General features: G+C 39.9%; 94 protein-coding genes, 1 tRNA gene and 6 pseudogenes (1 of these 101 running past the window's edge). 15 read left to right on the top strand and 86 right to left on the bottom strand.

Annotation, left to right across the window (positions count from 1 at the left end):
• The 10 genes from AC27EF_RS07910 to AC27EF_RS07865 form a co-directional block, all read right to left on the bottom strand.
• Positions 1-1,008, bottom strand: the 5' portion of a protein-coding gene (locus tag AC27EF_RS07910; RefSeq protein ID WP_487110095.1) for a carbamoyl phosphate synthase small subunit. Its footprint begins 72 nt before the window's first position; the window shows 1,008 of its 1,080 coding nt (coding positions 1-1,008); the start codon lies at positions 1,006-1,008; the stop codon falls past the left edge of the window.
• Between the two features lie 180 nt (positions 1,009-1,188).
• Positions 1,189-1,818, bottom strand: a complete 630-nt coding sequence (locus AC27EF_RS07905) for an epoxyqueuosine reductase QueH (protein ID WP_487110093.1) — start codon at positions 1,816-1,818, stop codon at positions 1,189-1,191.
• Between the two features lie 136 nt (positions 1,819-1,954).
• On the bottom strand, positions 1,955-2,164 hold the full coding sequence (locus AC27EF_RS07900) for a helix-turn-helix transcriptional regulator (protein ID WP_487110091.1): 210 nt from the start codon (positions 2,162-2,164) through the stop codon (positions 1,955-1,957).
• Positions 2,165-2,347: 183 nt separating this feature from the next.
• Positions 2,348-2,421, bottom strand: a tRNA-Pro gene (locus AC27EF_RS07895).
• A 128-nt stretch (positions 2,422-2,549) separates the two neighbouring features.
• Positions 2,550-4,310, bottom strand: coding sequence for a glycosyltransferase family 2 protein (locus tag AC27EF_RS07890; protein ID WP_487110089.1), 1,761 nt, complete (start codon positions 4,308-4,310; stop codon positions 2,550-2,552).
• Complete coding sequence (locus AC27EF_RS07885; protein ID WP_487110087.1) at positions 4,279-5,418, bottom strand: polysialyltransferase family glycosyltransferase; 1,140 nt, start codon at positions 5,416-5,418, stop codon at positions 4,279-4,281. The genes AC27EF_RS07890 and AC27EF_RS07885 overlap by 32 nt, the downstream gene beginning before the upstream one ends.
• Positions 5,408-7,015: an aldolase catalytic domain-containing protein gene (locus AC27EF_RS07880; protein WP_487110086.1), complete on the bottom strand. Its 1,608-nt coding sequence runs from the start codon at positions 7,013-7,015 to the stop codon at positions 5,408-5,410. Before AC27EF_RS07880 ends, AC27EF_RS07885 begins: the two co-directional genes overlap by 11 nt.
• Positions 7,008-7,679, bottom strand: coding sequence for an acylneuraminate cytidylyltransferase family protein (locus tag AC27EF_RS07875; protein ID WP_487110084.1), 672 nt, complete (start codon positions 7,677-7,679; stop codon positions 7,008-7,010). The genes AC27EF_RS07880 and AC27EF_RS07875 overlap by 8 nt, the downstream gene beginning before the upstream one ends.
• Positions 7,639-9,351 (bottom strand): polysialyltransferase family glycosyltransferase, encoded by a 1,713-nt coding sequence (locus tag AC27EF_RS07870; RefSeq protein ID WP_487110082.1) that lies wholly within the window; start codon positions 9,349-9,351, stop codon positions 7,639-7,641. Before AC27EF_RS07870 ends, AC27EF_RS07875 begins: the two co-directional genes overlap by 41 nt.
• Positions 9,348-10,670: a hypothetical protein gene (locus AC27EF_RS07865; protein WP_487110080.1), complete on the bottom strand. Its 1,323-nt coding sequence runs from the start codon at positions 10,668-10,670 to the stop codon at positions 9,348-9,350. Before AC27EF_RS07865 ends, AC27EF_RS07870 begins: the two co-directional genes overlap by 4 nt.
• Positions 10,671-10,936: 266 nt before the next feature.
• Here AC27EF_RS07865 and htpG point away from each other — a divergent pair, with 266 nt between their 5' ends.
• From htpG to AC27EF_RS07850, 3 genes are all read left to right on the top strand, one after another.
• Positions 10,937-12,934: a molecular chaperone HtpG gene (gene htpG / locus AC27EF_RS07860; protein WP_487110079.1), complete on the top strand. Its 1,998-nt coding sequence runs from the start codon at positions 10,937-10,939 to the stop codon at positions 12,932-12,934.
• Positions 12,935-13,103: 169 nt separating this feature from the next.
• Positions 13,104-16,055, top strand: a complete 2,952-nt coding sequence (locus AC27EF_RS07855) for a hypothetical protein (protein ID WP_487110078.1) — start codon at positions 13,104-13,106, stop codon at positions 16,053-16,055.
• Positions 16,056-16,076: 21 nt separating this feature from the next.
• On the top strand, positions 16,077-17,021 hold the full coding sequence (locus AC27EF_RS07850) for an AEC family transporter (protein ID WP_487110077.1): 945 nt from the start codon (positions 16,077-16,079) through the stop codon (positions 17,019-17,021).
• A 3-nt stretch (positions 17,022-17,024) separates the two neighbouring features.
• On the opposite strand, the gene asnB is transcribed toward AC27EF_RS07850, so the two are convergent.
• The 7 genes from asnB to AC27EF_RS07815 are packed head-to-tail and all read right to left on the bottom strand — an operon-like array spanning position 17,025 to position 25,063.
• Positions 17,025-18,878: an asparagine synthase (glutamine-hydrolyzing) gene (gene asnB / locus AC27EF_RS07845; protein ID WP_487110075.1), complete on the bottom strand. Its 1,854-nt coding sequence runs from the start codon at positions 18,876-18,878 to the stop codon at positions 17,025-17,027.
• A gap of 12 nt (positions 18,879-18,890) precedes the next feature.
• Positions 18,891-19,481 carry a dipicolinate synthase subunit B gene (locus AC27EF_RS07840; RefSeq protein WP_487110073.1) on the bottom strand — a complete coding sequence of 197 codons (591 nt, stop codon included), beginning with the start codon at positions 19,479-19,481 and terminating at the stop codon, positions 18,891-18,893.
• Positions 19,465-20,364 carry a dipicolinate synthase subunit DpsA gene (gene dpsA / locus AC27EF_RS07835; protein WP_487110071.1) on the bottom strand — a complete coding sequence of 300 codons (900 nt, stop codon included), beginning with the start codon at positions 20,362-20,364 and terminating at the stop codon, positions 19,465-19,467. Before dpsA ends, AC27EF_RS07840 begins: the two co-directional genes overlap by 17 nt.
• A gap of 51 nt (positions 20,365-20,415) precedes the next feature.
• Positions 20,416-20,976, bottom strand: coding sequence for a chromate transporter (locus tag AC27EF_RS07830; RefSeq protein WP_487110069.1), 561 nt, complete (start codon positions 20,974-20,976; stop codon positions 20,416-20,418).
• The gene (locus AC27EF_RS07825; protein WP_487110067.1) at positions 20,973-21,560 is read right to left on the bottom strand and encodes a chromate transporter; all 588 of its coding nucleotides are present in this window, start codon (positions 21,558-21,560) and stop codon (positions 20,973-20,975) included. The genes AC27EF_RS07830 and AC27EF_RS07825 overlap by 4 nt, the downstream gene beginning before the upstream one ends.
• Positions 21,561-21,588: 28 nt before the next feature.
• Positions 21,589-23,340: an ABC transporter ATP-binding protein gene (locus AC27EF_RS07820; protein ID WP_487110065.1), complete on the bottom strand. Its 1,752-nt coding sequence runs from the start codon at positions 23,338-23,340 to the stop codon at positions 21,589-21,591.
• Complete coding sequence (locus tag AC27EF_RS07815; RefSeq protein ID WP_487110062.1) at positions 23,324-25,063, bottom strand: ABC transporter ATP-binding protein; 1,740 nt, start codon at positions 25,061-25,063, stop codon at positions 23,324-23,326. The genes AC27EF_RS07820 and AC27EF_RS07815 overlap by 17 nt, the downstream gene beginning before the upstream one ends.
• A gap of 147 nt (positions 25,064-25,210) precedes the next feature.
• On the opposite strand from AC27EF_RS07815, the gene AC27EF_RS07810 reads away from it, so the two are divergent.
• Together AC27EF_RS07810 and AC27EF_RS07805 are read left to right on the top strand one after the other, a co-directional pair.
• Positions 25,211-26,671, top strand: a complete 1,461-nt coding sequence (locus tag AC27EF_RS07810; RefSeq protein WP_487110060.1) for a putative DNA modification/repair radical SAM protein — start codon at positions 25,211-25,213, stop codon at positions 26,669-26,671.
• Positions 26,672-26,764: 93 nt separating this feature from the next.
• Positions 26,765-27,442 carry a TIGR03915 family putative DNA repair protein gene (locus AC27EF_RS07805; RefSeq protein WP_487110114.1) on the top strand — a complete coding sequence of 226 codons (678 nt, stop codon included), beginning with the start codon at positions 26,765-26,767 and terminating at the stop codon, positions 27,440-27,442.
• A gap of 2 nt (positions 27,443-27,444) precedes the next feature.
• On the opposite strand, the gene AC27EF_RS07800 is transcribed toward AC27EF_RS07805, so the two are convergent.
• The 18 genes and pseudogenes from AC27EF_RS07800 to dinB all read right to left on the bottom strand — a co-directional run bounded on the left by AC27EF_RS07800 (position 27,445) and on the right by dinB (position 41,504).
• Positions 27,445-28,215: a MerR family transcriptional regulator gene (locus tag AC27EF_RS07800; RefSeq protein WP_487110058.1), complete on the bottom strand. Its 771-nt coding sequence runs from the start codon at positions 28,213-28,215 to the stop codon at positions 27,445-27,447.
• Positions 28,216-28,284: 69 nt separating this feature from the next.
• Positions 28,285-28,752, bottom strand: coding sequence for a low molecular weight protein-tyrosine-phosphatase (locus AC27EF_RS07795; RefSeq protein ID WP_487110056.1), 468 nt, complete (start codon positions 28,750-28,752; stop codon positions 28,285-28,287).
• Positions 28,753-28,930: 178 nt separating this feature from the next.
• A pseudogene (locus tag AC27EF_RS07790) lies at positions 28,931-29,128 on the bottom strand (tyrosine-type recombinase/integrase); the annotation flags it as partial.
• A gap of 121 nt (positions 29,129-29,249) precedes the next feature.
• Positions 29,250-30,827, bottom strand: a complete 1,578-nt coding sequence (locus AC27EF_RS07785) for a recombinase family protein (protein ID WP_487110054.1) — start codon at positions 30,825-30,827, stop codon at positions 29,250-29,252.
• On the bottom strand, positions 30,824-32,515 hold the full coding sequence (locus AC27EF_RS07780) for a recombinase family protein (RefSeq protein ID WP_487110052.1): 1,692 nt from the start codon (positions 32,513-32,515) through the stop codon (positions 30,824-30,826). The genes AC27EF_RS07785 and AC27EF_RS07780 overlap by 4 nt, the downstream gene beginning before the upstream one ends.
• Position 32,516: 1 nt before the next feature.
• Positions 32,517-34,208: a recombinase family protein gene (locus tag AC27EF_RS07775; protein WP_173771419.1), complete on the bottom strand. Its 1,692-nt coding sequence runs from the start codon at positions 34,206-34,208 to the stop codon at positions 32,517-32,519.
• Between the two features lie 132 nt (positions 34,209-34,340).
• Positions 34,341-34,589, bottom strand: coding sequence for a DUF6870 family protein (locus AC27EF_RS07770; protein ID WP_055152282.1), 249 nt, complete (start codon positions 34,587-34,589; stop codon positions 34,341-34,343).
• Complete coding sequence (locus tag AC27EF_RS07765; RefSeq protein WP_012744261.1) at positions 34,570-34,950, bottom strand: type II toxin-antitoxin system PemK/MazF family toxin; 381 nt, start codon at positions 34,948-34,950, stop codon at positions 34,570-34,572. Before AC27EF_RS07765 ends, AC27EF_RS07770 begins: the two co-directional genes overlap by 20 nt.
• A 575-nt stretch (positions 34,951-35,525) precedes the next feature.
• Entirely contained in the window at positions 35,526-36,071 is a 546-nt protein-coding gene (locus AC27EF_RS07760) for a sigma factor-like helix-turn-helix DNA-binding protein (RefSeq protein ID WP_257465339.1), read from the bottom strand.
• A 254-nt stretch (positions 36,072-36,325) separates the two neighbouring features.
• Positions 36,326-36,757 carry a hypothetical protein gene (locus AC27EF_RS07755; RefSeq protein WP_257465340.1) on the bottom strand — a complete coding sequence of 144 codons (432 nt, stop codon included), beginning with the start codon at positions 36,755-36,757 and terminating at the stop codon, positions 36,326-36,328.
• Between the two features lie 7 nt (positions 36,758-36,764).
• Positions 36,765-36,977: a sporulation initiation factor Spo0A C-terminal domain-containing protein gene (locus AC27EF_RS07750; protein ID WP_257465341.1), complete on the bottom strand. Its 213-nt coding sequence runs from the start codon at positions 36,975-36,977 to the stop codon at positions 36,765-36,767.
• A gap of 154 nt (positions 36,978-37,131) precedes the next feature.
• Positions 37,132-37,446 (bottom strand): helix-turn-helix domain-containing protein, encoded by a 315-nt coding sequence (locus AC27EF_RS07745; RefSeq protein WP_227596989.1) that lies wholly within the window; start codon positions 37,444-37,446, stop codon positions 37,132-37,134.
• Between the two features lie 184 nt (positions 37,447-37,630).
• Positions 37,631-38,482 carry a PD-(D/E)XK nuclease family transposase gene (locus tag AC27EF_RS07740; RefSeq protein ID WP_257465359.1) on the bottom strand — a complete coding sequence of 284 codons (852 nt, stop codon included), beginning with the start codon at positions 38,480-38,482 and terminating at the stop codon, positions 37,631-37,633.
• Between the two features lie 91 nt (positions 38,483-38,573).
• Positions 38,574-38,945 (bottom strand): hypothetical protein, encoded by a 372-nt coding sequence (locus AC27EF_RS07735; protein ID WP_257465342.1) that lies wholly within the window; start codon positions 38,943-38,945, stop codon positions 38,574-38,576.
• Positions 38,946-38,954: 9 nt separating this feature from the next.
• A complete protein-coding gene (locus AC27EF_RS07730; RefSeq protein WP_012744267.1) occupies positions 38,955-39,527 on the bottom strand; it encodes an ArpU family phage packaging/lysis transcriptional regulator in 573 nt (190 codons plus the stop codon).
• A gap of 250 nt (positions 39,528-39,777) precedes the next feature.
• Positions 39,778-40,017, bottom strand: a complete 240-nt coding sequence (locus AC27EF_RS07725) for a hypothetical protein (protein WP_054335621.1) — start codon at positions 40,015-40,017, stop codon at positions 39,778-39,780.
• Between the two features lie 12 nt (positions 40,018-40,029).
• Positions 40,030-40,242 (bottom strand): LexA family protein, encoded by a 213-nt coding sequence (locus AC27EF_RS07720; protein WP_257465343.1) that lies wholly within the window; start codon positions 40,240-40,242, stop codon positions 40,030-40,032.
• Positions 40,243-40,256: 14 nt separating this feature from the next.
• On the bottom strand, positions 40,257-41,504 hold the full coding sequence (dinB, locus tag AC27EF_RS07715; RefSeq protein WP_390428653.1) for a DNA polymerase IV: 1,248 nt from the start codon (positions 41,502-41,504) through the stop codon (positions 40,257-40,259).
• A 194-nt stretch (positions 41,505-41,698) separates the two neighbouring features.
• On the opposite strand from dinB, the gene AC27EF_RS07710 reads away from it, so the two are divergent.
• Both AC27EF_RS07710 and AC27EF_RS07705 read left to right on the top strand, forming a co-directional pair.
• Positions 41,699-42,430 (top strand): XRE family transcriptional regulator, encoded by a 732-nt coding sequence (locus tag AC27EF_RS07710; protein ID WP_257465345.1) that lies wholly within the window; start codon positions 41,699-41,701, stop codon positions 42,428-42,430.
• Between the two features lie 56 nt (positions 42,431-42,486).
• Entirely contained in the window at positions 42,487-42,687 is a 201-nt protein-coding gene (locus tag AC27EF_RS07705) for a helix-turn-helix transcriptional regulator (protein ID WP_257465346.1), read from the top strand.
• A 59-nt stretch (positions 42,688-42,746) separates the two neighbouring features.
• On the opposite strand, the gene AC27EF_RS07700 is transcribed toward AC27EF_RS07705, so the two are convergent.
• Both AC27EF_RS07700 and AC27EF_RS07695 read right to left on the bottom strand, forming a co-directional pair.
• Complete coding sequence (locus tag AC27EF_RS07700; protein WP_257465347.1) at positions 42,747-43,181, bottom strand: flavodoxin family protein; 435 nt, start codon at positions 43,179-43,181, stop codon at positions 42,747-42,749.
• Positions 43,178-43,552 carry an MmcQ/YjbR family DNA-binding protein gene (locus AC27EF_RS07695; protein WP_257465360.1) on the bottom strand — a complete coding sequence of 125 codons (375 nt, stop codon included), beginning with the start codon at positions 43,550-43,552 and terminating at the stop codon, positions 43,178-43,180. Before AC27EF_RS07695 ends, AC27EF_RS07700 begins: the two co-directional genes overlap by 4 nt.
• 248 nt (positions 43,553-43,800) lie before the next feature.
• Here AC27EF_RS07695 and AC27EF_RS07690 point away from each other — a divergent pair, with 248 nt between their 5' ends.
• Together AC27EF_RS07690 and AC27EF_RS07685 are read left to right on the top strand one after the other, a co-directional pair.
• A complete protein-coding gene (locus AC27EF_RS07690; RefSeq protein WP_257465348.1) occupies positions 43,801-44,124 on the top strand; it encodes a MobC family plasmid mobilization relaxosome protein in 324 nt (107 codons plus the stop codon).
• Entirely contained in the window at positions 44,091-45,503 is a 1,413-nt protein-coding gene (locus AC27EF_RS07685) for a relaxase/mobilization nuclease domain-containing protein (protein WP_257465349.1), read from the top strand. The genes AC27EF_RS07690 and AC27EF_RS07685 overlap by 34 nt, the downstream gene beginning before the upstream one ends.
• An 844-nt stretch (positions 45,504-46,347) precedes the next feature.
• Here AC27EF_RS07685 and AC27EF_RS07680 read toward each other — a convergent pair.
• From AC27EF_RS07680 to AC27EF_RS07660, 5 genes are all read right to left on the bottom strand, one after another.
• On the bottom strand, positions 46,348-49,425 hold the full coding sequence (locus AC27EF_RS07680) for a type 2 lanthipeptide synthetase LanM family protein (protein WP_257465350.1): 3,078 nt from the start codon (positions 49,423-49,425) through the stop codon (positions 46,348-46,350).
• A gap of 63 nt (positions 49,426-49,488) precedes the next feature.
• A complete protein-coding gene (locus tag AC27EF_RS07675; RefSeq protein ID WP_257465351.1) occupies positions 49,489-49,641 on the bottom strand; it encodes a hypothetical protein in 153 nt (50 codons plus the stop codon).
• 93 nt (positions 49,642-49,734) lie between these two features.
• Positions 49,735-51,039: a sensor histidine kinase gene (locus tag AC27EF_RS07670; RefSeq protein ID WP_390428660.1), complete on the bottom strand. Its 1,305-nt coding sequence runs from the start codon at positions 51,037-51,039 to the stop codon at positions 49,735-49,737.
• Positions 51,036-51,764, bottom strand: coding sequence for a LytR/AlgR family response regulator transcription factor (locus AC27EF_RS07665; RefSeq protein ID WP_257465354.1), 729 nt, complete (start codon positions 51,762-51,764; stop codon positions 51,036-51,038). The genes AC27EF_RS07670 and AC27EF_RS07665 overlap by 4 nt, the downstream gene beginning before the upstream one ends.
• A gap of 17 nt (positions 51,765-51,781) precedes the next feature.
• Positions 51,782-52,336 carry a hypothetical protein gene (locus AC27EF_RS07660; RefSeq protein WP_257465356.1) on the bottom strand — a complete coding sequence of 185 codons (555 nt, stop codon included), beginning with the start codon at positions 52,334-52,336 and terminating at the stop codon, positions 51,782-51,784.
• A gap of 136 nt (positions 52,337-52,472) precedes the next feature.
• Here AC27EF_RS07660 and AC27EF_RS07655 point away from each other — a divergent pair, with 136 nt between their 5' ends.
• The 3 genes from AC27EF_RS07655 to AC27EF_RS07645 all read left to right on the top strand — a co-directional run bounded on the left by AC27EF_RS07655 (position 52,473) and on the right by AC27EF_RS07645 (position 53,722).
• Positions 52,473-52,823: a helix-turn-helix domain-containing protein gene (locus AC27EF_RS07655; RefSeq protein WP_257465357.1), complete on the top strand. Its 351-nt coding sequence runs from the start codon at positions 52,473-52,475 to the stop codon at positions 52,821-52,823.
• Between the two features lie 150 nt (positions 52,824-52,973).
• On the top strand, positions 52,974-53,531 hold the full coding sequence (locus AC27EF_RS07650; protein WP_354184320.1) for an accessory gene regulator B family protein: 558 nt from the start codon (positions 52,974-52,976) through the stop codon (positions 53,529-53,531).
• On the top strand, positions 53,531-53,722 hold the full coding sequence (locus AC27EF_RS07645; protein ID WP_257465358.1) for a hypothetical protein: 192 nt from the start codon (positions 53,531-53,533) through the stop codon (positions 53,720-53,722). Before AC27EF_RS07650 ends, AC27EF_RS07645 begins: the two co-directional genes overlap by 1 nt.
• A gap of 1,340 nt (positions 53,723-55,062) precedes the next feature.
• Here the strand turns inward: AC27EF_RS07645 and AC27EF_RS07640 are convergent.
• Both AC27EF_RS07640 and AC27EF_RS07635 read right to left on the bottom strand, forming a co-directional pair.
• Complete coding sequence (locus tag AC27EF_RS07640) at positions 55,063-55,755, bottom strand: aspartate/glutamate racemase family protein (protein WP_257465777.1); 693 nt, start codon at positions 55,753-55,755, stop codon at positions 55,063-55,065.
• Between the two features lie 25 nt (positions 55,756-55,780).
• Complete coding sequence (locus AC27EF_RS07635; protein ID WP_257465778.1) at positions 55,781-56,581, bottom strand: helix-turn-helix domain-containing protein; 801 nt, start codon at positions 56,579-56,581, stop codon at positions 55,781-55,783.
• Between the two features lie 360 nt (positions 56,582-56,941).
• Here AC27EF_RS07635 and AC27EF_RS07630 point away from each other — a divergent pair, with 360 nt between their 5' ends.
• Positions 56,942-57,355, top strand: a complete 414-nt coding sequence (locus AC27EF_RS07630) for a cysteine-rich VLP domain-containing protein (protein WP_306814162.1) — start codon at positions 56,942-56,944, stop codon at positions 57,353-57,355.
• A 111-nt stretch (positions 57,356-57,466) separates the two neighbouring features.
• Complete coding sequence (locus AC27EF_RS07625) at positions 57,467-57,862, top strand: replication initiator protein A (protein ID WP_257465780.1); 396 nt, start codon at positions 57,467-57,469, stop codon at positions 57,860-57,862.
• Positions 57,863-58,085: 223 nt separating this feature from the next.
• Here AC27EF_RS07625 and AC27EF_RS07620 read toward each other — a convergent pair whose 3' ends face one another.
• The 5 genes and pseudogenes from AC27EF_RS07620 to tnpA all read right to left on the bottom strand — a co-directional run bounded on the left by AC27EF_RS07620 (position 58,086) and on the right by tnpA (position 62,958).
• The gene (locus AC27EF_RS07620; RefSeq protein ID WP_390428669.1) at positions 58,086-58,889 is read right to left on the bottom strand and encodes an ExeA family protein; all 804 of its coding nucleotides are present in this window, start codon (positions 58,887-58,889) and stop codon (positions 58,086-58,088) included.
• A gap of 2 nt (positions 58,890-58,891) precedes the next feature.
• Positions 58,892-60,146: pseudogene (locus AC27EF_RS07615) on the bottom strand (DDE-type integrase/transposase/recombinase).
• 324 nt (positions 60,147-60,470) lie between these two features.
• Positions 60,471-62,117: pseudogene (tnpC, locus tag AC27EF_RS07610) on the bottom strand (IS66 family transposase).
• A 153-nt stretch (positions 62,118-62,270) separates the two neighbouring features.
• Positions 62,271-62,624: an IS66 family insertion sequence element accessory protein TnpB gene (gene tnpB, locus AC27EF_RS07605; RefSeq protein WP_287576678.1), complete on the bottom strand. Its 354-nt coding sequence runs from the start codon at positions 62,622-62,624 to the stop codon at positions 62,271-62,273.
• Positions 62,617-62,958 (bottom strand): IS66 family insertion sequence element accessory protein TnpA, encoded by a 342-nt coding sequence (gene tnpA, locus AC27EF_RS07600; protein WP_487110043.1) that lies wholly within the window; start codon positions 62,956-62,958, stop codon positions 62,617-62,619. The genes tnpB and tnpA overlap by 8 nt, the downstream gene beginning before the upstream one ends.
• A gap of 663 nt (positions 62,959-63,621) precedes the next feature.
• On the opposite strand from tnpA, the pseudogene AC27EF_RS07595 reads away from it, so the two are divergent.
• Positions 63,622-64,406 (top strand): annotated as a pseudogene (locus AC27EF_RS07595) (recombinase zinc beta ribbon domain-containing protein); the annotation flags it as partial.
• A gap of 89 nt (positions 64,407-64,495) precedes the next feature.
• Here AC27EF_RS07595 and AC27EF_RS07590 read toward each other — a convergent pair.
• From AC27EF_RS07590 to AC27EF_RS07410, 37 genes and pseudogenes are all read right to left on the bottom strand, one after another.
• Positions 64,496-66,586, bottom strand: a complete 2,091-nt coding sequence (locus AC27EF_RS07590) for a peptidase domain-containing ABC transporter (RefSeq protein WP_257465294.1) — start codon at positions 66,584-66,586, stop codon at positions 64,496-64,498.
• Between the two features lie 13 nt (positions 66,587-66,599).
• The gene (locus tag AC27EF_RS07585) at positions 66,600-69,746 is read right to left on the bottom strand and encodes a type 2 lanthipeptide synthetase LanM family protein (RefSeq protein WP_257465293.1); all 3,147 of its coding nucleotides are present in this window, start codon (positions 69,744-69,746) and stop codon (positions 66,600-66,602) included.
• A gap of 162 nt (positions 69,747-69,908) precedes the next feature.
• Entirely contained in the window at positions 69,909-70,115 is a 207-nt protein-coding gene (locus tag AC27EF_RS07580) for a plantaricin C family lantibiotic (RefSeq protein WP_257465292.1), read from the bottom strand.
• A 62-nt stretch (positions 70,116-70,177) separates the two neighbouring features.
• A complete protein-coding gene (locus AC27EF_RS07575) occupies positions 70,178-70,915 on the bottom strand; it encodes an ABC transporter permease (protein ID WP_257465291.1) in 738 nt (245 codons plus the stop codon).
• A gap of 4 nt (positions 70,916-70,919) precedes the next feature.
• Positions 70,920-71,705 carry an ABC transporter permease gene (locus AC27EF_RS07570; protein WP_257465290.1) on the bottom strand — a complete coding sequence of 262 codons (786 nt, stop codon included), beginning with the start codon at positions 71,703-71,705 and terminating at the stop codon, positions 70,920-70,922.
• A complete protein-coding gene (locus tag AC27EF_RS07565) occupies positions 71,671-72,597 on the bottom strand; it encodes an ABC transporter ATP-binding protein (protein ID WP_257465289.1) in 927 nt (308 codons plus the stop codon). Before AC27EF_RS07565 ends, AC27EF_RS07570 begins: the two co-directional genes overlap by 35 nt.
• Positions 72,598-72,900: 303 nt before the next feature.
• On the bottom strand, positions 72,901-73,209 hold the full coding sequence (locus AC27EF_RS07560) for a group II intron maturase-specific domain-containing protein (protein ID WP_257465296.1): 309 nt from the start codon (positions 73,207-73,209) through the stop codon (positions 72,901-72,903).
• A gap of 72 nt (positions 73,210-73,281) precedes the next feature.
• Positions 73,282-73,914 (bottom strand): annotated as a pseudogene (locus AC27EF_RS07555) (reverse transcriptase domain-containing protein); the annotation flags it as partial.
• A 42-nt stretch (positions 73,915-73,956) separates the two neighbouring features.
• The gene (locus AC27EF_RS07550; protein WP_257465288.1) at positions 73,957-74,220 is read right to left on the bottom strand and encodes an RNA-dependent RNA polymerase family protein; all 264 of its coding nucleotides are present in this window, start codon (positions 74,218-74,220) and stop codon (positions 73,957-73,959) included.
• Between the two features lie 199 nt (positions 74,221-74,419).
• Positions 74,420-77,176, bottom strand: coding sequence for a YodL domain-containing protein (locus tag AC27EF_RS07545; protein ID WP_257465287.1), 2,757 nt, complete (start codon positions 77,174-77,176; stop codon positions 74,420-74,422).
• Between the two features lie 76 nt (positions 77,177-77,252).
• Entirely contained in the window at positions 77,253-78,665 is a 1,413-nt protein-coding gene (locus AC27EF_RS07540; RefSeq protein WP_487110039.1) for a helicase-related protein, read from the bottom strand.
• A 128-nt stretch (positions 78,666-78,793) separates the two neighbouring features.
• Complete coding sequence (locus tag AC27EF_RS07535; RefSeq protein ID WP_487110037.1) at positions 78,794-80,572, bottom strand: reverse transcriptase/maturase family protein; 1,779 nt, start codon at positions 80,570-80,572, stop codon at positions 78,794-78,796.
• Between the two features lie 499 nt (positions 80,573-81,071).
• A complete protein-coding gene (locus AC27EF_RS07530; protein ID WP_487110035.1) occupies positions 81,072-87,329 on the bottom strand; it encodes a helicase-like domain-containing protein in 6,258 nt (2,085 codons plus the stop codon).
• Positions 87,330-87,397: 68 nt separating this feature from the next.
• Entirely contained in the window at positions 87,398-88,486 is a 1,089-nt protein-coding gene (locus tag AC27EF_RS07525) for a DUF5688 family protein (protein ID WP_257465285.1), read from the bottom strand.
• A gap of 6 nt (positions 88,487-88,492) precedes the next feature.
• Positions 88,493-88,633, bottom strand: coding sequence for a hypothetical protein (locus AC27EF_RS07520; RefSeq protein ID WP_166460071.1), 141 nt, complete (start codon positions 88,631-88,633; stop codon positions 88,493-88,495).
• An 81-nt stretch (positions 88,634-88,714) separates the two neighbouring features.
• On the bottom strand, positions 88,715-95,008 hold the full coding sequence (locus AC27EF_RS07515; protein WP_487110033.1) for a SpaA isopeptide-forming pilin-related protein: 6,294 nt from the start codon (positions 95,006-95,008) through the stop codon (positions 88,715-88,717).
• A gap of 68 nt (positions 95,009-95,076) precedes the next feature.
• Entirely contained in the window at positions 95,077-97,149 is a 2,073-nt protein-coding gene (locus AC27EF_RS07510; RefSeq protein ID WP_487110031.1) for a DNA topoisomerase 3, read from the bottom strand.
• Positions 97,150-98,580 carry a CD1107 family mobile element protein gene (locus AC27EF_RS07505; RefSeq protein WP_330671362.1) on the bottom strand — a complete coding sequence of 477 codons (1,431 nt, stop codon included), beginning with the start codon at positions 98,578-98,580 and terminating at the stop codon, positions 97,150-97,152.
• Entirely contained in the window at positions 98,534-98,836 is a 303-nt protein-coding gene (locus tag AC27EF_RS07500) for a DUF4315 family protein (RefSeq protein WP_118758674.1), read from the bottom strand. Before AC27EF_RS07500 ends, AC27EF_RS07505 begins: the two co-directional genes overlap by 47 nt.
• Before the next feature lie 40 nt (positions 98,837-98,876).
• On the bottom strand, positions 98,877-101,678 hold the full coding sequence (locus AC27EF_RS07495) for a CD1108 family mobile element protein (protein WP_118758673.1): 2,802 nt from the start codon (positions 101,676-101,678) through the stop codon (positions 98,877-98,879).
• A gap of 18 nt (positions 101,679-101,696) precedes the next feature.
• Positions 101,697-101,807, bottom strand: coding sequence for a hypothetical protein (locus AC27EF_RS07490; protein ID WP_008688066.1), 111 nt, complete (start codon positions 101,805-101,807; stop codon positions 101,697-101,699).
• A 16-nt stretch (positions 101,808-101,823) separates the two neighbouring features.
• Positions 101,824-104,280: a VirB4-like conjugal transfer ATPase, CD1110 family gene (locus tag AC27EF_RS07485; protein WP_257465282.1), complete on the bottom strand. Its 2,457-nt coding sequence runs from the start codon at positions 104,278-104,280 to the stop codon at positions 101,824-101,826.
• The gene (locus AC27EF_RS07480) at positions 104,162-104,626 is read right to left on the bottom strand and encodes a PrgI family protein (protein WP_257465281.1); all 465 of its coding nucleotides are present in this window, start codon (positions 104,624-104,626) and stop codon (positions 104,162-104,164) included. The genes AC27EF_RS07485 and AC27EF_RS07480 overlap by 119 nt, the downstream gene beginning before the upstream one ends.
• Before the next feature lie 22 nt (positions 104,627-104,648).
• Positions 104,649-105,518, bottom strand: coding sequence for a VirB6/TrbL-like conjugal transfer protein, CD1112 family (locus AC27EF_RS07475; protein ID WP_257465280.1), 870 nt, complete (start codon positions 105,516-105,518; stop codon positions 104,649-104,651).
• A gap of 12 nt (positions 105,519-105,530) precedes the next feature.
• Positions 105,531-105,746, bottom strand: coding sequence for a Maff2 family mobile element protein (locus AC27EF_RS07470; RefSeq protein ID WP_017144663.1), 216 nt, complete (start codon positions 105,744-105,746; stop codon positions 105,531-105,533).
• A 121-nt stretch (positions 105,747-105,867) separates the two neighbouring features.
• Positions 105,868-107,727: a VirD4-like conjugal transfer protein, CD1115 family gene (locus tag AC27EF_RS07465; protein WP_487110111.1), complete on the bottom strand. Its 1,860-nt coding sequence runs from the start codon at positions 107,725-107,727 to the stop codon at positions 105,868-105,870.
• A 23-nt stretch (positions 107,728-107,750) separates the two neighbouring features.
• Entirely contained in the window at positions 107,751-108,242 is a 492-nt protein-coding gene (locus AC27EF_RS07460) for a PcfB family protein (RefSeq protein WP_062808228.1), read from the bottom strand.
• Positions 108,243-108,324: 82 nt separating this feature from the next.
• The gene (locus tag AC27EF_RS07455) at positions 108,325-109,119 is read right to left on the bottom strand and encodes an ATP-binding protein (RefSeq protein WP_257465466.1); all 795 of its coding nucleotides are present in this window, start codon (positions 109,117-109,119) and stop codon (positions 108,325-108,327) included.
• On the bottom strand, positions 109,119-109,937 hold the full coding sequence (locus AC27EF_RS07450; RefSeq protein ID WP_257465465.1) for a replication initiator protein A: 819 nt from the start codon (positions 109,935-109,937) through the stop codon (positions 109,119-109,121). Before AC27EF_RS07450 ends, AC27EF_RS07455 begins: the two co-directional genes overlap by 1 nt.
• A 10-nt stretch (positions 109,938-109,947) precedes the next feature.
• Entirely contained in the window at positions 109,948-110,829 is an 882-nt protein-coding gene (locus tag AC27EF_RS07445; RefSeq protein ID WP_257465464.1) for a replication initiator protein A, read from the bottom strand.
• Positions 110,822-111,214, bottom strand: a complete 393-nt coding sequence (locus tag AC27EF_RS07440) for a hypothetical protein (RefSeq protein ID WP_012744317.1) — start codon at positions 111,212-111,214, stop codon at positions 110,822-110,824. Before AC27EF_RS07440 ends, AC27EF_RS07445 begins: the two co-directional genes overlap by 8 nt.
• A gap of 13 nt (positions 111,215-111,227) precedes the next feature.
• The gene (locus AC27EF_RS07435; protein WP_487110025.1) at positions 111,228-111,626 is read right to left on the bottom strand and encodes a single-stranded DNA-binding protein; all 399 of its coding nucleotides are present in this window, start codon (positions 111,624-111,626) and stop codon (positions 111,228-111,230) included.
• A 13-nt stretch (positions 111,627-111,639) separates the two neighbouring features.
• Positions 111,640-112,038 (bottom strand): hypothetical protein, encoded by a 399-nt coding sequence (locus AC27EF_RS07430; protein WP_257465463.1) that lies wholly within the window; start codon positions 112,036-112,038, stop codon positions 111,640-111,642.
• 127 nt (positions 112,039-112,165) lie between these two features.
• Positions 112,166-112,477, bottom strand: a complete 312-nt coding sequence (locus AC27EF_RS07425) for a DUF6050 family protein (protein WP_257465462.1) — start codon at positions 112,475-112,477, stop codon at positions 112,166-112,168.
• 35 nt (positions 112,478-112,512) lie between these two features.
• Positions 112,513-113,409, bottom strand: coding sequence for a ParB/RepB/Spo0J family partition protein (locus AC27EF_RS07420; protein WP_257465461.1), 897 nt, complete (start codon positions 113,407-113,409; stop codon positions 112,513-112,515).
• Positions 113,399-114,184, bottom strand: coding sequence for a ParA family protein (locus AC27EF_RS07415; protein WP_257465460.1), 786 nt, complete (start codon positions 114,182-114,184; stop codon positions 113,399-113,401). Before AC27EF_RS07415 ends, AC27EF_RS07420 begins: the two co-directional genes overlap by 11 nt.
• 284 nt (positions 114,185-114,468) lie before the next feature.
• Positions 114,469-115,023, bottom strand: a pseudogene (locus AC27EF_RS07410) (site-specific integrase); the annotation flags it as partial.
• Positions 115,024-115,343 lie beyond the last annotated feature (320 nt).

Raw genomic sequence — 115,343 nt, 5'->3', positions numbered from 1 at the left:
GCATGCTTCCGGGTGGAACTGAACTGTGCGGATTCGCTTATTTTTATATTTCAAACCTTCCACGGATTGATCGTTTACATTGATAAAAGAAACTTCTGCCACATCTTTTTTGATGCTTTCCTCTTCAATCACATACCCGTGGTTCTGAGAAGAAATATAAACTCTTCCACTTGCCAGATCTTTTACCGGATGATTGCCCCCTCTGTGCCCCCAGCGCATCTTCTTTGTGTCGGCGCCGGTTGCAAGCGCCATTAGCTGATGTCCAAGACAAATTGCGAAAATCGGAAGATCACTTTCATAGAGTTTTTGAATCTCTTTGATAATTTCCGTACACTCTTTCGGGTCCCCCGGTCCGTTTGAAAGCATGATGCCATCCGGCTGATCTCTCAAGATCTCCTCTGCCGGAGTAAACGCAGGATATACGGTTACATCACATCCTCTTTTGCACAGAGAATGTACAATATTGTTCTTTGTCCCGAGATCCAGCAGAGCTACCTTCCATCCCTCTCCTTTAGCATGCTCTTTTCCTTTTCTTGTGACCGTTTTCACTGCATCTTTGACTCTATATGCTTTGAGTTTCGGAAGAATTTCCTCCAGCTGAAAGTCAGGATTGGTGGTAATCATTCCCCCCATACATCCCTCTTCTCTCAAAATTTTTGTGATCGCTCTCGTATCTACACCACTGATTCCCGGAATATCATGGGCAATCAGATACTCTTCCAAATCCTGCTGACGTCTGAAATTGCTGGAAGTTCTGGAGATCTCTCTTACAATAAACGCAGAATGCCAAGGTCTGTCTGATTCTGCATCTTCGAAACATACGCCATAATTTCCAATCAACGGATAGGTCATCACAACGCCCTGCCCCTGATAGGACGGATCGGTCAGAACTTCCAAATACCCTGTCATAGAAGTATTAAATACAACTTCACAAATGACTTCTTTATCCGCGCCAAAATGATGCCCCTGAAATACATGTCCGTCTTCCAATATTAAAAATGCATTCATGTAAATTCCCTCCTAAAAATAAAAAAAAGAAATATTACTAAAATAAAAATTACAAATCTAAGTATTGAACAATTCTAAGCTCCCAATACTTTGTGTCTCATTTATTTTAGAAATATTTCTCTACAAATTGTAAAAATTCTATCACAAATTAAAAGATCATGCAAGTACTTTTTTAATTTTTTATTTTTTCTCTGCTTCTTCGCGCTCTCTCCTGGAAAAAACACATCCGCAAAAATTCTGCCGATACAATTTATATTCCTTTGAAAGCAGAATGGATCGCTGATATCCGCCTTTCTTTTTAAAGTCCGACGGCAGAAACGAAACTCCCGCTCGCTCTCCTTGCTCTGCGCCCAGTTCATTCAGCCACTGCGCGTTTTTCAACGGACTGATTGTCAGCGTCGTCGTATAATAATCAAATCCATACTTTGACGCCATGTCTGCTGCCTGTGAAAGTCTCAGGCGATAGCAAAGATAACAGCGCTTTCCCCCTTCCGGTTCTTTTTCATAGCCGCGCACCATTTCATAAAAAACCTGCGGCTCATATCCGCCGTCCAATACTTGAATCTCCTCAAATCCCATTTCCTTTACCAGACGCCTCTGCTCCGCAATTCGCTTTTCATATTCTTCTTTTGAAGCAATATTTGGATTATAATAGTCAATTGTAATTTTAAAATATTTTGATAAATATTCCAAAACATAACTGCTGCATGGCGCGCAGCAGCTGTGAACTAAAAGTGTAGGTCTTGTATCTCCAATCTGTTCCAGCACACCATCCAATTTTTTTTGATAATTGATTTTCTGACTCATCATCCCCACCTAACCTGTCTTGCATTATTCCTTACCCAAAGGAAACACTTTAAAACCATGATTAAAATTGTCTCCTTTGAGTATTTATTCTATCACAATTTTTCCAACTGACAAAGAAAAAATATTTTCAAAAATCTTTCTAACGTATCATATAAGAATACAGCATTTCTGTGGAAGTTTCCAGCGCTTCCGCCAGTCTGCAAACCGTCTGAAGTGTCGGATCGCAGCGACCTTGTTCAATGTCATAGATCATGTCCTCTTCCACCCCGGAGATTTGCGCTAAAACTTCTCTGCTCATATTCTTTTTTCTCCTGACTTCCTGCAAATGATAAATCACTTCAATTTTCATATTTACACCTCCATCTCTAGGATGTGTAAATCATTTGAAACTATTACAATATTTTTTAATACGAACAACGCGTTTTATGATATAAGAAAGTGAGCACTTTCCCATATCACAAAAAAAGCTTAGAAACGCTGATTTTACGCCATCCGACGTATTCTCAACGTTTCTAAGCCTTATTATTTTCAGTCGGGGCGACAGGATTTGAACCTGCGACCTCGTAGTCCCGAACCACGCGCTCTACCAAGCTGAGCCACGCCCCGCCGACTTTTCTATTATAACTCTATTTCAGTCAAAAAGTAAAGAGAAAATTGTTATTTTTTGTGTTTTTTTTCAGGCTCCTGCTTTTTCTATTTTCTGGCATCATTTTTATTTATTATACCATATATTTTTATGATTCTTTTTTCAATTTTCGATAAAGCTTCCCACCTCTTCTTAAAACTTCTGTCATTTTCCACGATCTGGAATTTTGATATTTCTCAATTTCTCTTTTCAGTCTCTTATTCTCTGCCCGAAGTTCCGTTCTCTGCCGAATCAGCTTATTTTTCAGATTGGACACCCGCTTTAATTCCTGATTTAATTCCGGAAAAAGATCTTTTGAGGTTTTCCGCTCCGTCAAAGATACAATTGCCGCATTAGGAAAGACGCTGTATCCCGGACTTGCATAATAATCTTCAAAGCTGTGACGGCACAAATGCATGGGATTACTGCTCTCCATCACAAATACAGACGAATCAAAAACGGCACAGGGATATTCGTGAAGATGCGTTTGATTATCCAGAGGAATTCCTGCGTAGGCCACTAAAATATTTTTCATTCGCTGCTGAAACGGGATCCATGGATTTTTATAAAATTGCGGAAATTCGTAAGTTCTTAGCAGCTCTCCAATGACCTTATCTCCTTTACAGCACCCGAAAATACGGTCTGTAAACGTTTCCTGATCTAAAAAGCCGAAAAAAGAAGAAAAGCCTCTCAAATGATCCAGTGTTTTTTCTATTTCGAGACCTTCCCCCAGAAAAATCCCTCCCTCACGATATAGTTGTTTCAGTGAAAAATAATAATTCAAATACTCATAATTTTTCTGTGCATAAGCCTGTTTTACCTGCTCATTATATTCCAAATCGCAAGTCTTTTCATTGACAATAAAAATTTCATCCACCTTTTTTAACGCTTGTTGAGACATGCGCCTGACGACTTCATCCCGGATTTGATTTCCAAACCCCGGAATGATCAATCGGGCAGGAATGCTTTCTTTTGGCATCTCCAAATAATTTCTGACCTTCCGATAGCGAACCGGATACTTTTTCAACACCTCATTTTCCAGCAAATCCTCCCGATGCGCTTTTAAGTGATCCATAAATTCTCTTGAATACATCCACCGCATTTGGAGATTGAATAAAATCCGATCTGCAATTCTTGCGGCAACTGCCGGGCGAAATTGAGGATTGCAGTGCTTCAGTGCATAATTTTCTGCCTGAATTGTATCCAGTGTCCTATGATCTTTCGCACTGTTTGTAATGGATCCTTCCCGTTTGATATAATAGTAAAGCGGTTCGTTTAAATACACAATATTCTGTGCATAGGAAAAAACCGGCAACATATAAGCGGTATCTTCAAACCAAATATTTGGAATCTCTCCGACTTTCCTCAAAAGATCCCGATGTATTAATTTTGTCCAAAAAGACACCTCTCCATGAAAAATCATCTGATCAATTAATTCCGGCTGGCTGATTCTTCCCATCACTTTCTTTTTACAGTCCCTCACCAGATAGTAAGGAATATAAACCATATCGCAAGGCTGGCTCCTTGCCGCCTCCAACATTTTTTCATACATGTCATATTCCATATAATCATCTGCATCGGCAAATCCCAGATAAGTGCCTCTTGCCCTGCGAATCCCCTCATTCCTTGCTTCCCCCGGCCCGAGATTCGGCGTATGGTAAATCAAAATCTTTTCCGGATACCTTCTCTGATATTCTTTTAAAATCTCAGGAGACCCATCGGTCGAACCATCATCTATAAAAATTAATTCCAGAGATTCTAAGGTCTGATAGACCAGATATTCCATTGTTTGCCGTAAATACAATTCTGCATTATATACCGGTACAATCACCGAAACATCAGGATTGCATTTTTTCAATTCTTCGCTCAATTCTAGTTGCTCCTTCTATATAAATTTGTATTTCTCTCACTTCATCAAAAGAATGGGGACAAAAAATGTTTTTCCGCTCTCGGTTCATCTTGTTCAGCACTTTTTCATGATATTCTTTAAAGTTTCGATTTCCCATAAGCCATGTTTTTCCAATGAACATTGGATACAGCATGATCACATTCATATTTTTTGAAAAAATTAAATTTGCTGTAATGGAAGCGTTGGATGATACTGTAACCAATATTTTCTGGCAGATATCGTATTTCATAAGAAGAATTTCCCATGGAACCTTGGATTGTTCCATCGTACGAAATCCATAATCTCGAAAGCGATTCACCCGATTTCTCGGATGCCGCTTAATCACCATATTTTCTTTTCCCACAAGCGTCGCCATTGACTGGCACAATTCTAAATCATTGGACGGAATCCGGTCATCAAAAAATGCTTCTTCTAAAAAAATATAAGGTTCCTCCGGCAGCTCAATATCCCCGAAAATTTCCAGAAACATCTGGCATACTTCAATATTTTTGCAATCAATCGCCGGAATTTTTTCTAGTGGAAAAGGAGGCTGCGGTCCGGTGAAATATTCCGGTTCATATAATAACAATTCTTCGATGTTTTCCAAAAAGCTTTTTGTTCCATAAAAGGCATGATCCATTCCATCTTCTTTACATCGCTTCTCCACATCGCATACATAAGTTGCCATTCCGTCCTCAAACAGATGCACCCTAAGGCTCATTCCTTTTTGAATCATCGCATAATACATCAGTTTTACATAGGCAGTATCAAAACTTAAATAAAAATCTGTATAATCCTCTTCCAGAAAATCAATATCTGCATATTCCTCCGGATGCCGGCTAATCTGCCGCCTTTCTTCCTTCGACAGGTTCCAGTAGTGTGAAGCTGCCTCTTTGGATTTCATCTGATAAATATGTTCAAATAATCTGCTGACACAAAGCCCTGGTATTACATGATCAAACTCCGTATGATCGCTCAGAATTAAATCTCCCGGTATTTTCCCCATCCTCTCTTTTTTCAGCCAGACTGCATTCAATAACTGATACATGGAATCACATCGAAACAGGATTCTTTTTGCTTTATTTTCCATCTGTCAATCTCCGATCATACATAGATTCCGTCACATAATGTATCTTCATCTGTGTTTCAATTTTCTCCATATACTTTTTAATATGTTTTGTAAGCTTTGCTAACTTTAAACGATCCGCGCTGTTAATCATACTCGGCGTATAATAGTTTCGCTCTACGTTGGTATGATATCCATCAAATCCGGCAATAAAAATCTCATCCACTCCCAGCTTCATCAAAAGATGAAACAGCATCAGACAGGCATTATCTGAAATTACCGTATCGCTGACAATCAGATCTGAGTAATTCACCCGATCTTCCATAGATTTTCCTGCGTCAATATTGGAAGTCAGTATGACCGGAAACGGTGCTTTTTCCAAATTGTATTCCTTTTTTTGCTGATGATACCGTTTTTGGTTACTGATAAATAACAAACTTGGCGTCATTCCATCCGGAATACTATTGACACAGATCACAGCCGGCTTTTCTTTCTTTAAAAATGCATGTACGGTTTCTCGTTCATCCAGCAAACTTTTCCCGGGCGCCGCCACAAAAATTTTCTGATTTTTTAAAAGCCTTTTCAGCTTTCCAAGAGTTTCCCGGTCATCCACCTCATTTTCCTGAAATTTAAGATACAGAGCCTCTATCAGATGCTCACGATAAAGAGCTCTTTGATGTTCGGGAATCTCTTTTAAGATCTGATAAATCTGCTTTACATTCAATGTCTGCTTGTTGAGCAGAAATGTTACATAGTTAGGATGGCAATTGTTCGTTGCCGCAAGAAAATATCCCGCACTGTATCCCCATGGATGTACATAGGAAATCGGACTGATATATTCATCCACCAACTCAATTAAAAGTTCCGTATGGTATTTATATTCCATCGCCTCATTGATATACTGGGTCAGAATCTCGGTACATAAATTCCCGGCGCCCCGTCCCATCCCGAGAACGGAAGCATCAATGATCAGATTTCTTTTCTGTGCGTTCTGAATCAATGCCTGTGCATTGGAGAACGCCAGCTGCAAATTGTTATGGGAATGGTATCCAATCGCAATTTCCTCCTCCAGATTATGATCCACAAGATAAAATAATTTTAATAATTGTTTGGCATAAAGCTTTCCCAGAGTATCCACAAGATAGAACGCATAAGGTTTCATCTCGTTAACTCGTTCCACAAGGGATAAAAGTTCCACATCTGTATAAGTTGTGGTACCCACGGGCTGCATAAAAATCTCATATCCTTTATCCATCAATGCATATCCCAGTGAAAAGGCTTCTTCCATTTCCTGTTTATGAAATGTGATCCTTATTCCGTCAATGGTATTCTTCCCTCTCGGAGCAATTTTCGATGCCTGAATGGTTCCTGTCACAATCATTGCTACATACTTGGAATGTTTCTTTTTCGGCGTAATAAAAGGCGTAATCTGCTCAATTCGGCTATACACAGATTTATCTGCATCATATGTTACATCTCTTAAAAATCCACATTCTATGATATCCATTTTTGCTTTTCCAAGCTTCGCAATGATCGTCTGAATGGTGTTGCCTGAAAAAGCAAAATCATTGACATATCCCCCATCCCTCAAAGTACAGTCCAACACTGAAACTCTATTCATGGCAGCATCTTCCTCCCGTCAATTTATAATTATATAAGGCATCTGCCATGACAAAATCTTCGGGCTGATTAATGTCAATGGCTTCCATCCAATCTGCTTCAAGAAGCAGCGGAGTCTTTCCGATTCTTCGTCCTTCCTCCCGAATCAACGCTTCTTCGTATATGTAAAGTCCGGTTGTTTCCCGGTACAAAGGTTTTAAATCCTGAGTTCTTGGAATTTGCCCCGGATCGTAATTCCACGGTTTCCCATCCTGCCAGAAGAAATCCTGCTGCGAAAATACGGTCAGTGCAGAATCATATTTTCCGCTTACAACTCCTGCAATTCCTCTCTCAATGGTCTCTTTTTTCAAGAAAGGGGCGGTAGCATGTGCCAGCACATAAACATCCGACGGTACGTCTTTCGCAAACGCTTTCAGCACCTCATTGATTTTCACCTTGCTTTGATCCAGTCCGACCTCCCTCCGAAGGAACATGACTCCTTCCGGAAGATACTTTTGAATGTCCGGATCAGAACAATAAACATAAATCCGGTCAATCTCCCGCACCTGCTTTAAAGTCTCCAAAATGTAACTGCACAAAGGCTTTCCATTGGTAAATGATTTCGTATTTTTCCCTGGCAGCCTTTCATTCTTTAATTTCATCGGAACCAACGCCGTAACTTTCATTTTTTTCTCTCCTCCTTTTCTTCACCGCAATTAATCGCTGACTCATGGCTTCCATATCCTTTTGTGAAATCCTGCGTCGCAGTCTTGGAATTTGCGGAATTTCCCAGTGTTCCTTTTCTCGTTCCTCCGAACATTTTATCCAAAAAATCTCTGCCCAGATCTTCATATACTCCTGTCTCTCTTTGGTATCATTTCCAAGAAACATGACCATTCCGCTTCTCCAAAAAGTATGCTTAAAATAGAAGTATTCCAGCTTCTCTGCAATCTCCTTGTCATCTGTCTGTACAAACAGCGCACTCTCTTTTTCCTCTCCAACCGCCGCCTCACTTCGTTTCCGTACCGACACATTCAGATAAAAAAGATGTTCAAAAATATCCGAATAGCCATCTGCAAACCGAAAATCCCAAAGTGTATTAAGGTAGCAGACACTTTTTGCATTCAAAGTCCAATCTTGGTGTTCCTTAATTTCATCCACCAGCATAATTTGATATATACTATCCCGCCCCCGGTCTTTTGAAATTTCAAATCCCAAAAACTGTCGGCACAGTGGATTCAGAAGTTCCATACAGCAACCGCTGACACCGATTTCTTCCGGCTGAATTTCAGGAAACAGATATTTTATGAATTGGACTGCTGCCACATAAGAATAAATTGCATAGAACTTTTGTTCAAACTCTATGTCCAGCTTCCACCGTTCCTTAGAATACTCGCTCAGTGCATCAATGGCAGTCGACCCGGTTGTAATAATTTTTTCATATTTTCCTTCATATATAAATGGAAGAAGTTCTGAGGGAAATTGTTTGGGCAATACCACCGCATCCGGAAACATTTCCCGATATTGCCCGGAAAAATCTCTTGGATGAGGTTTGATGATCACCGGCGCGCCCTGTGCAAATAAATCTAAAATCATAGATGATAAAAACCGGTGATGTTCCATTGTAGGATTCTGCAAATATTTCACATATCTGGTTAAATACAAAATCGGTCTGCTTCCCACGGGAAGGGAAAGCCTTTTCGCATGAAACATTTGCAGTAAAAGCCGCTGATCCTTCTGAGACAGACTTTCAAACAGATGAATCACATGAAAATCTTCCATTTTTTCATCATGAAATCCATCCACCTGCGCGCCGGCATTGGCATACTTTTTCGTCACTACCTCATTGTTTCCAAGCGCATGAAGATGCTGAACTACGGCATAAGATGCATATTGCGCTTTTTTATGAAATTCCATCTGCACTTCTTCTCTGGACAACAGCCCGTTTCCATCCTCAAAATACTGATAGGGAATTTGTTTAGATAATAAATACAATCCCAAATGCCGATGGTCAATGGCAGAATTAAATTCTGTGATTTCTTCTATTGAAATTTTAACCTTTTCAAGCCAGTCTTCCACCCAGATCTCATTGTACGCAATATACCGTTCAATCTGTTCCTTAGGAGAACTGGGCTTAATCCGATAGGGATTCGTGTAAGCTCCTTCAATAAATTTTAAAACGACAACTCTGGAAAAAAGATTCGTTTTCTCAATGTCCTGCTTCAACTGCGGCATACCGCTTTTTGAAAAAATATTATCTCCGATAACCAGAATCGCCTCTTCCTCCGGTCGATATAAAATCTTATGAATGGAAAAACACAATACATGATACAGTGATGCTCCGACATATAAAATCATTGCTTTGCTCCGATCTTCTTTTTCTGTTTTTTTAATTCTCGATAAATTCTTTTGATCCAAGGGGAATTCATGATCCTATAGGAAAAATCCGGATGTCCCTTCGCTCTTTTTTGCTCATCAAAAGCATATCGAAGTACCCTTGCAACAAAATCCGGTGAAAAAATCTGATGCGCACTGCTCTTATATGCTTTTTTCTCTGTAAATTCATCAAATTGACGCACAAAGTCCAGCATCCCTCTTTGGATTTCCTGAGAATTTCTCATACTGCGGATATCCGCCGCTTCTTCTTCCCATACTGCCAGACGATGTTCATATTCCCTGACATAAAAGCTGTGATCTTCTGCCATTGCCACTGCTTTTTCAATCTCATCTTGATGACTTTTTCTGATTTTGCGGGAAAATAGCAAATTCAGATTCCATACTTCTGTATGAATTTCCATACTTTCTTTGATATATTTCCCAAAATTTTCATCCATAGAAAAATCAACCACTGCACTGTTTTTTCGTATGATCCGGTTTAAATAAATCATCAATTCTGCATTCCGTTTGGTTCTGCGCTCTGCATAAAGAATTTCCACATGATCTTCAGGATACAGCAAAGAATAAACCTGACAAATGCTCTCGGCACAAGAGGGGAAATAAAGAGTATCAACTTTTTTCTCTTCTTTCTGATCCCGAATCAGCCGGCAAAAAGAATCTGCGAACATCCCTTCAAAAGCATAACCAAAGTGATACCCTCTGGATTCTGTCACTGTTCCCTGAAACAGCTGTTCATTGATAAACCGCTCAAAAAATTTTTCTTCCGCAAGACGATGCCTTCCGAAATAATACCGGTAAGGATACCGGTCCGGAGACATATAAAGCAAAAAATCCAGACTCTTTAATTTTGCAAATACATTGATTCGATTAGAAATCATCCCATACTTTTTCTTTTGAGGATTATATGTTTCCACCATTTTCCTGTAAAAAAAGTACCCAGTATGCCGCATTTTAAACTCCGATGCCAAAACAATCTTTTCAATATAAGGATATCCGCACTGCTTTAAAATTCTTTTATACTCGCCTTTTTCTCCCAGCGCGCCATTGTCAAACGCAATCACCTCAATCTGATTATAATGAATGGCATCCATCGCCTCTTTTAAAAATATATTTGTCCGGTAACAGCCCGGCATTGTCTCAAAAACTAACACTTGCCGAATCGGTACATAGACCTGCTCATGCCCTAAAAAAGTTCTGACATAATTTACTCCATCGTATTTTCCATAAGATCTTGTCTCCCACAGCTTTTCTTCCGGCATCCATTCTGATGCAAATACCATACAATTTCGCTCCTTTTCCTACTTTTCTAATTTTAATTATAAAAAGTAAAATTTATCAGAATATAATCTCCTTGTTAAATCTCGGTGAAACTCACAAAATATTTTTCCATTCTGTTAGCACTCATTTTAATCGAGTGCTAATTTTTGCTTGACTTTTATCAAGTTTGGTTCTACAATACCCTTTAGAAAGAGTTCTATTTGAGATAGAACACTTCCTTACCTCTCAAAAATTATGAATTGAACAATAAAAGGAGTGTAATGAAACTATGGCTGAAAAACATGGTAATTTGTCTATTAACAGTGAAAATATTTTTCCAATTATTAAGAAATGGCTGTATTCCGATCACGACATTTTTTTCCGTGAATTAATTTCCAATGGATGCGATGCCATTACAAAATTAAAAAAACTGGACATGATGGGAGAATACACCTTCCCGGAGGGACACAAAAACAGAGTCGAGGTTATCGCTGATCCGGAAAAGAAGACTTTAAAATTTGTTGATACCGGTATCGGTATGACAGCAGATGAAGTCGAAGAATATATCACACAAATTGCTTTTTCCGGCGCAACACAATTTCTCGAAAAATACAAAGATAAAACCGAGGGAGATCAGATCATCGGACACTTCGGTTTGGGATTTTATTCTGCCTTTATGGTTGCGGATGAAGTGCACATTGACACGCTTTCTTACAAAGAAGGATCAGAACCGGTACACTGGGAATGCGACGGCGGTACAGAGTATGATATGAAAACCGGTACACGTCAGACCGTTGGTACCGAGATCACTCTTTTCTTAAATGAAGAAAGTACTGAGTTTGCCAATGAATACCGCGCCCGAGAAATTATTGAAAAATACTGTTCTTTTATGCCGACAGAAATTTTCCTTTCCATCGAAGGAAAAGAACAAGAGTATGAAACCATTCCGGAAGAGGAATTAAAAGAGGATGATACCGTCGTGGAGCATATCCATGAGGAAGCAAAAACCGAAGAAAAAGAGAAGGAAGACGGAACAAAAGAAACCGTAGAGATTTCTCCTGCAAGAGAAATGGTAAAAATCCACAAACGTCCGGTATCCTTAAGCGACACCCATCCGCTCTGGATGAAACGACCAAATGAATGTACTGATGAAGAGTACAAAGAATTTTATCACAAAGTATTCCATGATTTTAAGGAGCCGCTCTTCTGGATTCACCTGAACATGGATTACCCATTTAATTTGAAGGGTATCTTATATTTCCCTCAAATTAATACCGAATATGATTCCATTGAGGGAACGATAAAATTGTATAATAATCAGGTATTTATCGCAGATAACATCAAAGAAGTCATTCCTGAATTTTTGATGCTCTTAAAAGGTGTGATTGACTGTCCGGATCTTCCTTTGAATGTATCCAGAAGCGCTCTGCAAAACGATGGATTTGTAAAGAAAATTTCCGATTATATTACAAAAAAAGTCGCAGACAAATTAACCGGTATGTGTAAGACGGATCGCGAATCTTATGAAAAATACTGGGATGACATCAGTCCGTTTATCAAATACGGTTTTATCCGCGACCAGAAATTTGCAGATAAAATCAAAGACTATATCCTCTTTAAGAATATGAATCATAAATATGAAACATTAAGCGATATGGTCCCGGCTCCTGCCAATGATGATGACGTCACAACACTTTACTATATCACAGACGAAATTCAGCAGAGTCAGTACATTCATATGTTCAAGGAACAGAATATGGACGCCGTCATCTTAAATCATAATATTGACTCCGCTTTCATCACTCAAATTGAACAGCAAAATCAGCACATTAAATTTAAACGAATTGACGCTGATGTAGAGGAGGCGTTGAAAGAAACTGTGGATGCCAAAGAATTAGAGGAGATTACCAAATCCTTAACCGATCTGTTCCGTACAACTTTAGGAAAAGACCAGCTTGAGGTCCATGTGGAGAAATTAAAAGATGAAAAAATCTCTTCGATTATCACACTTTCTGAAGAAAGCAGACGTATGCAGGATATGATGAAAATGTATGCAATGCCTGGCATGGACCCTAATATGTTCGGAGCGCCTTCTGAAACACTTACCTTAAATGCCAATCATGCCCTGGTTCAATACCTTTTTGAACATGGTGACAGTGAACACAGCAAAATCATCTGTGAACAGCTGTATGATCTGGCAATGTTAAGCCACAAGCCACTGGCTCCGGAGGCAATGACAAAATTTGTTGCCCGCAGCAATCAAATTATGGAACTGCTGACCAAATAAAAATAATTGGTTCAATATCCAAAATATTTTATGTAAAACCGTCGGTTTGAGAATGATTTCATTCAAAAAACGACGGTTTTTTTATCCTTTCTGTCATTGACAATGATTTTTTTCAAATGTTAAAATGAAAATGATACCCTACTTTGTATTATGAAAAGGAATGAAAAATATGTTAAGAAAATTAAAGAATAAAGGTTTTATTTTTCCACTTTTAATTCTGTGTTTTTCCGTTCTCTGGATTCCAAGCGATGTTCAGGGCAAAACCAGCGGAAAATCCCCCTCCGATTTTGCAAATATTGTCCTATTTGCACATTTCAGCGGAGACCGGGCAGACGATGATGCCCGATGGTTTAGGGAAAACCGTGATTCCATCATCAAATATTATAATGGAACACACGGACGATCTTTTACCAATTATATGAAATCCATTTCCTACAACCAATTTGTCGTACATAATCTTTTTCCTCAGGATACCGGAACTACGCTTCTTTCTCATAAATTATCTTTTTCCGAAAGCGATGCCCGCGACTATGCAAAAGACAGCTCCATCATCCAGGAAGTTATGGATGCCAATGCCGATTCCCTGAAGGGAAAGGTCATAGACTATGATGGTGACGGAATCATTGATAATGTAACCGTTATTTTAAAATGCAGTTCCTCTGATTCCATTACTTCTCACAAAAGTGATTACGGCGGATTGGCAACATGGCAAAATAAAAGAGTCGGTACTTATAATATTTTAAATTCTCAGGTTTTAAGTTCTTCAGAATCCGGTCTGATTGCTCATGAATTCCTGCATGTTTTAGGATATCCGGATTTATATACCACTTCTCGTTATCCGGTATTTACATGGGATATTATGGGCAGTGTTACCTCACGTCCACAGTATCCTCTGGCTTATCTCCGAATGCATTTTTCTAAATGGATTGACATTCCCGAAATCACTGACAGCCAGACCATCACACTCCATCCGCAGCAAAATGCTCAGGGAAACCAGGCTTATATTATAAAATCTCCACTCAATGATCAGGAATTCTTTGTCGCAGAATTCAGGAAAAAACCGACGGATTACGGAGAGGATTCCCTGGATCGTTCTCTAGGGGGATCCGGTATCATTGTATACCGCATCAATCCCAATGTCGAACAGTTGAGCAATCACTTTAACGAAACTGGTGTTTATGTTTTTCGTCCTCAAAAAGGACAGAACGGATATTATGAAGATGAAAGAACGACCGTTCATTCCAGCGCGTTCCTTTCAAAGGAAAGCGGCAGAACCTCCATTGGATCTTCTGACCTTCAAAAAACTTTAGAAGACGGCGCTCTGACCTTTTCTGACGGCAAAAATTCCGGTATTGTCATCAGCAGCGTGTCCGAAAGCTCTAAAGATTCTATGACTTGCAAAATATCAATCCCGGACCGTACTTCTGTGGATGCGTGGACAAATCTGGATTTTCCGGATACCTCCTTGTCTGATGCAAAAAACAGTGCGGGGGTTCTCTATCAGAACCAACCTTGTCTGACCGTAAATAACAACCAGAAAGTCCAAACATACCTTTACAACGGAAAACAATGGAACTCTTTGGGCAGTCAGTTTCAAGACTCGATTCAGGCAAACAGTTTCAAAATGATTTGCCACGATGATACTTTGTACTTGGGCTATATTAATTCAAAAACTTATCATATTGTTTTGAAAAGATTTGATAAAAAAACCGGCACGTGGAAACATCTGGGTTCTCTCGGAAATAATGTTTACGCCGGCGACGGCTTTCAAATGTCCTTTTTCCAAGATGATTTATATGTTGTATACGGTACAGATTCCAATGCCAGACTTGCCAGATTTCAAGGTCATTCTCTGGTGGATCTGGGAAGTTATTCAACCGGAAATATGCTGGGACAGCCGCAGATTTGTGCTGTCGGAGATCAGCTTTACGTATCTGTTCGAAACGCTTTAAACAATCACATTGAGATTTATCACTATCGGGGAGCCAATGACTTTAAAAGAATTACTGATTCTTCCATAAGGTCCACAAGCTATTCTCTGGCGCCTTCCGGTTCTAAATTGTACCTGGCACTGGGCGGTGAAACGTTAAAAATGTGTTCCTATGACGGAACCCGTTGGACCTTCGGCAAATCTTTTTCTGCAGGTCACTCTCAGCCGACGTTATATTCCGATCACGGCTTATTATATATTGCAGCCTCTCCGTCCAGCGATCAGGCATATTCGCAGCTCTACTATTATAGCACCAGTCAGGACTCCTACTCCCGTGAAGGCGTCAGCCTGGATACACACACCAACAGCCTGAATCTGGCAATCAGTGATCGAACACTTTATGCTTTCTATTTACAGGGAAGCAAAAAACAGGTCATCGTTAAAAAGAAAGCGGTCACAGACAAACCAAAAGAAGATCAGCCGACGATTACACCTCCGGAAACGGAGAAACCTTCCATCGTTCCGCCAAAACCGGTTCAGCCGACGCTTTGTCCATCAGGCAGGCACTCTTTTCAGATAACGGTCAACAAAGCGTCTCTGTCAAAAAACGGAAGTATCATAAAAAAATGCAGAATCTGCGGTAAATCGGAGCTGTCTGTGATTTCTGCTCCAAAAACCATCCGTCTGTCTGCTTCTGCCTTTTCTTACAATCAAAAGACAAGAACTCCTTCTGTCATTGTAAAAGACAGCCAGAACAAAACCATTGCTTCCTCCAACTATACCACAGCTTATGCCAACGGCAGAAAAGCAGTGGGAAACTATACAGTAAAGCTTACCTTTAAGGGGCATTACTCCGGTGTTAAAATCTTATCTTTTTCCATTCTTCCAAGAGGTACTTCGATTACAAAATTAAAATCGGGGAAGAAAAAAATCACCGTAAAATGGAAAAAGCAAAGCTCACAAACCACAGGCTATCAGATTCAATCTTCTGTCAGCCGAAATTTTCAAAAATCTCTAAAATCCGTTTCGATTTCTAAGAGAACATGCGTTTCAAAAACGATTTCCCGTCTGAAAAACAGAAAAAAATACTACATAAGAATTCGCACCTTCAAGACGGTAAAAGCACAGGGAAAAACGATCAAACTTTATTCCAAATGGTCAAAACCCAAAGCTGTTAAGACCAAGAAATAACCCAATGAAAGGGGAAACATTATGAATCATTTAATTTTTAGTTTAAATGCTACGGTACCGGTATTTTTTATGATGCTGCTTGGATTTCTTTTTCGAAAAATCGGCTGGATTGATGAAATTTTTGCATCGAAAATGAATCAATTTGTATTTCTGGTACCTCTCCCTGTCCTTGTATTTGAAGATCTGGCGACGGTAAATTTTTCAAAAGTCTGGAATATCCGTTTTGTCCTGTTTTGTTTTGCCGTTACATTGGTCAGTATTCTGCTGTCCGCCCTATGTTCCTGTTTTCTCAAAGACCGTTCCGTCCGAGGCGAATTTATTCAGGCATCCTATCGAAGCAGTGCCGCCCTGCTTGGCATCGCGCTGATTGAAAATATCTACGGAACTGCCGGCATGGCGCCTTTGATGATTATTGGAAGCGTGCCGCTTTATAATATGATGGCAGTTCTTGTCCTGTCTTTTTTTCAGCCGGGACAAACCAGATTTGATCGCACCCTTTTAAAACAGACGGTCAAAGGAATTCTCACCAATCCTATTTTGATCGGAATTGCCGCAGGTCTGATATGGTCGGCTCTGCAGATCCCAATGCCGAATATCACGGGAAAGGTTGTCGCAAATATTGCAAATACAGCAACCCCGTTAGGGTTAATGGCTATGGGCGCCTCTTTCGATTTAAAAAAGGCCTTTCTGAAACGAAAGCCTGCTCTTGCTGCGTCTTTTCTAAAGCTCATCGGACTTTGCGCTCTGTTCCTCCCTGTGGCAGTATTGTTAGGCTTTCGGCACGATCAGCTCATCGCAATTCTAATTATGCTTGGCTCTGCCACAACGGTCAGCAGCTTTGTCATGGCAAAGAACATGGGACATGAGGGAACCCTCTCATCCAGTGTTGTCATGCTAACAACCATGTTCAGTGCCTTTACCTTAACTATTTGGCTTTCTATTTTAAAATATTTTTCGCTGATTTAGGTGTTATAATTTCATTGTAATCCTATAGTGATCCAGCCAATAATTTACCTGAAGCAAAAACGCAATCATCTGAGGACCAGCCATCAGCTGCCCATACCATGGTTTTCCGTAATCCTTCGGACTGTCAAGGAATCTAGTTAATTTTTCAAGATCAATCAGCTCTCTGATCGGTGCATTTTTATCTGCCATTACTTTTCGCAGTTCTCCTCCAAGAATCTTTTCATATGCAGGGTCATAAGTTTTTGGATAAGGACTCTTTTTCCGATATAAAACCTCATAAGGAAGATCCTCCCTTCCCGCCGCCCGCAGCAAACCTTTGACCGTTCCTCCCAGACACTTCATTTCCCACGGAACATTATAAAGATATTCTACAATCCGATGGTCTGCAAAAGGAACTCTTGCTTCCAGACCCGAATGCATGCTCGTGCGGTCCATCCGGTCAAGCAAGGTTACCATAAACCAACGAAGATTCAAATAAGAAATCTCTCTTCTTCTGGCTTCTGTCCGATCTTCTCCATATAAAGACGGAGTTTCATTGATCGTTTTTTCATATGCCGCTCTGGAATAGGCTTCCAAATCTACCTTTTTTAACACAGCGTCCTGCAGCAATGCTTTCCTCGGTTCCATATCCATAGACCATGGGAAATTATCCGCCTCAAAGCATTCCTTTTTATGAAACCACGGATATCCGCCAAAAATTTCATCTGCGCATTCTCCGGTTAGCGTTACTTTATTATAATTTACAACCTTGGAACAAAAATACAGCATGGATGACTCCACATCTGCCATACAAGGAAGATCTCTGGCATCCACTGCTTTGTATAAATAGGAAACCAGTTCTGTATTTCTACATTCTAAATAATGATGATTGGTTTTTGCAAACTCCACCATACGTTCTACCCAGGGGCGGTCTTCTGACGGCTGAAAAGCATTTGCTTGAAAATACTCATGATTTTTCCAGAAGTCAAAGGAAAATGTATTTAGCTGCTTCCCTTCTTTTTTCAGCTCCTTGGCACAAATTGCTGTGACAAGACTGCTGTCTACACCTCCAGATAAAAAAGTACTGATTGGTATGTCTGAAAGCATTTGCAGTTTTACGGCATCATGAATCAGCCAGGAGGTTTTCTCAATGGTATCCTCAACTGAATCTTTATGTTCCTTGGCCTCCAGCTTCCAATAACTGTGATCTTTCACGCCCTCCTTGTCTATTTCCAGAAAATGTCCGGGCAGTACTTCCAAAATTCCCTGAAAAACGCCTTTTCCATAAGACTTTGCCGGTCCCAATCCGAAAATTTCACCAATTCCCTCTCTGTCAATCACCGGCTCCACTCCCGGATAGCAAAACAACCCTTTCATCTCAGAGGAAAAAACAAGAGTATTTCCAAGTTTTGTATAAAACAAAGGTTTTACTCCCAGACGATCCCGAATTAAAAACAGCTTGCCTAAGGTTCCGTCCCAAATTGCAATGGAAAAAATTCCGTTTAATTGCTCTGTAAAGGAAATCCCATAGCGCATATATCCAACCAAAACCACTTCCGTATCACTGTCTGTTTGAAATTTTGCCCCCTTCTTTTGAAGTTTTTCCTTCAGCAATTTCATATTGTAAATCTCTCCGTTCAGCAAAATCGCACATTCTCCATGATCTTTCTGACGGATCATAGGCTGATGTCCCTTTTTAAGATCCAAAATCGACAGTCTGACATGCCCCAAACCGCAGCGATTTTCTAAATAGACTCCTTCATCGTCGGGTCCCCGGTGTTTTTGAACCTGATTCATTTGCTCCAACACCATTTCCCAATTCTCTCTTGATTTCCCATATGGACCATCTGTATTGACAAACCCTGCAATTCCACACATACAACATTCCTCTCATTCTGCTTGATTCCAAATTATAGGCTGATATTGTTTTCCTTCCAACGCCTTTAAAATGACAGGAATCAGCAACTCCATATGTGCCACCATGGAGTTTGGCTTTTTCTCCGGATCATCCTGCCCAAAAGGCACAAAATAAATATATTTATGATTGAAAAGATGCCCAATATTTTTTAAATTCATACCCAGCGCATCATTTGTTGAGAGTGCAATTATCACCGGCTTTTGATTTCTAAGCTGCGCCTTTGCCGCCATCAAAACCGGAGTATCCGTAATTCCGCCGGAAAGCTTTGCCATCGTATTTCCCGTACAGGGCAGCAGCACCAAGGCATCCAGACAGCCCGTCGGTCCAATAACTTCGGCAGCCTCAATGGTTGTCATCGGTTCATGTCCCGTCATTTCTTCTGCTCTTTTTAAGAAATCCTCCGCTCTTCCGAATCGGCTGTTTATGGTCTGCGCAGCGTCAGAAAAAACCGTATGCACCGCAGCTCCCTCCTCGATCAGTCGTTCCATCTGCACAAAAGCTTTCTCAAAGGTACAAAAAGATCCTGTCAGTCCAACGCCGATTCGTTTATTTTCCAACTGCATTTTGACCCCTCCCTTTTAACTCCAATACTTTCTTTGCCAATCGGATTCCCGAAGATTTGGGCGCATAAATTCCCGGAAGGCTGGGACATAAATAAGCACAGATTTTTAGCTCCTTTGCCGCCTTCCAATCGACACCTCCGGGGGCAGATGCAATATCCACAATGCAGGCCTCCTTCGACACTCTTTTCAACAAATCCTCTTTTAATATCACAGCCGGAACTGTATTGAAAATATAATCAAACTGCGGAATCTGTCTTGAAAGCGCTTTAAAATCCATAAGATCAAATCCATCGGCCTCGCCCTGACTTCTTGCCGCTTCTTTTCTGGCACAAATGGAAACTTTTGTATTTAGCCCCTTCAATTTCGATGCCAGAACTCTGGCGCATCTTCCGTATCCCAAAACCAGACATCGGCTTCCATGCAGGTTTACCGGTTTTAATTCCATGGCTTTTACAATGGCTCCTTCTGCCGTGGCAATGGCATTATAAATCGCCACATCATCCATTTCCATAAAATCATAAAGTAAAATTCCCTTTTCATAACATATTTTTTGAATTTCTTCTGAAATACATCCCCCAAAAAGACTTTGGCCACCGGTCAGTACTTCCAGCAATTCCTTCACTTCCATGGAACTCTTTTTCTGCTTGGACACAATCTTTTCCCCATCTTTTGAAAAAACAACAGGCCCAATGACACAATTTGCCGATGTGACTGCGTCCAAAAGTGACTCTGCTGTTTTGCATTCCTGTTCCAAATCCTGTTCTTCCGTGCCATATACAATGACCCGGTATCTTCGGTTTTTTAAATAATTTGCTAAATATACCTGACGGCGGTCTCCGCCAATCACTGCAAAATCATACATCGCAGAATGATTTCCTCTCATCCATTCTTTTCATAGTATATGTTCTTTTATTGAAATGGTTCTTTTCCTCTTCTATAAAAACAGCAAATGTCCTGCAGTATTTAATATTCCGGCCAGAATCATAACAAAGATCGGATTTTTCCGTCTCTTTATCAAAAAATACAGACAAATCAAAAAAATCCCCGCCTGTCCCACATAAAAATTATCCCAGGAGAGCGCTTTCCCGCCAAACAGTGTCTGGATCAGAATGGTAACGCCTGATACAGCAATCAGTGCAATCACCGCCGGGCGCAGTGTATTTAAAACCTTTTGTAGTCCTTCCATCTGACGATACCGCAGATAAAACCAAGCGATCACCGTTACAATCACACAGGATGGGAACACACATCCTGCCGTCGCAGCCGCAGCTCCCATCGGTCCTGCAATTTTAATTCCCACAAAGGTCGCAGCGTTAATTGCAATGGGTCCCGGCGTCATCTGCGATATAGTTATAAGATCCGTAAATTCTGCCATGGAAATCCAGTGATGCAGCTCGACGACTTGATGCTGAATCATCGGCATAGCCGCATATCCGCCTCCAAAGCTTAACAGGCCAATTTGAAAAAAGCAAAAAAACAGACGAAGAAAAATCATGATCTTTTATCCCCCCTACTCAAAATCCAATACTTTATCAAGCCGGCTCCGATACAAAACAAAATAATATAAATTACATTGACTCCAAACCACGCATTGGCTAAAAAAGCTCCCAGAAAAATTCCAATGGATTCTGCTTTGTTTTCTTTTTCCATCAAAGCTCCTGTCATTTCAAATACAACTGAAGCAATGACTGCTGCGACTCCCGACTGCATTCCGGAAAGCATCCATGATATAATAGAATTTTGTCGAAATAAATCGTAACATACCGAAATCACCGAAATGATCAAAAAAGGAGGCAAAATCGCCGCAAAAACACAAAGCAGAACTCCGGAAATTCCGGCAAGTTTATATCCGACGACAATGGCTCCGTTGACCGCGATGGCCCCCGGTGACGACTGGGCAATCGCCACCAGATCTAACATCTCCTCCTCTTCAATCCAATGATATTCGTTGACAAACTTCTTCTTCATCAGCGTTATAATCACATATCCCCCGCCAAACGTAAATGCGCTTAAATAAAACGTAGCCAAAAACAATTGGACAAACACAGATTTTTTTGCCTGATCTTTTGAATTCTTCATTCATCTCCCCCTCTTTTCCATCTGCCTCTTACTGAGGAGCAAACTGACTGTTAAAAAGTTCTGCATAAGCGCCGTTCTTTTCCAGCAATTGCTCATGAGTTCCCTGCTCTATAATCTGCCCATTCTCCATAACCAAAATCACATCGGCATTCCGTATCGTAGACAAACGATGCGCGACCACAAAACTGGTTCTTCCCATCATCATTGTCTCAAATGCCTTTTGAATACGAATTTCCGTCATCGTATCAATCGAAGAAGTCGCCTCGTCTAAAATCAGCATCGGAGGCAGACTCAGCATAATTCTTGCAATACAAAGCAGCTGTTTTTGCCCCTGTGACAGATTTCCGCCGCCCTCTGCAATCATTGTATCATACCCCTCCGGCATCCTGGAAATAAATCCATGGGCATTTGCCTCCTTTGCCGCCTGAATCACTTCTTCTTCTGAAGCATCTGGTTTTCCATAGCAAATATTTTCCCGAATGGTCGCTGCTTTCAGCCACGTTTCCTGAAGAACCATACCATAACTTGATCTTAAGCTTTGCCTTGTTACATCCCGGATATCCAAATCCTCCACTTTAATGACTCCTCCGCTGACATCATAAAACCGCATCAAAAGGTTAATCAACGTCGTTTTTCCGCATCCGGTAGGACCGACAATCGCAATTCTCTGTCCCGGTTTTACATGAAGCTGAAAATCTTTCATTAGCGGAACCTCCGGAACATACGAAAAGTCTACGTGTTCCAAGTCCACCTTTCCCTCTACCTGGGATAACACCTTTGCATCCGGCGGCTCAGGTTCCATCATCTCTTCATCCAGAAATTCAAAAACCCTCGCTGCAGATGCCAACGAGTTCTGAAACTCAGTAATGACACCGGTAATTTCATGAAAAGGTTTTGTATACTGATTCGTGTAGCTTAAAAAGCTGGACAGCTGTCCTACAGAAATTCTGCCCAAAATCACCGAAACGCATCCGGCAATTGCCACTCCGGCATAAATTCCTGAATACATAAATCTCGTAGCCGGATTGGTTATAGAAGAGTAAAAGGTCGCTCGAAGAGAATAATCTGACAGCTCCCGATTGATCCGGTCAAACTCCTGTTGAACCGCCTCCTGCCGATCAAACGCTTTGACAACTTTGATTCCACCAAGCATGTCGTTTACAAATCCGGTTAACTGCCCTCTGACAAATGATTGTTTCTGAAACATCGAAAAACTTCTTTTTGAAATAAATGAGGCTATTAAAAAAGAAAGCGGACTTAAAACCACAACGACCAGCGTAATCCAGACATTGATCCCCAGCATAAAACAGATAGTTCCCGCAATGGTTGCCACTCCGGTAAACAACTGGGTAAACCCCAACAGCAGACCATCGGTAAACTGTTCAATATCTGTAACAATTCTGCTGATCAGATCTCCCGAAGAGTGGCGGTCTATATAAGAAAGCGGAAGCTTATGAAGATGATCAAACGCCTGTATTCTCAGATCTTTTCCGATCTTATAGGTAATTTTATTATTTACATGATTCATCAGCCACTGACAAACTGCCGTTATCATCACACAGCCAAGCATCTTTTTTATCACAGTAAACAGACCGATAAAATCTACTCTTCCTCTAGACACCATCAAATCTACACCCCTTCCGATCAGAATAGGAACATAGAGAGTAAGACCAACGGTAAGCAACGCCAGCAGAAGCGATACCACAATCCATAAACGGTAAGATTTGATATAATGAAAAATCCTTCGCAGTGTTTTTTTCTTCCTACTTTTCATAGGCATCCTCCTCTCCTGACATTTGAGACGCACAGATTTCCTGATAAACCGGATTGCTTTTCAGCAATGTTTTATGATTTCCGATTCCCACCACAGCACCATCATCCAATACCAGAATTTGATCTGCGTTCTTTATTGTTGAAATCCTCTGCGAGACAAGAAATACTGTCATATTCTCTGTTGTTTCTTTGATTGCTTTCCGAAGCTTCGCGTCGGTTGCAAAATCCAGCGCAGAAGCACTGTCATCCAAAATCAAAATTTCAGGTTTTCGGACCAGAGCTCTCGCAATGGTCAGCCGCTGTTTTTGACCTCCTGACAAGTTTCCTCCATTTTGCTCAATTTTGAAATCCAATCCTTCTTTTCTGGCATCTACAAACTCTTTTGCCTGCGCAATTTCCAAGGCATCATAAATTTCATTATCGCGGGCGTCATCCTTTCCCCACTTCATATTTTCTCTTAATGTTCCCTGAAACAGCATCGCCTTTTGGGGAACCATTCCTACTTTTTTCCGAACAAATTCCGGTTTGAGCTCTCTTAAATCTTTCCCATACAATAGAATTCTTCCCCCGGAAACATCATAAAATCTGGGAATTAACTGTACAAGCGTGGATTTCCCTGATCCTGTTCCTCCAATGATTCCCACAGTTTCTCCTTCCATCACCTGAAAATCAAAAGGCTTTAACGTATCTGTTGCAGAACCTTCATATGCAAATCTGACATGCTCAAATGTAAGAACCGGCGTTCCCTGCCGGTGAGAAACCTCACAGCTTCCCATCTCCTTCATGGAGGCGGCAGCACCGAACACCTGATCTACCCGTCTCAAACTCGCCAAAGCCCTGGAAAGCAAAATCAAAAGATTTGCCAGCTTTACCAATTCCACCAAAATCTGAGACATATAATTAATTAACGCAATGATCTGTCCCTGTGATAAATCTCCCGCGTCCACCTGATGACCTCCCGACCAGAGAATCGCAATCATTCCAAGATTAACTGTCACATAGGTGATGGGATTTAAAAGCGCAGAAATTTTTCCCACAAACATTTGTTTCTCATAAAGCCGTTTGCTTTCCCCACGAAAAGACTCCTGCTCATAGGATTCTCGATGAAACGCGCGAATCACACGGATTCCCAGAAGATTCTCCCTTGTTGATTTCAAAACCTGATCCATTTGCTTTTGTACCCGCTGATACATTGGCATTGTAATCCACAGAATCAGAGCCACAACCATGGCAAGAGCGAAAATTGTAATGACAAAAGAAACAGCAGCTCTGCGGTCTACCACAAATGCCATGACCATCGCGCCCAATACCACAAACGGAGAACGCAAAAACAGGCGCAAGAACATATTAACCCCATTCTGCACCTGATATATATCACCCGTCATTCGATTCATTAAGGTAGAGGTTCCCAGTCGGTCAATTTCCTGATAATCGAAGGTATGAATATGCGCAAATAAATCACTTCGCATTGCCATTCCCGTCGATACCGCAGATTTTGCCGCAAAATACTGCGCCGTAATTGAAAACCCAAAACCAATTACGCCAAGCAAAATCAACAGACCTCCCATATTCAGCAGGCAGCCGATGTTTTTTTCATAAATTCCCACATCAATCATCTTTGCTACCACCAATGGAACAAATAATTCAAAACACGCTTCCAGCATCTTAAACAATGGCGCTAAAATCGTTACCACCGGATGCTTTTTTAAATATCCCAGCAAACGCTCCATTTTTCTCTCCTTCTCCTTCATTGCTTTCTTATACTTTTTCATCAAGTATAACATAATAGGATTTTGGATACAAATCCTGCCTTTTCCATTGACTCGAACAGATGTTTGTGATACAATATCTGCAAACATACATTCGGAGGCCGTACGATGGAAATTACATCCAGAGAGCTATCACTCAATGAAAAATTAAATATTTTAGCCGATGCTGCAAAATATGATGTTGCCTGCACTTCCAGTGGCTCCAGCCGCCGTGGAAAAAAAGGATATCTTGGTAATACAGAGGCTGCCGGAATCTGCCACAGCTTTTCTTCCGACGGACGGTGTGTTTCGCTTTTAAAAATTCTTCTAAGCAATGAGTGCATTTACGACTGCAAATACTGTTTAAACCGCTCCAGCAACGACAGAATCCGCACCACTTTTCTGCCGGAAGAGATCTGTACTCTGGTCGTTGAATTTTACCGAAGAAATTATATCGAAGGATTATTTCTAAGCTCCGGTATTGTAAAAAGTCCCTTGTATACAATGGAGCTTATGTACCAGACCGTTTATCTCCTTCGTACTAAATATCATTTTAACGGCTATATTCATGTCAAAGCGATCCCCGGAGCTCCCGATGAATTAATTGAAAATATGGGATATCTTGCTGATCGTATGAGTGTCAATCTGGAACTTTCGACCGTTGGCGGACTGAAAAAAATGGCTCCGCATAAAAATCCCAAAGCTTTAGTAAAACCGATTCGTCAAATACAAAACGGAATTATCGGGCACCGCCTTGCCATAGGAAAAGATCCTAAAATGGAGCGCTCCAACAGCAGTCGTTATCTTCATCACACCATTTTTAAACATAACCCCTACCGTCTGGAATCCTCTGCTTCCCATCAATATTTTCCTTCCGCCGCCGGAAAACCTGCTCCTTTCGTTCCTGCCGGTCAGAGCACCCAAATGATCATCGGAGCAACTGCCGAAAATGATTTACAGCTTCTCTCTACCACCCAAAAGCTCTATCAGCAGTATGACTTGAAACGTGTTTTTTTCTCTGCCTACGTTCCTCTCAATGATGACGCTGCTCTTCCTCCAATCGGAACGCCTCCTCCTCTTTTGAGGGAACACCGCCTCTATCAGGCAGACTGGCTGCTGCGTTTTTATGGTTTTCATGCTGAAGAATTATTGAGTGCTGACCGTCCAAACTTTAATATTCTGCTGGACCCCAAGTGCGACTGGGCTCTGCGCCATCTGGAGCAATTTCCTGTGGAGATTAACCGCGCTCCTTACGACACTCTGCTTCGAGTTCCGGGAATTGGCGTAAAATCTGCATATCGAATCATCAAAGCCCGAAGGCAGGGAGTTTTAAATTTTGATCATCTGAAAAAAATGGGCGTTGTATTAAAACGCGCCAAATATTTTATTACATGCAGCGGAAAGATGATGTATCGAATCCCCATCGAGGAAAATTTTATTACCCGGCAGTTGATCGGTGAAGACTCCCGACAAAACTGGGAAATTGATCATCCTCAAACCTACCGTCAACTTTCGCTTTTTGATGATTTCCATTTTGCATCGGACGCAACAGAAGAAGACTCTCAAAAATCTATTTTTGGACAACTATAACAGGAAGGAGTTCCATCTATGACCACTATTTTTACCTGCCAGGATCATTTTGATGCTATGATGACGTGTATCTACGATGCATGAGCATCCCGTCTGGGGCATTCCAATGTGCGGCTTAAAACAGAAGCCATTGGAAATTTGGAACTTTTCTGCGAATACCGCCATGTCCATGCAGATTCCGAAAAAACTGCCAGCGTTGTACGCTCCATCCAACAAAAGATTTCTTTTCGTGCTTATCAAATGATTTATCGCGCAGCCATGTCCGATCAGGAAGACAAGCTGGATTCCATTTATCGCTTTCTTATCGCTGGATTCCATTATGGTCCCCGTGTCATTGATTTTCTGCAGGAGCCCGTTGTTATGAGAATTTTTGAGCTCAATCGAACCGTTGGAAATGAAGCCCACTATCATAATGAATTTCTTCGATTTTCCAACATTCGGAAAAATATTCTTATCAGTCATATTGAGCCGAAAAGCAATGTTCTGACTCTTATAGCCCCCCATTTCGCAGACCGGCTTCCCTCTGAAAACTGGATCATTGTTGATGACAAAAGAAACACTGCCATCGTACATCCAATGAATCAGGACTATTATTTGACCTCTCTTTCTGAAAAAGAAATAGACCAGCTGTCCGAAAAAACAGATGATCCATTTATAGAGCTTTGGAAGGGCTTCTTTGATCATATTGGTATCAAAGAGCGAAAAAATCTCCGCTGTCAGCGAAACATGCTCCCTCTTTGGTATCGGAAACACATGCCGGAATTTCACTGATCTTATGAAACCTCTCGTGTCCAAAATTCAATTGCTTCTTTTAAAAACTGCGCGCAGCCCTCTACATTTTTATCATAATATTTTTTAAAACGCTCATCCATAACATATAGCTGCGCCAGCCCTTTATGTGCTTTTGATGAATAAGAATTCCAAGTCATTTGAAGCCATTGCCGATGAAGATCCACCATGTGTTTTGCAGTTTCACTATCAGGCAGTTTCTTGTTCTTTACTGCTTTTTCCAAACAGTTTTTTATTTCATATTCCAATATCTGAAACTTCTGATACTCTTCTTTGGTCATATGCAGTATCTTATGATTCGATGCATTCACTGCTTCATCACCATAACTTTCTCGGATTTCTTCTCCGTAGTCCTGCTCATTTTGTTCTACCAAATTCTTCTTAAACGCTTGAAACTTTTCCATATCACTCATGCTTACTTCTCCCTTCATTGACGCAATCGTCTGTTTTACAGTATCAATCATCCGGGAAATTCTTTTTTTCTCTTCTTCCAGCTGCTCCAAATGTTCTTCCATCGCCAGAAGTTTATTAAAATCCTGATTATAAATAATTTCTGAGATTTGCGAGAGCTCGAAACCTCTTTCTTTATAAAATAAAATCTGCTGAAGCAAATTAATTTCTTTGGAACCATAATAACGATATCCCGCTTCATTGGTTCGCTTGGGATGCAGCAAGCCAATTTGATCATAATACCTTATAGCCCGTGCACTGACTCCTGTTAATTCTGATAACTGACGAATACTGTATTCCATCATATTTCCCTCCTGATTTTTTATGCTGTAATCAGACAATATCAGTTGACGCTACGTCAAAGTCAAGGATTTTTATTCGATATTTTCGTTTTCTAATAAATATTTTAAAAATCCCTCACATCCCTCTTTTACATCTCGGTATGTTGCATCAAAGTCTCCTGTATACCACGGATCAGAAATATCTCTTGGACACTGAGAATAATCTAATAATAAATGAATTTTCTGTTCCGGATCATTTCCCACAATCCGCTTCATATTCCGGAGATTGAGATGATCCATGCCTATCAAATAGTCATATTCTTCGTAATCCTGTCTTGTCATTTGTACTGCACGATGTTTTAGTACAGGAATTCCTGTTTCTCTCATTTTCTGCACCGTTCCATGGTGCGGAGGATTTCCCAGCTCCTCTCTGCTGGTAGCCGCCGAATTAATATAAAATTCATTTTGCAGGCCTTTTTTGTTAACCAAATCCTGAAAAACAAACTGAGCCATTGTCGAACGGCAGATATTGCCGTGGCAAATGAATAGTATTTTTATCATGTTCTTATATCTCCTTAAATCGTCGTATTTCCCTGTATTTAAAGGCTTTTTACAACTTTCATTTTTCTTGTAGTTTCTGTATCTTCTTATAAATTCTCATGTTTTGGCAGCCAAAAGTTGTAAAATAAGTTGTAAAACCACCCTTATTTTACAACTTTACAACTAGCTAAGAAAAGGTTCACTGAACCTTTTCACGCATGCTTGGCAACCGATTGCAGACTTCTTTCATCTCTTTTTGAATATCGTCAAAGTCCAAGTGCGTGTATGTATTCAGCGTAACTCCTATATCTGAATGTCCCATAATCTTCTGTAATGTCTTAGGGTTCATTCCCGACTTTGCCATATTAGAACAAAAGGTATGTCGGCAAACATGTGGATGTGTCAAGTATAGGACAAAAAAAATTTTATTTTTTTCTGCCGAAGACTATCTGACGCTTCCATCAGGTAGTCCCAGCACCTTTATTATCTTCTGATAAGTCATTCTTGTCCTGCTCAAGTTATCTCTGTTCCGAAAAAATATCGTCAAAATTCCATTCGATTTCAATTTCATCCTGACTATGAACACGGATCACCTTGATAATCTCACGCAGCTTCTCTGTATCGAACTTCTGAATTCCCAAGAAATCTTTTAGTTTTATTTTATCAGAAAGTTCATTTTGTTCAAGAAGCTTTTTGCTATTCTCCGCATCTTCAATCTTTCGTTTTATTTCATCCAGCTGTCCACTTATCTTTCCAGCTCTCTGCTTATACGAATCACGATCTATACGACCATCTTTGTAATCATCATAGAGTTTCATCTTTTCCGAGGTCAACTGTCGGCTCTGTTTTTGCAATTCTGCGGTATTGATCTCTTTGTAGTCGCATTGCCTGTTGGAAGATACTTTCTTTTCTTTTTCCAACATTGACGCTGCATACTGATGAACAAGCCCAAGGATATTCTCCTCCAGCGGTTCCCGTCGGATCACCAGACTTCGACACACAGGATCTCCATTGGTTCGAGCATCTGAGCATTTTAGCAGATGCTCCGTTTCTTTTAGTAAAGAATGCCCACAGTTGGCACATATCAGTAATGCCGGCTGTTTTTTACGCCTTTCCAGAATAAAATTGGTGCGTGATTCCGCAACACTTCTCTTCTTTTTCGGATGCATTTCATTTGCTTTTTCAAACAATGCCCTGTCTATAATTGCCGTATGATGATTTTCCAGGCGAACCCATTCTGTTTCATCATTCAGAACTGCTTTATGACCGGTATGCATACTGCAACGTGTTTTTCCCCAGATTCTGGTTCCAATATAAATCTCATCCCGGACAATTGCCGCTACTGTCGTAGGGCTCCAGTGTTTCTTTTTGATCGTGTCAAACCTCTGGAACTGCACCTGGTCCCCTCTTGATAATTTCTGCTCATCACAAGTGGCAATCGCCTGTCTGTTCAATTCCCTTGTAATATCTGCAAAACTTGTTCCTTCCGCTGCCATTTTAAAAATCATTTTCACAACTTTTGCAGCCTCCGGATCTACTTCCAGCCTTCCATCTTTTCCTTTTTTATAGCCATATCTGGCATTTACCGGAAGGCGTGTACCATTTCTCGTTCTTGTCTGCAATGCTGATGAAATTTTCTTGGACAAATCCAGGCTATACATATTGTATACCAGATTCTGCAATGCCACATTCATTCCACCAGTCATTCCGCTGCTTGCTGCACTGTCATAGCTGTCATTAATCGAAATAAATCGTATCTGTAGAAGTGGAAAAATATATTCAATATAAAATCCAACTTCCAGATAGTCTCTTCCAAATCTGGAAAAGTCTTTTACAACTACACAGCCGATTTCTCCGCTTTTCATGTCATCCTGCAGCTGTTGAAATCCCTGCCGTTTAAAATGAGTGCCGCTGACACCGTCATCCACATATTCCAGGATAGCAGCCTCAGCTACACCCAGCTGATCAATCACAAATGATTTTAACAGAATTCTCTGAGAAGTTACACTGTCGCTCTCTTTTTTGGCTCTGCCATCTACATTGTCATCTTCTGCGGATAAACGGATATAAACAGCTGTTTTTCTATGATCTGTCATCTTGACTGCGCCTCCTTCTCTTTCTTTAATTTCTGTAAATCTGCAAACTGATCGTCATATACCAGCTTGATCTCATAATCATACTTACCATGGATAATAATTGAATCCACAAAGGCATCTGCCATTTCTTTTGTCAGCTTACGCTTTGACATATAAGTATGTATCACATTTCCCCAGCCTTCTTCAATGTGGTAATCCTGGGAATACCGAACCTGTGCCGCCAATACTGTGTCCAGACGGCTCTTGATATTCTCAATTTCATTGGAATAGATCCGAGAAAACTGTATGTACTCTTCTTCTGTAATCAAACGTTCCGAGTAATCTTCATATAAATCCGATTTACGCTTACTGATACGGCTTAGTTCCCGTCGAAGTTTCCCCACCTCTTTATCCAAAAGCAGGTACTCTGTCTGATTTTTGGAAGCTGCATTCATTTCCTGAATCATTTTTTCTGTATCCAATACGGTTTTCATATGCGTTTGGATCAGGCGAAGAACATCGTCATCCACATATTCTTTTCTGACTCTGTGCCCTTTGCATTGCTTTCCTCCGGATTTATGGTTAGTATTGGCTCCGCAGATATAAAAGAATGTGCCATTTCTTTCTCTGGACAACGTCATGCGGTTGCCACAGCCTCCGCACCATATCTTTCCTGTATAGAAATTATGGTTTCGAATAGCCCCATTGTTCTGCTGATGTTTCTTCTTATAAGCCTCCGTATATTCCTGGATTTTAGATTGTACCTGTTGAAACAACTCTCTATCTATAATCCCTTCATGCGTGTTCTCCACATGCACCCATTCACTCTCTGGTCGGTTTCTCTGTTTATTTCCCTGGAAAACACTTTGCTGATATTTTCCAAATACAGAATCACCTGTGCAATGAACATCCTGAAGTACTCGCTTCACTTCATAATTGTTCCAGGGTTTTGACTCCGGAAGCGGCTTTTCACCAGTTTTATAGAATTTTCTCTGTAAAGTCGGCGATAAAACTCCATCTTTATTGAGCTGTCTTGCAATATCACTATAGTTCCTGCCATCCATATACATAGAAAATATACTTTTTAGATGTTCTGCAGCTTCTTCATCAACAATCAGCTGATGATGGTCTTCTTCTGACTTTCTGTAACCATACGGTTCCCAGGCACTTGTAAATTTTCCTTTTTTCCAAAGTGCTTTTTTTGCGCTGCTACTCTTTTTGGCAAGGTCTTTCGAATAGAACTCATTGATGATATTCTTAAGTGGAACTGTAATATCTACACCCTCTCTGAAGGAATCGAAATCATCTGTCACAGCCAGGAATCTTACATGGAAAAACGGGAATACTCGTTCAATATAATTGCTGGTTTCGACATAATTTCTTCCAAGTCTGGACAAATCTTTTACAATAACACAGTTGATTTTTCCATGCTTGATATCTTCCATCATCTGTACGAATCCGGGACGGTCAAAATTTGTACCTGAATAGTCTGAGTCCTTATAAACTTCCGCAACCGAAATATCTTCCGTATCTGCTACAAAGTTTTTCATCAATTCCACCTGGGTTTCTATCGTTCCTCTTTCTAATGTTTCTTCTGTTTCCATTGAAATTCTGGCATACAATCCTGCCCGGAACGGTCTGCTTACCTCTGTCTGGACGGTTGCACTGCTGACTACTTCCGGAATGTTTTTCCTGCTCTTTCGTGCCATTTTATACAACCTCCTTTACCTTGACCTGCAGATTATTATCATTATCTATTACTGTATCAACTCCCATAGCGGGTAATTGATTCAGCAATGTCTGATAACAATCATCAAAATCAAAAGTGATCTCTATATTCTTTTTATCATATACTCGGATTTGCCTGATCAGTTCTACCACCACAGTGCGGGACAGTTCTTCAATATTCTGATATTTCGCAAAATAATCCAGCCAGGTATTTGCATTGTCTGCTTTTTCCAGCTCACTATCCATTTCTTTCTGGATCGCACGGATACTCTCTTCCGCATTTCTAAGCCTCTTTCCATAGGCTGCATGAAGCTCTACATAGTCTTCTTTTGATACAATGCCCTCTTTCATATCCGAATAGAGCATCATTCGTAACTCCTTGCAGCGTTCTGTCTCCTGTTTTTTCTTCTCCAGCCTATCCTGCAGCTTCTTCATATTGATTTCCTGAAATGGCACAGTACCAATAAATTCCAGGACTCTTTTCAGGTGCAGGATATTCTGGATATGCTGTTTCAGCATCACCAGTACGGCATCTTCCAGATCCTTTTCCGGTATTCTATGACTGGAACAGCGTTTTGTTTCTTTATTTGTGGAACATAAATAATAAGCATATTTTTTTCCTGCCACAGTAGAAACTTTTCTTGTCATAGGTGCACCACAATCCGCACATACAGCAATTCCGGATAACAGATATACCTGCTTTTGGTCAGGTGAAGTACGTGTATCCATGCCCAGAAGTCTCTGAACAATTTCAAAATCACGGTCACTCACCAGTGGCTCATGGTTTTTCTCAATTCGGATCCAGTCATCTTCCGGTTTCACATAAGTCTGCTTCACTTTATGGTTCGGTGTTGTCCTTTTTCCCTGCACAAGATTTCCGATATAAACCTCGTTTTCCAGTATCCTGCGAACCGTAACGGAACTCCAAAGTGCCTGTTCTTTCTGCCGGAAACCTGTTTCATAACGACTGCCGCTGCTTATTTTATACTCAAATGGGGAAAGAATACCCAGTTCATTTAAACGATTAGCGATCGCATCCTGACTCATTCCCTGCAGCTTCATCTTAAAAATATCCTGTACTACACTGCCTGCCGATGGGTCAATCTCTAATTTATGCTTATCTGTCTTTGTCTTCCTGTATCCAAATGCTACAAACGGAGTCACGCACTCGCCTTTTTTCCTCTTAATCTCAAGATTACTCCTGATCTTAATAGAAATATCACGACAATAAGCATCGTTGATTAAATTTTTAAATGGGATAATGATTTCGTCTGCCTGATTCTTTCCCTTAAGACTGTCATAATTATCATTGATGGCAATAAAACGCACACCAAGAGCCGGGAATAATCTCTCGATATACTTCCCGGAATCAATATATTCCCTTCCAAATCGTGATAAATCTTTTACCACTACGCAGTCTACAATCCCACGCCGGATATCTTCCAGCATTGCCTGGAATGCTGGGCGCTCAAAATTAGAGCCTGAGTATCCATCATCAACTCGGACTGAAACAACTTCAATATCTTTTTTGTCTTTCAGGAAATCCAGAATCAAAGCTTTCTGGTTAGAAATGCTGTTACTTTCCAGTTTTGCTGAACTGGAAATATCGCCATCTTCTTTAGATAATCTGACATAGATGGCGGCATGATAGATTTTGTTGATATTCTGATACATATCTTACCTCCTTTTATTACGTCAGAAAATCCATGTAATAAAAGGGGGCTGCATAATTTGTCCTTACCGACATTCTAACACAGTCCCCTCAATTTTACCAGTACTTTTTCAGACACTCAGAAGCATACTTTTTCAGACACTCAGAAGCATATTCTCAAATGCCTGCTCCATAGATATACCGTTATTTGCAAATCTGACTTTTACTTTCATATTACCGATCCGGACCAGATAAGGATTTCCTACTTTATTCAGAAAAATATCTCTCCGTTCCTGAAGCGGCTTATTTCTGTCTGCTTTTATCATCCGTAGATCAGTCATTTCATTGATATCCACATCACTGAAATCCTGATCCAGATAATTTCTATATTCCTCTGCTGTCATGCCCTTCTCCTTCCATTCCCATCTGAATCCGTACTGCTTTCAGTACCCGATCCAGGCTCCACTTATTTACTCTTCCGCATTTCTCAATAATACATTTTGTAGAAATGCTCATAACCTGTTCAGCCAATGCCAGGCTTCCTTTTCGGATCCCTGTCATATCGTACTTACTGATAAATACATGTGTTGGTAAATACCGCTTCTTATATATTCTTGACGTCAGCGGAACTACTGTAATGACTGAACTGTATGTATTAGCTTTGTTGTTACTTACCACGATCACCGGTCGTACTCCACCCTGAACCGAGGTTGTCGGAAACATACCGAGATCCGCCCATAAAATATCTCCTCTTCGAATCGTCACTTGTCATCTCTCCAATCTTTTTTTATTTGTAAAGCATTCATAGCGCTATATTGGCTCCACAGGAATACGGCAGAGTTCCTTTCCAAGATAGAAAGCTCTGCCGCATAACCTCTATAGCCAATTTGATTATTAAACAGTGCTCGCTCGATTCTATTTATCCTCGATATCCCGAATCGTTACTCCTGCATCTGCAGGAAGGGAATAATAACCTGTCCGAATGCTATACTCCGGACCACAACCCAAAAACTCTCGTTTCCAGGCTCTGGCAGTTCATAGGTTTACCAGTTACAGACTTCTCAGGGTCTGCAAGTGTATCGCATCTCACACATGTCATCGCATCACCAGCCTGCCGACTGGCTTTGGTCAGTGCTTTTTCGCAGCATTATTAGCTCTAAAAATGTTTTTACGTCTTTTAATCCTATAGCGGCATCTTCCTCGTGCTCACTGTATGAAATGTCACGTCAGTTATTATTGGATATTCAGTTATCATGGTGCATTTTAGGGAGTCCTTAAAGCTCCTCTAATTACTAAAGTCAAATGACTTCGGCAAATGCAAAAAATTTTCCAAAAATTTTTTAAAAAAATTCTTTCATATACATTTCACGCATTTTATTAAGGATTGTTTTCAGCTTGTACGCTAATACCTGTCGGGAAATCCCCATAATCTCTGCCATCTGTGTCTGTGTCTTATTTTCAAAGAAAATGCCATAAATAATCATGCGTTCCTCGGTATTCAGCTGATTAATCACTTTATGAATATCCTGCTGTTCCATTTTCGTCAGTACACTGTACTCCACGTCACAATTCAGATCCGGGAAATCCTCTATCATAAAGCCTTCTCCATCAATGGACTGACCACTGTAAGGTACTTCCCGCAGCATCTTATCCACGACTTTCCCTTCTTCGTTCTTAATCTCAACTTTTTTTGCCTTGCTGCTTCTGTAAAAGTTGTTCATCGCATACGCAACTTCTTTTGTAATCTCGATCATTTCTCCATCAATATTTGCGTAGTACTTTCCTTCATAAAAATATGGGTGTTCAATATACATATCCGTTCCTCCTGAATTTGAAATCTTGTTGCTCGTTTCAAATCCAGAAGGCGGACCTCTGTTTAGAATCATGCCTGCTCCTCCTTTATCCTGCCGGGACATACCCGCAGTTATTGGCTGAGAAATTCAGGCACGAAAAAAGCCCCAGTAGTTTTTTTCTTAACTACTGAGGCTTTCGTCTCTTTTTTGTATTCAGTTATCTATGCCTTCTTTCATCAGCATAATCATTGTATCAGGATAATGTTCACAAAGTATCCGCAATACGTTCCCATAAGTTCACGTCATTATTGAAATCGTACATATTTCAGTATAAAAAATTCACCGTGTTATTCTTCTACTTCTTTTCCATCTATATATAGTTGAAATTTATCAGGATTATTGACAACATCATAGTCCTTTCCATATTCTACAGGTCTGTATTCGGCTGTCATTACCGATTCCCCATCTTCAATATCCTCTTTCCATAAATAGATGTTCATATCAAGGCTCGTCGCATATCCCCTGTCTGTGGAGAATTTTGTCGAACGAAAAGAATCACCCTTGTACATCTGCAAAAGTTCTCTTGCAAACGCTTCTCTATTCTCAATATTTTCCCGGTTAGCGACTACAGTTAGATTTTCATCCCGATTTACGGAAAATGTTCCTACCACATCCGGTTCACCTTCCTTATGACCGGATTCAGGTTTCCCATAAATACTTCCTGCAGCAATTATCATGATCACTGCTCCAGAGATCACTGCAATTATCTTTTTCTTCATATTTTCATTAATTTCCTTTTAATTGTTTTACTGCGTAATTGATCACTTCTTCCGGTGTAGGTCTGTCTCCTCTAAGTGTCATTTTCTTCCATTCTTCCTGCACAGCCGGATCGGGATTATCAAATCCTGCATCTATGGCTATCTGCATTTCTCTGCGTACCTCTTCTGGTGTTGTGTTGTACTTTTCTGCAATCTTTTCATAAATAGTTTTCTCTCTCATTTGTCCGCCTCCAATTTTATAGAATTAGATATAGTTCTTTAGAACTACTATACCATGGTTTTAATCGTGAAAAAAGACGGGTTTTACAAATGGATTCATAAAAATAGACAAAAAAAGAAGAGCTTTATGCTCTTCTATTTCGCAATTAATTCTATTAGTCTACCAAAGCTCTGACCGCATTTAAAACTCTTTTCTGTTCGTTCTTTGGCAATTTTTCTATCATACCAGACAATTCATTGGTAACACCTGTAACAGAATGTGTCACAACATCTATCAACAGTGCATCCGCCGATACATCAAGTGCATTGGCGATTGCTACAAAGGTATCCAATTTTGTTACTTTCAATCCTCTTTCTATCACACTGACATGTGTTGTACTTAAATTTACCAGCGCTGCCAGTTCTTCCTGGGTAAGATTTTTTGCTTCTCTTGCAGCCTTGATTCGCTGACCAACCGCTTTTAAATCCATCGTAACACCTCCTTCAGAACGATAATTCGGTCTAAAATTAGTATACCGATAGATAATCAAAAGATACAGAATCCGCAGATACTACAATAGTTCTACAGAACTAGTACAGATATTTTATATATCAATATAAAAAGAAGCCACCAGATAAATCATTTTTTCTGGCAGCTTCATTACGATTCTGTTGTTATTTTGTAACACTCATGCTCTCATCGATCCATTTCTTCACCATTTGAGCACTCACATTAAGATAGTGGGCTATTTTATCAACTTTCATTCCATCCGCAGCCATGGATAATGCTGAGGCCTTTGCTTTTTTCAGCTCACCACTTTCAATACCTTCACTATAAATCTGTTCCATCTCACGGCACATGAATTCCACCCCTTTCTGTGTTTCCTTCAATTCGTATACTCTGTCTGCAAGTATCTTACTATGCATATCTTCCGCATTCTTACAGTGAAGATCGTGCATCAATCTGCCTAACTCAGTATCTTCTTGCTTCTTAGAATTTACATAAATAATATGAGCCTCATCTTTGAAATTTTCACTGACTTCTTCGATCTTCCTGTCTATATGATAAATCGGAAGTCCATAACCAAGTGCATCGTCTCTGGTGATGAAGATCACATAACTCTCTGGCAGTTCATCAAAATCCTGCCCTGGATTTAATATATTCATATCCATCAGACCACTATGATATCTTGCCCGTTTTGGAGATGCTCCTTCATTGTCCTGCTGGATTTCCACATCCATCTGTTTGCCATCTGAATCCCTGGCAACACAATCCAGAATAGCTGAACGCCCCTGTAAATTCTTATAGTCCTTCTGAAGAACCTGATCGATAACTTTCAGATCCTTTTTATCCATAATCACCTGCAGCACATATTCCGTACATTCCCGTTTCTTAAATACATTCCGCATGAACACATCGCTCATGATGGTAAGGTCTTTTAAGATACCCTTGTATCTCTCGTAACGTGTTTCTAATTCTTCTGTTTTCACGATTTCTTCCTTTGCCACGTTCACTCCCGCCTCCATTCTTTGCTGTGTCAAGATAGGTTCCTAGATGTCTCCTATCCCAATTTCATCTTAACATCAAAACCAGCTTTTCACAAGCCACTATTTTATCCTACATCACTTGAAAACAATAATTTCCAATCAGCTTCATCCAACTATTATATTTATTCTTTTCACACACTTTTCGGCAAATTTCATTTTCCATCAGTACACAGAACATCTTATCATAATCAAATGCCCAAACAGCACCATTCACATGGTTTTCCACTGCTTTCTGATCTATGCTTTTCAAGCGTGTGACCATTTTCTCAATTTCTCCATTTCCCAAGTTACCGATATTTTCGCAGATAAACCGAAAGAAATTCAACGTTGTATATTCGTCATGCCAATGGAACTCTTCTGGATTGTTTTTTATTTTACTGGCTCGCTGCTGTTCTTTGATTATCTGAGCAGCTACACCTTTCATCGAATCTTCGTATCTCATAACTCCCACCTACTCTTCCTCAACGCCTAATGACGGTTTGAATCTCTTATCTTTTGCCTGTGGCACTACAATTTCATAAAAATAAAATCCTAAATACCCAAGTGCCTGCTTCTTCATTTTATAAAAAGAAGTCCTGCCTATTCCCAGTTCCTGCTGCACTTCCACATCTGTCTTATTGTAATGACTGCAAAAGCAGGAATGAAGAATTTCACTGAGTGTCACACCATTGGGAGCATAAAATTTCACCAGTGTCATTCCCCGATAGATCATGTCTGACAGCCCATAAATAATCATCAGGTTATTCATCTCCCGGTGCATCTTTGGCACGTTAAGCTGATGATTATAAATGCTCAGGTAGCTTAACGCATATGCCATATCTTCATTGATCTTCTCCTGACACTCCATATCCAGTTCTTCCAATACGACCTGATTTTCCAAAATCAGCTTCTGGTAACTTGTCATCAGTTCTTTAATATCAGTATAATGTCTTTCGATTGTAACTTCCAGATAATCCTGTGCATGGCTTGCCATCTGGAAGGTAATTTCTTTCATTGATTTAATTGCATAATCTCTGTCTGTCATCAGTTTCTTATTCTCCTTATCATAATCACACTAACTGGCGGTCTTTCAGACCAGTTCGCTTTCCCCATGATTTTGATGGGAAGCAATTACTCACTACAACTTGCAGAAGCGGATATCCAAAAGACATTGTGGGAGCTGCCTTTGCTGACCGGAATCCATCTTCTTATGTAAAACCTGCAGGAATATAAAGGGAAAGTGACTATCCCTGCCGGTTAATAATCCAAATAATATCGTCTATACCTATCTCTCCTTATGCTGTTTTTCTCTCCATAAACCATTTATCCACTTCATAAAATAAATGGCTTTCCTGTCCCTGTATCATACAGGTGTACATCATTCCTACACCGCCTGCCTTTCTGCTGGCACATCGCTCGATTTTCAAAATTCTGTCGATGTTATATTTTCTTCCATCTTCCCAGGTAAAGAATATAGGAACCAGTTTTCCGTCTTTCCGAAACTCTGCCACTACATCTACATATACTTTATTCATACCGGCACCTCACTATAAGATTTCTATTGCTCTTGGCGATGCCGGAATCCTTCGGATATATCCGTTTTGTTCCAACTGCTTGATTCTGGAAGAAGCAGATGACGTTGATCTTACTCCGATCAGTTTTCCAAATTCCCGGACTGTCGGCGGATATCCATGCTCCTTCGTATAATTCAAAATGCACTGATAGCTTTCTTCCTGTTTTCTGGTTAATGTCTGTTTCAAATTTATCCCTCCCATTATCCATGAAAATAACTGTGTGGATGGACCGTATGTGTACCAGCGTCCAAGTGGGATAAGACTTTATCTTGGTACATTGCCGCTCGCTGTATACTGAAATATCCAAACCGTCGTCTGATCTCATCTACAGTACGATCCATCTTTTCTAATTTTTCCTGTTTCTCTTGATTACCAAAAAGTTCCAACTGCACGGGAATATTATCCAACACAAGATCTACTGCTCGTATACCAAGGCTTCTGATTGGATGCTCCCATTTATAATGATCTTTAAACAACTGAAATGCTGCTGTCACAATCTCATCTGTTATATTTGTCGGATGATGTAATTGTTTCTGCCTCGAAAAACGAAACAAGCCATTGTCTCGAACCGTAATTTCTATCGTTTTGCATTTAAAACCATGCTTTCTCAATCTTGCTGCAACGTTTTCTGCCAGTGCCATCTGAATAATCCAAACATCCAGATCATCTTCCAAATCTCTTGGAGTTGTGGTACTATTGCCGATTGACTTCACAGGAGCTGCATACCCGTCTTTGCAAACTGGATCATTGTCCCAACCATTTGCAAATGACCATAACACAATTCCCATCTTTCCAAAATGGCTTTCTAACATTGCTTCATCACTTTCTGCAAGTTCCCCAATGGTTCGGATCCCCAGCTTCTGAAGTTTCTTCCGAGTCTGTCTTCCAACATAAAGCAGATCCGATGCAGGAAGCTGCCAAATCATACTTTTATAATTTTCCCGGTTAAACTCTGTAATCGCATCTGGCTTTTTGTAATCTGAACCAAGTTTCGCATAAATCTTATTCCAGGAAATTCCAATACTTACCGTTATACCCAGTTCGTATTTAATCCGATGGCTGATTTCTCGTGCAATCGTTATTCCACTTCCTTTCAGATTTCTGCTGTCTGATACATCTAGCCAGGATTCATCAATCCCATATGGCTCAATCTTGTCCGTATACTCCGAATAGATTTCTCTTGCCATCTGTGAAAATCGTAAATACAAATCCATCCGTGGTGGTACAAATATGATTTCCGGGCAAATCTGTTTTGCCTGCCATAATGCCATTCTGGTCTTTACACCTTTTCGCTTTGCAATATAATTTGCTGTCAGCACAATCCCGTGTCTTGCTTCCGGATCACCACCGACTGCCAACGGCATTCCGGCAAATTCCGGATGATGCAGCATTTCCACACTTGCATAAAAGCAATTCATATCACTATGCAGGATTACACGTTCACTCAATTTTTTCACCTCCCAGCCGTTTCGTTCAGCATGATGTCTTATCAATTTCTGTATGCTTAGTATACATCTACATTTTGGAGATAGTCAAGCTACATCTTGGTTGTTTTTTCTCCGTTTTGGAGATTGTTGTTGATTTTATTTCTAACATGCGGTATAATGCATATAGAAAATCCAAATAGAAATGAGGCGAACAAATGCGTGATTTCGGGGAAATATTAGCAGAAAATAGAAAAAAGAAAGGATATTCTCAATCAGACCTGGTAAAATTGCTTTCTCAGGAGGGTATTCAGGTCACTACAAAAGCAATCTCCAAATGGGAGACTAGTGCACGTGAACCAGCTTTACATGTTTTCCTGACACTTTGCCAGTTACTTGATATTGAAGATATATATGAATCCTTCTTTGGAGAAAATCCATATAACATTATGAATGGATTGAATGAAGAGGGCAGAAATAAATTGATTGAATTTGCAGATATTTTGAAAGCTTCTAAAAAGTTCTCTCCTCTGTCTGCAAAAATTATCCCGTTCCATCATCCTGTAGATATTACCTGGGAATCGGTTTCTGCTGGTACCGGAAATTATCTTGAGGATTCTGTAAAGGAAACTTATGATGTAGGGCATCTTGCTCCTGATCAGACAGACTTTGGTGTACGAATCTCCGGTGACAGTATGGAGCCACTTTATCATACTGGCGATGTTGCATGGATTCAGAAAAAAGACTCCCTTGCCAATGGTGAAGTTGGAATCTTTTATCTCAATGGCAATACTTACATTAAGGAATTACATGATGAGCCAGACGGTGTTTATCTGATCTCTTTAAATAAAAAATACCGTCCTATTCAGGTTCTGGAATCTGACTCTTTTAAGATTTTTGGAAAAGTAATTGGGAAATGCAAAGGTGAAGAAATTCCAGGATTTCATTAGATTTCAACAGCAGATTCATGATTCTGCTGATAACAATAAGTAAAGGAAGTGATTGAATGGCGATCAATAATACCCTGAAAGACATTCGTGAAGAGCGAAATCTCATTCAAGCAGATCTGGCAGAAGCTGTCGGTTCCTGCAGCCAGACCATAGGCCGCATCGAACGTGGGGAACGCAATCCCTCCCTTGAGATTGCAATCCGATTGGCACATTACCTGAAAGTGCCAGTAGAAGATATTTTTCAAGTTGAAGACTGAAGCACAGCAGCCAGAAAACCGAGGCGCAAAAAAAGCCCCGGTTTCCTTTTGCTCAAAAATCAATGTAATCCTTTTACGAAGTCTACTGCATTCTTCATATCTTCTTCATTCGGATGTCCTTTTGCGATACCACCAACCAGTTTAAACGGTCCGAATGTGTCATAGCCTTTACAGCCAAATTTTCCAATTACGCTGGCATGTTTTTTCTTCAAAGTCTGTTCTATGGATTTATAATTCTCACTTCCGCCATAAGTGCAGATCAGAAATACTTTTTTATCTTCCGGCAAATTTCTCTCTGCAAATTTCAGAATCGACTGATGAAATTTTGAATAATAGATTCCTGACGCAAATCCAATCATATCATAGTCACTCAAGTCTGCCTTCTGCTGTTTTACTGTATCAATTAAATCTACCTGACACTCTTCTGCTATCCTCTTTACTAATTTTTCTGTATTTCCATGATGTACTGATGCATATACGATTGCTTTTCTCATTTTTCTTCCTTTCTGCCTGCTCCGTCAATCAGGTCATAGCTCATATCCAAAAAGTCCAGTGTCTTAGCTTCACTGACTGAACCATCCAGTAAAATCGTAATCCAATGTTGCTTATTCATATGGTATCCTGGTAAAAATCCATAAGTCTGAATAATCATGTTGGTCATTTCCGTATCACACTTTACGTCCATGATATCAACTGTATCATTTCCATCTAATCCAAGTTTCGATTTTTCAACAGTCATGAGCACCGCATACCATTTTCCATTTTTGTGGCGAAGAACTGCACTGTCCGGCAGTTTACTCCATAGATATTCTGGAACTGTACCGTACTGCTTCTTCACATAATCAAATATTTCTTCCTTTTTCAAAATCTGTTCAACTCCTGCTTCTTCTGATGTCCTGTCCATAATCATATCACATTTTCGTATAGCATACTACCTGCCAAATTCTTTTGCATTTCTCTTTATCTCCTGACTTTAACTAATAGAGGGGTAAAACAGCAAGGACAGGAAGTGAGGATACACTTCCGGAAAATCCCAATTTAGGGTACCCTGCCCTAAATTGAAAATGCTGAAAGCAACGGTAATACTGCCCTCGCAGAAAGGAGGAACTGCTAATGGCTGAAAGAAAAAGAAACAAAGAAATTCATTTTTATGTCACCGAAGAAGAACGAAAGCTAATCCGCAGGAAGATGATAGAATCAAAAACCAAGAACATGGGAGCTTATCTGCGTAAGATGGCAATCGACGGCTACATCGTCAACACAGATACAACTCCTCTGAAGAAACAGTATGAGGAAATGCACAAGATTGGTGTGAATATTAATCAGATTGCAAAGAAAGTAAATACCACCGGAGATCTATATCCGGAAGAAATGCAAGAATTGAAAGAGATGGTGAAAGAATTATGGCGTATCTTAAGATCTTCCCAATTAAAGTAACAGACAAGAAAGCTCTGGACTATATTACAAATCCAGATAAGACAGATGAAAAACTGTTAGTTTCCAGTTTTGGCTGCTCCCCGGAAACTGCAGATCTTGAATTTTCTATGACTAGAGAAATGGCAAAAAAGAATGGAATGGACAAAGGTGATAACCTGGCATTTCATCTGATCCAGTCATTTAAACCTGGAGAAGTTGATGCCGAAACTGCCCATCGCTTAGGACAGCAATTTGCAGACGAAGTACTGAAAAGAAAATATGAATACGTGATCAGCACCCATGTTGACAAAAATCATATACACAATCACATCATCTTCAATGCCGCAAGCTTTGTTGACCATCACAAGTATGTTTCCAATAAGCGAAGCTACCACAAACTCTGCAGAATCAGTAATTGTATCTGCTATGAAAATGGACTCGCCACCAGTATGCCAACCGGAGAAAAAGGTAAAAGCTATAAAGAGAATATGGAATATCATCGTGGCACCAGTTGGAAAGCCAAACTGCGTGTTGCAGTTGATAAGGCAATCTGGACTTCCATCAACTATGAGGAATTTCTACAAAAGATGCAGTTAGCAGGATATGAAGTTCGACAGGGAAAACATCTGTCCTTCCGTGCACCGGAACAGAAAAACTTCACTTATATGAAATCTCTCGGAAGCTATTATTCGGAAGAAAATGTCCGTATCCGTCTGGCTAAAAATCGTAGCAAAGCGAAAGCTCCAAAGCATCTGTCCAGAGAAGCCCGCCTGTATATCAATATCTCCACGTATGTTACGACCGGCAATCGAGAAGGATTTGAACGATGGGCAAAACTCAATAACCTGAAAGAAGCGGCTCGTACTTTCAACTATCTTTCTGAAAATAACCTGCTGAATTATGAAGATTTCCAACAGCATATTTCTGATGTTGATGCTTCTGTTAAAGCGGCTGATCTGAGAATAGCACAAATCACCAGTGATCTGAGCACGCAGAAAGTCATTCAGAAACACTGTGATTCTTACCGGCTCTGTCGTAAAGTGATAGAAGATTGCAAATCTGCAAAAAATCCAAAAGAATACCGTTCCAAGCATCTGGCAGAATACCAGCTCCACGATTCACTAAAAAAAGAGCTTCAGGATCTCGGTGTTACCAAAATCCCAAGCTCTAATAAAATCCAGAAGCAGATTGAAAATCTTGAATCTGAACAGGCTGCTACCCTCCGGGAAAAACAGGAATTACAGAAAAAGCAGAAAACCCTGGAAATCATTCAGCAGAATTTCACTGCGCTACTCGATGCTCCAGAAATCAGTTCAGACTTACTTCCGGCAAAAAGGGAACCTGTTTCTGTCACGGAAAATGTAACAGAGAGTTGCTGGAAGCAAAACTGTGCTATATGAGGCAAGATAAAAACGGATAATTGCGGAAGAACCTCGCCACACCGGACTGGCGGCTCCTCCCGCACAAGAATATTCAGAAAGTAAGAGATCACAGGTGCCACAGGAAGTTCTTCCGCAAACTTCTGTACAATTCGGATTTTTGATTGATTTTGATCTGTCGTACAGGATAACTGCATAGTTCAAGATGATGCCATTACTGGATAACATGACAGAAACGACCTGATGCACATAATCCTGACAGCCCTTTAAATGAGACTGATGGAAATACGCCGCTTCAATAGGATGCAATGGCTGTGACGAGGGCTTTGTATGCGAAGCGATTGTATCATCCACAATACAGAAAATGGGCTTACCAGAGAGCAGTGCCTCCCGGTAAATAGTCTGTATCACGCTGCGTTTCAAAACATCTTGGAGTTCAGAATCATTCCATTTTCCATGATTCAGGAAATAAGCGGTTGTAGTTCTGTGCTGACAGCTGACTTCAGCGAAATCAATGGTTTTTCCTCGATAACCACGCAAGAAAATCGAGACCATGATAGTCATTAAATGGTTGAGGTACACATCGGATAAGAATAATCCGAGTTTTAAAGATTTAAAGTAATTGTAAATATGATTAGAATGATGTATACAATGTATACTGTTTGCAACAGGCACCCCCTTGTTGTATGTGTAAGATTGTTTTGTCGTTATTACAATTATACATCATTCAATAGAGGGTGTCTTTATTTTGTGCAATATTTGAGATTTACTCATTCATAGTTTTTAATTCAGTTTTTCATAAATCGCTTGACACCATCGATTATACTTCATTCCTGTAACTCAGAGCACTACCTCTATCCTATAGTTAAATTTCCAATAATAGTATTTCTGGTAACAGGGATATTTCTTGCTTAAGCATTGCATAATAGATTCCTGTTGCGCCAATCATAATACCTGGGTTATATCTTTCACAATCTTTTATAAAATCATCTTCATTAGATTTCATAATATAATTTAACATGAACTTTGACAATTCAATAGCTTCATAACATCCCATTTTTTCCCCATAATGTCTTAATATACTGATTGTACCAAAATTCCCATGACATAAACAGTTTCCTTGCAATATCTGAAGCTTCATCACCTTTTGCGCAGCTCTTATAACATCATTTAAAATAAGGCTCTCTAATACAGTTCCTTTCATTAATTCTAGCAATTTAAGTCGCGACATTAAAATGCCTGAAGCTCCATGACACCATGCCATACTATCGATGTTATTATCAAAATCTCCTCTTCGAAGATCCTTCCAGTTATTAGTGACCGGATTATACAACGAATTTTCATATTCTAAAATATCCTTTATAATCTCTATATACTGTTTTTCTTTTGTCCTACTATATAAATAAGCAAAAGCTAAAGAGAATCCACTGTTCCCATGAGAAAGTCCTGCCAGATAATTCGGGCTAATATCACTTTTCCAACCAATACCCTTATCCAAATAACTACTTTTTTTTAATAAATAGTTTCCCATCTCCTTTGCAAGAGACAAATATTTACTTTTATTTGTCAAATCATATAAATTAATTATTGTTAGAATCGCTCCCGCATTTCCGAAAATCAAATCATATTTATTATCCTTTTTAAAATATTTTTCCAACACTTCTACTTGTTTTTCACAATAAAATAAATACTTATCATCTTTATAAAGATGATAACATAATTCATATAGATATAATATTGATGCTTCACCATAATAGGCACCTATACATACTTTCTCTTGTTTGCAATCTGCTAGCATTTGATTTGTATATCTAAAATAACTTTCATCAAGTATATCACATATATGGTTAAATTCTTTCATACCTTCTTTTTTTAATACATGAAAGTAAAATGCTATTCCCGCCTTCCCGTCATAAAAGTACCTATTAAGTGGAGCCAAATGCCAATCACTTCTATCATTATCTTGTACCTTAATCCCTATCCAATTAACATCTGTTTTATCATTGTTATATATTGCTGAGTTAATTAAAAAATCGCCATATTTCTTTGCTAATGTAATTACTTTTTCTTTTTTAAATCCAACCTCTGATTTATATACTGCAGATACGTTAAGTTTATGTTTTAGTTCTGAATATTTTGTCATACTCAGTGATATTCGTATAAAAATACATTGTCTTTCTATATCTTTCCTATTCAAAAATTGAATATGTTTTATGATTTGTTCCATGATACTATGCTGAAAAAATCCCTCAATTTTGTCATTTCTTGAATCGTATATATCTAAACTATTCATATTGCAATAAAAATATGGTATATCTCCTTGTAGTAGATCTTTCACTTCTGACTCTAATACATCTTCATTACATTTCTTCTTCATATCGTATAATCCATAAAGAAATATCTGTCGATCTATCACATTTTTCGTCAACTCAGGATGAAAAGATGAAGATAACATCATAGAATATTGCTGAGTATTTTGCATAACAACTCTAATTTTTGTACTTGAGAGTCTTTTAAATATCTTAAGAATATCATTTGTATTTTTGAGAAATACTAAATATGCCTCTCTAAACATCTCAATTATTAATTCTCGAAATTCATATGGAGCCATAAGCTCTCCATCCAAAAATAATAAGTTATTTCTTATATTGCTAATAGCTTTAACATATTTTATTTTCATATCTATACGAAATGCATTATCAATAGCAGGCACTTTAATTGGCAAAACTTGACCTAAACTCCTGTTCAATGCACTAACATCAACCCCACTTTCATTTTCCTGTGACCATATGTAAAAAGGTAATAATCCTGAATGTAAAACAGATTGATGAATCATAACATCTATTTTATCTTCTAGCTCTATGAATTTATTATTTTCATACGGTGAAATAATCGTCTCCATATCAACAATTACTGGATACTCACCATGGACAATAAGATTTTCTGCATGTATATCTGAAGAATTTAAAAGATAGCATACAAAAATATGGATTCCCATCCTTCTATAATAACGTCTCACCTCAGCCAAATTCTTGCAGGGTACATAATCTACATATTCTGTCCATCCATAATTTGCATGTTCAATACATTTATAAGTGTACATCCGTATTCCGCATTTTCTTCCTATTTTTTTTGTAATTTGTTGATATACAACTTCATTCTTAACTGAATGTGGTTTGTAAATTATTGTATAATCATTATCTAGCTGTATTTTAAAAACACTTTTCCCGCCACAATGTAAATCTGAAAAATTACTTTCCAATTTTACGATCTTAGAGAATTTATTTTCTTGACAAAGAACATTTTCAATCTGATTTTTATCATTCAAAAGTCTTTTGATAAACGTGTTGAAATTTTCAATCGAAAAAATTATTGTTTCCAGTACCCCCCGAAACACTGCGGGATATTTATTATAAAAAGAAATTCGATAGTTTCTATCTAGCAAACATCTATTACAATAATTTTGATATGCCTCATTTGCAGTACCGGCAAAAGAATGGCTTTTATTCCATAAATTCATTTCAAATATTAATGAGCGTACAGTAACAAGCATTAACCTACTATAAATTGAATCCAAATAGTTTAAGTATACTTCCTTGCAAATATAGATTAAATTATTATTATCCTTCAGAATATTAAAAGTTAATGATAAAAAATCATAAAAAAAGCATCCCAGATTTTTACTTTTATAATTCTCTACAATGCATTTATCCACTTCTATTTCATGTTCCCAATAATATTCCTTGATTTTTTCGTATTTCAAATTTTCACTATCTTTATCTAAATAATTATTTAGACAAGTGAAAACAAATGGCCACTTTTTTTTCACATATTCAACGCTCGAAATGCCAATTATCCTCTGCCAGTACTCTAATAAATCTAAATTCAAATTTATATTATTTTTTTCAAATGTAACTTCATACAAATTTTTATCTTTTCGCATTTGCAACTCCTAAAAAGCGGGAGCAAATGTTTTTCAGCATTGCTCCCACTTTGGCATACTATATCAGCAACAAACAAGAGTAAAAAAGGCACTACATTCAACAGTAAGTGTAATAATTTCATCATCTGAAGCCTTACTCAGTTTCTTCGCTTCACAAACTTCTCCTAGTAAGTCTCCTGATTGTTTAAGAATATCTGTTTTGCTTTCTTTTTGCATAATTATTGTCTCCTTTCTTTTTAGTTTCAAATTTACCATATTTACTATCTTTATAGTCAAATTTGGCTGTGAATTGTAGTTTTTTGACCGCAATTATGTTGAAAGAAGCAAAACCCGCACCTCAAAATAAGTATCTCCTAGATTAAATTTCATATTACCATTATACTTGTTAACACAAAACTCCACACTTTCCAAACCAATACCATGAGCTTTTTTATCTTTTTTTGTTGTTTCAAGTCTCGAACCCTCTAATAGTTTCGGCTTTTCTGCAACATTATTCTTGACCTTTATCACAAGCATATTATTTACAGATTTCATAGTAAATTTAATGTATCTTCTTGCTTCCACATCTTCCATAGATGCTTCTATAGCATTATCCATAAGATTCGATAATATCGTACAAAAATCCATATCTATTACACGTGGCGATGCAATATTAACATCGATCGTCACTTTTATATTATGCATCTCAGCCTCAGCAATTTTACAGTTTAATACGATATCAACAATTTCAATGCCAGACCATACTGTATTTTCAATCTTACGAATAGGTTGTGCAATACTATCAATGTAGTCTAGTGCTTTTTGATAATCTGAACTTCTTATATAGTTTGAGATAATAGCAATATGATTTTTAAAATCATGCATCACATGTCCATTATCCTTATACAATTTTCGTATATTTGCATAACTTTTTTCCAGCACTTCATTTCTCACGTTAATAATAGCGTTTTTTTCCTCATAGTCTCTATATTTAATATACATATAAAACAATAACAGAAACATTAATAAAATAGCTAAAAAGAAAAGCCAATTTGAGGCCAATACTTCTGTTAGATTGCGAACTGCAAACCTCTGAAAATAAAATAGAGCGCTATATCCAATAAGGCATAATGTAAGCCAGAATCCCCAATATTTTAAAAACACTTCATACTTAATGTTTTTATCTCTCAAGAATAAATAAAAAACAATTAAGCATAATTTCATCGCACAGATATACAGAATTCGTTCCAATCCTTGTTGGCTGATTAAAATTCCCCCAACTTTATCATTAGCTGTTAATACACTTATTATAAAAATTGAAAACAAATCGAAAATCATAATTCCTAGATAGTATACTCCTACCACTGTTACGCTTTGAAAGAACTTTGCTTTAAATAAAAGCATGGAAGAGATCCCCATAACCACAATTACAAAAATCAACAAAAAATTTGAGAAAAGACTAATCTGATTATTTAAAAAAATACAAATTGTTATAAGTAATGAATATAACAATTCCATAATTTTTTTTCTTTTAGTATTTAATCTGTCTTTGAAAAAAAGATTAACAAATCTATAGCAAATTAACGTTTCTACAAAGGAAATCAAAAATTCTATTACATTGTATAAAACAATCATGTATTTTCTCCCCAGTATTCTGCTATCTTTTCTTTTACCATATGTATCTGTGGTCTGCTAACCTTTAGCACTATACCATTATCCATAAATACTTTTTCATCTTCCATCCGGTCTATATGTGTTATATTGGCAATGAATCCCCTTTCTACAAATACAAATTCCAAAGAATTAAGCTCTTTAAATACTGTAGCCAAACTTTTTCGAACTTTATATTCTCCAGTTGTAGAAACAAATATTGAATATTTTCCAACCTTATATATGTAATAAATATTTGTATAATACAATTTTATATATTTAGTTATTGTTTCAATCAGATAAAAACTCTTTTCTCTCTCATGTAATTCCTTAATAGTTTCTTGCAATGCTTCTTCCAAACCCTTTTTTAATTCATTCTTTGGAATATAACGAAAAGCAATGACTTTAAATGCATCTAATGTATATTTCATATGCGATGTAACAAAAATAATAATTGAATCCCTATTGTATTCGCGAATTCTTTTTGCAATTTGTATTCCGTTTATATCGTTGTCATCCTTCATTTCTATGTCTAATAGAAAAAGATCATAATAAGAATCCTCATCCAATTCATATAAAAGCATTCTATGACTTGTAAATGTATCGATAGAAGCAATAACTTTTTCCTTTTTTAGAAATTCATATGATATTTTTTCTATATCCTGTAAAAACAATGTATCGTCATCAACAATTGCCATTTTCAGTACCATAATTAAACCTCCACCGATCATTCAACAAACATATAATATTTTTTCCTGGAAATATCATAAAAAAAACATTCCTCATTTGTAATTACCAATTCATAAATATCATCATCTTTTTTTTGTGGATTTTGATTACTATGGTAATAGTAATGTCCTTCTCTTTTTTTTGTTACTTTTTCAATAATATCATTCACAACTTCATTTATTGGCAAAGTATGATATTTTGAAGCTGACCATCTAGGTATCATCTTTCTTACCTCTCCTTTAACTAACTTTACTTTAGCTGCACTATAAAATCTCTTTGGAAACACTTCTTCTTTGTCAAATCCTATTTCACTTAATATTCTATCAAATAAATCTGCAAATTCTTCATATACAAATCCCATTTCAAGAAAAGCTTGCATATGCAGCAATGCATTTCTTAAATATCTACTATCTCCAGTATGTTCAAATAGCTCAAGATATTTTCTAAGGCATAACTCAAACGATACTTTAATAGATATCCCACTATATTGAACTGTTCCTAATGCTAATTTTATTGCCTCTACCTCTTCCACAAAATCTTCTGGTTTCTTCATATTACTGTATTCTCCTTTCCTAATATACCAATAATAATCCTATCAGTATATAGCATATTTGTAAAGAACATCGCATTTTACTCAATACAACATTAGTCTAAATACTGATACACTAATCGAAAAGGAGGCAAACCTAATGCAAAGTACGGATTTAGGTGTAAAAATAGGCTCTCGTATAAGAGCTTCTCGAATGTCGATAGGTTTAACGCAGGAACAGCTGGCAGAAAAAGTCGGAGTATCCTGGTCAACAATAAGTAGTTTAGAACGAGGTATGCATATGGTCAGTCTGGAGCGTTTGCTTGATATCTGCGAAGCCCTTAATTCTGGCCTAGAAATTATACTTTGTGATTATATAAATATAGCTGGACTTTACTCAGATAATGATTCCCAAAAAATTTTAGAAATGCTAACATTGCTTACTCCAACGCAAAAGAAATATCTTTTAGAAAACATGCGTTTAATATTAAACCTTTATCCAGACATATAATAGCATATTTTTTTAATTTATCATTTTGTCTGTAATTAAGCTTTATTTGACCCCTGAACATAATACGCAGTCAATTTTTAACAATTTACGGACATATTATTAATTTGTGTTATTTTATGATAGAATGATTTAGATTGGTAGGTAATAATAATGCTAAAATATATCTCTGAAAAAAGCACGAATTTGCTAATACGATATGGATGTATAAAATTGCAACAAAAAGATATATATATTTATGGCTTTAATCTTTTTTACTCAACTTTTATAACTGCTATTACAATACTTATAACAGCTACACTACTTCAGAGTATAGTTTCAGGTTTAATATTCATAAGCTATTTTGCAATTCCAAGATTTATTCTCGGAGGTTATCATGCACCTTCTTATGGAAAATGCTTTTTAATAACTAACACGTTATTCATTTGCGAATTATTTTTACCGCAATTTGTAATAGTACACCCAATATTAAACTCAATAATTTTATTATGTTATACCATTTGTATATTATATCTGTTTTTTATAACTATTCTTCTAATAGATTTCTCTTATAAAAAAACTCTTTTTTTATTGTTGACTGTTGAACTTTCAATGTATATTATATTAAGCCTGTCTCCACTTCCAGAAACATACTCAATAATTGCAATGGAATCAACTATAACTATGGTAATATTAATTTTAATTCCCAAAAGTAGGAAGGAGAAAACGTAATGCGTAATTTACTGAATTATGTAGCAAAATTAATTAATCATGTAGCTATAATCGGAGGAGGTTTACCTTCAGCTGGTTTTAGTTACCAGCCCCCTAAACCAGAGCAATTGACTTCTAGGATTCAACAACACTCCCCTTCTACTCCTAATCCTTCAAAATCAACTAGGAAGAAAGATTCCATTATAAAATAATATTTACCACTCCGTTTCCAATAAAAATATCCTCATTGAAATTATGTGAATCAAAATATTTTTCAATGAGGATATTTTATTGTTGTTTAAAAAACAAAACAAAACATTTCATTATAAACTAAATTCGTAAACGCCAAATAGTAAGTACCTGTCCAAAATCATCCTGTGTGAGATAATAGACTCATCACTATAAAGTCCAAATAGTTCAGTATTCAACTTTTTAGACGTAAGCGCAACAGCAACACAATCCGTCGAATTATTTTGCGCTTACGATTATAGAGAGATTTCTTCAGGAAATGGCTAATGCACGGTATAGGAACACCGTCCTCAAAAGTACAAAACATATCCTGACACTTTACTATATTTTCCTGGATATGCATTCTTTCAGCAGGACCGAAGAAAACCTGTGGTTATGGTTCGAACATGTAAAACCTTTTTTGGGTGCCGGATGGAAACTACTTACCTACGTCATATTTTGATGCACTTACGAATAAAATCTCCAAATCTTCAGGTTTATTTTACATGATTTTGAATATTTATATCCTCTGAAATATTCCCCCTCTAAGTTACTGCAAATTTTTATATTTTAATCATCTACATAGAAGTGGAGAGACATCATTATAGCTTAGTATCATAAACCAAAGTTTTATTAACAGTTGCTTAGGTTAGTTTACAAGGAACTACACGCAGACCACGAAACGGGGGCTGCTGACAACAAATAAAGGCTGAGTATTAAGCACCGGAAAAGTGCGAGATATTCAGCCTGTTTTGTTGTCTGGGGTTTCCAAAGGGGCTTCCCCTTTGGCACACGACTTTGCTTGCAAAGTGTAGTGTGTTATACCTGCTGGCGTGGCTGACGGGGGAAACGGGGTGCGGTGCTTTTTGCGCCCTACTTGCTCCGGCAGGAAAACAGGCTGACTTTTTGTGAATGGGAATGAACAAAAAATGGGGCTGGTTTCAGAGAACGGCGGCAGATATGAAGCCCCGTCCTTCGTCCTACGCCCGACTTGTGGACAAAATGTCCCGAAGTTGTGGCCACACTTCTGGAAAAGTAGCAGGACAGCGGGCAACCGTCAAAGCTGAAATGAACGAGTTTACATCCGGCCTTGACCGCCGCTCGCCGTCCCGCTGAATGGGTGGACAAGGCGGCCAATCCCTCAAAGTGCTTGGCCGCTCTCTTTCTGATTTTGGAGTGTCTCAAAATTGAAATGGGCGGGAAGCCATTTTAGGGCTTTCCCGCCTTGATTGCTCATCAGCAAAGACAGGCGTGCTGTCAACGGCGGCGCATGAAATGCGCCGTTCATCTTGACCGTTGACTGGCTCGGTTGGCTTTGCTATTTTTATTGAATCGCATATTGGTAAATTGCGTTGATATGTACTTGGGTTGTATTTACAATTGGAACATTAACATCTTCGGATTTTATGGCAAGTGGCAACTCAGTACAGCCAAGAATGAGTGCATCTACATTTTCTTTTGCAATATATTTATTTGCCAGTGCAATCATTTTCTCTTTATCGCTTGGAATTACTATACCATTCTCTAAATTGGGGTATATCAGTTTCCCTAATAGAGATATTTCTGCGTTAGATGGGATAACCGCTTTTATCCCGTTTGCTGTTAATGCTTTTTCATAAAGACCGCTACGCAAAGTTGATTCTGTTCCAAAGATAAGTGCTTTTTTGAAACGAAGCCGCTTAAGTTCCTTAATGGTTTCCTCGACAATGCTGATTACAGGTAGCGGGAAATTATTGCATATTCTATCCCACACAATATGTTCTGTATTTGCGGTAATAGCAGCAATCTCTGCACCAGCCGCTTTCAAATTGGAGAGACTGGAAAGTAAATATTCTCCTAAAACTGAATAGTCACTATTTTCGAGCGCCACATCATGTTTAAGCATATTTACACTATCAATCACAATTTCTGGATATATGCTGTTATTTTGTTCATTCAAACTTTTTTGTATAAGTCCCAAATAATACTCTACTGTTGAAGCGGGGCCAATCCCTCCGACAAGTCCTATTTTTTTCATTAAGTTACCTCTAATATTGCATAGATTATTTATTGGTTTGCTCCATCATCTTTTTTGCCAACTGCTGGAATAGTTCGGCAGTTTCGTCGTCCATCGGCGCAAGCTGCCCGATCTGTCCGGTAATCATCGCTGTTATATCATCAACGGAAATTGTGTTTTGTTTCTGCTCCGCCAATGCGTTCCGCATGGTCTGAAACATAGCGGCGGTTACAGCTTCCCCCGGCTGTTCTCTGTTTTCCATGTCTTTCTTAATATCCCGCAGGATGGCAAGGAACACGCTCTTGATTTTCTCAATCTCAGCTTCATGCTCCCCCATCTTCTGTGCGTTCAATAGCTGTAAATCCTGCTTTGCTTCTGTCCTGTGTTCCGGGTGTTCTTTCATCAGGTCGGACAGGGAAGCCGTCGCTATCTCGATAAGCTGGTTTCGTGCCATTATCCCCTTTGCCGCCGTATCTTGAAAATAAATCCGTATCAAATCTATCAGCTTCGGAAAGTTTCTGTGTTCCAGAAGGCGGTTAAGGATTTGCACATCGACTGCGCCCGTCACAAGCCCCCTCACGGCTCCCTCGGATAAGCCCAGTTCAGAAATATCATAGCTTTTACGGACGCTTACAGTGGATAAGCCCAGTATGTAGTCTGTTGATACCTTAAATTCTTTTGCCACACCTATAAGAATATCACTGCTGACCGTTCTCGTTTCGCCGCTGACAATCCGGCTCAACTGGGAAGCGGAAACGCCTATCTTCTCCGCAAGTTCCTTTTGTGTGATGTGGTTTCCGTTACATAAATCGGAAATCCGCTGTCCGGGTGTTCCGGGTAAAGCCATAGACACGCACCTCCTCCGTATATCTCCATTATACAGCAAAATTTCAAAAATACAATTTTCAAAGTGTAAACTTCATCAAAATGCAATTCTCGCAAAATTTCGGGGATTGCATTTTTTTCGTGTAGACTTAGGGTAGTTCATCGATGGACAGCACCTTGAAAACAGAATGACCGTCCGAAAAGGAATATCCGGCGGGGGAAGCACCGCAAGGAGCCGACTTCGGGACAAAATGTCCAGAGGTGGCTTCGGGACAAAATGTCCCGAAGTTATGGGGAGCGTGCCAACGCCGGAACACTCCGCAGGAATGGGGCAGGAGGCCTTTTCGGGGAGAACGGCAACGGAGAACAAATGGAGGGACGCATGATAGAAAATCCATATAAACGACTGCCGCCCATAGAGCGCAGGCAGGACGGTTCCCTTTACCGCATGACACCGGCACAGAGGAAACAGGCAAACGCCCTGATCCGCAGGGAGTGCTGCTGTTATGAGGACGGGAACTGTATGCTCCTTGACGCTGGGGACACCCACACCTGCCCGCAGATGATTTCTTTCTCGGTCTGCTGTAAATGGTTTCGGTGGGCGGTCTTGCCCCTTGCCGGGACGCTGGAAGCGGAAATTTACCGGGGCAGGGATTTGAAACGCTGTGCGGTCTGCGGCGGCGTGTTCGTCCCCAAATCCAACTGGGGGAAATACTGCCCCGACTGCGCCGCCAGAGTTCACAGACGGCAGAAAACAGAAAGTGAACGGAAAAGGAGGTCTGCTGTGGACAGTTAGGGGCTGAAAAGTCCTTGATTTACAAGGCTTTACAAGCACAGAACAGGGGTAGGCAATAGAAACTACCGTCTGCCCCCGGAAACAGGCTTCTAACCGTCCACAAAACACGATATGACAAACACCATTTATATCCATCAGCCGGAAAAGACGGTCAGCTTTACCCGGCTTCCCAATTTCCTTTTTGAAGCCCCCACATTCACGCCACTGTCCAACGAAGCAAAGGTACTGTATGCCTTTATCCTGCGCCGGACAGACCTATCCCGAAAAAACGGCTGGGCAGATGAATACGGGCGGATTTACCTCTACTATCCCATCAACGAGGTAGTGGAGCTGCTCCACTGCGGACGGCAGAAAGCCGTCAACACCCTGCGGGAGTTGCAGTATGCGGAGTTGATTGACATTAGGAAACAGGGCTGTGGAAAACCCAACCGCATTTACCCAAAATCCTACGAAGCGGTTCCAAACACCGACTTCAAGAAATCCGGTTATGGAACGCCGGAGGACTGAAAACCGCACTCATAGAGTACGATAATCAATCCTCTTGAAGTACGAAAACCGGACGGTATATAGTGTTATTCAGCAAATTAAACGCTGCCCTTTCCGTCAGATTAAAACAGGTCTTTTTGAGTGTCTGATCATGGTATGAAGCATATAGTTTTGGGGATTTTCGGCACACTATTTTATGAGTAAAAACCATCATGCAGATTATTTTACATGATGGTTTCTAAAGCTATCCGAGTTCGCAGTCATTGATTGCCTGCATAACGGCATCGGCGGTTATGATATTTAAATTTGAGCTGTTTCCAACCAACAGACTTGCATTGCACAGTTTGTTGATCATACGTGGAGTCCCATTCGCAGCATTGAGGATCGCTTCAAGTGTGTTATCTTCAAATACCGTTTGGGTGCATCCGGCACCATTCAGTTTGGCAGTAACATAAGAATGCCCTTCTGCTTTTGTCATGCCTTCCAGGTTATAATTCATGACAATTCTCTGGCGGAAAGGTTCGTGGATGCTTAGGCGCAGGGTACTGTTGAGCTGTGGCAGGCCACAGAGGAGGACAACCGCCCGGTCTTTGGAATCCATTTCGAAGTTGAACAGCATTTTTAAGTCATTGAGCACAGCGTTTCCGATATAGTTTGCTTCATCTATGATGATGACAAGCGTCTGTCGTTTTTCAAGTACCAGACGGTTGATCTCATCCTGGATGATCTTGAAGTTATCGGTCTTGCGGAATGCAGGCTGGGCTCCAAGTTCCTCGGCCAGATTCCGGTAAAAATCATTTACCGTCAGGGTGGAAAGACTGGAATAAACTACTTTATAAAGGGAAGTGTTCAGTCCACAAGCCCAGTTCCTGACAGCGGTGGTCTTTCCCCTTCCGGCACTTCCGGTCAGGAGTCCGAAGCCTTTTGTGGTAAGCAGGTAGTTCAGACGGAACAGAACCTCCTTGTATTCCTGTGTTTCTACAAGGACTTCCTTTGAATTCTTTAGGAAAGGATTGAATTCCAGTCCGTATCTTGCAGTGTAATCCATGATCATTCATCTCCTTTGCATAAGCGTACTTTTTCTCTTTTTATCAATGCGTTTTCGGTTTTGTTGAGAAGCCGGATCGGTGCCAGTGTCCCGTCAGCTTCCACAATGAAGATTTCTTTCATATCCGGGGAATAGCGCAGGCGGATACGCTGCCGTGCAAAACGATAATCAACTTCGTATTCGACCTGGTCGATGACGATCACACTGTCAGCAGATACCCGGCGTTCGATCTCCAGAAGGAAATTTTGGCGGATGTCTTCCTCAGAAAGCCTGCGGATCTGCTTCTGGTTCCGAGAAGAAACGGTCCTGTGGGGAACATCCACGGAGGGAAGAATGGGGGGATTGGTTGTATTGCTGGACAAAAGCATACAGACTGCCCCTCAGCTCTTCCAGTGAATGGAAATCCCGCATGTCAAGGGCTGCCATCCACTGGTCCTTCATTGTCCGGAACCAGCGTTCGATCTTGGCTTTTCCGGTGGGCGTATAGGGCTGGCAGTAGCTGAGTGTTGTGCCGATTCTTGCGGCAAGGAGTTCCATCTGTCTGTTTTTATAAGATTTACCATTGTCAAAGTTGAAGACTTTTGGGCGCCCATACTTTGCTATGGCTGATCTCATGACCGACATCAGGCTGATAAAGTTATCATGATAGAACACATCAATTCCGGTAATGAACCGGCTGGCATCATCGATCAGGGCAATGATATAGACCCGGTGTTTTTTGCCATCCAGATCTGTAAGGCGGGGACCGACACTGCTGTCCCCGCACCAGACTTCATTGATATGGGGGCGCTCATAGCGGCGCATATCCTTGTTTGGTGTCTGCCGGAGTTCCAATTGAAGCCGGTTCACAAAGCGGCTGACGGTGGATTCGGATACCTGTCCGTTTATTACAGAGCCATCGGATTTCAGCTGCCTGTAAATAGCGGCCGCAGACATGCGCGGATAGTTGGTCTTGAAATACCGGATCCTTTCCTGGAGTTCTTCGTCAAGCTTGCGGCTCATGCCGGCATCTGACCGTCCTTTCGGGACGAGACCTTCAAAACCATGGTTCTGATAGTCCAGATACCATTTTTCAATGGTAGCGGGAGCATAATGATGGAGCTTCCCATCGGGGCCCAGGAGTCCTTTTGCAGAGATTTCTGTGTAAAAAGCGGTCTTGCTAGGATAACGTTCATCAAGACCAGCAATAATAGGTGCGATGGCACCATAGCGCATCAGTGCGATTTCCTGTTGTTTTTCCTGTTTCATAAGTTTCATCTGCCTCCTTTTTCTAAAGTATAAGGGATAAACCAGGATCTGTCGTGTAAGGTTATGTTGGCAGAACAAAAAGTTTATTGGAGACGGATTTAATCTGCATGAACTGTCTGGAAAAGAAGGAAAAGCACGCAGAGATCAGGCTGGAGAGGTCAAGGAGGTGGAGCATCATGGAGAGCAGCCGCTGTTTCCAATGCAGCCGGTAGTTCCGGATTATGGATTTCAGGTTGTTTGTAAGTAGGTAATCATTCGTATATTGACATTTTATAAAAGCCATCTGATACTGCTCCTGGCTGTCTGCCAGATTCTCTATCAGATGGCTTATTATTATTTTTTTAGTTTAGTACGGCAGTATTCCGGAAGATTCTCTGACCATGGAAGCAGTTTCTTTAATTCTTCCTCTTTAGGAAAAGCCCCCATTTTTCTGAGTTCATCCAATATATAAGTCAGATATGCGTATGGTTTCAGATGGTTCAGAAGTGCCGTTTCTGTAATGCTGTAAACAAGGGCACTGGCATCTGCTCCCCGTACACTTTTGGCAAACAGCCAGTTGCGGCGTCCTACTGCAAAGTTTTTCAATGCACGTTCTGCACTGTTGTTGTCTATGCTGAGATGTCCATCTTCCAGATACCGTCTCAGATATACTTCCTGATTAAGCGTATACAAAATGGCATCACCAATAAGGGAAGACCTGTCTACAGAACCTTCCATCGTATGCAGCCATTCAAACATGGCATCCATAACCGGACGGGACTGTTTCTGGCGCTCCTCATATTTTTCTTCCGGTGTTTTGTCATGGAGCATCTCCTCAATCTTATAGAGAATCCCGATCCTTGACATTGCCTGATATGCAACTGTCTCTTTCAGCTGTTCTTTTGTGAAGTCTTTTTTCAATGCTGTGAGGGCTGCATCAAAGCGCCGTCTTGCATGGGTAAGGCATCCGCTTATTATGATACCTTCTCCTAAACTGTGATAAGCCTGATATCCATCACAGGTCAGATACCCATGAAACCTGTTCCCTAAAAAGTTTACAGGATGATATCCCGCACGGGTCCTTTCATAATCGAAGAGTACCATCTGCGGGGAGCCACTGAACTCATCCGTGAGGTATACCCACATCCAGTTCTGGGTCGTACCTTTCTGCTCTGGTTCTCCAAGTACCTGGATACGGCTTTCATCACAATGGATATATCTGCTTTCCAGAAGTTCTTCTTTCATCAGCTGATACAGTGGTTTCAGGTATCTGTCTGCACAGTTTATGATCCAGTTTGCCATAGTCTTTGTGGAAAGATCAAGATCATATCTGGCAAACTCTCTTTCCTGGCGTGCCAGAGGCATCCCATTTACATATTTAGCGTTCATGATACCGGCGACAAGGGAAGGCGTAGCGATACTTCCACGGATCAGGGAAGGTTCTTTTTCCGGACGTTTCATGGCCCCGCATTTCGGACAGCTGTATACATAAGTGATCTCTTCTTCAACCTCAAACTTTGCAGGTACAAAACGCAGGCGTTTTACGGTTTCCTTTGTTACTACGCTGTATTTTTTTCCGCATTCCGGGCAGTAACGGGCTTCCCCTTCCAGTTTATAGGTCCTGGTCTCAACAGTCTCAAAATTGGAAAGATCTTCTTCCTTCTTTCCTTTTCTCTTTTTACGTTTATAAGAGGATGGCCGGATCTCTTAAAACAGCTCTTCTGTTTCCGCATCCACACTGGCTTCTGCCTCATTGAACAGGTTCATCTGTTCATAGCCTTCGGCATACTTTTCGCTGGATGCACCAAACTGTTTCCTCTGTGCAAGGGTAAGACGGTCAGAGAGCATGGCATTTAAGAATTCGAGTTCCTTCTGTTTATCCTTCAGCAGCTGGATCTCCGTATCCTTCTTCTTTGTCTGTTCCTGTACGATCTTCATCAATGAGATCAGATCTTCACGGCTCATGTTATTCAGCTGTTTATCTGTAAAGATCGGTTCCATGTCCTGTCCTCCCGGCTTTTATCATTATCAAAAGTATACCATGATCCCAGCTGTTTTCCTATGGAAAACTGCGTTTCCGGATATAGGAAATATGCAGGAAGATGTCGTATTTTTCATGATTTTTACGGGATTGACAGCTCCGCTGTCGTATGCTTACAGAATGATCTTTGGATGGTGTTCCTCAAATGCACCTCTGGGATTTAAGGATAGTCCGTCACACAGCCAGTGGATCTCTTTCAGAGTCACCTGGCGGAGTTCGTCCGGAGTATCCGGCCAGTGGAAGGCATTATGGTCGAGCCGTTTCATCAGGATCCAGAATCCGGATCCGTCCCATTGGAGGATCTTTATAGAAGTACGCCGACGGTTGCAGAACGCAAACATGCAGCGTGAGTATGGGTCGAGGTGAAATTTTAATTTGATGATGGCAGCCAGACCATTGTAACTTTTTCTCAGATCAGTGACTCCGCAGGCAAGATATACCGTTGTTCCTCCTGCCAGGTCAAGCATGGCACTGCAGGAATCCCAGTATGGATTCCATCAGTTCCGGTCTGCAGGAATCAGATATTTCAATACGGATACTGTCTGAGACAAAAATACGCACCGGTGCAGTTTCTTCAAAGAGAAGCTTTCTGGCAGCTTCCTGTTCAGATGGCAGTCTGGCAAAGACCAGATCCTGTTCAGGTTCAGATGCCGGATCTTCTTTAGCAAGTCTGCGGGTCCAGTATCCCATCGTAGATAAAGGGATATCGTTTTCTGCACACCATTGTTTACACGTTTGTCCACTGGTTTTGTATTGCTGGATACGGTCAGCCCAGAGTTTTGCTTTTTCTTCTTTGTTCATAGTGTATAGAATACCTCCTGAGTTTTAAGGAGATTGTAGCAGAATAAAAAATGAAAAAAAAGATACGGATGATTACTTACTTACGGTTGTTTTCATCCACGAGGTATTGTTCTGCCAGTATGTTTTGGAATCCGGTGTCATGTTCATAAGCCTGGATCAGACGGACGTGCAGAACCAGAGGGATCTGTGAATAAGGGACCATAGAGGAAAGGAACAGTGCGTGGGTATGCCCACAGACTTTGCAGTACACACGAACGACTGAAAGAGAGAGGATCCTGTCAGTAAGCTGGATCTTGCGTCTGTAAGAGCCATAACGGATGAGACAGCCGGAGTGGCCACAGATACAGGAAATAAGGTTAAGATCAAGAGAATCTATCGTTTTATTGTAAAAATCCTGAGAAATAAGGTTGTAATTTTCTGTTTTAATTGTTATCATAGGTATGTATAAATGTAGCGTAAGCTATATTTGGGTGAAAGCAGGAATCAAACTTTGGTCGGAGAGATTTCTGCTTTTTTATTTCATGGTTACAAAACTATATGATAACACCAGAGGTCTCAGGATAAAACAATCTGATGGAAAATACGTCAGATTCCCTTATGCCAAGACCTCTTTTATTATGCCTTAAAAGCGAAAAAATAGTTTGTTATAGTGTGCCTGATAATAGTCAAGGGACGGTCATTGTCAATGACGCTGCCGACTTTACGGGAATGAACGGCTGCTATCTGTATCAAGGACGGGATGTGAAGCCCAGCAAGAAGAACGACTTGAAAGACCAAATGCTGGTACTGGCTCCCCATGAGGGCATTGTTCCCTCCGACATCTGGCTGACCTGCCGTAAGAAGCTGATGAACAACATGAAAATCCAGTCTGCCCGAAAAGCTACCCATACATGGCTCGCGGGAAAAATCAAATGCGGGAATTGCGGGTATGCGCTTATGAGCATTAACAATCCTGTGGGAAAGCAATATCTCCGCTGCACAAAACGGCTGGACAATAAAAGCTGTGCCGGGTGCGGGAAAATCATCACTTCGGAGCTGGAAGCGGTTGTTTATCAGCAGATGGTAAAGAAGCTGGCAAGCTACAAGACGCTGACAGGCAGAAAGAAAGCAGCAAAGGCAAACCCGAAAATGCAGCACTGCAAGTGGAGCTTGCCCATGTGGACAGCGAGATTGAAAAGCTGGTGGACAGCCTGACGGGTGCAAACAATGTCCTGCTCTCCTATGTGAATGTGAAGATAGCAGAACTGGACGGGCGCAAGCAGGAACTTCTGGCGAGGATAGCGGAACTGGCGGTGGAAGCCATTAGCCCGGAACAGGTCAATCAGATTTCCGGCTACCTCGACACTTGGGAGAATGTATCCTTTGACGACAAACGGCGGGTGGTGGATTTGATGGTTACCACCATAGCCGCCACAAGCGACACCTTGAATATCACATGGAAAATCTGACGGGTGGAACCCCTCCCGTCAGATACTTACCCTGTGTAGTCCCTTGTAAACTGTACTTTGGCAAATGAAACACTTCAAAAGCTTAATAACTATTTTATTAAATTATCGTAGTACCAACCTCTATGCTCTAACAATGTAGTATGGTTTCCAGATTCTATTACCATACCATTCATCATAACATATATATTATCAGCCTCTTGTATTGAGGCAAGTCTATGTGTAATTATAATTAATGTTTTATTAGTAACTTTAAGATTATCATATATCTTTTTTTCCGTTATTGGATCTAAATTACTTGTTGCCTCATCAAATATTAGTACTTCTGTATTGCTAATCAGTGCTCTTGCAATAGCTAATCTTTGCCGCTGTCCACCTGATATATTTTGCCCTCCTTCACCTATTATTGTATCCAATCCTAATGGCATGTTACGGATATCTTCCTCTATCTCAGCCATAGAAAGTGCATCATATATTTCCGTATCAGAATATTTCCCAGTAATGTCAACATTTTTTCGTATAGTAGAATTAAGGCACATGGGATTTTGTGTAACAATAGAAAACCACTTATAAATTTGTTCTCTCGAAATGCAATCAATATTCTCTTTGTTAATAAAAATGCTTCCCTGTTGTATTTTTATAGCGCCCAATATTGCTTTTATAGCTGTCGATTTTCCACTTCCCGATAAACCTACTATCGCTATTGTCTGTCCTTGCTTTATCTCCATTGAAACTTTATTTAATACAAGCGAATTATTATAAGAATAGCATATACTATTCAGCGTCAAATTTTCAAATGATTCATTTAACTCCTTTCCCAAAAACTGATTTTCTTTGAAATACATTAATTCCTTATATCTTAGTAGAACTTCTTTTATTGAATTAAAACTTGGCATTATTAGAAATATACTGGAAAATGGAGCAGTAAAATATCCTACTAAAGTAACAAATGCAATTAGCGAGCCTGTTGTCATTTTGTTGTTCAAGACAAGTGAACTTCCCAATAAATATATAAACAACGGAAATACTAATTGTATCGTAGATACAAAGCATGCCATAATATTCGACACATTTGTTTTTTCACGGAATAGTGCTATTAAGCAATCATACTTGTCTTTTAAGTTATTGCAGATAATACCGTCCATACCCATACATTTTATTTCAACAATATTTCCTAAAGTATCAATGAGTTCGCTCTGTAATGAACTTTGACTTTGCATGTATTTCCTTGTTTTTATTGCACTTTTCCCATTCAAGAAAAACATCAATGCGATTTGTACAATAGAAACAAGTATTGTTAATAATGTTAATTCTATAGAAGAATATAACATTGCAAAAAAACACACAATAGATGTAATAGCTTGTATCACTATATTTATCATCCCGTTTGTCAACAAATCATTTAACTGGTTTACACTGTTAAATCTGTTTCCTATATCTCCAGCAGCATGCCATTCAAAAAAGTTTATATCCACGCAAAATATCTTCTCTAACATTTGGGAGATCATATTTTTGAACAAAGTCATATCAACAGTGAGCAGTATTTTTTGACGAATATAGCTTATAATAAAATATGATAATAAAATACATATTATTATAAACAACAACTTAATCATGTGAATTCCTATGTTATCCGCGAAGCCGTCCACTATTCGTTGTACAACTGCTGGAACAACTAGCGATATTCCTTGAATTAAAAGCATTAATATGCCTACTATAGCAAGTCTTTTCTTATCAACTTGAATTTTTATTTTTTTCTTTTGAGGATAGTTAACTACATCATCTGGTACAATCGTCACTAATATGTCTTGATACTTATCCATAATTTCCGTAAAAGAAACAAGCTCTTTTCCTTTAGCTGGATCAATAACTTGATACTTTCCTTTTTTTATCTTTTCAACTACGACAAAGTGACCAGAAGAACATAAAACAACCGGTAAATTATTTTTTAGATTATTTTCCTTGTATCCGTATTTATAAGCAGCAAACTTAAACCCATAATTTTCAACGATAGATTTCATCTCAACCAGAGACATACCATCTCTTCCAATATGGATAGTAGATCCTATATCCACAATATCTACTTTTATGCCATAATAATTCAAAATCATAGTTATGCAAGCAACGCCACAATCCAGACTTCCTAACTGTGATATAAACGGTATCGTTCTATGTTTTATCATAAACTTTCTCCAATTATTCTAAATTCAAAATACAAGGCAACTCTTTTTTTACTCTCCGGAGCAAAGAATATCCAATCCCAGATATTCCAAGCATAAAACCATAGTGTTCATATCCGTCTACTAATCCACAATTCCAATATTCCTTGTTGCGTTTTAAACATTCTATTAAAGTATTATGTTCCATATCTTTTAAATCTTTATCATTTAAAAACTTTGTATATTCAAATAAGATTTCCAAATTTCCTACTTGTCCATGACATAAACACTGATTCTTGAGTCCACCTAGACGAATAAGCGTATTAGCTGCTTTCGAAATGTCAGCAGTAATTATTTCCTTAAATTCGCTATCAACATATGGATAAATCTTTAATCTCGCCAATAATATACCCGCTGCTCCATGACACCATGTAACAGGATTATTGCCACGTTCCTCACCTGTTCTCCCTTTAAATAACCTTCTATCAGCCCAATTACCAAACGCCTCACTATACATGCTATTTTCTTCTATTATTGCTTTTTTAGCAATCTTTGTATATTTCTCGTTTCCAGTTACTTGGCCTAATTTAAAAAGGGCTAGCGCTATTCCACTATATCCATGAGAAAGCCCACTAACAGAATATGGCTGTCCTGGATATGTCCACCCCGTTTCTGAATTATCCTTATTTCCATTTTTTAATAATACATCTCCGGCTAAAATTGCTAAATCTAAATATTTTTTATTTCCTGTTATATGGTACATCTTTAATAAAGTAATAATGATTCCAGCATTTCCAGATGTAATATCATTGTCTTTATCAATTTGAACCTGTGTTTTAACAACACTATATAATTTTTCTGCATTTTTTATATAGTCTGTTCTACCTGTAATGTCAAACAAAACAGTATATACATACATCAATGAACCTTCTCCAACAAATCCACCACTACTTTGATCTGTCCCCATTTTATCGTATACCATAATAATATCTTCAAGATGTTCATTTAGCGTTTCGTCTACTGCCTGACATAACTCTCTACTCATATCATTTTTATACAATTCATTATATGTATGGCAGAAAATCGCAATTCCTCCTATTCCATCATACAAATTATAGCTTAAAGGCATCACATTCCACTTCACATCTTCAATTCCACCTAATGAAACACCAATCCAATTAGCCTTCTTTCTATCCGGTGTTAAAATTGCATCTTGATATAGCCTTTTTAAAATTAAACTTGTTGCGTGCATGATGACTTTTTCAAAAGATTCATTACTATTTAATGAATTCGGCTGCAGATAATCAATTCGCTTACGAGATATATTGTAACCAATACTACTAATATCTTCCAAAGATAGGATAGACAACACAATATATAATCTTTGCTGTTTTAAATCATGCATGTTCATGTTTTCTACTTTCTCAAGAACCAAATCATATGCTGTCCGCTCAAAGTAATCACAAATATGCAGGCCATATGCAGAATATAAATCCCTAGAATCTGCATTATAGTAATAAAATGGTATATCATTATGAACTAATTGAAGAACTTCATCCTTTACTGAAAAGTACTCCTTTTGTGAGTCAATTTTTTTATTTTTGGCAAGAGTCATTAAAAATATTTCCCTATATGCACTGTCTATCATGAAATCCGGGTGGTAAGATGTTTCTAAGACCATTGCATAAGTTTGAGTATCACGACGTAAATGACGAAGCTTTAACATCTTAAATCCTCTAATATTATCTATAACCTTTTCCTTATTATTAATTACATAGACGTATGCTCTTTCAAACCCACAAACAATGTCATCTAAATATTTTCCCGGCAGAACACCCTTTCCCTTAAATATGGGAAGATTATTTTGAGACGTAGATTTGATATAGCGGTACTCATATCGCATATCTGATCGATTTTCATTAATAATAACAGGAATTTTTACTGGATATTCTTCTCCACCCTCATGTGCCATACCACTTAAATCTATTGAAGGAGTACTCTTCCCTTTTCTCATATGAATCGGCAATAATCCTTGACCGATGACAGATTCACGAATTTTATTCAACGTATATGAATTTATTCTTGAAACATCATATTCCTCAAAATTTTTAAGTATTGTTTCAGTATCAATTATAATTGGATATCCACCTGAAGCAATTATATTTTCATTATGAATGTCATAGGCATTAAGTATATAATTAACACATAAAATCACACCCATTCTTCTGTAATAATTGCTTAACTGGATTTCATCATCACAAGCTAGCGGTATAACACACTCTTCCCAGCCATAGTCTTTCCTATCGATAACTATGTAGCTTTTCATATCAACTTCTATACACTGGCCTATCCAACGTAAAAAAAAGTAATACATTTTTTCACTTGCTATCGAGTGCGGCTTATACAAAATCTTTTTATTGTTTTCAAACTCAAATAACACTACAGACTTTCCATGGTTATGTGAATCGGAGCCTCCAACTGATATATTCATCAGTTCTAAATCGACCCCAAATTCTCTTTTTAAATCATCCAGATCATTTTCATATCTGTTTGTAACTTCTTGGTAAAATTCTAAAATATCTTCAGTTATATCCAAAATACTACGAACTAATGCGGGATAATTTTCAAATATTTCTATGATATATCGCTCATTATTCAAACATACCTCAGTATAAAAAGAATACTCTTCTTCAGGGTTACTTCCCTCTAATTCATTGTATTCTCTACATAGATTCATTTCAAATATTAACGTTCTTACACTACAGTCAAGTAACTTTGTAAACAAATTATTTTCGAATTCAGATAAAATAAGTTTCTTATTTCGGCAAAAAAAATCATTATTTTTAGAAGCGTCCACTAACAAATCTTCAGCTACTCTTACAAAAGGTGCCAAAAATTGTGAAAAAGGGTATGCATTTTTTTGTGTTTCTACATCTAATACAAGGTCAGATTTATTATATTTCTTTTCAACATAAAGTTTCCATATTACATTGTTTTCAACGTCAAGTATCTCTTCAAACTCATCTTCTGATAATACTTTTCTTAAAATCCCGTTTTCTGATTCATTAATCTTTTCATAAATTTCTTTGCCCAGGATATTTTTCCAATACTCTTCTTTTCTAAAATTCGGAACTGCTTTTGTAGAATTATACTTTCTTTCAGATAAATATGTGCTTTGTTTCATTTTCGCTCCCTCTTATGATTACTTGTATCTACTTTTGAAAATCTGCTTTTGTAACGATTTTGTAATAAATCATTTTTTTGTTGAATTACTATTTAGTTAATGCTATTATTAAAGTGCTGGTTGCTGTATACTAAGACTCTTCCAAATATTCTTCATTAAATCTTAGTTGCAGCAGCTTGCTTTACGAGATCCCTGGCATTCTCCTGTGTAAGTACAAATGAATCCGCAGGAATACCAGTGACTTACATAATCAATAATCCCCGCTGTTACTTTGTCCAGTTCGGCCTCTGTTAATTCTTCCATAACATTACCTGCAGGATTGTTGATTTTTTCTCTTTCGATTGGATTTCTCATCATTTTTTTTGACATACTAATTTTCTCCTTTCATTTTGATGTTACAAAAGCAGATACAACTAACCATAAACAATATTTTAATTTTTATTATTATAGTTTTTTTGATAAAAAATCAAAAAAACTATATATGACAGAAAAAGATAAACCATCATACTCACTATCGATATTCTTATATCAAGGATCTCTGGATTTACCATTTCGAAACTAATGAAAGAATATCCGTATGTAACAGGATAAATATTTACCAATTTGCCATTACTAATAAAAATCCCAATGATTCCTAATAACATAGCTAAAAGTGCTCCCCATATATACTGTCTTGACTTTCTCGCAAAAAATAAAATAATTGGAAGTACTCCGTTTAAGATGAGAATATTAACACTAAAAACAGCTACTATCATACCAATAATATTGTTAAAAATCATTCCATGAGATTTTATAGCCACACCCATAAAATATATAATAAGAGATTCTATTGCTGACAAAAAAATATCAATCATAAGTAATATCAATATCTTTGAAATAATTATTTTTGACCAACAAACCGGAATTACTTCTAAATTTTTTCTTGTATCTTCCTCATATTCTCTACTAATTATATAACCACCAATAAGAGCCAAACAGAACGGAATCGCCATCGTCACACTATTCCAAATAACCATATTTGAAAAGTCAGTAAAATGAATCTCACCTTCTCTCATAGCATTTATTTGTATTGCTGAAATTATTACTGCAATAACAATTCCTATTACTCCAATATAAATAATCCGTAATCTTTTAAGCTTATGTGCTTCTGCAAATAAAAGCGCATTCATTTTATTACACTTCCTTTTTACTATATATTTTAATTGAAATCAGCAATGAGATAATACATGTCAAAAGGATAATTAACAATCCTTTATTCAATGGATAATATAATACATCCAATCCCCATTGCAAATTAGACGAGTACTGCAAAATTTGTAATGGATATGTAATCCTGTAAGCTAATAGTATTGGAAGTTGCTGTTTTAAAACTATTTCGCTCATATCCAACTGCCAAACTAAAATAAAATCTATAATTGATATCGAATTAACTAGTACCATAGTTAATAAATATGTTTTATCACACAAGATAATAATAATAATAATAGGCATTGAAGCAGCAATTGCCATAAAACAAGATACTGTTAATGAGATTAGTGCTTTTCCAAACATTCCAAACTCTCTTAAAAACACACCTCCTATAAGAGAGTACAACCATGAAATAAAAACAAATATAAAAACAAAAGTCATAGAAACTAAAAGCTTAGCCAAGAGCAATCCACTTTTATTCGTATCAATCACGAAAATATTCTTTAGCGTATCATTTTGCTTTTCAATCTGGATAAGTTGTGCAAATAATATGTAAAACAGACACGGCATTATGAGAAAATTCCCTATATCAACCAACATAGCAACTAGGCTTCTATATGGCAAGTCATCCTTGATACACATTACTGTAAAAACTGCTGGCATAATAATTCCAATCGCCACTATAATTCGCACTATTTTTTGCCTTTTAAGTTTCTTTAGTTCGTTTATATATAATCTAAGCAATTCCCTCTCCCCCAGTAACCTTAACAAAAAACTCCTCCATTGATTCTCTAACCAAATGAATTTCATTCACCTCAATTTTATTAGTAATTAAATCTTCATTTAGTTTATATGGAATCACACCTTTTTCTGGGATTCGTATCTTATTTCCTGATACAACTTCGTAATCATGAACATATGATAATTCATTTAAAATACTTTTTGCCATTTCAATATTTAAAACACTAACCTCAATATACTCCTGTCTCATTTTTTTTATATCTTCCTTAGTGTTTTCCATTATTAATTTACCTTGATCAATAATTCCGATATCATCTGCCAACAATTCAATTTCCGATAGGATATGCGTTGATATTAATATTGTTTTTTTCTCTTGCTCACAAAGATTCCTAATAAATTTTCTCATTTCATATATTCCGATAGGGTCTAAACCATTTGTTGGTTCATCCAGTATGAGTAAATCAGGATTATGCATAATAGTCAACGCTATTGCTAACCTTTGTTTCATTCCCATGGAATATTGTGAAAAAGTTTTTTTATCGTTATAGGAAAGTCCCACAAGTTCCAAACATTTTTTTATAGAACTCTCTTTATTCTCTATCTTTCGGAGCGATGCGAATATTTCCAAATTTTCTCTTGCGGTAAGATTATGATAAAACCCTGGAGCTTCAATTAAACTCCCGACATTTGATAAAATAGTACTCTTATTACTACTAATTTCTTTTCCCCATAAATATACATTTCCACTACTAGGTGAAATCAAATCTAATATCATTTTCATTGTAGTTGTTTTACCCGCACCATTTCGGCCCAACAAACCATAAATCTTCCCTTTATAAATATGTAAATTCAGATTATCAACAGCTTTTTGTTTTCCGTAAACTTTTGTTAAATTTGATGTTTCAATAATAAGGTCATTCATCACTTTTTCCTCTACACTTTATAACTCCATATCTTTTTATGCAATTTATCCTACCACTAAAAATGTAATTTGTGGAAATCTGACTGCAAGCTGTTTTTTTTTGACTGTGTAAAAATAATATTTGTGATACCATATATTAGTGTATTTATATAGTCCACGCACAGTAAGATGGATGCCTCCACAATTCCACAACTGCGCATTCCCTAAATCATAGTAAGTGAAATAATTCTTATTCCCCACGCCAAAAATGAAATAAGAAATTTGTATCCAGACTCTGCTTTTGTAATCATTTCTTCTGTTCAGTCAAAAAGAAGCTTGATTTTGGCCAATCAAGGGGGATCTACCTTCCTGTATATAGTGCCTCAGCAAATACAATTTCCTGTTTTCGGTTCTTGTACTTTCTTCTTGTCTTGTCCAATAGACCAACCGCCCGTTGATGTATCTTAGAACCTCATATATTTCTGATTTATAGAAATGCGTATAATAGTTAATCCATCCCTGTATCTGCTTATTGAACATATTTGCTATATCCCACAGGTCTTTATCTGGCTTGAACTGTAACTTCCATCCTCGGACAACCTTTCGTATGGCTTTCTTTGCCTTTTCACTCATTGCCGGCAGAAAGTTGGTAAAGAACTTACCGTATTTGTTCTTTGCATGCCTTGGTCTGAATGTATATTCCAGGAAGTCAAAGGATGTATGTTCATGTTTCCCTTTGCGGTCATCATCTTTACAATACACAATCCTTGTCTTTTCCATATTTAATTCCAGTCCAAAACCTACAAAGCGCTCCAGCAGTCTGCGCTGAAGATATTTTGCCTGTTTCAGGGATACACAATGCGCAATCCCATCATCCGCATATCTTGCCCACGGAATACTCGGGAACTCTTTTACCATAAAATCATCAAATACATAGTGCAGAAATAGATTTGCAAGTACCGGACTAATCACCCCCACCTTATGACGAGATAGATGTTATGCCGAGATACATCCAGTATTCTTAGGTTCTATCAGCGCGTTTACTTTCTGAACTCGGCATAAGCCGCCCTGTGGCACACCGCTTGTCGTGGCTCTTTCCAGTCCTTTTTCCATTACCCTCGCTTTCAGATATTTCCGAATCAGGTTCAGTGTGGTACTGTCATTTACTTGCTCTCTAAGTATCTGAATTAATTTGTCATGATTTACGTTATCAAAGAATTGCTCTATATCAATGTCTATGACCCATTCATATCCCTCGTTCAGATATTCCAATGCTTGTTTTATGGCATCATGGCAACCTCTTCCTGGTCTGAAACCATAACTAAACTCACTGAATATTTCCTCATAAATGTCTATAACAGGTTGAGCAATAGTAGCTTGTTATATCACTCGCTCCAAAACCGTCGGGATTCCCAATGGTCTTTGTTTTCCATTATCCTTTGGAATATAAACTCGGCGTACTGGCTTTGGCATATAGGTTCGGTTTCTAATTGAACGGATAATTTCATCTTTATTGTCCCTGATATATGCACCAAGTTCTTCGACATTCATTCTGTCAACGCCACTTGCACCTTTATTTTCCACTACTTTCTTATAGGCTCTGTTTAAATTTTCCTTTGATGTAATCACATCTATTAATTCCATTTGTTGTTACTCCTCTGCTTATCACAAAATTCATGCACATCACCCCTCTCGATACAGACATTATCCCTCGGTTACGTTCCTACTTTTCACATCCATCTGATTTCTGGCTAACGCATGATTCTCTTAATAACGTTTCGTACTATAAATCGTTTCAGTCCTTCGGCTGTCACACCTACTATGACATCATCTGACTCCCTCTCTACACTGTTCTTACACCCATATCAGCTCCTCTCTCCGGCTTATCTTTTCCCTGTTTTTCCTGGATGATTCTCTTATTGATTTCCAAGCGTTCATGGATTGACGGTTTCTTCTCTTTTCCTGTCATTGCCTTTTTCTGTGCTACTGCCTTTCTTTCTGCTTTCCCTGCGTCCTTAACTGCTGTATTTATTTCAACGCCAGCTCTTGGCACAGCCTCTCTGCTCTCATTTATCTCTGCCACCTGCTGTTCTCGTCTCTCCTTCACACCTTTTTCTTCCAGACTGCAAAAGCTCTGCAAATACGGCAGTACATGATTCTGCATATCCGTCAGATCTTCCATATACTTCTGATACTCTTCATTACCTTTTCCTTGCTGATAGCTAATCCAGCTTTCATCTGTCAATTTCATTTCATTCTGCATCTTTAACTGACTGATGATACCGCCGTTTCCGCTACCAATGTCTATCTTACCTTGAAAATGATGCAGCATCTTGTCGCCCTTCTCAGCATAATATACTGTAAAAAACATCTGTGCTGTCGTTTTTGGTTCGTTGGTGTTGGGATCACGATCAGCATACCAGGCTTTGTCCTGTTCTACGGTTCTTGAATCCAAATCAGATAACTTCTGGCATCTTGGATTCCCCAGCTCACTTTTCTCACAATAATTCACATACACCATCGGTTCCATATCCTTTGGAAGTTCAGGTTCATAGGCTTTCAGTCTTTCTATCAATACACCTGAACGAACAGACAGGTCGCATTCTTCGTCTACAATATCCTTCAGATACGAAATATAGGAATGAATATTACCGCTTTGTAAATCCAGCATTACTTCCTGTACCGTATTTTCTCCCATCTCCACATTATCTCGATACTCATACGGATCAAAAGCTTCTGCAATCTCATCCAGTGCCTCTGCCAGCTGTTCTGTGGTCATCTTTTCTGGATACATTGCTTCTCGGACATTCCTCATCGGTACATACTTATAATCCGGCAATGCTTCATGGATTTTTTCAATTCCTTCCCGTACCAGTGCAAGTTCTCCATAAAATCGAACATCATCCATCAGATTTCCAAGTACGGTATTTCCTTTAACGATTGCAAATTCGGCTTCATCATAGTAACTGTCTTCCGGATCACGATAGATAATTCCCATTGAGCATCCCAGATAAGCTGTTTCTGGATTCTCCCTATATTTTTCATAGACTGCAGCTATCTGATTAACATCGGTACTTTTTTCATAAGCTCCCATGTCATGGAACTCATCGCATTCTGTGGCAAAGTATTCCAGATAAGGCTCTTTCTTCGGTGGCATATTGTTGAGGACGTTATCAATCATGTTATAATTCGCCTCTTCCAGTTCCTCCACCTTTGCTAAAGGCTTATATTCGCCCTGGCTTTTCTGAATCTCTGCCATTACAACCTCATCCATTTCTTCTACCTTTTCCATCAACTGATCATAATCCCCACGGATGTGTTCTCCAGTCCAGCCTTCGTCTTCCAAAAGTTCCTCTGCCGCTTCTTCAATAGAAATTTCATCATTCTCATAGACTCCACCATCCAGCAGACGGAAATCTTCATCATAAAAGGAATAATCATATCCTTCTTCTGTCCTCTGAATAGCAAAGTAACGTTCTCCCACCTCATATGCCAGTTCACTAAGAACCTGCTCTTCCAGATTCAGGAAAGAATCCAGCTGTTCAAAACTGATACTGTCTACAAAATGAGCGGTTACATTTTCTCCGTCATTCAGAACCACGATATCACTGACCGACAGGGAATGTCCCCGGAAGTCTTCCGGTCTGTCAATGTTGAATCTTTCAAAAATATCATCCAGTGACATATTTCCCAGTAATTCGCCAACATAGACCAGCTTATAATCTTCTTTTTTTATCTGCATACCATGACTTTCAATAAAGCGCATATTCATAAATGCATAGTTTTCGCCCGGTGAATCATCCTTGATCTGATAAATACCAAAGGTTCGCCTTGTTCCTAACAACAGGTTTGCCTCTTTCAAAGACTGAATCTGTGGATATTTCTGCATTTTCCATTCCAGGTTACGGAAACGCTCCAGTTCTGCCATGGACATCTGATAATGTTCTGGTCCTCGTTCAATTTCCATGCGTTCCGTGACATAGATCGGTGATGAAAAATTAGTAATCAAATAAATATCTGCTCCGGCATCGTATAATTTCAGTGCTTCTTTCTGATTGAGCACACTCATAGGCTCCTGAAATACTCCAAAATCTTCATCGGCATAATCCAGATCATTCTCCTCTATCCGTTCCCACATCTTCGATTCCATTCCAAACAGACCTTCATGCGCCTGTATCATTTCTTTACTCGCATATTCACCTTTACTGCCATCACTTCCAAGGCAATAAATCTTAGAACCCATTCTGTGATAATCCAAAGCTGCTTCTTTTCTAAGCGGTACCATATCTTCTGCTGTATATCCATAGTCACGTAATTCTAGCTTACCTATGGTTGGATCCGGCAGTTCTTGAATATCCATTTTTGCGTCATCCAGCAAATCCTCTCCCCCTTCTTCATCTGCCTGGCTCAATGCATCTGCCAGATTTCTTACCAGGGTCCTAATTTTCTCTTCCTCACCAATCAGATTCGCATATTCAAAAAGCTGTTCTTTTACATCTGTTGGAAATTCTATGCCTCTACGCTCTGCCTGACTGATCTGTTCCTGCGTAAATTCCTGCATTTTCTGTGTTTCTCTGCCCGTTATCCTGTTTCTTGCCATATAAATTCCTCCTGTGTTCTAAAAAATGGCATAACCGACAGAACCTTCTTCTACCAAATTATGCCATCTTTCCTATTTATTCCAGACCGAAGTCCCGTTTTCTGGTTTCCTTGCCAGTTTCACTTTCCCGCTGACTCTTTTCTTTATAAATCTGCAGTTTCTCATGGATAGAACCTCGTGCCGGTCTTTCTTCTTTCTCTTTTGATTCCGACTGCTCTGTTTCTGTATCTTCCCGTTCATCCATATTGAGAAGTGCATTTAACTCTGACAGCCGCTCCAGTTTTTGGTTCAGTTCCTCTTCTTTTGGAAATGGCTTCCCGACTTCCTCTTTGGCGTTTGTCATCTGCTCCTGTACCGTTTCCAGCCGTTGTTCTGCTTCTGCCAGTTTCTCCGGATAACTTTCTAAAAGATTATTGATACGAGTGATATTTCCTAGAGCATCGGCTCCCAATCGAACTTTAGCTACCGATTCATGCTTTACAGACAGGATAAACTCTTTGCTCCAACTGTCGAATTGGATTCTCATGTTAAATCCCTGATAGCTTCCAATATCCATAGCTGCATCCACAGACTTAATGTCTTTGCAGACTGCCAGAAGTGCTGCTCCTGCTTCTTTCTTTTCTGTAAATACTTTGCCACCGACTTCCATAGAAAACTGCTCCGGATCTGTGATTTTATACTCAGAAAAATGAGCGATGTCTGCCTTGTAGCTGTCAATGATCTCTGTCAGTTTTGCAATCTGTTGCGGAATATTTCTTGCAATATCATCCTCCAGGCGGTACTGGTTATTCATGTGGTTGGCTTTTAAAAGTTTTAATTTTGCCACGTCCACATCCAATGCCATCTTCTCTTTAACTGCCGGATTTCCGGTTGCCAGTGCCTTGACCTCTGCATAGGAAAGTGCCGCTTCATCCACATCTTCACAGCTTCGCACAGGTGCTTTACTGGTCATAATTTGAGAAATGAATTTCTGCTTGTTCTCGATCAGCTGCCACATGTAGCTGTCGAATGTGGATTCAGTTACATATCGGAAGATATGAACCTTTTTATTATGGTTTCCCTGACGGATGATACGTCCTTCCCTCTGCTCCAGATCAGATGGTTTCCAGCCAATATCCAGATGATGCAGAGCAATCAGACGATCCTGCACATTGGTTCCTGCACCCATCTTTGCTGTAGAACCAATCAAAAAACGAACCTGTCCGGATTTTACTTTTCCAAACAGCTCCGTCTTCTTTGCTTCTGTATTTGCATCATGAATAAAAGCAATCTCTTTTTCCGGTACACCTTTCCCAATCAGTTTCTGCTTCAAGTCATCATAAACATTGAAACTGCCATCGCCTTTCGGTGTACTCAAATCACAGAAAATCAATTGTGCTGATTTCTGTGCTGCTGTGTCTTTCCAGATTTCATAGCTTTTCTCTGCACAGACTGATATCTTGCTTTCTGGATTATCCGGCAATAATTCGTTCACTAAACGCTGATCCAATGCTAACTTTCTTCCATCATTGGTGTCGGGTAGGATACCGGCGAGGTAGCAATAGCTCCTTTTCCGTTATCCCCCCTCAGAACCGGACGTGATACTTTCGCATCATCCGGCTCCCCAGTAATTCCATTTCAAGAACTTTTGGTTATATTACCATTGTGGATTGCTACATGGCATTCCCGACATACCACAAGCGTTTTTCTTTTTCTGGCAGACATTATCTGTACCCATTTAGGTACTTCTGCCTGTCCTTTCTTCTTTAAATCTGCAAGTTTTCTTATATGATGTACCTCTATATTTTCAGTACTTCCACATAATTCACACTTCTCTGCCAACAGTCTTTTAACTAATTCTGTTCGCCCACCATATACCTTGTATGGTATATCCTCTATAACAGCTTTTCGTTTATGCACAAGAGAAATTCCTCCCCATGTCGCAACTAATGGCTTTTTATTAGGACGTTCTACTACAACTTGCAGACACGGAACTGTTTTTCCACTTGTACTTGTTGTGGTTGTTCTATACTTAGCCTTTTGCTTATTGATAGATGACCTGTGTTTACACGCAAGAGTTTTCAATAATGAAGTTTCCATATACCAGTACAACTTCGAGAACCAAGACAAATTTTGTGCGAGAATATAATACTGCACCAGTCCTCTGTACTCTTGCTGATATGTCTGTACAATAGAAAAATCATCATCTTGCAGAAGATTATTCCTGTGAGTTGCTTTTCCACGTTTCATATATTTCTTGCATTTTTCTTCAATTACTTTTGCAGGGACTAATAGTGCGATTGCTCCATTTGCTCCTCTACGCCCCTTTGGGTCAATATAGTCATTGACCCTTTGTGCTTTGATTTCATATCCAAGAAACTTTGCCGCCTGACTGCCTGCATTTGTTATTAGAGTCTTTTCTTCTGACATTATCAGATTTAATTTCTCTTTTAGAAATCTTCCTATTTCTGCTTTTATTTCTTCTGCATCTGCTTTAGAGCCAGTGAATCCAAGTAGAAAATCATCCGCATATCTCACATAGCGCAATCTGCGATAATTCTCATCTTGCGTATTAACAGAAGGTATTTTTCTGCGTTCAACCACAAGCTGATGGGCTGTCTTTGCATCTCCCTCCTTTCTGAGTTTTTGGATTTCAGCGGTCAACTTGTTATATTCTGGATTAGATTTCTGCCTTTTTCCTTTTGTGTATTTTGTGATTAAGACTTCTTCAATCCAATTATCAAATTCGTTGAGATAAATATTAGCCAGTATCGGACTGATAACTCCGCCCTGAGGCACACCGCTGATTGTCTGATTGAATTTCCATTCTTCCAAGTATCCAGCTTCTAACATATTCGATACCAGACGGATAAATCTTCCATCATGAATATTTCTTGCAAGTATTTCCAGTAAAATTTTATGGTCGATTGTATCAAAGTATTGAGAAATGTCTCCCTCAATAAACCAGCGAGTTCCTTTCCATACCTGTATTTCTTGTAGTGCTGTATGACATCCTCTGTTTGGACGAAAACCATGGGAATGTTCACTAAACTGTGGCTCATAATACGCTTCTAAAATCTGACGCATTACTTCCTGCAATACTTTATCTCCCCATACAGGAATCCCCAGCGGACGCTTCTTACCATTTTTCTTTTTGATATATTCCCGTCTTGCTGGTTTCCATTGATATTTCTCCTCACGGAGTATTTCAATCATTCTGTCTATTTTCTGAATGGACATTCCATCTACCGTTTCATCTGTAACACCCTTTGTCATTGCTCCGTTATTCGGGTATAACTTAGCATAGGCATTCAGATATAATTCACGGTTAAATAAGAGCTTGTAAACTCTTTCAATAGGTTTCTTTTGTTTTCCACGTTCTTGAATGACCGTTAAAACAGTTTTGGCTGTACGCATCTCACGCACCTACTCCTTTCTAACTAATCGAAATTACCTGTCACCCTTCGCCATGTACAAGGCTTTCCCTTGCTCGGACTACTATGGTGACTCCGTTACCATGGGGGTCTCCCCCTTTAGGCAATCCTGCTATTCGTCAAAAGTATACGTATCGAGTATCCCTTAGGTTCCTTGTTCGTCCCTTTATTCGCACTCACTGTGCGCTCTTTCATTGCAAAAAGTTACTCGTCCAAAATCAACAACAACGAGCATACAATGACATCGGTATCAATCGCTTTCCGATGGGCGATGCTTTGCACCAAGTCGGAACTAAGGTTCAGGCAGTATAGCTTTAACCATAGGATACGGAACTTGCGGAGCATCGAAGTATTGCGATTAACTCCTTATCCGCTTTACCAACATGCGATTGTCCCCTTTGAGTTTCCTCTCCAGGTAGGTTGGTTGTTCCCATTATTTACTTTTAATAATGTCCCCCTGCGGGGGAGATATACTTTTGCGCTTAGCAGCGCACGATTTTCAGCATATTATCAACGGAGGCATCTACCCCACCATTTCTGACAACTTCTGCACGTTCTCCAAGGCTTTCTACGATTTCTTTCTGCTGTTCCGTTGGTTTCAGCACCACTGTTTCATATTCCGCTTCCGGCACAGGAAGTTTTAACTGATCAGAAGTCTTAATATCTGCAATCTCCTTAAACATATTCATCAGTTCCGGAATATTATAAAATCTTGCAAATCTTGACTTTGCACGGTAGCCTGTTCCTTCCGGCGCAAGTTCAATGCTCGTAACTACCTCTCCAAAAGTGGAGGCCCAGGAATCAAACAGTCCCAGTCCCATATTTTGTAATTTACTGTTCTGCAGATACCTCTGCATAACATATAATTCCGTCATACTATTGCTGATCGGTGTGCCCGTAGCAAAGGTAATGCCTTTTTCTCCGGTAATCTCGTCCAGATACTGACATTTATTGAACATATCTGCTGACTTCTGTGCTTCGTTCTGTGCAATCCCGGCTACATTTCTCATTTTTGTATAAAGGAATGCGTTTTTATAGCTGTGTGCTTCATCTACATACAAATGATCCACTCCCAGTTCTTCAAACGTAACTACCTGATCTTTTTTCTCTTTCTGATTCAGTTTTTCCAGCCTTGTCTGCAGTGTCTTTCTGGTCTTTTCAATCTGTTTGACAGTATAACGTCCGCCATCCTGTTCATACCTTGCACTCTGAATCGCCATTTCCAAATCATCAATCTGCTTCCGCAGCATAGCTTCCTGCCTCTCATCAGAGATTGGTATACGCTCAAACTGGGAATGACCAATAATAACAGCATCGTAATTTCCCATAGCGATTCTGGCACAGAACTTTTTCCGGTTCGCCGGTTCAAAATCTTTCTTGGTTGCTACCAGGATATTGGCTCCCGGATATAACTGCAGGAATTCTGCTCCCCATTGCTCTGTCAGATGATTCGGCACGACAAATAAATTCTTCTGTGATAATCCCAGACGTTTGCTCTCCATTGCAGCCGCTACCATCTCGTAGGTCTTCCCAGCTCCTACTACATGAGCCAGAAGCACATTTTCTCCGTAAAGCTGATGTGCAACAGCATTTTTCTGATGCGGGCGAAGCTCTATTTCTGGATTCATTCCTGGGAAAGTCAAATGACTGCCATCATATTCACGGGGACGGATACTGTTAAATCGTTCATTATATACTTTTACCAGCCTTTCTCTCCTCTGCAGATCCTTGAAAATCCAATCTTGGAATGCAGCCTTCAAAGCATCCTGCTTCTGTGATGCCAGCATGGTCTCTTTTTTATTGAGGACACGGATCTCATCACCATTTTCATTGACACTCTTATCGTAGATGCGTACATCTTTCAGGTTCAGGGTATCTTCCAAAATCTTATAGGCATTTGCTCTCTCAGTTCCATACGTTGCATAAGCAAACGCATTTCTCGGACTGTCGGCATTCTTTCCTGTAATCCGCCACTCACCATTTACCTCAGAGAATTTGACCTGTATTTCCTTCTGTGCAAGATACCACGGGGTATGAAGCAGTTCCCGCATAAAGTCCTGATAATCCGATGGTTCAATCCAGGTTGCCCCAATCCTTACTTCTATTTCAGATGCTTCCAGATTTCTTGGCTGAACTGCCTCCAATGCACGAACATTCGGTGTAAATTCCGGGTGGTTCTCTGCAAAAGTTCTTGCTGTATTCAGTTTCTCCCTGACATTGCCTGACAGATATTCATCTCCACTCTCCCACTGATCTGTCAGTGGATTTTTGAAGATAACTCCAACCAGTTCCTCTGTGATTTTTTCTTCTGTTTTTCCGGTCAGCTGTGCCATATAGGACAGATCAACCTTTGCTTTTTCATTCAGAGATAATGCTAATGCTTCTGTCGCAGTTTCTACACTGGTTACTGCCACTGCCTTTTTGATGGTTCGTTTCGTAAACATATCCGCTTTTCGCTTCAATGTTCCATCTTCGTTTAAGTCTTCCAACGAACACAACAGACAATAAGAAGAGTCATCGGAAAATGCACGTTTGTTAGCATTATTTCCAATAACTCCATACTTTGCTGTGTAGGTATCATATACCTGATTCAGTTTCTCCTGCTGTTTCTGGATTTCTTCGTCTGTGACGGATTCCTCCATCTGCATGGCGATCAACTCCCGGACAGTATCACGGATTGCAACCATCCCTTTTACACGTTCTGCAGTAGCGGCAGGCATCTTCACTTGATTCATCAAAGAGTTGACACGGTAATATACCTGATCATCTACCACCGTATAGCTGTAATTTCGGACATTTGGATCTGCTGGAATACTCTCTGGCATCTCATCCAGTTCTGTTTCCACATCTACTGCCGGTACCATGTTTCCATGAATGTTCTTGACCGCTTCTGCAAGCTGGAGTTCAAGGTCAGCACCTTCTATCGGCATACAGGTTGTTTCCATACCATATGGACCCGATACTTCTTTCATCTCACCCAAAATCATTTCAGGATGCTGAACAAAATACTGATTGACTGTAATACCATTGACATCACTATCCAGATTTATCCATTCCGGCATTTCTTTCGTAAGGCTTTCCCTCTTCTGAAAAAACAGGATATCAGCACTGACTTCTGTTCCTGCATTTGCCTTAAAAGCTGTGTTCGGAAGTCGGATTGCTCCTAGCAGATCTGCCCGCTCTGCCAGATATTTCCGGACTTCCGGTGATGCTTTATCCATGGTTCCCTTTGTTGTGATCAATGCAGCCACACCACCTGGACGTAACTGATCTATCGTTTTGGCAAGAAAGTAATCATGAATCATGAAATTGAAGCGATCATACTGACGGTCATTGACCTTGTATGCACCAAATGGCACATTTCCGATCGTCACGTCAAAGAAATCATTGGGATAATCTGTCTTCTCAAAACCTTTGATCTGAATATTGGCATCAGGATAGAGCAGCTTTGCAATTCTGCCGCTGATGCTGTCCAATTCCACACCATAAAGTTTGGACTGGTTTAGATTCTCCGGAAGCATTCCAAAAAAGTTCCCGACTCCCATAGATGGCTCCAGGATATTTCCTTTTGTAAATCCCAGATTCTCCAACACCTGATACATACTGTCAATCACAATCGGCTGTGTATAATGAGCATTTAAGGTGGAAGCTCTGGCTGCAGCATATTCCTCTGGTGTAAGGACTGTCTTTAATTCCAGATATTCTGTCTCCCATGCAGCTTTTGTTTCATCAAATGCATCTGCAAGACCTCCCCAGCCGACGTACCTGGATAAGATTTCCTGTTCCTCTGGTGTCGCATTACGGTTCTCATCCTCACATTTCTTTAACAACTGGATAGCCATGATATTGGCACGGAACTTTTCTTTTGCTGTACCCTGCCCAAGCTCATCATCTGTGATGTGGAAGTTTGTTGCTGGAATCGGTTCTGATATTCCGTTAATCTCTTCCAAAGATTCTTTTTCTTCCGATACCTCAACTTCTCCAGATAATTCTTTTTCTTTTTTATCATAATCTGTCCACACACGATTAGAAACAGCAGTGAAATACGAGGACTCTTCCTCCATTATTTCTTCCCTGATTTCCCGTAATTTATCTAGGGAATCTGCATTTACTGTTTTGTTGTGATAATGATAATAAAGTACTTCTTGTCCAAGTTTTACATCCAGACGTTCCAATTCTTGTGTTGACATTCGATTCCAAATATCATCTTTTTCCGTATGAATCGTGAAACCTTCTCCATCATCATGATATTCTAATGTGTATTGAAGTTGATTCTCTTCTCCCTTAACTTTGCAATCAAAATCATGAATTGTTGTTCTGGTACCAGACATATATTTTGAATCAACTAATTGCAAATCAGTTATATCTTCAGCGGTCAAAGTATCCTGCTCCTGTTGTTCTCCTAACATCTGCTGTGCTTCTTCCAAGTCTGCCAGTTTTTGTGCTTCCTGTCGCTCTTCGTACTTTTCCATTTCCTCCGGTGACAAATAATCATCTGTGCGGATTAACTGGCGAACACGTTCTGCAACTTTGTTCCACTTTAATAAAACTTCTACCTCTGGACTGCCAATTTTCCCTTTTGCAAGTTTTAATCCTTTTGCATCATGGGATGCGTCGGAAGCACCTGCTCCTGGTATTCCGGGTGAAGAACCACCTGTTCCATATTCATTTTTCAAGAACTCAGCTGCATCTTTCATATCATGATGTTCCATGAAATATTCGTAAATCCGGTTACGTCCTCCGGCAGTAATGCCGCCTCTTCTTAACACTGCATCAATTTCATCCTGTGTGATAAAGGATAGTGCCGGTCGCTCTACCTTGAATTGCTGATCCACCCAGGAACGATCCCTCTGGAGATCTTTATAACGCTGGAAATATTCCGGATTATGCTGGATTTCCCAACGATGATAATTACTCGGATTTTCATTCATATCCGCTTGTAACCATTCAAACTGCTGATAGATTTCTTTTTTTCCTTCTGGATCTGTCCAAGCGTTCCGAATGGTATCCTGCCAATCCGTATAAGACCGGTATTCTTCCGTATTTCTATTTGTGTCTCGAAAATGAAGCGCCAGAAGATCTGTCATTTCTTTCTGTTCCTGCTCGATAGCATTATTGGAGATAAGATTATCAACGTAATTTCCTTCCTCATACATATCCCGGATCCTGTCAGCAGCTTCTTCCCACGTAACGATACGGTCAAAGTTTCTTCTTGCAGAGTCACCTCGCCGGATACGGATACCATCGTTGTCGTACCAGATACTGATTTTCTGATTATCTATGGTAAATCCTTTTCCTCCGGTGCCATATTCATCTTTCAGGAAGCTTTGCATTTCTTCATTATCCAGACCTTCGATCAATCTTGCAGTAATATGAAACAGTGTATTTTTCTGCCCACTACCTGTGCGAAGGATATGATCGACTACTTCATCGGAAATAAGAAAAGCGGCCGGCTGTTCTAATGCAGCTGCCGCTTTCCTTATTTCTCCTAACTGTTCCTCTTCTGTTGGGAACAGGCTTAACTGTAAATAATCTCCTGAATTACCAGTTCCTCTGCCTGTGCTTTGATCTGGTTCATGTGTCTGGTCCATGCCATTGTGTCTGCCATCTTGTCTGGTGCCGGATCTTTCTCCAGAAGTTCGTTCATCAGGTTGTCTACTCTCTGTCTTGCCTGACTGTCGATCTCCATCAGATGACTGTCCAGACGGTTCTGCAGTGTCAGAATGTTGAACCTGGCTACCTTGTGATTTCTCAGATACTCTTTCCTCATCATTCCGTACTTCCCGATGGTTCCTCTTGTCTCTTCCAGGCTGATATCTGGAATCTGATACGCTCCGTTCTGGCTGTAACTGATCTCTCTCATAGTCCGTTTCCTCCTTATTTTCTGCTCTATTTTCTGTGTTATTTGTTTTACTTTCACGAATTAACGTGTTAAATTCATTATAGACTACTTCTTTTTCTTTTGCAACCGTTTTCAGGTCATTTTCCAGATCATTCAACACATACCGTCCAATCTGCATCAGGACTGGCCTGCTGATTTCGTTGACTGCACTTCCCAGATGTCCTAATATTTTCAGCTGATTGAAGTCCGTAATATGCCGAAAATCCTCAGCATCCTGATATTCTTGAACGTCTAATCCACAACGATTCATTAAAAGATACCAGACACTATTGGTCATCAGTTCCCGAAATTCGACTTCCTGATTCTGTTCGTCCAGTTCTTCCAAAAATGTCCCTGTTACGTCCATTCTCAGTTCTTCCAATGCATCAGGAAGCCATTCCTGCATACTCTCCTTCGCTGCCTGATGTAAAATTTCTGCAAGTCCACCCTCTGTTTCTTCCAGAGACAACTGCTCCTGCAGATAATCTGCAACCAGCTGTTCTCCTTCCACCGGAAGATTCCATAACTGAGGATCCTTTCCAAGATTCCGCACTTTATAAGTGTCCTGCACATCAAATACATACCGAAGTTTTGTTTTCGGTCCGGAAGTATTGTCAATCAAGGCAATCCCCTTGGAGCCCTTTTTGATCCAGCGGTACATCTTCTGATTCCAGATTTCCATGGATGCTACGGCAGTTGCTTCCGGTCGCTGTGCATAAATTAAAAGCTGTTCTGGAAAAGTGTATTTGTACAGTCTGGATGCCGTGTTTAGGAACCGCATCCATTCCTGCGGACTGGCAGCTACATCTTTTGCCACCTCTTCCGTCAGCTGTTCCATTGCATATAATTTATTTGCCATGTGCTACTCCTTTTCATAAAATCAGGGACTGCTTAGCACAGTCCCCTTAAAATCATCGTTGTTTCTCTTTATAATGCTGCGGCAAGATCTTTTGACTTATTTTTTGGCACTTTGTCTACCTCTTTTGCCTTGATTTCTGCCTTAGCTTTCTCCAATCTTCCATGAATTCCACCTTTTACTTCCGCTTTTTCGGCTACTTTTTCCTTTTCCAAACGTGCTTCCCTGCGCTCAGCATTTTCCATTACTGCTGTCTTTTTGTCACAGAACTGAACCTTATCAGAAAGCTGTTCCTGTCTTTCCACTTGTGTCTCATTGACTTCCTGTACAATCGCATTTAATTCTGGAACCTGAAAAATACCGTTATCCGGGAGAATCAGCACTTCATGAACGGAAGATGGGATGACAAAGTAATCACTTCCCAGGCATTCCCCAATCTGTTTTCGAATATCTTCCTGCAGTAACAGGGAAGCTCCATTCATCTTAGATTCATTGGTAAGGCAGAACATTGGATTCTCCACAGTTTCCATATCCAGTTTTTCATTCAAAAGATTCTTCGGTGTTCCTCCAAAAATCATGGATTCGACAATCTGTGTCATATCCACCAGTTGCACGCCTCTGTTCCTATCTGCCATCATCGCATCTGCCTGAATCTGTTCAACAGATACTCCCCATTCATTCATCAGAGAGATTGTTACGGGAATACTGCTGATTCCTTCTCCATTTTCCTCCAGATTTACTGCATAATAAGCTGCAAAATCTCCGTGTTCTGTGACTACTTTATCTGCCAGACGATCGGTATTCCATTCTTTGTCACAAATTCTTACCTGTAATTTGTCCTTCATCTTTTCATAATCCAGAATATCCGGAACTCCCATATCACAAAATTCTGCTTTACCCTGTGCTTCAATACGCATATCAGCTACATCCCCAACACAAGAATCTACATCTTTCCCATTGATATATTCCTGGTAGAGGGAATCCAGATAGACTGTCGGTACGATTCTCTGATTCCCATTTGGAATTGTAATGCCAGTAAGCTTCAGTCCATTGTTTTTTTCTACTTCCTGAAGTTTAATTTCTGCGTCCCTGTAAGACTCTGGCAGATACTCCTTTACATTGTCTTTGACATATTCATAAAATTCTTTTCTGTTCATCATACGCTTTTACCCCTTTCTGATCATGTGATGGTTCATTCTTTTTCTGCTGATCATCTGCTCGGCTTTCTTCTGATAAGCCATCATTCTCTTTAAAGTTTTCTCCTGGTTTTTTCGTGCTTCCTGTCTTTTTTCCATTGCTTTCATCATAGTTTTCTGTTCCTTTCTGTGATTTTTTGTATGAAAAAGGGAGCCTCACATAGAAGCTCCCAATCATAACCGTTGGTTTCCTTATTTGCTTTTCCTTTTTCTGCAGATATAAAGTCCTGCCATACCTCCTGTGGAGATTACCAGAAGCAGAATCGGCAGCCAGATATTCGTGCTGTCACCTGTTTTTGGTGCATTTGATACCTTTGTCTCTTCATGGGACTGTGGTGTATCCGGTGTGTTCGGTGTTTCTGGAACTACCGGTTTCTCATTTGTCAGATTGAAAGTAACTTCCACGACTGGTGTACTGTCATTCACATAAGCAAATGTCACTTCATGCTTGGTCTGATCCAGTGTGTATCCATCCAGTGTTTTTGTTTCCACCAGATAATACTTGATTGCTGTATCATATTTGCCGTTCTTAAATGTGGCAATCTCATACAGCTTACTTTCTGCATGACCGGCAGCGTCTGTCTTTAAGGTTTCCAGAACCTTTCCTTTGCTGTCACGGAGTTCAAATTCTACCCCTTTCAGCGGTTCTCCTGACGATTTATCTGCCTTATTGAGAATCACTTTTCCCTTGGCAGTATCATCTTCCATAGCTACTTTCTGAATTTCTCCGGTATCCTTCACCTCAAATGTCACATCAGATGTCAGAAGATATCCTTTCGGTGCCTGCTCTTCACGTAAGGTGTATTTACCGATTGGCAGTTTTTCGATATAGTGTGCTTCCTCTGTGGAAGTCCAGCTCTCTACTACCTGATCATCCTTATCGAGAATTGTCAGTTTCGCACCCGGAATCTCTGTTTCTCCTGTGATATCCGTCTTACTGATCTGTACTTTTGTCACATCATCTTTCATCTCTACTTTCTGAATCTCGGCCGTATTCTCTACTGTAAAGGTAATACTTTCTGCAGTGACATATCCATCTGCCGGTTTTGTCTCTGTCATAGTGTATTCCTTACCAACAACCAGTTCTTTGATCACATGGGATTCTTCCGTAGAAGTCCATTCATCCACTGTATTGCCATCTGAATCCGTCACTTTCAGGTGTGCACCAGGAAGTTCTTTACCTGTTGTCAGGTCTGTTTTGGTCAGCTCTACTGTGGTCGGCTGATTTTCAAAAGTAAAGTCGTAGCTTACTTCTGCCTGGTCTTCTCCGGCATATTCAAAGGTAAATTCCTGTACTTCTTCTGTTGTAACAAATCCGTCCGGCGCAAAGATCTCTTTCACATAGTATTTTCCGTCTACCGGAAGATCTGCCGTAAAAGTGATCTGTCCTTTTTCATCCGTTACTCGTTGCTCGATCAAACTGTCTTTCTCAAGGAGTACCTCGCCCTTTGCATTTTTGATATCTTCACTGGTATAAAGGCCGAAGACACCACCTGCAAGGACACGGTCTGTATCTTTTTCTTTCTTCAGAACCGTAACCTTTACTTTCTGACGGGCATTCTGCCATTTCTCATCATAAGTGATAACTGGTGTGTCCTGATCACGGTAGGAAAGGTCAACATATCTCGGTGCTCCGTCCAGCACATAACCATGGGCTGTTTTTACTTCCTTCACATAGTATTTTCCAGCCGGGAGAGCTCCCATCTGTGCAATACCATTGGAATCTGTGGTAATGGTTCCCACTTTTTCATCGGTTTTGAAATAATCTTCACTGACACCATCTGCCGCTTTAATATCTTCCGCAGCAAATACATCGAACGTCACATCTGTAAGGCTTCCGGTTACATACTCAAAAAGATGCTCCACGGTACCTTTTACATGATCCAAAAGTGTCACTTTATCCAAAAACTCTCCATTTTTGTTGATGATCAGAAGTCCTGTCGGTACTTCATCTTTCATCTCTACTTTCTGAATCTCGGCGGTATCTTCCAGAGTGAACTTCACATCCGTTGCCTTCAGATATCCATAAGGTGCCATTTCCTCACGAAGAGTGTATTCCTCTCCAACTGTCAGGCGTTTGATCACATGTTGCTGATCTTTTACAGACGTCCACTGATCCACAACATTTCCTTCTTTATCAAGAACGGTGAGTTTTGCCCCATCCAGCTCCACACCTGTTGTTACATCAGATTTCGTGATTTCTACTGTTGTCGGCTGGTTCTTTTTCACAGTTTTCAGTTTTACTGTCTTCACATCCTGTCCCTGGTAAGAAGCATCCAGATTCAGAACTTCATCAGAGGATACAAATCCCGCCGGTGCCTTTAACTCTTTCACATAATACTGTCCAGGTGGCAGATCCAGCGTACATGCTGCAAGTCCATCGTTATCAGAAGTCATTTCCTGTAAGAGTGTGTCTGCTTTCACGATTACTTTTCCATCTGCCTTGATATCCGCTTTGTTATAGATACCAAAGACAGCTCCTGCTACGGTTGCACCATTTTCTGCATCCTGTTTTTCTACCTGGATTGCAACTTTCTGGCGGTCATCGCCAACAGTCACTTCCTGTTCGATCACAGGTGTATCCTGACTGGCATAGACAAATGTGACATCTGATCTGTCATGGTTCAGGACGAATCCTTCCGGTGCAGTCTTTTCTACCACATAGTAAGAACCAAGCGGCAGATTCTCTGCAACTGCTTTTCCGTCTTCCCCGGTCGTTACTGTTATTACCAGTGCATCTTTTGCATAGATCAGCTGTCTGTTTCCGTTTTCATCTTTCTGATAATCCGGTGTATAGATATTTTCAGCTGCATAGACATTAAATTCCGCACCCTTCAGGTATCTTTCTTCATAAACAAAATCCTTCTTGAATCCGGTCAGCATTTCACCTTTTTTATAGATCGTCAGCTTTCCTTTTACCGGATGGTTCTCGTAATCTACCGTAATAATGGCATCTCCGCTCTCAGAATCCATCTGGTATGCTGTGTTTGCATCCACCGCAATCTCTACATAGTTCTTATTGATTGTGTACCCTTCCGGTGCATTAACTTCCTCAATCCGGTAATGTCCGATCTTCAGATTCTTCGGCATGATCAGATATCCCTGGCTGTCCGTAAAATAGGACTTGTGGGTTGTTGTCACTGGGTAAGTTGTTACCTGTTCCACATACTTCTTGTTGTCCAAGTCGTACACTTTAAATTCTGTTCCTGCAATCAGGACGGATTTCTTTGTTTCATCGTCTTTTTTCACGATTTTCAGTTTTGCCTTAAACTCTTCATCCAGAAGCACTCGCCAGATCTGTGGCTCATTTGGATGATGCTCTGTGATATTCACTTCAAATTCATCGACTGGCTTGTAGTTGTGCGGTGTTGTTGTCTCACGCACGATATAGCTTCCAAATGGTAATGGAATACTGCAGGCATACCCTTTTTCATCTGTGAAAATCTCAGTTGCTCCATTTTCTCCACTCACTACTGGTTTTGCAGAATCAAAATCATAACTTCCATCTGCTTTTTTTGTAAGGGAAGATTTCAGATAAACTGTAAATCCAGCTCCGGATAACAGATCTGCATCTGTCTTTCCATTGTTGGCTGCTTTAATGATCTGGAATGGCTGCTTGATGACCTGCTCACTGGAAGTGCACTCTCTTTTTACTTCTGCTGTCATATCTCCTTCATAACTGCACGTAAGATCATGCTCTTCTGTGTCTGCCAGGTATCCGGTCGGAGGTGTGATCTCTTTGATATAATATTTGCCAAGATACAAGCCATTTACAGAAGCCTGTCCTTTGTCATCTGTTGTAAGAGAAGCTACCTGTTCTCCTGCTTTATAAATAGTTCCGGTTGCTCCGTCCGGATGCACAATATCTTCACGGGCATACAGACCATAAACTGCACCTTTCAGTGTGGCATCTCCCTGTGGTACTGCTTTTCCTGTTTCTTTATCAACTTTGAATAAATTGATCTTTGCTGTCACACGGTCATTGCTGAAGATATGAGCAAATGATACGGTTGCTTCTTTATCATTGGTGTAAGAAAACTTGAACGTATACACATCTTCTGTATTTCTTACATAGCCTTCCGGTGCCTGATCTTCTTTTACAAAATAGGAATATCCAATCGGAAGATCTGCTGTGAATTTTGCAGTTCCATCTGCGCCAGTAGTTGCTTTCTCAATCAATGTTCCTTTTTTCACAACAACGGTTCCGTCTGCATTTCTAATATCATCGGATGCATACAGAGCAAAAATACCGCCATTCAGTGGTTTCTTGGTGTCTTTATCCTGTTTTACTACGGAAACAGCTGCTTTCTGTCTCTCGTTGTTAAAAGTCACATCTGCAAATACAACTTCTTTATTCTGTCCGGCATAGGTCAGAGTCACTGACTTTTCTTCACTGCCGTTATAGAAATTGTCTGGTGCTTTTGCTTCTTTTACCACATAGGTTCCAAGATGCAGGTTCTTCAGTGTAACAGAACCATTCTCTCCCGTAGTCAGGTTCTCTTTTACCAGATCACCTTTGCTGTACACTTTTGTGCCATAAGCAGTTACGATATCCGCTCCGGCATACACGTTATATACTGCATTTTTCTGTCTGCGGTTTTCATACTGAAATACCGTTCCATTTTCACTGACATCTGCTCCGGTAAGAACCTGTCCTTCTTTGTAGATGGTAAGCTCTGCCAGCTGTTCCTTATTTTCCACAGTTACCGATGAAGTCTTACTTGCTGCCAGTTTTACATTTGTTACCGTTGCATTTACTACATATCCCTGTGGTGCTGTGATCTCTTTCAGATAAACGGTATCCTGTGTCTTGATGATCGTAACAGAGGATTTTCCATTCTTATCTGTTGCCGGCATCTGAGTGATCAGCTTTGTACAAGCCTCATCGCTGTAAACACCAAATACTGCACCAGAAAGATTGACATCCGCTATATCGCCTTTCTTTACGATTTCGATCGTAGCCTGCTCAATCCAGGACACCTTTAAGCTTACATATTTTTCATCAGCAACACCTTCTCCAAACACAAATGCCAGATCCTGAACACTTGCATTCGTAGTCAGTTTATATGCTGAATAATCTTTTGTAATACTTCCCTTCATTTTTGCAGAAAAAGTAGCACTTACATCTTTTGTCTGTGTCAGAGGTGCTGAAAGATAAAACGTGGTTCCTCCTCCAATTGTTACGCTTGCACCTGCCGCACTTACATTTCCAGTAGATACATTATGGAGCTTTACTCCTTTTGGTAAGTCCATTGTAATTTTCTGCTGGGAAGATGCGTTGAACTTAATGTTCTCCGTTCTCTGAACATTTCCATCTACATAAGCCTTTACACTCGGCTTTGAAAATGACATCGCTACATCTGGTATTTCCGGCTTATTCACACAATAATTATAAAGTTCTTTTGCCAAAGCCTCGCCTGTAGCATTTGTTCCATAGAATGCATCACTGCTTCCATTGGCATACGATGCAGCCATGTGAATAATGATGAATCTTTTTCCTTCTGAGAAATCCGTGTGTTTATTCGCAAAAAAGCTTTCGCTCCCTGCGGCATCTGTACCGTAATAACACACTTTTGCTAACGCCTGATTGTCCCCGATCTTTGTGATTGTATAATTTCCAGATCCTGGTCCTGGTTTTGCTGGCTGTACACAATACGCAGTTGCTCTGACGCTTCCGTAGCTGATATAGTACGGCTCTGTCAGATACGTTCCAAGATTATAATCTGCATATCTATACAGTGGTCCTTTTTCAATTGTCACCTGCTGTGTACTTCTTGCTGAATAAGCCGAAACTGCTTCAAATGTTGCAATCTCTCCCTCTTCCATAGCATCAAGATCCACGCCTTCTTCTCCTGCCTGTTCCAAAACATCATGAAGCTCTAACCCTGATTCTTCATCATAGGTATCCTGATTCTGTGCCTGCTCTACGAAATCATCAAATTCATCAGCGTCAATATCGGTAATCTCCGAGTCTGCTTCTGAATCCTCCGCTTCCTCTGTCTGCTGTTCACTGCCAGTTGTTTCGGATTCGGTCATTGCTTCACTCCCCGCCGCCTCTTTCTGCGCTTCTGTTTCTTTCTCACGCACAATCAGTTTTCGGCTGATCTGGTACTTCGGATGCTCCTGATTTACCGGTTCCACATAATAGACCGCTTTGTAAGTGTCCGCATGATCTGTCGTAAAATCCTCATTCTTATCATTCTTTGCTTCCTCAAATGTGACTTTAACCTTGTTATCATCCTTGATTTCCAATCCGGTATAATCTGATTTCACATCAAATACACTGCCTGTTTCGATTTCATAGTCTTTGGCAGTCACCACCTCATCTTCATCCAGAAGGTCTTTCACTTCCTCATAAAGTGGAGGTTTCTCCTCTGGCTGGATCTCCGCTGCATATGCAGTCATCGGAGATAGCACTGTACTAAGCATTGTCATGCCTGCCAGCAAGCCAGATACTACTTTTCTAAAATTACCTTTTTTCTTCATGCTAAGGTCCTCTCTTTCATATATTTGTATTAAAACAGACAGTCCTTAGACTGCCTGCAATACACTACTTATCGTTGTGGGAAAATCAGATTGAACTGTACATTTCCCTCTCCGGGATCAACCATCTCCACAGTTGCTTCATACTGTCTCCCTGTTTTTCTGGATACCAGATCCTTATAATGGATTTTTCCTCTAGACAGAAATTTCTTTGCTGTCGCCTTATTCATCCTTTTCCCCTGGCTTGCAAGGAATTTATCATTCTTCCACAAGGTAAAAGCACAGTTCCGGTCAGAACAGTAAAAGTTTACTTTTCCTTCCCGGACATCTGCTCCACAGCGGGGACATTTGCCAATGACTTCTCCTTTTGCCTTTCCCTGAAACTGATTTTTCTTCTCTTCTGAAATACCCTGATACCTGGCAACCAGTTCCTGCATCAGTTCTTTAATCCCATTTAGGAATTCATCTGCTGTCTCTGTATTCTGGGCAATGTGATTCAATGCCATTTCCCACTCTGCGGTCATCTTCGGAGATTTAATCTCGTCCGGCAGAACCGTAATCAGTACATTGCCATCATCTGTCGGCACCAGATTTTTCTTTTCTCTTTTCACAAAACCAGACTGAATCAGTTTTTCAATGATTGCTGCCCTTGTTGCCGGAGTACCAAGTCCTTTCTTTTCCGTATCTTCGGTCAGCTCTTCATTCCCTGCACGTTCCATTGCAGAAAGCAGGGTATCTTCTGTGTACTGTTTCGGTGGCTGTGTAAAATGCTCCGATACAAAAGAATCACAGGGACCATAATGCTTACCTGCCCAGATATCCAGCTCCGGCTCTTCTTTCTCAATCTTTACTCCAAAGAACTGTTTTAATTTATTTTCGATTGCCTTGAATCCTTCCTGCTTTGTTTTCTTTGCTGTGAAATAAAACGTATGATAATTACAGGTAATCTGGCATTTATGGCTCTCATAAATATAAGGATCTGCAGTTGCTGTCAGTACCCTGGCACTGATCAGATACAAAATCTTGCGGTTTCGTTCTTTCAGTTCACCAATATCTGCTTTGGCTATTTCCATGGTTGGGATAATCGCATGGTGATCGGATACTTTCTTTGAATTTAATACCTTACTCACGTCTGGTTGATATTCCAGACCTTCAGCATAAGGCATTTTCCCAAGTAACATCTGAATCAGTGTTTCAGTGCTTTCTCCCATCTCATCTGTCAGATACTGGCTGTCTGTTCTCGGATAAGTGACCAGCTTCTGCTCATACATCTCCTGCATGGCATCCAATGTCTGCTGTGCGGTATAACCAAACATTCTGTTTGCTTCCCTCTGCAGAGTGGTCAAATCATAGAGCTTCGGAGGACGAACCGTTTTTTCTTTCACATCATCCTTTTCCACTTCGCACATACGCTCCATACAGTCCGCAGCCACTCTATCTGCATCCTCTTTTTTCTGAAAATGCTCTGTGACTGCATCCATCTCGTCAAACTTGATATGAACCATATAATATTTTTCTTTGGTAAATTCCTTGATCTTCTGATTTCGATCCACGATCATGGCAAGTGTTGGTGTCTGTACTCTTCCAACTTTCAGATTCTGGTTATACAGAACGGAAAAAAGACGGCTCGCATTGATTCCCACCAGCCAGTCTGCCTTTGCCCTGCAAAGTGCTGACTGATAGAGACTGTCATAACACGAACCGTCTTTTAATGACGCAAATCCATCTTTAATTGCCTGTTCTTCCATGGAAGAGATCCAGAGCCGCTTCATCGGCTTTTTGCATCCTGCCTGCTCATACACCAGACGGAAGATTAACTCTCCTTCACGTCCTGCATCAGTAGCACAGATCACTTCATCTACTTTGGAATCTCTCATCAGTTTTTTCAAGATTCCGAACTGCTTCTTTGTGCCCTCCAAAACCTTGTGTTTCCAACGTTTCGGCACAATCGGCAGATCTTCATATTTCCATTTTTTATATTTTTCATCGTATTCCGATGCATCACATAATCCAACCAGATGTCCTACGCACCAGGAAACGATATAACCGTTTCCCTCCACGTAACCATCTTTTCTTGTTCTGGCTCCAATCACGGAAGCCAGTGCCATCGCAACCGATGGTTTTTCCGCAATCACTAATTTCATTTACTCATGCTCCTCTTCTTCATCTTCCAGTACATCATCATTGAAATCTTCATCTCGCAAGATTTCCGGTTCTGTACTTTCTTCCTGCTCATCTGCATCGTCTACTTCCCGTTTTTCTGACTCTGAATCTTCGGATTCATCTTCATCCTCTTCCATCTCATCCTCGTCATCATATTCATGCTTTGGTTTATAGACTTTGAAGTAATATCCTCCTGCCACAGCTCCTACTGCAACCAGTGCAATCAGAAGATACGTTCCAATTGGACTTTTATCTTCTGGCATCTGAATGTCATCCTCTACCTTATCTTTCTCAGCTGACCCTGTCGTTTCCGGCTTTTCTTCTTCAGCCTGTTTCTCTGGTTCTGCATAAACAGTATCTACTTCCGGAAGTGTCACCGAATCAGAAAGTGTGAAGTTCATCAGATCTTTCTCGCTGACTTCGGTAAGGAAATACACATTATCCTGAGATTTTGAATTGTCAATAATCAGATAGAAAATCTTACCACTCTTAGTTGAAATGGTATAAAACTCTTTTGTGCCTTCCGTAGCTGTTTTGGTAACAGAATCTGCTGTCTCTCCTTCTTTATTAAGCTGCTCCTCAATACCTGTCACTGTCCGATCATCCACAGTTCCTTTTGCATCTGTCGGCTCAGAAGCTTGTGCATCCTGCGGAAGCGGAGAAGTCGTTGTTTTCTCAGTCCCAGTTGCATCTGCACTGGTCGTAGTTGCCATTGCGCCATTACTGTCACTGGAGGTTTTCTGTTTCTCTGCCTGCTTCTTTGCCCATTCATAATAAGGATTCTGCAGTACATACTTCTCAGAAGTATTTCCGGCACCATCCGTTACCGTGATTTCAATCTGTTTTGTTGTAAAATCTTTCTGTGTCAGTTGCACTCTCAGCATTCCATCCTTCAGATCTGTATAAGTGGTGCCATTAACTGTCACAGAAGCAATACCGGAAACGGTATCATTTCCCTGAATCGTCAGTATGCCATCTGTCAGGGAAGCAGAGAGTGTCGGCTTTTCCGTATCATAACACTTAATAGAACGATTCTGCTCATACACCTTTCCATCACCATCTGTCACACGCACGTACACTATCTGATTTCCTGTGATCGTGATACTTCCGCTTCCAGTTACATCCTGCCAGCTTCCATCTTTTCCTGCTTTTGCTTCAATCTTTGCTATTGAGAAACCTTCCGGCATATGACTGGCATCTACCGTAACAGCAATGCTTGTTTCGCCCTGTTTCCAGCCATCCGGTTTCTCAATCGTGATTGCAGGTGTGGTATTCTCAGCTGCATAAGCAGTCTGTGTCTGGAGCAAAGGTGTTGTCAGGCAAAGAAATGTCGTTGCTGCAAGCAGACTCTTTTTCACCCTGCTTTTAGTAGTTGTTCTCTTCTTCTGTTTCATTTTTTCCAGATTCATCATCGGCTTTTATTTCCTCCTTCTGTATTTCTACCCTGCCGGGCAACCCATTTTTCATTTTCTTTTTAAAAGCTTCCAATTCCGGAATACTCATATCCATTGCGCGGATAATTCTTACAATTTCCAGATTTTCCGCTTCTGTTTTTGCAATCTCCGCAGCCTTGAACCGCTTTAAATCTGCTTCATATCTGGCTTTGGATGCTTCCATTTTTTCCTTGGCTTTCTCATAATCTGCCGTTGCTTTTTCAAGATTTTTCATCTCTTCTCCTTTCCGGGCGGCTGTTATACCGCCCTTTTCCTTACCATCGCCCGAATCCATAGAAATGGCTCTGCCAGTATGGAGAGTTGATGGACGTGTACTGAACCGGATGCCCACAATGGATCATCTGACCATTGCCCACATAGATTCCAATATGCGTTACTGGTTCTCCTGCATCGTAGGTTCCGGTAAAGAAGATCAGATCTCCTGGCTGTGCATCTGACTGGGATACCGGCGTGCAAATGTCATACAATCCCTGTGCCGTTAATCTTCCTGTATTCCTTACACCCGAATGTGTCAGGCAGTAACTTACAAATCCGGAACAGTCAAATCCGCTAGGAGAGTATCCGCCCCACACATACGGTGTTCCAAGATATTTTGCAGCCTCTTCCAGTAAACGTTGCGCTGCTTCGCTGGTATATTCATTACCGCCAAAGCCTGCCCCTTCTCCTGTTTCCAGATAAAAGATTGGGTTTAAACGCTCTCCATTTTTCAGAAGCTCAATATGAAGATGGCTTCCTGTAGAATTTCCGGTATTTCCTACAAGACCTATCTCATCACCTTTCGTGACGGATACACCTGCAGATACGCTCCGGCTGCTTAAATGTGCATACCGCAGTTCGTAGCCTTTACTGTCCTTGATTACAACATAATTGCCATAGCTGTCGTTATAAGCAGAAGTTGTAACTGTTCCGGTCAGCCCTGCCATTACTTTTGTCCCTTCCGGTGCTCCGATATCCATACCATTGTGTAACTGATTTGCTCCTGAAATTGGATGAATCCGATATCCATAATAGCTGGTCACACTGGAATACCAGTTAAAATCAACTGGTGTCGCAAACATCTGTAAATTACCCTTCGTATCGTTATAAGCACTGAACAGTTCTTTCTGGAAGAATCCCAACCTGTCCTGACAGATTGACATCAGGTTTCCACTGGTCAATGTTACATTCAGCGTGTCCACATCTCTGGTTCTGGTCACTTCGACTTCATTGCTTCCGTTATCATCCGCAAGATAACATTCCCAGGTCTGATGTCCATGTGCAGATGCTGCCGCATGACTGTCATAATAGACATCAAATTGTACACCGTATCTTGCGAAAGCTCCGGTATCTTCTACGGTATATTCAACACCATTCATAACTACCTTTGTTCCCATTGGAACAAACGGATTGGAAGCATCTACCGCTAAGGTATGATTGGCAGTTGGATATGCTCCACTGGCAGTCGGTCCTCCGCTCCAAATACCACAACAGATTGGACAGTTACAATATCCACTGGTCACAACCTGTCCCAAAGATTCTCCAACTCTTACTGTTGCTGTCTCCGTTACAGTCTCATTGACTGCCTCAGTAGTTAGATGATATTGCTCTGCAAACAAGGCATCCAGCTCCGGCTTGACCTGTTCAAAAGTAAATTCTTCGTACTTTGCAGACAGATAACTAATCAGGATAAACGGATCATGCTCAATAGGTCCGATGTTATATCGGTATTCCTCATGTCCCGGTTCTTCAGATTCCATATTGTTGATCCGCTCCTGCAGATTAGCTTCCAGCTGTGTGTAATACAGTTCCGCTTCCCGGATTGCCTGATCCGATGACAGATAACTGGTTCCGGTGTAAGTGATCACATTTTGCAAAAACACTGAAGAGCATGACGTGACATTCGTTATGATCAGAAACATCAATCCGATCAGAACTGCTACACTGATATACACCTTCCGGTTTTCTTTAAAGAAGTTGGTGACTTTGCCGCCAATCTTCTTGATATAATCAATCGTACCTTTTGCAGCTGTCCCTACTGTCTGTTCACTTCGCTTCGCTTTGGCATAATCCCGTTTGATCTGTTGCTTCTGAATCTGTTTTTTCAGTTTCTTCTGCTCCTGATGGGCTGCCGCCTGTGTCTGTTTCTCTTCCTGTCTTTCTAGTCTGCTTCTTTTTCTGGATGCCCTCTGTTTCCTGCGTCTGGCACTTCTCTGTTCCAGCCGGTAAACACCTTCGCCGCTTTCTTCTAACTTATGGACACCTTCTACCGCCGCATTATCGTCTTCATTTTTGCTGATCTCACGGTGCAATGCTGCGGAAGTTGCACTTCCTGCTTTCTTGACAACAGAAGTTTTTCCTGTTTTCACAGATTCCCCTTCGCCAAACTTCAAGCGGGATTTCTTCTTTCCAGGAGCTTCTCCATCATTTGCCTGATAAACCTGTGCTTTCTTGGAATGCTGCTTTGCTTCCTTCTTCTTTTTTGCTTCCTCATAAGAAAACTTTCTGGCTTTTTCCTTTTGTTTCTGATGGCGAAAATTGACTCCATCCGTATCCATCTGGTTCAATTTCTCCATATCTTTATCATTTTTCACAGAAGCACCAGTTTCCTCATAAGCAAACTTCAAACGCTGTTTTTGTTTCGGCTTTTTGCTGCCACCGGTCTGATTTCTCCGGCTGTCTCCTCTGTTTTCTGATAGATCCGCACGTTTTTCTTTCAGTCTCCCTGACTGTCCGGCTTCGGATTTTTCTGCAAGTCTGGAACCTTTTCCGGCTTCAGCACGGATTCTTTTTCTATTTTGCTGTTTTCTACTCTGTCCAAGATCCTCACTTTGCTTCTCTGCCCGTATCAGTTCCGGTGCATCTCTGGATTTTTGCACAGAGGGGCGAATATTTTTCCCACTCCGTTCAGACTGGCGGGGAGACTTATCCACAAGGTTTTCTTCTATTTCCCCCTGTTTCCTCCCCATCTGCACATCACTGGCACGGTTACTGACACGAACAGAAGATTTATCCGTCAGGTTTTCTTCCACCAGACCATCCTTGGTCATTTTCTGGACTTTCTTATCCCTGACTTTCATTCTCTGCTCTGCCACTACTTATTCCTCCTTCTTCGGATACCCTTTCCCTGCCTGTAATAAACAGAGAAAAGCGATGCCAAAAACAGCACCGCCACTAAAAGTTAATACATATGAAATTGCTCGTAACATTGTTTTCTCCTTTGATTTAACCTGCTTCGGAAGTCTCCTCCAAGCGGGTTGTCATGATTTTATAGAGGGAATTCTTCGGGAATCTGTCTACAAATGGGATAATGACATTGCCATAAAACAGAAGTCCTTCCCCCTCATTACTGTTGGTTACATAGGACAGCTGGGTTGGTGAAATATTCAGCTGTTTGGCAAGAATCTGCCTGTCTCCGGAAGCCTGGTTCAGCATATAAATAAAATCTGAATTTTCAAATATATTCTCGATTTCTCTGGAAGACAGCAAATCCTTGATATTCTGGGTGATTCCAGTCGGTATACCACCCCATTTACGAAATCTCTTCCAGATCTCCACACTATAGGCTGCGGTCTGTTCTTCCTTCAAAAGAAGATGGAACTCATCCACATAGTATCTGGTGGACTTATGGGCAGAACGGTTCATTGTTACCCTGTTCCAGACCTGATCCTGGATTACAAGCATCCCAATCTTTTTCAACTGTTTACCAAGTTCCTTGATATCAAAGCAGACAATGCGGTTATTGATATCCACGTTTGTCTGATGATTAAATACATTCAAAGAACCTGTAACATAGATTTCCAATGAAGTGGCCAGTCGCTGTGCTTCTGGCTCTTCCTGCTTTCTCAGAAGATTGTATAAGTCCTCCAGGATTGGCATCTTCTCCGGTACGGGATCGGCAAGATATTCCTGATATACCAACCGCACACAGCGGTCAATGATGGTCTTTTCTACCGGTTCCAGTCCATTCTTTCCTCCAACAATCAGCTCACACAAAGACAGAATAAAATCTGCTTTCAGTGACAGTGGATTATCTTCCTCGGAATAGTTCAGGTTCAGATCCATTGGATTGATATACTGGTCAGATACCGGAGAAACACGTACCACCTGCCCATGCAGTGCTTGCACAAGTGCTGAATATTCAGCTTCTGGATCACAGACAATGATATCGTCTTCCGTAATCAGGAAGCAGTTTGTAATCTCTCTCTTTGCTGAGAAGGACTTGCCGGAACCTGGTGTGCCGAGAATCAGTCCATTCGGGTTCTTCAGACGCTTCCGGTCAACCATGATCATGTTATTGGATAATGCATTCAATCCATAATAAAGAGCTTCCCCTTCCTGAAACAGTTCCTGTGTCGTAAATGGCACAAAGATTGCTGTTGATGATGTGGTAAGCCCTCTCTGAATTTCAATTCGATTGACTCCAAGCGGAATACAGGACATAAGTGCTGCCTCCTGCTGATAATCCAACTGTTTTAAAGAACAGTTATATTTCTGTGCGATTCCCTGCACCTGGAAAATATTGTTATCCAGCTTCTGGCGCTTCTTAGCGGTATTCATTACCAGAACCGTCACAAGGAACATTCTCTCATTTCTGGACTGCAGATCTTCCAACAGGTTCTTCGCCTCTTCTCCATAAGTCACAAGGTCTGACGGAAGCACGTCCATATCATAACCGGAACGTACCGCCCGTTTCTGCTCTTCAATCTTCATCTTATCCAGATCTGAAATCTTGCTCTTGATCATTTTGATTGCTGAACTCTGATCAATGGACTGGATATGAATGTTGACATTGATGCTGTCATCCACATCCAGGAAATCTGCAAGCATCCGGTCTGTCAGCTCCGGTGCAAGAATCTGCAGATAACTCACGCTTCCCATCGTTCTTCCCATCAAAAATGTCTGATTCTTGGAAAAGTTAAAGGAAGTCGGTGCAATAAAATCTTTGGTCTTTAATCCGGTTTCCGGAAGCATCTTATACTGGAACTTAAATGGTTCAATCCGATCCTGGTTGAACACATGATACAGAATCTCCAGCCTTTCCAGACCATTCAAAGAATGTGCCTGTGCTCCCAGAACCTTAAAGTTATTTAAGATATCTGTTTCGATTCTTTCAAGCCTTGGTCTTGCCACTTTCAGGCTTTCTGCTTCGATTCCAAAAGTGATATACTTTGTCTTTACCAGACCATTATTTCCTTTGGAAAGCTGATTTTTCAGCATAGTACGGTACTCTTCACGAATGGCATTGAAGTCATCGTTCTGATCTGGAATATCAATACTTTTCTCGAATTCTGCCACATCCACCTGCTGATTGATAAAGGACAGCTGCACACTGATGGAAGAATCAAAGTAATTTAAAAAATCACAGTAATTTTCAAATATCGTGGTCTTATCCTCGTTTAAAGCAAGCTGATAATTGATGTCATAAAACTGAATTGTCTTAGAGAAAAAGGTCTTTGTCACCTGGCAGATACCATCCTGCAGCATCCGAATATACGGAATACTCTGCTGTGCAGTTGTAGGAATATTTTTCTGTTTCCTGCGATCCCGTTCCTGTTTCTTCTTACGCTTTTCCTGTTCTCTTTCTTTTCTGCTTTTTTTGTTTCTTCTTTCCTGACGGTTTCTTTTTTCCGCCAGGGACAGACGCTCCTGCTGAGCCTCCTGCTTTGTCTTTTTTGCCATCCGGCACACCCTCCTTTTTTACAAGGGTGGCAATCTCCTGATAAAAATTTTCTGTCTTATATGGTCTTACTGCCGGACAGATAAACTTCTGTCGAATGATATTTGCCACCACTTTTTCAAAGGGAAGTCCATCCTTTTCATACATTGCCATGAAGAAAAACGGAAGCATGATCGTTACCATCAGGATGGCTGCGATACTGGAACCGATTGGTTTTCTCATGAACAGATAAAACGGAATTCCCACAACTGCGGCAAGTGAAAAGAAAATCAGCTGCCGCTTTGTCAGATTTAACGCTACTTTTGTTTTGACCTTGGTAAGGTCTTTTGGTACTGGTACATACGCCATGTATGCTCTCCCTTCCTGCCCGTTAGTGGGCATTGAATATTGATTTGCTAAGGCTTCCGGTCTTGAATAATGAAAATGCAAGAATCACGGTATAAGCCGCTACTGAAAACATTGCTGCATGAAGGTCACTGGATATGGTCATTGCATTTACTAAAACTGCATAAATTCCCACACAGACCATCATGAAGAATCCCTGAAATGCCAGTGCGAACAAGCCTTTTAAATAGTTGTTTCCGATATTGCCCCATTCCTTATTGGTCATGGTGGCAAACGGAATTGGTGCTATGGAAGTGTAAAGGTAAATCTCTATCATCCTGCCATACAAGATTACCGTAATGATAATTGACAGAATGTGCATGGTAACACTGATCAACAGCGTTTCCATGGATAGCAGGAACAAATCCCCCAGTTCCATATCTTCCAGTGCATCCACAATCCTTGTGATTGCTTCCGATGCGTCCACTGCTGTGTTTCCGGAAATTACTCCGGCGGCATTGTTGACCACATGCTGGCCAACGTCAAAGACCGCCATCGTGATATTGAACGTATTTGTCACCAGATAAATGGCTACATACGCTTTGAAGATCCAGAGGAAAATATTGTAAGTCTCAAATTCATGGAAATTGTTTTTCTGTGTTACCATCGTGATCAATTCATAGCACAGGACAAAGGTGATGATCAGTCCCGCAATGGGGACAATCACTGTTTGGGATAAATTCTGAATCAGATTAAAAATCCCTGCATTCCATCCCTGCGGTGTCTGTCCCACCTGCCCGGCTATGGTTCCCACCTGTTCATTGACAGACGTGAACATGTTATCCAAACTTGACTTGATAAGCCCGATCAGGATATCCTTTATCGCTTCCGTAATTCTCTCAATGATGGTGTTCATCTACTACTCCTCTTAAGAGAACAATGTTGCCAGCTGTGGAATCAGGGTAGTTCCCAGCAGCATGATTCCGGCACCAGCCATCAGCTGTTTGATGCCCTGGCTCTTAGCGCCGGGATTGTCATTTCCATAACCTTCCAGAAGGTTTACGACACCCCACACGCCAAGACCTGCACCGATTGCGACTACAAGAGTTTTTAAAGTTGTAATTGCACTGCTAAAAAACGCCATATACATTCACCAAAACTGACTTTTTTCAGGTGTTTACGGGAACGAAAAAACACCGACTAAAAAGCCGGCGCACCTAATGTCAGTTATTCCTTTCCTCATTATTTTTCGTTCATTCCCAAGGTTACTCCGACAGTTCTACATGAATTACTTCCACCTCTTCTTCAGATTTCGGTGTGTACTGCGGATTTAACTCTTTCTCAACTTTGTATCGGTTCTTCTCGTTTCCATCTGCAAGAAGCCGATAGTTTTTGTGTTTCGTGATATCATATTTGTCCGAGAAAAATGGTCTGGCACCACGGATCTGCAGGATACATTTTCCTCCATCCATGACTGCAATCTCATCTTCTGTCATCAGCTGTTTGCCTGTTTTCTGGTAATTCAATCCAAAAGACTTCTGATTACTCCTCGTCTCCGAAGTGTTATACAGGTCAATGGTTTCCTTACCCAGAAGCTCACTCATTTCCTTTAATGTGGTCTTCTCTTTCCCACCAAGGAATAAAGTCGTATCACAGTTGCCCAGAATGGTATCTGCACTATCCTTATACATTGCCTTTAACTGACTCTGTGACTGCAAAATAATAGAAGCAGAGATTTCCCTGCTTCGGATGGTTGCGATCAGCTTGTCAAACTGAGGAATTTGTCCGATGTTGGCAAACTCGTCAGCGATGACACGCACATGCACCGGAAGTCTTCCACCATATTCATCATCTGCCTTATCGCAAAGCAGATTGAAAAGCTGTGACTGTAACATGGCAATCACAAAGTTAAAGGTTGTATCTGTATCGGACATAATCAGAAACAAGGCTGTCTTCCTGTCTCCGATCTTATCCAGTTCCATTTCATCATAAGACATGATCTCACGGAGTTCTGCGATATCAAATGGGGCAAGTCTGGCACCACAGGAAATCAAAATCGACTTCGCCGTTTTGCCGGCGGCCATTTTGTATTTTTTATACTGTCTGACCGCAAAGTGCTGCGGATCTCTTTCTTCCAGTTCCTGGAACATCATATCCACTGGATTCTGGTAAGTTTCATCCTCTTCACGGGTTTCGCTTTCATTCAAAAGATCCAGAAGAGTATTCAGATTCTTTTCCTCTTCATCACCTTCATACCAGATAAAAGCAATCAGTGCTGTATACAGCAATTTCTCTGCTTTCACCCAAAAATCTTCGGAAGCTTTTTCCCCTTCGCCTTTGGTATTTACAATGATTGTTGTCACTAGCTTCAGGATATCTTTTTCAGACCGTATATAAGCAAATGGATTGTAATGAAGGGATTTAGAAAAGTTGATCGTATTCAAAACCTTAATCACATAAGGCTCATATACCACTTTCCCGGATTTATCTTTGATGACATTTCCATCTTTACCCCTCTTCGGCGGTCCCTTTGCTAACATCTTCCCGCACTCTTCGATCAGAGTGCCTTTGGGATCTGTAATGACCATGGAACAGTTCATCTGCATGACCGATGGTTTTACGAAAAAACGTGTCTTACCGGAACCACTGCCGCCGATAACTACAATATTTTTATTTCTTGCATATTTCGGTTGTTTTGGTCGGCTTTCCATTGTCAACGCTTCTGTTGCTGTCAATGGAATGTTCATCCATGGATCTTTCGACATATAAGGTTTGATATCCTCAGCGTTTCCCCATCTGGCTGAACCATACTCGATTCCTTTCCGGAGTTTCTTTGCATCTGACTGTTTCTGCCAAACCAATAGTTTCAAAATAACTGCGACAGTAACTCCAACCAATAGGTCTCTCAGGTCAAAACTTAGCAGAATCCCTGTAAAGATCCGATCTGCATGTTCCATCGCATATAACAGTTTGTTCCCCATATCTTCTCCGAGACTGCTCCTGTATAAGCAGGATGCCCGGTCCGCATAAAAAGCGGTCAGAACATAGGGAAGATTTGTAAGAACCAGTTTCTTTTTATCCAGGGCGGACAGCCTGACCCCAGCCTTATTCTTCCACTTCTGCATCAGCTTATTGCTGTGTTGTTTCTTCATCGGCTCTGCTCCTGATGCCGGTTCTTTACTTTGTCCTTCGTCTTCTTTGGCATCATTGCCCGGTAAGCTGCAAGACGCTTATGAATGGAAGGTTTATTCGCTTTTTGAATCTGTTTCTGGGAAAACTCACGGAAAGCAGCATTGAGGGCGTCCTGATCACGTCCCTTGAAAAATACCAGATAAACCGGAGGCTCTTTGCTCTTGTCTTTTTTCAGAGCATAATTGATCCCGTATTTTCTGGCATAGCGTTCAAAGGACTTGATATTCTTATTTGTGATCTCGATATTGACCATCCCGGCATTCTGTTTTGCCAGCTCTTTTACCGTGACCTTTCCCTGTTTCGGCTGATTCTTCTTCGCTTTCTTCTCTACCGATTTCTGCTTCTGATGACGCAGATAAGCAGCAAGAACCTTTTTCAATAGATCTGCTGTTACTTTGGTAGTCCGAATGCAGAACGTGACCGTTTTCTGAGTTACCTCTTCCTGCATGACTTTTCCCTCCTTTCAGTGATTCAACTGCTGTCCAGATCTGTAATCATGGCAATCACCCCCTTTAATGAAAAAAGACAGATTAACCGGTAATCAGGTTCTGCACCTGTACGAGTTTTTCTGTCCCTTCTTCTTTTCTCTTATCTTCTCCACCACAATAGATGGGAACACACATTTCAAGTATTCTGCTATAAATACGCTGATGGGCAGTATCTAAATCTGTGGATTTCATTTCATTCAGTCCCAGATTCGTTGTTACGATCAGCGGAAGCATTTTACAATAGCGGCTGTCTATCACATTATAGACCTGCTCCAAAGCAAACTCGGAATTTCGTTCTATTCCCAAGTCATCAATAATCAGCAGCGGATAATCCACAAGATTTTGTATAATCAGGTTCTTATCTGCCTGATAGCTAGTCATTTCATTTAGGATCCTGGAAAAATTTGTCATCATGACACGTTCTCCCTGTTCCAAAAGTGCATTTGCAATACAGCCTGCAAAGAAACTTTTCCCGGTTCCAACAGGTCCCATCAAAAGCAATCCTACATTTTTTCTCTTCATATCTGTCCAGTTTTCTACATACTGCCTGGCAATTAGTATCTTCTGGTTGCTTCCGTTGTCATTTTCAAATTTCCATTCCCAGAATCTTCTTTCCCGAAGTCCGACGGATTTTCTCTGATAAAGCTGCCGCTGTGCTTCTTCCCACTGCATCTTCTCATCTAGTTCCTGCCTGGCTTTTGCCTCGCATTCGCACAAACAGGACACTACATGCTCAAATCCCATCAGACTGACTTTCATCTGTTTTCTTTTTCCACAGATGCCACAATGGAGACATCCCTCTTCGTCCAGATAATCTGCTGCTACTTTGTTTTCCATCACAGGCTTTCTCCTTCCTGAAATTCATATTTATCCATTCCTATCCTGGTTCCATCCCTTTCTGCCCAAAGACAGATTGTTGCAAAATGGTTCTGATATTCTTTTCCACTGGATTTCATATAAACAGAAAGATGATCAATCCGTTTCTGGTAATCCCATGGAAATAGCGTCATCAGCTCCTGCAGTTCAGCTTCCGACATAACAACATTTTTAAATCTACCATACTGACTGAATTTTTCTTCCAAAGCGGGAGTATTGCCCTTACTCTTATCAGTATGATTCTTTTCAGTCTTATTTATCTTAGTATTACTTCCATCCAGATTCTTGCAGTCCGGACTTCTATTTTTTTGCGTTCCGGACTTCCAGTTTCTTGCAATCCGGATTTCCAATTCCTTGCAGTCTGGATTTCCAGTTTCTGGCGTTCCAGAAGCAAAGTATCTTACGGGCTTTCCTCTGATCCGTTTCACAAAATTTTTCACGTATATGACAGAAGGACGATTATTTCCCTGCCGGTATCGTTCAATCAATCCAATCCCATGCACACTGTCAAGCTCATAAAGAAGCTTTGTCACTGTCGTATGTGACATTCGCAACAGCTCCTGTAATTCTGCGATCGTATAAATGATATAGACATAACCATCACTGTCGATCCAGCCATTTTTCTTGGATAGGCTGATTCGATCAAGCAGAATTCCGTAAAGGAGCTTTGCGTCTGTGGACAGGCTTGCAAATTCTTTTTCTGTGAACAGAGCTTTGGGTATCCGAAAAAAAGAAAACTGGTCAGATTCTTCTGCTCTGAAGTATTCAAAATCTGCCATAATTTATTTCCTATTCTTCCTCATTATTAAAATCACACCCTGCTGCACTGCCTGTTCCATGACACATCTCATTAAACACAAAGTTGAAGCACATCATTAACTCACTCAGATAATAATTCCTTGCTTCTTTGTTGCAGGCATACATATCCTCAATATAAACCTCCTCGTTTCCATTCATTCGTGCGATCGTTTCCAGAACTTTCATAAACTTCTTATTAGAGCAGCACTCATACTGTTCATTTACATATTTCTGAATTTCCAGCACACGTTCAGGCTTTCCTTCACAAACAGATAACACGCCAAATGCCAGATCCATCCCAAACTCATAGCCATTGGCTTCTACGGCATCAATATCAAGATTACCTTCTTCATCGTAATAGCCACGCTCTTCCATAGGAGTCAATGGTGTCTCATATCCATCCAGATATCCCATATCAGCAATTGTTCCCAAAATATCTCTGGATGCTGCCACCATCTTGTCCATGATAATTTCTCTTTCTTCCATCGGCATATTTGCCATAATTCTGTCTAATGTCATCATTGATTCTTCCTCCATCTCATTTTCATAAATATCATTGATATAAAAATGGTTCACCTTTCCATTGTTTTGAACAATACGCACCAGCTTTCCAATCTTAACAAGTTCCTGTACTGCCTGATCTACGCCATATCGAGTCGTATTCAGGTCTTTCTTCATTTCGCTTTTTGGATAGATAACAAACAGATCTCCGTTATGATCTACCCAGCCATTCTGCACCGCAAATTTCAAACGATCCAGAAATAAGCTGTATAAAATTTTTGCTGTATTTGACAGATTTTTGAATTCTTCCACCTGGAACAGCATCTTTGGCACCTGCAAACAATCTACCGGCATATACTCCATCTTACTCATTGATTATTTCCTCCTTCTGTTTGTACAGCACTTCGGCTGAATTAATATTGATTTCCAGCATCCCTACAAATACCTGATAGTACAGCAGGCATATCTGTTCATCCTCTCTTGCCAGATACAATCCTTCCAGTTCATCGGACGGATGTTTCATTCCATATACCGCCTGACAGATATCATGGATTTTCTCACATTCCACACTTCTAAGATGCATCTCCAAGGTGTGGTTAAATCTCTGCCAGTCCTCCAGTTTCTGATTTACTGACATCATGCACTGGAACAGTTCCGCTGCTTCACATGCTGCTGACAGCACTACATTTTTGTTATTGATACTTCCATCGGCATTTTTCATATGCCCTACCATATACGCCTGATCTACTGAAACCATCTTTTATCCTCCTCTATCTAAACGGCATTTCCTCTTCCATGCCCTCTGGGATCTCTAAGAACCCTTCCGCATCTTCTGGAAACGGTGGTCTGTCAACCATTTTTGCACCTGAAAATTCAATCCGGTTTGCATACACTTCAGTGGTATAGATCTTTTTCCCGGTATCCTTATCTTCATAATTACCTGTGACAATCTCGCCTTCCACCATGACCTTTGTTCCCTGCATCAGATAATCTCTGGCAAATTCTGCTTTCTTTGCAAAAGCCTTTACCGGAATAAAACTGACTTCATCGGAATAATTTCTTCTGACTGCCAGAACAAACTTGGCAATCTTATGAAGTCCTTTTTCATTCTCCACTTCGTTGTATCCAGGATTTCTTACCAATCGCCCGGAAATAACTGTTGTATTCATTGGCTTAACCCTCCTATTCTTTCATTGATTTGTAACAGATACCGATACATGGTCCACATTTTCCATAGGCACATCCGTAACATTCATCTTTTTCCAACTCTTCCTGCTTCATTTCATCGGCAAACATTCCTAACAGCGTTGTGTAAATCTTTTTCATTGCCTGGAACTTCTCTTCTGCTTTTTTCATCTTCTCTTTGTAAAATGGAATCAGTCCACGAAGAACTGGATGGAAACGTTCATTTTCATCATCCCAGGCACAGGTTTTCATCATACAGCGTGGCTGTTTCTCATAATTGCCCAGATAATACGGGCAGAACGTACAACCTCTTTCTTTAACAATTTCCACCGGAATCACTGGCATCTGACTTTTGATTTCCTTTGTTACATGCTTACTTTCAATTCGCTCTCTCATCTTAAAAATCCTCCAAGTATATATATTTGCAAAAGGGATTTCCCCTGAATTGCCTGATTTTGGGTACAAAAAAAGAGGCAAGCTTACGATTTTATTTTCGCAAGCCTGCCTCTTATCAAATATTCAATTATTTTCCGATGATATATCGTAAGAAAACGTATACCGCACGGATTACATACACTGGAATCATGATACTTCCGATCAAAGCTCCAATGATGACACTTAATGCAGCCATCCCAAGTGTTGCTGTTATATCCATTCCTTTTGGAATCAGGATCAGCCGCATTTTATGTATTCCAAATGGAAGTCCGGAAAGAAATATCCACCAGAATAAGTCTGTCTGTCCACTGATTTTCATGATGGTGGATACCATCCAGAACCAGAATAGCATAAATGCCAGTGGCAATATTGATTTTTTAATTACATCTTCTATCATCATCTTTTCATTCCTTCTGTCCAACTTCGCATATCATATTATTGTTTTTCTGCCCATGATGCCAGGAGCATAAATATCACTTCTTCCATCTGAGCTTTAGAATATGACTCAGGAAAATACTGTTTCAGCTTTTTCGCCGGAATCTGTACCTGTACTTTCTCAGTACTTTCATTCATACAGATCTGGTCAATCTCTGAATATGTCAACATCTGCTCTTTTGAAATCTGCTTCAATTCCTTTGCCTGCTTCATAGACGGTACCATATTGTGATTACTCATATACTGAAGCAATATCTGTTGTTCTTCACTTCTCAAATATGAAACTTCAACAGCTGTATTAAAGGGAAGCTTCTTCTCGTCTGCCAGTTCTAAAAGTTCTGCGATTAACTCTGTCAGATGAATATATCGAAGAATCTGTCTGGAACTATCTCCTGTATTCTGACTGACTTCTTCTGCCGCCAACTTCTTGCCAACTTGGCAAGAAGTTAAATCAGACCGTTTTCCCTGACGCTTTAACGCCTCATATTTCATTTTATAAGCGAATGCCTTTTCACTGATCAACAGCTCTTCTCGTTGAATGTTGGAATCTACCATGATCACCGTCGCTTCATCATCTGTAAGATCTTTGATGATAACAGGCATTTTCTCTAATCCCGCAAGTTCACATGCTCGTTTTCGCCTATGACCAGCTACCAGCTCATAACCACCGGACTCTCTCAATCGCACAATACCAGGAACCAACACGCCATATTGTGTAATGCTTTCTGATAATTCTTCCATTTTCTTATCATCTTTTACTTGAAACGGGTGATTTGGAAATGGATGAAGGCTTCCTATTTCTATCTCACAAATTCCATTGTTTGTTTCTTCGTTTGTTCCAAATAACGCATCAAGTGGCTGTAAGGAAATGGGAGTTGCTCTTTTTTTAGATGGCATCTTTCAACACCTCCTCCGTCACTCTCCGATAAGCTTCTGTAGCTTTGCCTTTCGGATCATAAGAGAAAATACTCTGTCCTTCTCTGACTGCTTCCTTCATTCTTACAGAAAATGGAATATAATTATCAAAGATATGAATTTGACTTCCATATACATTTCTGAGAAGTTCCATGTTATTTCTGGCATCATTCGTATGAGCATCGACCATCGTAAACAAAATACCTCCGACTTGCAGCTTCGGATTGATCTGCTTACGGACCTTACCGATTGTTTTTAACAACTGCTGCAATCCTTTGATTGGCAGGTAGGATGCTTCAACTGGAATGAGGACTTCATCTGATGCAGCCAGCGCATTAATCGTAATCATTCCCAATGATGGCATACAATCAATGATAACTACATCATATTGATCTTTGATACCATATAATATCTGTTTCAATACATATTCCCTGCTCATTGCATTTACCAACTGTACTTCCGTACCTGCCAGTCCAATGTTAGAACAGATAATGTCTATTCCCTCTGCCTGATGTCTGATATAACAGTCTGAAGGAATATCTTCATCTTTCATTACTGCATCCATAAGAGCTGTAAGTGTTTCATTACTATCATCACAATCACGATATCCAAATCCTGCGGATACATCAGACTGTGGATCGGCATCTACAATCAACACTTTCATATTCTTTTGTGCTAATCCTACTGCTAAATTAGCTGTACATGCGGATTTTCCCGTTCCCCCTTTTTGGTTTACAATAGAAATAATTCTAGCCATTTTTCATCACCTTTCATCGTCGTCAATCAAAAAGAGGACTGAATTAGACATCCGGAATCTATATTCCGTGCGAGCTAATTCAGTCCTATAATTACAATAATTCTGTTGTTTTTACTCTTGTCTTACACAAATCCATTTCCAGTCTGGATCTGTAATAATTCATAATCTGGAATGACAGCGCTGTTTTATTTTTCCCTTTTCAGGGAGTTAAAAATAAGGACTAAATTAGTGCAACCCCTTGTATTTACTGGAGTTTTCTAACTTGTCCTTATTATAACTCGACCATGAGGTGTGATTTTAGGTAATTCCTGTTTATATATTTTATTATACTTCTCACAAATATGCTGAAAATATTTCTCCCAATGCAGAGCAACCATAGGCATATCATTTTTATCTAAATACAGGAAACCGCTTTTACCGTCTATCATAGGTTCTGATTTTGGTTTTTTACGATTTTGAATAATCTTGCGAAAACACGCCTTTACATCATCAGTCATAGGCACAAGTCTTGTACCGCTGTCCGTCTTTGTGTCCTCTATAATATATTCCATATTACGCTTGCGTTGCAACTGATGATTGACATTGATAACACCTTTCTCTAAATCAATATCAGAAATCGTCAATCCAACAAATTCAGAAATACGAAGCCCCGTCTTAAATAGAATGTAAATTCCCTCATAATACTTACAAAAGTGTTTGTCCTGCTTTACAAATTCAAGAAACGCTCTCTCCTGCTTTCTTGTAATAGCTTCTCTTGTTACGCTGTCATTGACAACCACCGTTGCAAGCTGAAATTCAAAAGGGTTCTTTCGTATCAAATCATCATCAACAGCCATTTGAACCGTCCCCGCTAGCATAGACACCCAAAACGAAAGGATTCTATCCAGTTCTTAGTTTTTCTTGATTTTTCTCGTTTTTTTATCCGCTCAGGCTGGCAGGTAACTCTTTTCGGTCCCTGCTGTGCCCGTGTGGGTATTGGTTCCAAAACTGCTATGCTGTCTGCAAATCCGTCTCATGTTTCTGATAGTTGGTCCTATGTCAAGAAAAAGTACAAATTAAATGTAACCATTTTTTCTCTGTTCTGAGCAAATTTCAACTTGCTATTTTTACTGCATTCTCCTCGATGTTTTTAAGATATTGTTCCTCATATTCATTTGGA

It is taken from the genome of Anaerostipes stercorihominis (assembly GCF_057535655.1).
This window is presented reverse-complemented; position numbering and strand designations above follow the sequence as displayed.

What these genes read in the sequence shown, in the direction of transcription:
- AC27EF_RS07905 (WP_487110093.1), bottom strand. Translation starts at nt 1,818, where the DNA reads ATGATGAGTCAGAAAATCAATTATCAAAAAAAATTGGATGGTGTGCTG.
- AC27EF_RS07900 (WP_487110091.1), bottom strand. Translation starts at nt 2,164, where the DNA reads ATGAAAATTGAAGTGATTTATCATTTGCAGGAAGTCAGGAGAAAAAAG.
- AC27EF_RS07885 (WP_487110087.1), bottom strand. Translation starts at nt 5,418, where the DNA reads ATGGAAAATAAAGCAAAAAGAATCCTGTTTCGATGTGATTCCATGTAT.
- AC27EF_RS07880 (WP_487110086.1), bottom strand. Translation starts at nt 7,015, where the DNA reads ATGAATAGAGTTTCAGTGTTGGACTGTACTTTGAGGGATGGGGGATAT.
- AC27EF_RS07875 (WP_487110084.1), bottom strand. Translation starts at nt 7,679, where the DNA reads ATGAAAGTTACGGCGTTGGTTCCGATGAAATTAAAGAATGAAAGGCTG.
- AC27EF_RS07870 (WP_487110082.1), bottom strand. Translation starts at nt 9,351, where the DNA reads ATGATTTTATATGTCGGAGCATCACTGTATCATGTATTGTGTTTTTCC.
- AC27EF_RS07865 (WP_487110080.1), bottom strand. Translation starts at nt 10,670, where the DNA reads ATGGTATTTGCATCAGAATGGATGCCGGAAGAAAAGCTGTGGGAGACA.
- htpG (WP_487110079.1), top strand. Translation starts at nt 10,937, where the DNA reads ATGGCTGAAAAACATGGTAATTTGTCTATTAACAGTGAAAATATTTTT.
- AC27EF_RS07855 (WP_487110078.1), top strand. Translation starts at nt 13,104, where the DNA reads ATGTTAAGAAAATTAAAGAATAAAGGTTTTATTTTTCCACTTTTAATT.
- AC27EF_RS07850 (WP_487110077.1), top strand. Translation starts at nt 16,077, where the DNA reads ATGAATCATTTAATTTTTAGTTTAAATGCTACGGTACCGGTATTTTTT.
- asnB (WP_487110075.1), bottom strand. Translation starts at nt 18,878, where the DNA reads ATGTGTGGAATTGCAGGGTTTGTCAATACAGATGGTCCATATGGGAAA.
- AC27EF_RS07840 (WP_487110073.1), bottom strand. Translation starts at nt 19,481, where the DNA reads ATGCAGTTGGAAAATAAACGAATCGGCGTTGGACTGACAGGATCTTTT.
- dpsA (WP_487110071.1), bottom strand. Translation starts at nt 20,364, where the DNA reads ATGAGAGGAAATCATTCTGCGATGTATGATTTTGCAGTGATTGGCGGA.
- AC27EF_RS07830 (WP_487110069.1), bottom strand. Translation starts at nt 20,976, where the DNA reads ATGATTTTTCTTCGTCTGTTTTTTTGCTTTTTTCAAATTGGCCTGTTA.
- AC27EF_RS07825 (WP_487110067.1), bottom strand. Translation starts at nt 21,560, where the DNA reads ATGAAGAATTCAAAAGATCAGGCAAAAAAATCTGTGTTTGTCCAATTG.
- AC27EF_RS07820 (WP_487110065.1), bottom strand. Translation starts at nt 23,340, where the DNA reads ATGCCTATGAAAAGTAGGAAGAAAAAAACACTGCGAAGGATTTTTCAT.
- AC27EF_RS07815 (WP_487110062.1), bottom strand. Translation starts at nt 25,063, where the DNA reads ATGGAGCGTTTGCTGGGATATTTAAAAAAGCATCCGGTGGTAACGATT.
- AC27EF_RS07810 (WP_487110060.1), top strand. Translation starts at nt 25,211, where the DNA reads ATGGAAATTACATCCAGAGAGCTATCACTCAATGAAAAATTAAATATT.
- AC27EF_RS07800 (WP_487110058.1), bottom strand. Translation starts at nt 28,215, where the DNA reads ATGATGGAATACAGTATTCGTCAGTTATCAGAATTAACAGGAGTCAGT.
- AC27EF_RS07795 (WP_487110056.1), bottom strand. Translation starts at nt 28,752, where the DNA reads ATGATAAAAATACTATTCATTTGCCACGGCAATATCTGCCGTTCGACA.
- AC27EF_RS07785 (WP_487110054.1), bottom strand. Translation starts at nt 30,827, where the DNA reads ATGACAGATCATAGAAAAACAGCTGTTTATATCCGTTTATCCGCAGAA.
- AC27EF_RS07780 (WP_487110052.1), bottom strand. Translation starts at nt 32,515, where the DNA reads ATGGCACGAAAGAGCAGGAAAAACATTCCGGAAGTAGTCAGCAGTGCA.
- AC27EF_RS07775 (WP_173771419.1), bottom strand. Translation starts at nt 34,208, where the DNA reads ATGTATCAGAATATCAACAAAATCTATCATGCCGCCATCTATGTCAGA.
- AC27EF_RS07770 (WP_055152282.1), bottom strand. Translation starts at nt 34,589, where the DNA reads ATGACAGCAGAGGAATATAGAAATTATCTGGATCAGGATTTCAGTGAT.
- AC27EF_RS07760 (WP_257465339.1), bottom strand. Translation starts at nt 36,071, where the DNA reads ATGATTCTAAACAGAGGTCCGCCTTCTGGATTTGAAACGAGCAACAAG.
- AC27EF_RS07755 (WP_257465340.1), bottom strand. Translation starts at nt 36,757, where the DNA reads ATGAAGAAAAAGATAATTGCAGTGATCTCTGGAGCAGTGATCATGATA.
- AC27EF_RS07750 (WP_257465341.1), bottom strand. Translation starts at nt 36,977, where the DNA reads ATGAGAGAGAAAACTATTTATGAAAAGATTGCAGAAAAGTACAACACA.
- AC27EF_RS07745 (WP_227596989.1), bottom strand. Translation starts at nt 37,446, where the DNA reads ATGGATTTAAAAGCGGTTGGTCAGCGAATCAAGGCTGCAAGAGAAGCA.
- AC27EF_RS07740 (WP_257465359.1), bottom strand. Translation starts at nt 38,482, where the DNA reads ATGGAGGCGGGAGTGAACGTGGCAAAGGAAGAAATCGTGAAAACAGAA.
- AC27EF_RS07735 (WP_257465342.1), bottom strand. Translation starts at nt 38,945, where the DNA reads ATGAGATACGAAGATTCGATGAAAGGTGTAGCTGCTCAGATAATCAAA.
- AC27EF_RS07730 (WP_012744267.1), bottom strand. Translation starts at nt 39,527, where the DNA reads ATGACAGACAGAGATTATGCAATTAAATCAATGAAAGAAATTACCTTC.
- AC27EF_RS07725 (WP_054335621.1), bottom strand. Translation starts at nt 40,017, where the DNA reads ATGAATAAAGTATATGTAGATGTAGTGGCAGAGTTTCGGAAAGACGGA.
- AC27EF_RS07710 (WP_257465345.1), top strand. Translation starts at nt 41,699, where the DNA reads ATGCGTGATTTCGGGGAAATATTAGCAGAAAATAGAAAAAAGAAAGGA.
- AC27EF_RS07705 (WP_257465346.1), top strand. Translation starts at nt 42,487, where the DNA reads ATGGCGATCAATAATACCCTGAAAGACATTCGTGAAGAGCGAAATCTC.
- AC27EF_RS07700 (WP_257465347.1), bottom strand. Translation starts at nt 43,181, where the DNA reads ATGAGAAAAGCAATCGTATATGCATCAGTACATCATGGAAATACAGAA.
- AC27EF_RS07690 (WP_257465348.1), top strand. Translation starts at nt 43,801, where the DNA reads ATGGCTGAAAGAAAAAGAAACAAAGAAATTCATTTTTATGTCACCGAA.
- AC27EF_RS07685 (WP_257465349.1), top strand. Translation starts at nt 44,091, where the DNA reads ATGGCGTATCTTAAGATCTTCCCAATTAAAGTAACAGACAAGAAAGCT.
- AC27EF_RS07680 (WP_257465350.1), bottom strand. Translation starts at nt 49,425, where the DNA reads ATGCGAAAAGATAAAAATTTGTATGAAGTTACATTTGAAAAAAATAAT.
- AC27EF_RS07675 (WP_257465351.1), bottom strand. Translation starts at nt 49,641, where the DNA reads ATGCAAAAAGAAAGCAAAACAGATATTCTTAAACAATCAGGAGACTTA.
- AC27EF_RS07670 (WP_390428660.1), bottom strand. Translation starts at nt 51,039, where the DNA reads ATGATTGTTTTATACAATGTAATAGAATTTTTGATTTCCTTTGTAGAA.
- AC27EF_RS07665 (WP_257465354.1), bottom strand. Translation starts at nt 51,764, where the DNA reads ATGGTACTGAAAATGGCAATTGTTGATGACGATACATTGTTTTTACAG.
- AC27EF_RS07660 (WP_257465356.1), bottom strand. Translation starts at nt 52,336, where the DNA reads ATGAAGAAACCAGAAGATTTTGTGGAAGAGGTAGAGGCAATAAAATTA.
- AC27EF_RS07655 (WP_257465357.1), top strand. Translation starts at nt 52,473, where the DNA reads ATGCAAAGTACGGATTTAGGTGTAAAAATAGGCTCTCGTATAAGAGCT.
- AC27EF_RS07650 (WP_354184320.1), top strand. Translation starts at nt 52,974, where the DNA reads ATGCTAAAATATATCTCTGAAAAAAGCACGAATTTGCTAATACGATAT.
- AC27EF_RS07645 (WP_257465358.1), top strand. Translation starts at nt 53,531, where the DNA reads ATGCGTAATTTACTGAATTATGTAGCAAAATTAATTAATCATGTAGCT.
- AC27EF_RS07640 (WP_257465777.1), bottom strand. Translation starts at nt 55,755, where the DNA reads ATGAAAAAAATAGGACTTGTCGGAGGGATTGGCCCCGCTTCAACAGTA.
- AC27EF_RS07635 (WP_257465778.1), bottom strand. Translation starts at nt 56,581, where the DNA reads ATGGCTTTACCCGGAACACCCGGACAGCGGATTTCCGATTTATGTAAC.
- AC27EF_RS07630 (WP_306814162.1), top strand. Translation starts at nt 56,942, where the DNA reads ATGATAGAAAATCCATATAAACGACTGCCGCCCATAGAGCGCAGGCAG.
- AC27EF_RS07625 (WP_257465780.1), top strand. Translation starts at nt 57,467, where the DNA reads ATGACAAACACCATTTATATCCATCAGCCGGAAAAGACGGTCAGCTTT.
- AC27EF_RS07620 (WP_390428669.1), bottom strand. Translation starts at nt 58,889, where the DNA reads ATGGATTACACTGCAAGATACGGACTGGAATTCAATCCTTTCCTAAAG.
- tnpB (WP_287576678.1), bottom strand. Translation starts at nt 62,624, where the DNA reads ATGCTTGACCTGGCAGGAGGAACAACGGTATATCTTGCCTGCGGAGTC.
- tnpA (WP_487110043.1), bottom strand. Translation starts at nt 62,958, where the DNA reads ATGAACAAAGAAGAAAAAGCAAAACTCTGGGCTGACCGTATCCAGCAA.
- AC27EF_RS07590 (WP_257465294.1), bottom strand. Translation starts at nt 66,586, where the DNA reads ATGATAAAACATAGAACGATACCGTTTATATCACAGTTAGGAAGTCTG.
- AC27EF_RS07585 (WP_257465293.1), bottom strand. Translation starts at nt 69,746, where the DNA reads ATGAAACAAAGCACATATTTATCTGAAAGAAAGTATAATTCTACAAAA.
- AC27EF_RS07580 (WP_257465292.1), bottom strand. Translation starts at nt 70,115, where the DNA reads ATGTCAAAAAAAATGATGAGAAATCCAATCGAAAGAGAAAAAATCAAC.
- AC27EF_RS07575 (WP_257465291.1), bottom strand. Translation starts at nt 70,915, where the DNA reads ATGAATGCGCTTTTATTTGCAGAAGCACATAAGCTTAAAAGATTACGG.
- AC27EF_RS07565 (WP_257465289.1), bottom strand. Translation starts at nt 72,597, where the DNA reads ATGAATGACCTTATTATTGAAACATCAAATTTAACAAAAGTTTACGGA.
- AC27EF_RS07560 (WP_257465296.1), bottom strand. Translation starts at nt 73,209, where the DNA reads ATGAGTGAAAAGGCAAAGAAAGCCATACGAAAGGTTGTCCGAGGATGG.
- AC27EF_RS07550 (WP_257465288.1), bottom strand. Translation starts at nt 74,220, where the DNA reads ATGGAATTAATAGATGTGATTACATCAAAGGAAAATTTAAACAGAGCC.
- AC27EF_RS07545 (WP_257465287.1), bottom strand. Translation starts at nt 77,176, where the DNA reads ATGGCAAGAAACAGGATAACGGGCAGAGAAACACAGAAAATGCAGGAA.
- AC27EF_RS07535 (WP_487110037.1), bottom strand. Translation starts at nt 80,572, where the DNA reads ATGCGTACAGCCAAAACTGTTTTAACGGTCATTCAAGAACGTGGAAAA.
- AC27EF_RS07530 (WP_487110035.1), bottom strand. Translation starts at nt 87,329, where the DNA reads ATGGCAAATAAATTATATGCAATGGAACAGCTGACGGAAGAGGTGGCA.
- AC27EF_RS07525 (WP_257465285.1), bottom strand. Translation starts at nt 88,486, where the DNA reads ATGATGAACAGAAAAGAATTTTATGAATATGTCAAAGACAATGTAAAG.
- AC27EF_RS07520 (WP_166460071.1), bottom strand. Translation starts at nt 88,633, where the DNA reads ATGATGAAAGCAATGGAAAAAAGACAGGAAGCACGAAAAAACCAGGAG.
- AC27EF_RS07515 (WP_487110033.1), bottom strand. Translation starts at nt 95,008, where the DNA reads ATGAAGAAAAAAGGTAATTTTAGAAAAGTAGTATCTGGCTTGCTGGCA.
- AC27EF_RS07510 (WP_487110031.1), bottom strand. Translation starts at nt 97,149, where the DNA reads ATGAAATTAGTGATTGCGGAAAAACCATCGGTTGCGATGGCACTGGCT.
- AC27EF_RS07505 (WP_330671362.1), bottom strand. Translation starts at nt 98,580, where the DNA reads ATGATGAATCTGGAAAAAATGAAACAGAAGAAGAGAACAACTACTAAA.
- AC27EF_RS07500 (WP_118758674.1), bottom strand. Translation starts at nt 98,836, where the DNA reads ATGAAAAATCTTGAAAAAGCAACGGCAGATTATGAGAAAGCCAAGGAA.
- AC27EF_RS07495 (WP_118758673.1), bottom strand. Translation starts at nt 101,678, where the DNA reads ATGAAAGTCAGGGATAAGAAAGTCCAGAAAATGACCAAGGATGGTCTG.
- AC27EF_RS07490 (WP_008688066.1), bottom strand. Translation starts at nt 101,807, where the DNA reads ATGTTACGAGCAATTTCATATGTATTAACTTTTAGTGGCGGTGCTGTT.
- AC27EF_RS07485 (WP_257465282.1), bottom strand. Translation starts at nt 104,280, where the DNA reads ATGGCAAAAAAGACAAAGCAGGAGGCTCAGCAGGAGCGTCTGTCCCTG.
- AC27EF_RS07480 (WP_257465281.1), bottom strand. Translation starts at nt 104,626, where the DNA reads ATGGCGTATGTACCAGTACCAAAAGACCTTACCAAGGTCAAAACAAAA.
- AC27EF_RS07475 (WP_257465280.1), bottom strand. Translation starts at nt 105,518, where the DNA reads ATGAACACCATCATTGAGAGAATTACGGAAGCGATAAAGGATATCCTG.
- AC27EF_RS07470 (WP_017144663.1), bottom strand. Translation starts at nt 105,746, where the DNA reads ATGGCGTTTTTTAGCAGTGCAATTACAACTTTAAAAACTCTTGTAGTC.
- AC27EF_RS07465 (WP_487110111.1), bottom strand. Translation starts at nt 107,727, where the DNA reads ATGCAGAAGTGGAAGAATAAGGCTGGGGTCAGGCTGTCCGCCCTGGAT.
- AC27EF_RS07460 (WP_062808228.1), bottom strand. Translation starts at nt 108,242, where the DNA reads ATGCAGGAAGAGGTAACTCAGAAAACGGTCACGTTCTGCATTCGGACT.
- AC27EF_RS07455 (WP_257465466.1), bottom strand. Translation starts at nt 109,119, where the DNA reads ATGGAAAACAAAGTAGCAGCAGATTATCTGGACGAAGAGGGATGTCTC.
- AC27EF_RS07450 (WP_257465465.1), bottom strand. Translation starts at nt 109,937, where the DNA reads ATGGCAGATTTTGAATACTTCAGAGCAGAAGAATCTGACCAGTTTTCT.
- AC27EF_RS07445 (WP_257465464.1), bottom strand. Translation starts at nt 110,829, where the DNA reads ATGAGTAAGATGGAGTATATGCCGGTAGATTGTTTGCAGGTGCCAAAG.
- AC27EF_RS07440 (WP_012744317.1), bottom strand. Translation starts at nt 111,214, where the DNA reads ATGGTTTCAGTAGATCAGGCGTATATGGTAGGGCATATGAAAAATGCC.
- AC27EF_RS07435 (WP_487110025.1), bottom strand. Translation starts at nt 111,626, where the DNA reads ATGAATACAACAGTTATTTCCGGGCGATTGGTAAGAAATCCTGGATAC.
- AC27EF_RS07430 (WP_257465463.1), bottom strand. Translation starts at nt 112,038, where the DNA reads ATGAGAGAGCGAATTGAAAGTAAGCATGTAACAAAGGAAATCAAAAGT.
- AC27EF_RS07425 (WP_257465462.1), bottom strand. Translation starts at nt 112,477, where the DNA reads ATGATGATAGAAGATGTAATTAAAAAATCAATATTGCCACTGGCATTT.
- AC27EF_RS07420 (WP_257465461.1), bottom strand. Translation starts at nt 113,409, where the DNA reads ATGCCATCTAAAAAAAGAGCAACTCCCATTTCCTTACAGCCACTTGAT.
- AC27EF_RS07415 (WP_257465460.1), bottom strand. Translation starts at nt 114,184, where the DNA reads ATGGCTAGAATTATTTCTATTGTAAACCAAAAAGGGGGAACGGGAAAA.